The 112847-nt window shown below is 57.7% G+C and carries 112 protein-coding genes and 3 tRNA genes (1 of these 115 cut by a window edge); 41 read left to right on the forward strand and 74 right to left on the reverse strand.

Features of this window, described 5'->3' with window-relative positions; all coding sequences use genetic code 11:
- Positions 1-42, forward strand: partial view of a bifunctional alpha/beta hydrolase/OsmC family protein gene (locus ACR0CR_RS03125; RefSeq protein WP_480596639.1) — the end only. 1179 nt of this gene lie to the left of the window's left edge; the window shows 42 of its 1221 coding nt (coding positions 1180-1221); the start codon falls outside the window, past its left edge; it ends in the stop codon at positions 40-42.
- Between the two features lie 17 nt (positions 43-59).
- Here ACR0CR_RS03125 and ACR0CR_RS03130 read toward each other — a convergent pair whose 3' ends face one another.
- The 5 genes from ACR0CR_RS03130 to ACR0CR_RS03150 all read right to left on the reverse strand — a co-directional run bounded on the left by ACR0CR_RS03130 (position 60) and on the right by ACR0CR_RS03150 (position 2518).
- On the reverse strand, positions 60-392 hold the full coding sequence (locus ACR0CR_RS03130) for a hypothetical protein (protein WP_480596642.1): 333 nt from the start codon (positions 390-392) through the stop codon (positions 60-62).
- An 11-nt stretch (positions 393-403) separates the two neighbouring features.
- Entirely contained in the window at positions 404-964 is a 561-nt protein-coding gene (locus tag ACR0CR_RS03135) for a hypothetical protein (RefSeq protein ID WP_480596644.1), read from the reverse strand.
- Between the two features lie 138 nt (positions 965-1102).
- Entirely contained in the window at positions 1103-1690 is a 588-nt protein-coding gene (locus tag ACR0CR_RS03140; protein ID WP_480596646.1) for a biotin transporter BioY, read from the reverse strand.
- A gap of 76 nt (positions 1691-1766) precedes the next feature.
- A complete protein-coding gene (locus tag ACR0CR_RS03145; protein ID WP_480596648.1) occupies positions 1767-2189 on the reverse strand; it encodes a DUF6314 family protein in 423 nt (140 codons plus the stop codon).
- Positions 2186-2518: a hypothetical protein gene (locus ACR0CR_RS03150; RefSeq protein ID WP_480596650.1), complete on the reverse strand. Its 333-nt coding sequence runs from the start codon at positions 2516-2518 to the stop codon at positions 2186-2188. Before ACR0CR_RS03150 ends, ACR0CR_RS03145 begins: the two co-directional genes overlap by 4 nt.
- Positions 2519-2607: 89 nt before the next feature.
- On the opposite strand from ACR0CR_RS03150, the gene purB reads away from it, so the two are divergent.
- From purB to ACR0CR_RS03170, 4 genes are all read left to right on the forward strand, one after another.
- On the forward strand, positions 2608-3912 hold the full coding sequence (gene purB / locus ACR0CR_RS03155; protein ID WP_480596652.1) for an adenylosuccinate lyase: 1305 nt from the start codon (positions 2608-2610) through the stop codon (positions 3910-3912).
- Between the two features lie 396 nt (positions 3913-4308).
- On the forward strand, positions 4309-4851 hold the full coding sequence (locus ACR0CR_RS03160; RefSeq protein ID WP_480596653.1) for a tetratricopeptide repeat protein: 543 nt from the start codon (positions 4309-4311) through the stop codon (positions 4849-4851).
- 67 nt (positions 4852-4918) lie between these two features.
- The gene (locus ACR0CR_RS03165) at positions 4919-6013 is read left to right on the forward strand and encodes a flagellar motor switch protein FliG (protein ID WP_480596654.1); all 1095 of its coding nucleotides are present in this window, start codon (positions 4919-4921) and stop codon (positions 6011-6013) included.
- A 98-nt stretch (positions 6014-6111) separates the two neighbouring features.
- A complete protein-coding gene (locus ACR0CR_RS03170; RefSeq protein ID WP_480596656.1) occupies positions 6112-7035 on the forward strand; it encodes a lysophospholipid acyltransferase family protein in 924 nt (307 codons plus the stop codon).
- On the opposite strand, the gene ACR0CR_RS03175 is transcribed toward ACR0CR_RS03170, so the two are convergent.
- A complete protein-coding gene (locus ACR0CR_RS03175; RefSeq protein WP_480596658.1) occupies positions 7036-7731 on the reverse strand; it encodes a DUF1223 domain-containing protein in 696 nt (231 codons plus the stop codon).
- Between the two features lie 225 nt (positions 7732-7956).
- Between ACR0CR_RS03175 and acnA the strand changes: the two genes are divergently transcribed.
- Both acnA and ACR0CR_RS03185 read left to right on the forward strand, forming a co-directional pair.
- Positions 7957-10647: an aconitate hydratase AcnA gene (acnA, locus tag ACR0CR_RS03180; RefSeq protein ID WP_480596660.1), complete on the forward strand. Its 2691-nt coding sequence runs from the start codon at positions 7957-7959 to the stop codon at positions 10645-10647.
- 146 nt (positions 10648-10793) lie between these two features.
- Positions 10794-11492 carry an SDR family NAD(P)-dependent oxidoreductase gene (locus tag ACR0CR_RS03185; protein WP_480596661.1) on the forward strand — a complete coding sequence of 233 codons (699 nt, stop codon included), beginning with the start codon at positions 10794-10796 and terminating at the stop codon, positions 11490-11492.
- Here ACR0CR_RS03185 and ACR0CR_RS03190 read toward each other — a convergent pair.
- From ACR0CR_RS03190 to yajC, 10 genes are all read right to left on the reverse strand, one after another.
- On the reverse strand, positions 11489-12028 hold the full coding sequence (locus ACR0CR_RS03190; protein WP_480596663.1) for a DsbE family thiol:disulfide interchange protein: 540 nt from the start codon (positions 12026-12028) through the stop codon (positions 11489-11491). The genes ACR0CR_RS03185 and ACR0CR_RS03190 overlap by 4 nt on opposite strands.
- Positions 12021-12179, reverse strand: coding sequence for a heme exporter protein CcmD (ccmD, locus tag ACR0CR_RS03195; RefSeq protein WP_480596665.1), 159 nt, complete (start codon positions 12177-12179; stop codon positions 12021-12023). The genes ACR0CR_RS03190 and ccmD overlap by 8 nt, the downstream gene beginning before the upstream one ends.
- Entirely contained in the window at positions 12176-12949 is a 774-nt protein-coding gene (locus tag ACR0CR_RS03200; RefSeq protein ID WP_480596667.1) for a heme ABC transporter permease, read from the reverse strand. Before ACR0CR_RS03200 ends, ccmD begins: the two co-directional genes overlap by 4 nt.
- Before the next feature lie 61 nt (positions 12950-13010).
- Complete coding sequence (gene ccmB / locus ACR0CR_RS03205) at positions 13011-13667, reverse strand: heme exporter protein CcmB (RefSeq protein WP_480596669.1); 657 nt, start codon at positions 13665-13667, stop codon at positions 13011-13013.
- The gene (gene ccmA, locus ACR0CR_RS03210) at positions 13664-14278 is read right to left on the reverse strand and encodes a heme ABC exporter ATP-binding protein CcmA (protein WP_480596671.1); all 615 of its coding nucleotides are present in this window, start codon (positions 14276-14278) and stop codon (positions 13664-13666) included. Before ccmA ends, ccmB begins: the two co-directional genes overlap by 4 nt.
- A gap of 144 nt (positions 14279-14422) precedes the next feature.
- A complete protein-coding gene (locus tag ACR0CR_RS03215; RefSeq protein WP_480596673.1) occupies positions 14423-14776 on the reverse strand; it encodes an Mth938-like domain-containing protein in 354 nt (117 codons plus the stop codon).
- Between the two features lie 9 nt (positions 14777-14785).
- The gene (locus ACR0CR_RS03220) at positions 14786-15544 is read right to left on the reverse strand and encodes a TSUP family transporter (protein ID WP_480596675.1); all 759 of its coding nucleotides are present in this window, start codon (positions 15542-15544) and stop codon (positions 14786-14788) included.
- The gene (gene secF / locus ACR0CR_RS03225) at positions 15525-16493 is read right to left on the reverse strand and encodes a protein translocase subunit SecF (RefSeq protein ID WP_480596677.1); all 969 of its coding nucleotides are present in this window, start codon (positions 16491-16493) and stop codon (positions 15525-15527) included. The genes ACR0CR_RS03220 and secF overlap by 20 nt, the downstream gene beginning before the upstream one ends.
- Position 16494: 1 nt before the next feature.
- Positions 16495-18156 (reverse strand): protein translocase subunit SecD, encoded by a 1662-nt coding sequence (secD, locus tag ACR0CR_RS03230; protein WP_480596679.1) that lies wholly within the window; start codon positions 18154-18156, stop codon positions 16495-16497.
- 33 nt (positions 18157-18189) lie between these two features.
- The gene (gene yajC / locus ACR0CR_RS03235) at positions 18190-18477 is read right to left on the reverse strand and encodes a preprotein translocase subunit YajC (protein WP_480596681.1); all 288 of its coding nucleotides are present in this window, start codon (positions 18475-18477) and stop codon (positions 18190-18192) included.
- A 192-nt stretch (positions 18478-18669) separates the two neighbouring features.
- On the opposite strand from yajC, the gene ACR0CR_RS03240 reads away from it, so the two are divergent.
- On the forward strand, positions 18670-20334 hold the full coding sequence (locus ACR0CR_RS03240) for a mechanosensitive ion channel family protein (RefSeq protein WP_480596683.1): 1665 nt from the start codon (positions 18670-18672) through the stop codon (positions 20332-20334).
- A 72-nt stretch (positions 20335-20406) separates the two neighbouring features.
- Positions 20407-21699, forward strand: coding sequence for a serine--tRNA ligase (gene serS / locus ACR0CR_RS03245; protein WP_480596685.1), 1293 nt, complete (start codon positions 20407-20409; stop codon positions 21697-21699).
- A gap of 55 nt (positions 21700-21754) precedes the next feature.
- Here serS and ACR0CR_RS03250 read toward each other — a convergent pair whose 3' ends face one another.
- The 5 genes from ACR0CR_RS03250 to ACR0CR_RS03270 form a co-directional block, all read right to left on the reverse strand.
- Positions 21755-22333 carry a helix-hairpin-helix domain-containing protein gene (locus ACR0CR_RS03250; RefSeq protein ID WP_480596687.1) on the reverse strand — a complete coding sequence of 193 codons (579 nt, stop codon included), beginning with the start codon at positions 22331-22333 and terminating at the stop codon, positions 21755-21757.
- An 84-nt stretch (positions 22334-22417) separates the two neighbouring features.
- Positions 22418-23404 carry a fatty acid desaturase gene (locus ACR0CR_RS03255; RefSeq protein WP_480596689.1) on the reverse strand — a complete coding sequence of 329 codons (987 nt, stop codon included), beginning with the start codon at positions 23402-23404 and terminating at the stop codon, positions 22418-22420.
- Positions 23405-23567: 163 nt separating this feature from the next.
- Positions 23568-25031, reverse strand: a complete 1464-nt coding sequence (gene der, locus ACR0CR_RS03260; protein ID WP_480596691.1) for a ribosome biogenesis GTPase Der — start codon at positions 25029-25031, stop codon at positions 23568-23570.
- Positions 25032-25080: 49 nt separating this feature from the next.
- Positions 25081-26403 carry a PQQ-like beta-propeller repeat protein gene (locus ACR0CR_RS03265; protein WP_480596693.1) on the reverse strand — a complete coding sequence of 441 codons (1323 nt, stop codon included), beginning with the start codon at positions 26401-26403 and terminating at the stop codon, positions 25081-25083.
- 41 nt (positions 26404-26444) lie between these two features.
- Positions 26445-27116, reverse strand: coding sequence for a hypothetical protein (locus ACR0CR_RS03270; protein WP_480596695.1), 672 nt, complete (start codon positions 27114-27116; stop codon positions 26445-26447).
- Positions 27117-27341: 225 nt separating this feature from the next.
- Here ACR0CR_RS03270 and ACR0CR_RS03275 point away from each other — a divergent pair, with 225 nt between their 5' ends.
- Positions 27342-28571 carry an efflux RND transporter periplasmic adaptor subunit gene (locus tag ACR0CR_RS03275; RefSeq protein WP_480596697.1) on the forward strand — a complete coding sequence of 410 codons (1230 nt, stop codon included), beginning with the start codon at positions 27342-27344 and terminating at the stop codon, positions 28569-28571.
- Positions 28568-32341 carry an efflux RND transporter permease subunit gene (locus ACR0CR_RS03280; RefSeq protein ID WP_480596698.1) on the forward strand — a complete coding sequence of 1258 codons (3774 nt, stop codon included), beginning with the start codon at positions 28568-28570 and terminating at the stop codon, positions 32339-32341. Before ACR0CR_RS03275 ends, ACR0CR_RS03280 begins: the two co-directional genes overlap by 4 nt.
- A 31-nt stretch (positions 32342-32372) precedes the next feature.
- On the opposite strand, the gene ACR0CR_RS03285 is transcribed toward ACR0CR_RS03280, so the two are convergent.
- The 3 genes from ACR0CR_RS03285 to ACR0CR_RS03295 all read right to left on the reverse strand — a co-directional run bounded on the left by ACR0CR_RS03285 (position 32373) and on the right by ACR0CR_RS03295 (position 36066).
- Positions 32373-32768, reverse strand: a complete 396-nt coding sequence (locus ACR0CR_RS03285; protein WP_480596700.1) for a DUF2147 domain-containing protein — start codon at positions 32766-32768, stop codon at positions 32373-32375.
- A gap of 61 nt (positions 32769-32829) precedes the next feature.
- Positions 32830-34641, reverse strand: coding sequence for an ABCB family ABC transporter ATP-binding protein/permease (locus ACR0CR_RS03290; protein ID WP_480596702.1), 1812 nt, complete (start codon positions 34639-34641; stop codon positions 32830-32832).
- Between the two features lie 60 nt (positions 34642-34701).
- The gene (locus ACR0CR_RS03295; protein WP_480596704.1) at positions 34702-36066 is read right to left on the reverse strand and encodes a LysM peptidoglycan-binding domain-containing protein; all 1365 of its coding nucleotides are present in this window, start codon (positions 36064-36066) and stop codon (positions 34702-34704) included.
- A gap of 126 nt (positions 36067-36192) precedes the next feature.
- Here ACR0CR_RS03295 and ACR0CR_RS03300 point away from each other — a divergent pair, with 126 nt between their 5' ends.
- A complete protein-coding gene (locus tag ACR0CR_RS03300; protein WP_480596706.1) occupies positions 36193-36744 on the forward strand; it encodes an LOG family protein in 552 nt (183 codons plus the stop codon).
- Between the two features lie 46 nt (positions 36745-36790).
- Here the strand turns inward: ACR0CR_RS03300 and ACR0CR_RS03305 are convergent, their stop codons facing one another.
- The 3 genes from ACR0CR_RS03305 to ACR0CR_RS03315 all read right to left on the reverse strand — a co-directional run bounded on the left by ACR0CR_RS03305 (position 36791) and on the right by ACR0CR_RS03315 (position 38939).
- Positions 36791-37240 carry a baeRF12 domain-containing protein gene (locus tag ACR0CR_RS03305; RefSeq protein ID WP_480596708.1) on the reverse strand — a complete coding sequence of 150 codons (450 nt, stop codon included), beginning with the start codon at positions 37238-37240 and terminating at the stop codon, positions 36791-36793.
- A 213-nt stretch (positions 37241-37453) separates the two neighbouring features.
- Positions 37454-38245, reverse strand: coding sequence for a metallophosphoesterase (locus ACR0CR_RS03310; RefSeq protein ID WP_480596710.1), 792 nt, complete (start codon positions 38243-38245; stop codon positions 37454-37456).
- Between the two features lie 94 nt (positions 38246-38339).
- The gene (locus tag ACR0CR_RS03315; RefSeq protein WP_480596712.1) at positions 38340-38939 is read right to left on the reverse strand and encodes a superoxide dismutase; all 600 of its coding nucleotides are present in this window, start codon (positions 38937-38939) and stop codon (positions 38340-38342) included.
- Between the two features lie 100 nt (positions 38940-39039).
- Here ACR0CR_RS03315 and ACR0CR_RS03320 point away from each other — a divergent pair, with 100 nt between their 5' ends.
- Both ACR0CR_RS03320 and ACR0CR_RS03325 read left to right on the forward strand, forming a co-directional pair.
- Complete coding sequence (locus ACR0CR_RS03320) at positions 39040-39801, forward strand: FkbM family methyltransferase (protein ID WP_480596714.1); 762 nt, start codon at positions 39040-39042, stop codon at positions 39799-39801.
- Between the two features lie 134 nt (positions 39802-39935).
- The gene (locus ACR0CR_RS03325) at positions 39936-40310 is read left to right on the forward strand and encodes a hypothetical protein (RefSeq protein WP_480596716.1); all 375 of its coding nucleotides are present in this window, start codon (positions 39936-39938) and stop codon (positions 40308-40310) included.
- Between the two features lie 67 nt (positions 40311-40377).
- On the opposite strand, the gene ACR0CR_RS03330 is transcribed toward ACR0CR_RS03325, so the two are convergent.
- From ACR0CR_RS03330 to ACR0CR_RS03350, 5 genes are all read right to left on the reverse strand, one after another.
- Positions 40378-40944: a sarcosine oxidase subunit gamma gene (locus ACR0CR_RS03330; RefSeq protein ID WP_480596718.1), complete on the reverse strand. Its 567-nt coding sequence runs from the start codon at positions 40942-40944 to the stop codon at positions 40378-40380.
- On the reverse strand, positions 40937-43966 hold the full coding sequence (locus ACR0CR_RS03335) for a sarcosine oxidase subunit alpha family protein (protein ID WP_480596720.1): 3030 nt from the start codon (positions 43964-43966) through the stop codon (positions 40937-40939). Before ACR0CR_RS03335 ends, ACR0CR_RS03330 begins: the two co-directional genes overlap by 8 nt.
- Before the next feature lie 67 nt (positions 43967-44033).
- Positions 44034-44363 (reverse strand): sarcosine oxidase subunit delta, encoded by a 330-nt coding sequence (locus ACR0CR_RS03340; protein ID WP_480596722.1) that lies wholly within the window; start codon positions 44361-44363, stop codon positions 44034-44036.
- A gap of 15 nt (positions 44364-44378) precedes the next feature.
- Positions 44379-45179, reverse strand: coding sequence for an FkbM family methyltransferase (locus ACR0CR_RS03345; RefSeq protein WP_480596724.1), 801 nt, complete (start codon positions 45177-45179; stop codon positions 44379-44381).
- Positions 45179-46423, reverse strand: a complete 1245-nt coding sequence (locus ACR0CR_RS03350) for a sarcosine oxidase subunit beta family protein (RefSeq protein ID WP_480596726.1) — start codon at positions 46421-46423, stop codon at positions 45179-45181. The genes ACR0CR_RS03345 and ACR0CR_RS03350 overlap by 1 nt, the downstream gene beginning before the upstream one ends.
- Positions 46424-46601: 178 nt before the next feature.
- Here ACR0CR_RS03350 and ccmI point away from each other — a divergent pair, with 178 nt between their 5' ends.
- Genes ccmI through ACR0CR_RS03365 form a run of 3 tightly spaced genes read left to right on the forward strand, consistent with a single transcriptional unit; the run spans position 46602 to position 48534 of the window.
- Positions 46602-47822, forward strand: coding sequence for a c-type cytochrome biogenesis protein CcmI (ccmI, locus tag ACR0CR_RS03355; protein WP_480596728.1), 1221 nt, complete (start codon positions 46602-46604; stop codon positions 47820-47822).
- Positions 47819-48283, forward strand: coding sequence for a Holliday junction resolvase RuvX (ruvX, locus tag ACR0CR_RS03360; protein ID WP_480596730.1), 465 nt, complete (start codon positions 47819-47821; stop codon positions 48281-48283). Before ccmI ends, ruvX begins: the two co-directional genes overlap by 4 nt.
- Positions 48284-48300: 17 nt before the next feature.
- Positions 48301-48534 carry a DUF1289 domain-containing protein gene (locus ACR0CR_RS03365; protein ID WP_480596732.1) on the forward strand — a complete coding sequence of 78 codons (234 nt, stop codon included), beginning with the start codon at positions 48301-48303 and terminating at the stop codon, positions 48532-48534.
- On the opposite strand, the gene ACR0CR_RS03370 is transcribed toward ACR0CR_RS03365, so the two are convergent.
- From ACR0CR_RS03370 to ACR0CR_RS03400, 7 genes are all read right to left on the reverse strand, one after another.
- Positions 48535-48729 (reverse strand): hypothetical protein, encoded by a 195-nt coding sequence (locus ACR0CR_RS03370; RefSeq protein ID WP_480596734.1) that lies wholly within the window; start codon positions 48727-48729, stop codon positions 48535-48537.
- 281 nt (positions 48730-49010) lie between these two features.
- Complete coding sequence (locus ACR0CR_RS03375; RefSeq protein WP_480596736.1) at positions 49011-49739, reverse strand: SpoIIAA family protein; 729 nt, start codon at positions 49737-49739, stop codon at positions 49011-49013.
- Positions 49740-49775: 36 nt separating this feature from the next.
- Positions 49776-50561 (reverse strand): hypothetical protein, encoded by a 786-nt coding sequence (locus ACR0CR_RS03380; protein WP_480596737.1) that lies wholly within the window; start codon positions 50559-50561, stop codon positions 49776-49778.
- Positions 50555-51379, reverse strand: a complete 825-nt coding sequence (locus ACR0CR_RS03385; protein WP_480596738.1) for a sulfite exporter TauE/SafE family protein — start codon at positions 51377-51379, stop codon at positions 50555-50557. The genes ACR0CR_RS03380 and ACR0CR_RS03385 overlap by 7 nt, the downstream gene beginning before the upstream one ends.
- A 28-nt stretch (positions 51380-51407) precedes the next feature.
- Positions 51408-52427, reverse strand: a complete 1020-nt coding sequence (dusA, locus tag ACR0CR_RS03390; protein WP_480596740.1) for a tRNA dihydrouridine(20/20a) synthase DusA — start codon at positions 52425-52427, stop codon at positions 51408-51410.
- Between the two features lie 90 nt (positions 52428-52517).
- Positions 52518-52594: transfer RNA gene (locus ACR0CR_RS03395), tRNA-His, on the reverse strand.
- 47 nt (positions 52595-52641) lie between these two features.
- Positions 52642-53124 carry an N-acetyltransferase family protein gene (locus ACR0CR_RS03400; protein WP_480596741.1) on the reverse strand — a complete coding sequence of 161 codons (483 nt, stop codon included), beginning with the start codon at positions 53122-53124 and terminating at the stop codon, positions 52642-52644.
- A gap of 78 nt (positions 53125-53202) precedes the next feature.
- Between ACR0CR_RS03400 and ACR0CR_RS03405 the strand changes: the two genes are divergently transcribed.
- Positions 53203-53391, forward strand: a complete 189-nt coding sequence (locus ACR0CR_RS03405) for a DUF6324 family protein (protein WP_170715342.1) — start codon at positions 53203-53205, stop codon at positions 53389-53391.
- Here ACR0CR_RS03405 and ACR0CR_RS03410 read toward each other — a convergent pair.
- Complete coding sequence (locus tag ACR0CR_RS03410; RefSeq protein ID WP_480596743.1) at positions 53388-53819, reverse strand: MmcB family DNA repair protein; 432 nt, start codon at positions 53817-53819, stop codon at positions 53388-53390. The two genes, ACR0CR_RS03405 and ACR0CR_RS03410, sit on opposite strands and share 4 nt — an antisense overlap.
- A gap of 103 nt (positions 53820-53922) precedes the next feature.
- On the opposite strand from ACR0CR_RS03410, the gene ACR0CR_RS03415 reads away from it, so the two are divergent.
- Together ACR0CR_RS03415 and ACR0CR_RS03420 are read left to right on the forward strand one after the other, a co-directional pair.
- On the forward strand, positions 53923-54243 hold the full coding sequence (locus tag ACR0CR_RS03415) for an ArsR/SmtB family transcription factor (protein WP_480596745.1): 321 nt from the start codon (positions 53923-53925) through the stop codon (positions 54241-54243).
- A complete protein-coding gene (locus tag ACR0CR_RS03420) occupies positions 54240-54665 on the forward strand; it encodes an SRPBCC family protein (protein ID WP_480596746.1) in 426 nt (141 codons plus the stop codon). Before ACR0CR_RS03415 ends, ACR0CR_RS03420 begins: the two co-directional genes overlap by 4 nt.
- Before the next feature lie 215 nt (positions 54666-54880).
- Here ACR0CR_RS03420 and ACR0CR_RS03425 read toward each other — a convergent pair whose 3' ends face one another.
- The 4 genes from ACR0CR_RS03425 to ribB are packed head-to-tail and all read right to left on the reverse strand — an operon-like array spanning position 54881 to position 57400.
- On the reverse strand, positions 54881-55186 hold the full coding sequence (locus tag ACR0CR_RS03425; RefSeq protein ID WP_480596748.1) for a hypothetical protein: 306 nt from the start codon (positions 55184-55186) through the stop codon (positions 54881-54883).
- 59 nt (positions 55187-55245) lie between these two features.
- Positions 55246-55728: a transcription antitermination factor NusB gene (gene nusB, locus ACR0CR_RS03430; protein WP_480596749.1), complete on the reverse strand. Its 483-nt coding sequence runs from the start codon at positions 55726-55728 to the stop codon at positions 55246-55248.
- Positions 55725-56276 carry a 6,7-dimethyl-8-ribityllumazine synthase gene (locus tag ACR0CR_RS03435; protein WP_480596752.1) on the reverse strand — a complete coding sequence of 184 codons (552 nt, stop codon included), beginning with the start codon at positions 56274-56276 and terminating at the stop codon, positions 55725-55727. The genes nusB and ACR0CR_RS03435 overlap by 4 nt, the downstream gene beginning before the upstream one ends.
- Positions 56277-56278: 2 nt before the next feature.
- A complete protein-coding gene (gene ribB, locus ACR0CR_RS03440; RefSeq protein ID WP_480596753.1) occupies positions 56279-57400 on the reverse strand; it encodes a 3,4-dihydroxy-2-butanone-4-phosphate synthase in 1122 nt (373 codons plus the stop codon).
- 340 nt (positions 57401-57740) lie between these two features.
- Between ribB and ACR0CR_RS03445 the strand changes: the two genes are divergently transcribed.
- The gene (locus tag ACR0CR_RS03445) at positions 57741-58730 is read left to right on the forward strand and encodes a phosphatase PAP2 family protein (protein ID WP_480596756.1); all 990 of its coding nucleotides are present in this window, start codon (positions 57741-57743) and stop codon (positions 58728-58730) included.
- A gap of 3 nt (positions 58731-58733) precedes the next feature.
- Here ACR0CR_RS03445 and ACR0CR_RS03450 read toward each other — a convergent pair whose 3' ends face one another.
- Positions 58734-59321: a riboflavin synthase gene (locus ACR0CR_RS03450; protein ID WP_480596758.1), complete on the reverse strand. Its 588-nt coding sequence runs from the start codon at positions 59319-59321 to the stop codon at positions 58734-58736.
- A 130-nt stretch (positions 59322-59451) separates the two neighbouring features.
- On the opposite strand from ACR0CR_RS03450, the gene ACR0CR_RS03455 reads away from it, so the two are divergent.
- From ACR0CR_RS03455 to ACR0CR_RS03465, 3 genes are all read left to right on the forward strand, one after another.
- Positions 59452-60738, forward strand: coding sequence for a capsule biosynthesis protein (locus ACR0CR_RS03455; RefSeq protein WP_480596760.1), 1287 nt, complete (start codon positions 59452-59454; stop codon positions 60736-60738).
- Between the two features lie 141 nt (positions 60739-60879).
- Entirely contained in the window at positions 60880-61953 is a 1074-nt protein-coding gene (locus ACR0CR_RS03460) for a polysaccharide biosynthesis/export family protein (protein WP_480596762.1), read from the forward strand.
- Positions 61953-63956: a capsular polysaccharide biosynthesis protein gene (locus ACR0CR_RS03465; protein WP_480596764.1), complete on the forward strand. Its 2004-nt coding sequence runs from the start codon at positions 61953-61955 to the stop codon at positions 63954-63956. Before ACR0CR_RS03460 ends, ACR0CR_RS03465 begins: the two co-directional genes overlap by 1 nt.
- Positions 63957-63958: 2 nt before the next feature.
- Here the strand turns inward: ACR0CR_RS03465 and ribD are convergent, their stop codons facing one another.
- The 4 genes from ribD to ACR0CR_RS03485 all read right to left on the reverse strand — a co-directional run bounded on the left by ribD (position 63959) and on the right by ACR0CR_RS03485 (position 66474).
- Complete coding sequence (gene ribD, locus ACR0CR_RS03470) at positions 63959-65035, reverse strand: bifunctional diaminohydroxyphosphoribosylaminopyrimidine deaminase/5-amino-6-(5-phosphoribosylamino)uracil reductase RibD (protein WP_480597517.1); 1077 nt, start codon at positions 65033-65035, stop codon at positions 63959-63961.
- Between the two features lie 20 nt (positions 65036-65055).
- Positions 65056-65526 carry a transcriptional regulator NrdR gene (gene nrdR, locus ACR0CR_RS03475; protein ID WP_170792101.1) on the reverse strand — a complete coding sequence of 157 codons (471 nt, stop codon included), beginning with the start codon at positions 65524-65526 and terminating at the stop codon, positions 65056-65058.
- 121 nt (positions 65527-65647) lie between these two features.
- A complete protein-coding gene (locus tag ACR0CR_RS03480; RefSeq protein ID WP_480596766.1) occupies positions 65648-66061 on the reverse strand; it encodes a secondary thiamine-phosphate synthase enzyme YjbQ in 414 nt (137 codons plus the stop codon).
- 17 nt (positions 66062-66078) lie between these two features.
- Entirely contained in the window at positions 66079-66474 is a 396-nt protein-coding gene (locus tag ACR0CR_RS03485; protein WP_480596767.1) for a hypothetical protein, read from the reverse strand.
- A 480-nt stretch (positions 66475-66954) separates the two neighbouring features.
- On the opposite strand from ACR0CR_RS03485, the gene ACR0CR_RS03490 reads away from it, so the two are divergent.
- Complete coding sequence (locus tag ACR0CR_RS03490) at positions 66955-67977, forward strand: helix-turn-helix domain-containing protein (RefSeq protein WP_480596769.1); 1023 nt, start codon at positions 66955-66957, stop codon at positions 67975-67977.
- 175 nt (positions 67978-68152) lie between these two features.
- Here the strand turns inward: ACR0CR_RS03490 and rpoD are convergent, their stop codons facing one another.
- The 4 genes from rpoD to ACR0CR_RS03510 form a co-directional block, all read right to left on the reverse strand.
- Entirely contained in the window at positions 68153-70141 is a 1989-nt protein-coding gene (rpoD, locus tag ACR0CR_RS03495) for an RNA polymerase sigma factor RpoD (RefSeq protein WP_480596770.1), read from the reverse strand.
- Between the two features lie 114 nt (positions 70142-70255).
- Entirely contained in the window at positions 70256-72205 is a 1950-nt protein-coding gene (gene dnaG, locus ACR0CR_RS03500; RefSeq protein WP_480596771.1) for a DNA primase, read from the reverse strand.
- 1 nt (position 72206) lies between these two features.
- Positions 72207-72542, reverse strand: coding sequence for a hypothetical protein (locus ACR0CR_RS03505; protein ID WP_480596773.1), 336 nt, complete (start codon positions 72540-72542; stop codon positions 72207-72209).
- Positions 72543-72836: 294 nt separating this feature from the next.
- Positions 72837-74267 (reverse strand): Glu/Leu/Phe/Val family dehydrogenase, encoded by a 1431-nt coding sequence (locus tag ACR0CR_RS03510; RefSeq protein ID WP_480596774.1) that lies wholly within the window; start codon positions 74265-74267, stop codon positions 72837-72839.
- A 330-nt stretch (positions 74268-74597) separates the two neighbouring features.
- Here ACR0CR_RS03510 and ACR0CR_RS03515 point away from each other — a divergent pair, with 330 nt between their 5' ends.
- The 3 genes from ACR0CR_RS03515 to ACR0CR_RS03525 are packed head-to-tail and all read left to right on the forward strand — an operon-like array spanning position 74598 to position 77338.
- A complete protein-coding gene (locus ACR0CR_RS03515) occupies positions 74598-76247 on the forward strand; it encodes a Tad domain-containing protein (protein WP_480596775.1) in 1650 nt (549 codons plus the stop codon).
- Positions 76248-76300: 53 nt separating this feature from the next.
- Positions 76301-76777: a TadE/TadG family type IV pilus assembly protein gene (locus ACR0CR_RS03520; protein WP_480596777.1), complete on the forward strand. Its 477-nt coding sequence runs from the start codon at positions 76301-76303 to the stop codon at positions 76775-76777.
- Between the two features lie 3 nt (positions 76778-76780).
- Positions 76781-77338, forward strand: coding sequence for a TadE/TadG family type IV pilus assembly protein (locus ACR0CR_RS03525; RefSeq protein WP_480596779.1), 558 nt, complete (start codon positions 76781-76783; stop codon positions 77336-77338).
- A gap of 1 nt (position 77339) precedes the next feature.
- On the opposite strand, the gene ACR0CR_RS03530 is transcribed toward ACR0CR_RS03525, so the two are convergent.
- Positions 77340-77810 carry a hypothetical protein gene (locus tag ACR0CR_RS03530; RefSeq protein WP_480596782.1) on the reverse strand — a complete coding sequence of 157 codons (471 nt, stop codon included), beginning with the start codon at positions 77808-77810 and terminating at the stop codon, positions 77340-77342.
- A 151-nt stretch (positions 77811-77961) separates the two neighbouring features.
- Here ACR0CR_RS03530 and ACR0CR_RS03535 point away from each other — a divergent pair, with 151 nt between their 5' ends.
- Positions 77962-78873: a pirin family protein gene (locus tag ACR0CR_RS03535; protein ID WP_480596784.1), complete on the forward strand. Its 912-nt coding sequence runs from the start codon at positions 77962-77964 to the stop codon at positions 78871-78873.
- A 14-nt stretch (positions 78874-78887) separates the two neighbouring features.
- Here ACR0CR_RS03535 and ACR0CR_RS03540 read toward each other — a convergent pair whose 3' ends face one another.
- Positions 78888-79475: a TetR/AcrR family transcriptional regulator gene (locus ACR0CR_RS03540; protein WP_480596785.1), complete on the reverse strand. Its 588-nt coding sequence runs from the start codon at positions 79473-79475 to the stop codon at positions 78888-78890.
- Between the two features lie 100 nt (positions 79476-79575).
- On the opposite strand from ACR0CR_RS03540, the gene ACR0CR_RS03545 reads away from it, so the two are divergent.
- The 8 genes from ACR0CR_RS03545 (at position 79576) to ACR0CR_RS03580 (ending at position 86247) form a co-directional block, all read left to right on the forward strand.
- Complete coding sequence (locus tag ACR0CR_RS03545) at positions 79576-79824, forward strand: hypothetical protein (RefSeq protein WP_480596787.1); 249 nt, start codon at positions 79576-79578, stop codon at positions 79822-79824.
- Between the two features lie 137 nt (positions 79825-79961).
- On the forward strand, positions 79962-81248 hold the full coding sequence (locus ACR0CR_RS03550) for a homoserine dehydrogenase (protein WP_480596789.1): 1287 nt from the start codon (positions 79962-79964) through the stop codon (positions 81246-81248).
- A gap of 71 nt (positions 81249-81319) precedes the next feature.
- Positions 81320-82303 (forward strand): class II fructose-bisphosphatase, encoded by a 984-nt coding sequence (gene glpX / locus ACR0CR_RS03555; RefSeq protein WP_480596791.1) that lies wholly within the window; start codon positions 81320-81322, stop codon positions 82301-82303.
- A 91-nt stretch (positions 82304-82394) separates the two neighbouring features.
- A complete protein-coding gene (gene recJ / locus ACR0CR_RS03560; protein WP_480596793.1) occupies positions 82395-84137 on the forward strand; it encodes a single-stranded-DNA-specific exonuclease RecJ in 1743 nt (580 codons plus the stop codon).
- A gap of 109 nt (positions 84138-84246) precedes the next feature.
- Positions 84247-84321 (forward strand) — tRNA-Glu (locus ACR0CR_RS03565).
- Between the two features lie 23 nt (positions 84322-84344).
- Positions 84345-84419, forward strand: a tRNA-Glu gene (locus ACR0CR_RS03570).
- A gap of 651 nt (positions 84420-85070) precedes the next feature.
- A complete protein-coding gene (locus tag ACR0CR_RS03575; protein ID WP_480597519.1) occupies positions 85071-85484 on the forward strand; it encodes a DUF4145 domain-containing protein in 414 nt (137 codons plus the stop codon).
- A 361-nt stretch (positions 85485-85845) separates the two neighbouring features.
- Positions 85846-86247: a GFA family protein gene (locus ACR0CR_RS03580; protein ID WP_480597520.1), complete on the forward strand. Its 402-nt coding sequence runs from the start codon at positions 85846-85848 to the stop codon at positions 86245-86247.
- A 145-nt stretch (positions 86248-86392) separates the two neighbouring features.
- On the opposite strand, the gene ACR0CR_RS03585 is transcribed toward ACR0CR_RS03580, so the two are convergent.
- The 3 genes from ACR0CR_RS03585 to ACR0CR_RS03595 all read right to left on the reverse strand — a co-directional run bounded on the left by ACR0CR_RS03585 (position 86393) and on the right by ACR0CR_RS03595 (position 88750).
- A complete protein-coding gene (locus tag ACR0CR_RS03585) occupies positions 86393-87277 on the reverse strand; it encodes a cation diffusion facilitator family transporter (protein ID WP_480596796.1) in 885 nt (294 codons plus the stop codon).
- A gap of 105 nt (positions 87278-87382) precedes the next feature.
- Complete coding sequence (locus ACR0CR_RS03590) at positions 87383-88270, reverse strand: c-type cytochrome (RefSeq protein ID WP_480596798.1); 888 nt, start codon at positions 88268-88270, stop codon at positions 87383-87385.
- A gap of 12 nt (positions 88271-88282) precedes the next feature.
- Positions 88283-88750, reverse strand: coding sequence for a c-type cytochrome (locus ACR0CR_RS03595; RefSeq protein WP_480596800.1), 468 nt, complete (start codon positions 88748-88750; stop codon positions 88283-88285).
- Positions 88751-88836: 86 nt separating this feature from the next.
- Here ACR0CR_RS03595 and ACR0CR_RS03600 point away from each other — a divergent pair, with 86 nt between their 5' ends.
- Positions 88837-89700 carry a LysR family transcriptional regulator gene (locus ACR0CR_RS03600; protein WP_480596802.1) on the forward strand — a complete coding sequence of 288 codons (864 nt, stop codon included), beginning with the start codon at positions 88837-88839 and terminating at the stop codon, positions 89698-89700.
- Positions 89701-89757: 57 nt separating this feature from the next.
- Here the strand turns inward: ACR0CR_RS03600 and xylB are convergent, their stop codons facing one another.
- The 15 genes from xylB to ACR0CR_RS03675 form a co-directional block, all read right to left on the reverse strand.
- The gene (gene xylB / locus ACR0CR_RS03605) at positions 89758-91215 is read right to left on the reverse strand and encodes a xylulokinase (protein ID WP_480596804.1); all 1458 of its coding nucleotides are present in this window, start codon (positions 91213-91215) and stop codon (positions 89758-89760) included.
- Between the two features lie 196 nt (positions 91216-91411).
- Positions 91412-91714 (reverse strand): hypothetical protein, encoded by a 303-nt coding sequence (locus ACR0CR_RS03610; RefSeq protein ID WP_480596806.1) that lies wholly within the window; start codon positions 91712-91714, stop codon positions 91412-91414.
- A 177-nt stretch (positions 91715-91891) separates the two neighbouring features.
- Positions 91892-92287, reverse strand: coding sequence for a RidA family protein (locus tag ACR0CR_RS03615; protein ID WP_480596807.1), 396 nt, complete (start codon positions 92285-92287; stop codon positions 91892-91894).
- The gene (locus ACR0CR_RS03620) at positions 92284-92691 is read right to left on the reverse strand and encodes an acyl-CoA thioesterase (protein WP_480596809.1); all 408 of its coding nucleotides are present in this window, start codon (positions 92689-92691) and stop codon (positions 92284-92286) included. The genes ACR0CR_RS03615 and ACR0CR_RS03620 overlap by 4 nt, the downstream gene beginning before the upstream one ends.
- Positions 92691-93377, reverse strand: a complete 687-nt coding sequence (locus ACR0CR_RS03625) for an ABC transporter ATP-binding protein (RefSeq protein ID WP_480596811.1) — start codon at positions 93375-93377, stop codon at positions 92691-92693. The genes ACR0CR_RS03620 and ACR0CR_RS03625 overlap by 1 nt, the downstream gene beginning before the upstream one ends.
- Positions 93374-94123 carry an ABC transporter ATP-binding protein gene (locus ACR0CR_RS03630; protein WP_480596813.1) on the reverse strand — a complete coding sequence of 250 codons (750 nt, stop codon included), beginning with the start codon at positions 94121-94123 and terminating at the stop codon, positions 93374-93376. The genes ACR0CR_RS03625 and ACR0CR_RS03630 overlap by 4 nt, the downstream gene beginning before the upstream one ends.
- Positions 94116-95102 (reverse strand): branched-chain amino acid ABC transporter permease, encoded by a 987-nt coding sequence (locus tag ACR0CR_RS03635; RefSeq protein WP_480596815.1) that lies wholly within the window; start codon positions 95100-95102, stop codon positions 94116-94118. The genes ACR0CR_RS03630 and ACR0CR_RS03635 overlap by 8 nt, the downstream gene beginning before the upstream one ends.
- Positions 95099-96019: a branched-chain amino acid ABC transporter permease gene (locus ACR0CR_RS03640; RefSeq protein ID WP_480596817.1), complete on the reverse strand. Its 921-nt coding sequence runs from the start codon at positions 96017-96019 to the stop codon at positions 95099-95101. The genes ACR0CR_RS03635 and ACR0CR_RS03640 overlap by 4 nt, the downstream gene beginning before the upstream one ends.
- Before the next feature lie 51 nt (positions 96020-96070).
- Positions 96071-97201 carry an ABC transporter substrate-binding protein gene (locus tag ACR0CR_RS03645; RefSeq protein WP_480596820.1) on the reverse strand — a complete coding sequence of 377 codons (1131 nt, stop codon included), beginning with the start codon at positions 97199-97201 and terminating at the stop codon, positions 96071-96073.
- A 78-nt stretch (positions 97202-97279) separates the two neighbouring features.
- A complete protein-coding gene (locus tag ACR0CR_RS03650) occupies positions 97280-98899 on the reverse strand; it encodes an AMP-binding protein (RefSeq protein ID WP_480596822.1) in 1620 nt (539 codons plus the stop codon).
- A complete protein-coding gene (locus ACR0CR_RS03655; protein ID WP_480596824.1) occupies positions 98899-100050 on the reverse strand; it encodes an acyl-CoA dehydrogenase family protein in 1152 nt (383 codons plus the stop codon). The genes ACR0CR_RS03650 and ACR0CR_RS03655 overlap by 1 nt, the downstream gene beginning before the upstream one ends.
- The gene (locus ACR0CR_RS03660) at positions 100050-100850 is read right to left on the reverse strand and encodes an enoyl-CoA hydratase family protein (protein WP_480596826.1); all 801 of its coding nucleotides are present in this window, start codon (positions 100848-100850) and stop codon (positions 100050-100052) included. Before ACR0CR_RS03660 ends, ACR0CR_RS03655 begins: the two co-directional genes overlap by 1 nt.
- Positions 100840-101307 carry a MarR family winged helix-turn-helix transcriptional regulator gene (locus ACR0CR_RS03665; protein ID WP_480596828.1) on the reverse strand — a complete coding sequence of 156 codons (468 nt, stop codon included), beginning with the start codon at positions 101305-101307 and terminating at the stop codon, positions 100840-100842. The genes ACR0CR_RS03660 and ACR0CR_RS03665 overlap by 11 nt, the downstream gene beginning before the upstream one ends.
- Complete coding sequence (locus tag ACR0CR_RS03670) at positions 101304-102035, reverse strand: SDR family NAD(P)-dependent oxidoreductase (protein ID WP_480596829.1); 732 nt, start codon at positions 102033-102035, stop codon at positions 101304-101306. Before ACR0CR_RS03670 ends, ACR0CR_RS03665 begins: the two co-directional genes overlap by 4 nt.
- The gene (locus tag ACR0CR_RS03675) at positions 102032-104326 is read right to left on the reverse strand and encodes a bifunctional salicylyl-CoA 5-hydroxylase/oxidoreductase (protein ID WP_480596831.1); all 2295 of its coding nucleotides are present in this window, start codon (positions 104324-104326) and stop codon (positions 102032-102034) included. The genes ACR0CR_RS03670 and ACR0CR_RS03675 overlap by 4 nt, the downstream gene beginning before the upstream one ends.
- Positions 104327-104840: 514 nt before the next feature.
- On the opposite strand from ACR0CR_RS03675, the gene ACR0CR_RS03680 reads away from it, so the two are divergent.
- Genes ACR0CR_RS03680 through ACR0CR_RS03690 form a run of 3 tightly spaced genes read left to right on the forward strand, consistent with a single transcriptional unit; the run spans position 104841 to position 107868 of the window.
- Entirely contained in the window at positions 104841-105803 is a 963-nt protein-coding gene (locus ACR0CR_RS03680; RefSeq protein WP_480596833.1) for an HlyD family secretion protein, read from the forward strand.
- Complete coding sequence (locus tag ACR0CR_RS03685; RefSeq protein WP_480596835.1) at positions 105800-106726, forward strand: ABC transporter ATP-binding protein; 927 nt, start codon at positions 105800-105802, stop codon at positions 106724-106726. The genes ACR0CR_RS03680 and ACR0CR_RS03685 overlap by 4 nt, the downstream gene beginning before the upstream one ends.
- A complete protein-coding gene (locus tag ACR0CR_RS03690) occupies positions 106723-107868 on the forward strand; it encodes an ABC transporter permease (protein ID WP_480596836.1) in 1146 nt (381 codons plus the stop codon). Before ACR0CR_RS03685 ends, ACR0CR_RS03690 begins: the two co-directional genes overlap by 4 nt.
- A gap of 110 nt (positions 107869-107978) precedes the next feature.
- Here the strand turns inward: ACR0CR_RS03690 and ACR0CR_RS03695 are convergent, their stop codons facing one another.
- A complete protein-coding gene (locus tag ACR0CR_RS03695) occupies positions 107979-112580 on the reverse strand; it encodes an immune inhibitor A domain-containing protein (RefSeq protein ID WP_480596838.1) in 4602 nt (1533 codons plus the stop codon).
- Between the last annotated feature and the right edge of the window lie 267 nt (positions 112581-112847).

The raw sequence follows: 112847 nt of genomic DNA on the forward strand, positions 1-112847 counted from the left end.
GGAGCGGCGCATATCACGACCGAATTGTTGCCTGCTGCCTGAGTGGACGCTGCTGAATTCTAGCGACGGCGCGGCGCTGGTCGATGGATCGGCGGTCTCGCGGCTGGTGGGCGTGCCACCGGCGGTCGTGGGCGCGCCGGTGGTTTCGCTACCGGTGGCCTTGGGCGCACGGGCGGCTTGTTGACCGGTGGTTTCGGGCGATCCGGGCGATCAACATCTACGTCCACGTCGACATTTACGTCGTGATAGTAGTCGTTCCACAGCATCGAGTCGTAGAACGGGTCATAGCCATACCCGACACCGACAGTCACGCCATCGCAGGCCGAGAGCGTCATGGCCCCAATCCCAAGTCCAAAAGCAAGAACAGAGCGTTTCACAAGTTTTCTGGTCATCTGAACGCCCCTCACTGCAACGATCTGAAGGACGCAAAGACTGCGTTCAGATCGTCAACATAAGCCGGATCGGCCCCATCGCGCAGAATGGTCACTCCAATAACCACACGATCTTTCGGAAGATCGATGACTGTGGCGGTGAAAGTGATACCGCGCCCTTCTCTCTTGCCGGTGCCTCGAATGATGTGTGCTGGCAATCCGCCGATACGCGTGTCGCTGCGCGTTGAAATCACGGGATCTTTGACCAGAAATCGATCAATATCCTCAAGATAGCGCAGCCCACCTTCTATCGTCGCAACTGAGCTTGGCGAAACGAAGCCCATCCAGACGTTGTCATCGGTCACCGGACGCAGTCCCATAACACGCGAAACGGCTCGTGCGTCGCCCAATTGAGTATCTTCAAGTTCGCGTGGTCCGCCGGTGCGCAACGCCCAGAAATCCGGAACCTCAAAGCTGAAGATCGCAGTTTTGCCTTCCGTGTAGGTCACTGGAGTATCGGCATCCGCCACACCACCGAGGCCGACCCATGCCAGGGCGCATGCGGCCAACAAGGGCTTGATTGAAATACGCATATAAAAATACCTGATTACTTCGTCGCCCCAAATCTGCCTCTTGCACGGGCACCTTGTCCAGCAAGACTTTGCGGTCGAACGAAAAAACCCGCGCCGATCTGCTTCGGCGCGGGTTTCCGAACTAAGGATGCGTAGCGATCAGGCGCGCGCGTCGCCGACCAGCTTCCACAGACCAGGGATCAGCAGAGCGGCCAGAGCCAGCTTGATCGCATCACCCAGCAGGAAGGGTGTCAGACCCCATTCCAGGATCGGCTTGTCCCAGCCATAGAGTTGACCCAGCCAAAGCAGGCCAGGCACGTAAATCAGGACGTTTGCCAGAACCAGCGCCAAAGCCATCTTGCCAATCGAACGGTCCCAACCGCGTGCAGCCAACATGCCCAGCGCCAGCGTGGCCAGAACGTAGCCGACCAGATAGCCGCCCGTGCCGCCCATCATGTAGGTCAGACCAAATTTCTCAGCGGAAGAGCTGGCAAACACATCAAAGCCCAGCGCGCCCACGAGCATATAGCCGAGGATAGTCACCAGACCCAAACGCGCGCCATAGGCTGTGCCGATGGTCAGCACCGCAAATGTGCCCATGGTGATCGGAACCGGCCACATCGGAACTTTGATTTTCGCAGCAACTGCCAGCGCTACGATGCCCAGCGCGACCAAAACCACCTGCTTTACGCGCAGAGCTGTGCCCTCCTGCGGGCCAATCGCGTTGGCCAGAACGTTTGCATTCATCTTTGTTTCTCCCAATTCGGACCAAGATTCTGCGACAGCAATGCCTTTTCGTGACACCTACTGCAAGATGATTACGCTATCGCAGCATATATTCGGTGTCCATTTCGTAAGATTTTCTGGGCCCGGACACCGTCCAGCGCACTTTCCAGCGTGGCCAGCCCGAAAAATCATAGACCGCGTCATAGCTGTCAGGGGCGCAATCGTGATGATCTGAAGACTGTGAAAGACCCAGCTTCAGTGTGTGAAAGTAACGGCCATCGTCAAAATAGATCGCAACATGATCACTGCTATTGCGCCACAGATACCGGCGTGTTCCCTTCATCTGTGGTTGGCCTGGAATTCGTAGAATGATGTCTTCGTCGTAGGTCAGCCCATCACTGCTGCGGCTTAACAGCGCTGTACCTTCGGCGCTCAGAATCTGTCCGGCCCGTGCATCGTGGATTGTGCGCGTCAGGACCCAACGGCCTTCGAAATCAGACAGCCCGCGCGGCAGGGTCATTCCGCGTAAGTCCCGTCTGTCGTACCGCCGTTGTCATCGACAAATCGAATAGCATCGCCACTTTTCTGCACGTCGTAACAAGCCCACAGGTCCGATGGTGGCCAGAGCGAGCAATAGCGATCCTCGCGCACGGCCCACCGCCCAGCACTAGGGCCGCCCGAGAAATACTGCGTCAACCCCGCTTCATCAAAGGTTTGCCAGATCCCTTCGCCATATCCGAGCTTTTTGCCCGCCAACGCCGCCAGAATCTCGTCCCCGGACAATTTACGAAAGTCCTCGGCCGCAACAAGACCGGGCCAGAAGGCTAAAATCAGGGCAAACCGTCTCATACCAGCACTCGCGCCTTGTTCCCTTGACAGGCTGGGGTTAAACCCCGCCGCAACGCTCTCTGCCAAATCACAATAAGGTGCCGTTGCCAATGATTCCACGTTATTCCCGCCCCGACATGGTTGCCATCTGGTCACCCGAGACCAAGTTTCGCGTCTGGTACGAGATTGAGGCGCATGCCTGCGATGCCATGGCCGATCTGGGTGTGATCCCGCGCGAAAACGCCGAGGCCGTGTGGAAAGCCAAGGACGTGGAATTCGACGTCGCCCGCATTGATGAGATCGAAGCCGTCACCAAACACGATGTCATCGCCTTCCTGACCCACCTGGCAGAACATGTCGGAAGCGACGAAGCGCGGTTTGTGCATCAGGGCATGACCTCGTCCGATGTATTGGACACTTGTTTTAACGTGCAACTCACCCGTGCGGCAGACATTCTGATCGCCGACCTCGAAGGTTTGCTGGCGGCCCTCAAGCGCCGCGCCTACGAGCACAAGGAAACCGTCCGCATCGGTCGCAGCCATGGCATCCATGCCGAACCCACCACCATGGGCCTGACTTTCGCGCGTTTTTACGCCGAAATGGATCGCAACCTGTCCCGCATGCGCGATGCACGCGCGGAAATAGCGACAGGCGCGATCAGCGGGGCGGTCGGCACCTTCGCGAATATCGACCCGCAGGTCGAGGAACACGTGTGCGACAAGCTGGGTCTTGTCCCCGAACCGATCAGCACGCAAGTCATTCCCCGCGACCGTCACGCGGCCTTTTTCGCGACCCTCGGCGTCATCGCTAGCAGCATCGAAAACGTCGCCATCGAAATCCGCCACATGCAGCGCACCGAAGTTCTGGAGGCTGAAGAGTTCTTCTCGAAGGGTCAAAAGGGCTCGTCCGCGATGCCCCATAAACGCAACCCGGTGTTGACCGAGAACCTGACCGGTCTGGCGCGTCTGGTCCGCATGGCCGTCGTGCCAGCGATGGAGAACGTGGCCCTGTGGCACGAGCGGGACATCAGCCACAGCTCGGTTGAGCGCAATATCGGCCCCGACGCCACCATCACGCTGGATTTCGCGCTGGCCCGTTTGACCAGTGTGATCGACAAGCTGGTCGTCTACCCCGAAAACATGTTGGCCAACATGAACAAATTCCGGGGCCTTGTCATGAGCCAACGGGTTCTGCTGGCCCTGACCCAAGCTGGCGTAAGCCGCGAGGATGCTTACCGTCTGGTTCAGCGCAATGCGATGAAAGTCTGGGAAGAAGGCAAAGACTTCAAAACCGAGCTTTTGGCTGACGCAGATGTGACCTCTGCGCTCAGCACCGAAGAAATCGAAGAGAAATTCGACCTCGGATACCACACGAAACACGTGGATACGATTTTCGAACGCGTGTTCGGAGAATAGACCGCCAAATTCGCGACAACACATACGCCTGGGCCAAGCAGAGATTTTTCGACGAAAAATCTTGGCCCGGGTCCAGTTCCTTTGTCAGTTCGGCCAAATTCAGCTATTGTGTACAAACACGCCTGAATGGGAGAACGACGATGATCCGCACATTAATTTGCGCAATGGCACTCGCAAGCTCTGCTTCAATCGCAATGGCCTGCACTGGCCACACCGAGCAAACTCAGTCCTGCGCACCCGGAACATATTGGGACGCTGACAGCCACAGCTGCGCAAAAATCGTCAATAGTTGAGAAAATCTTTCCTACTTGTGAATAAATGCGAGCCAGCGGTTGTTAGCTTTTTTGTAGATCACGCTATGCTTGATCAGAGCAGCCCTGAGAACGGAGTAGGAATATGCGTCTCATTTTAGTTTCAGCCATTGCCCTTCAGGCCTTTGCATTCGCACCGGTCGTTTATGCCGCAGGCGGAGGGGACAGCAGCCCGCCAAAGCCGACGAACACGTCCAAGAAATGCTTCTTTGGCCGCGTGTTTGACGAAGAGCGGGGGCGGTGCGTCAAACCGGATAAAACCAATTTCACCGAAGATCAGCTTTATGACGCAGTGCGCGAACTGGCCTATGACGGCCAATTCCAGAACGCTCAGGAAATCTTGCGCATCATGGATCAAAACGATGATCGCGTGTTGACCTACTGGGGCTTTACCTACCGCAAGATGGGTGAGTTGGAGCTGGCGAATGCCTTCTACGAGGACGCTATTTCTGCCAATCCGGACAACATTTTGGCGCGCAGCTACATGGGCCAGGGTTTCGTCGCCGAGGGCAAGACGGACCTAGCGATCGAGCAGTGGCGAGAGATCAAGGCGCGCGGTGGCGAAGGCACTTGGGCCGAGGCGTCGCTGCGTGAAGCCATCCAGACCGGGCTGACTTACAGCTACTAGGCTTCAGGGAATATTTACCCGACTCTCTCTATCCTGCACGTGACACATATCTTGGCACCGCAGGCAGATGCAGAACGCAAATTCATTGGTACAACTGAATCCCGGGGCGACAGCCCCGGGGATTGAATCAGGGGAAGAAGACACTCAGATCGTTCCCAAAGCGCTCAGCCGCAAGGAAAAGGCGGCCATCGTGGTACGTTTGCTGTTGAACGAGGGCGCGGAGATCCCGTTGGAAGAGTTACCTGACCCCATGCAGGAACAATTGACCCATCAGCTGGGACATATGGGTTTGGTTGATCGCGTAACCCTGGCCGCCGTTGCACGGGAGTTTGCAGACGCGCTGGACAGTATCGGATTGTCCTTTCCGCACGGGCTGGCCGGGGCGTTGGACGCCGTGGACGGCAAGATTGCGCCAACGACTGCTGCACGCCTGCGCAAAGTTGCGGGGGTGCGCCAGATCGGTGACCCCTGGCAAAGACTGCGCGAAGTCCCCCCAGAGGAACTAGCCGAAATGGCGGCCGCCGAAAGCACCGAGATTGCGGCCGTCATGCTTTCCAAGCTTGAAACGACCAAAGCGGCACAGTTGCTGGGTCACTTGCCCGGCCCTACAGCACGCCGCATAACTTATGCCATCTCAAAAACCGGCAACGTGACCCCCGAAGCTGTCGAGCGCATCGGTTGGTCGCTGGCCGCTCAGTTAGACCGGCGCCCAACACCGGCTTTCCTGGATGGCCCAGCGGCTCGGGTCGGTGCGATTCTCAACCAGTCCGCTGCCGCCACTCGGGATGGTCTATTGACAGCGCTGGACGAAGAAGACGCTGAGTTTGCCAATACGGTGCGAGAGGCGATTTTCATCTTCTCTCACATTCCCGCTCGTGTTCAGCCGCGAGATATCCCAGCAATTTTGCGCGGTATAGAACAATCTCAATTGGTGACTGCTTTGGCCGGAGCGTCAACGCCTCAAGATGAAGCGGCGGCAGAGTATGTACTTTCAAACATATCATCCCGCATGGCCGAAAATCTGCGCGAGGAGATGGCCGAACGCGGCAAGGTCAAACAAACCGATACTGATGAAGCCATGGCTCAGGTTGTGGCCGCCATTCGTGCTCTGCTGGATGAAGGGGCGATTCAACTGATCGCAAGCGACGAGACCGCTGACTAGAGCCGATATTGCGCGCGGTGGAATTCGTTGCCCTTGTGATCGCAAGACGGGAACTGTATGTCTGATCCGGCAATTCACAACACCGGTGCGCCCTTCCCATGCCCGTCGAGAAGTCGGAACTGAGCCGATTTGAGCTTGGAAAATACTACGTTGCAAATCTGTTCCTAAAAACCGTGATCGGCGGTATGCGGCTATTGCCCTACGAGCGCCGCATCGCGACCATGGGCGCGATCGTGCGGAGGCTTGCTCCGCTGGTCGGATTTCGCGCGCGCGTTCAACGGAACCTGAAACTAACCTGCCCTGAGCTTACACAGGACGACATCGAGCGGATCTGCGCTGCGGTTCCCGACAATGCCGGGCGGGCGATTATGGAACATTTCTCGCCCGAGGATTTCACCCAACGCCAAAGCGGTGCCAAAGTGTCGGGTCCCGGAGTTGCCGCGTTTGATTCCGCAGTTGCGGAAGGTCGTCCGGTGATGATGATCACCGCGCATTTCGGGCATTACCTGGCCGCACGCATCGCTTTGCAGTCCCGCAGCGGAAAGCCAATCGGGTGCCTGTTTCGCCGCATGGCCAACCCGTACTTCAACGAGATGTATGTCGATGCCTTTCACCGAACCGGCAAGCCGATGTTCGAACAGGGTCGCCGTGGGATGGTCGAAATGGTTCGATCCCTCAAAAAGGGCGGGATCATCGCGATTGTTTCGGACTTGCACGCCCATGGGGGCGAGGAATTGACCTTTTTCGGCAAACCGGCGGTCACATCTGTTCTAAATGCCGAACTGGCGATGAAATACAAGGCGCTGCTGATTCCGTGTTACGCCGTACGCCAACCCAACGGGATCGATTTTGAGATCGTGCTTCATGATCCGGTGCCACATACGGACCCGAAGACCATGACGCAGTTTACCAATGATGACCTGGAAGCGATGGTGCGTCAGAACATGGGACAATGGTTCTGGATTCACCGGCGTTGGAAAGCTTGGAAAGGCCTGGGCGTTCAGCCCGAAGACATGCCCTGATCACTCAACGCGCGCCGCGGCAACAATCGGACCATGCCCTGCCCTTTGCACCAGAACGACCGCAGGTTGTTCCAGTGACACAGACGCTGTGAACGTCTGCGGAGCAACCCCATCCCATTGACCGGCAGTCTGCCAGTTTTCGACAACATTGGCGTAGTCCAGATCATGCCCCGCCAATTCTCCGCGCCGGATCGACGCATGCCGAAGCGGTGAATATTGGACGATGAATACGTCATAGTCGTCGTCTGGCAGCTCGACCGGGGTCACGCTCACTGTGACCTCGTCACCCGACCGAACGGCATTCACTTTGGCTTCAGGCGCTGCGGTCAAATGTGCTGCGATCAAGCTTTCCAGTTCGCTCGTTTTTGCACCGACAACATCCTGTTGCCCGTTGATAACCATCTGAGGGGTGTAGATCATCGACCGACCGCCCTCGCGCGCATAAGCCCGCTGCCGTGTGGTGTGCGCGGGGTCGGCATATTCGTCCTTCCACCCGATATAGTCCCAGTAGTCCACGTGTAAGGCGAGACCGATAACATCGCCCCGCTTTGCAAGGTCGTGCATGATGCGATCCGCCGGAGGACAGGAAGAACACCCTTGCGAGGTGAACAGCTCAACCACCACCGGGTCAGAATCGGCGTGCGCGGCCGAGGTGACAAGAATGGATAATAGCGCGACGGCTGCGGATTTTATCATCGGAATTCCCGGCATGATGGGTGACAGAGTCAATCTAATCGGTCTTGGCTTCACCCACCAATCAAGGTTTCTTGATGCCTTTGACACCTTCAGGCGTAAAAATGTGTGCAATGGTATACAAAAATTGCCGCAGGTGGCCTGTTGGACCTTGAACCGCGCGCGTGGGTGATGCAGATACCCCCCAGCGAATCCCATATTCCACGTCATTTGAGAGGGAGGCCACAGATGCCCATCAAAGTCGGACAGGATACCGCCAAGACACGCCGCAGCCTGAGCGTGAATGGCACGTCCATTTCCTATTATTCGATCCCCGCCGCGCAAGAGGCCGGTCTGGGTGATTTCTCGAACCTGCCCGCCGCGCTGAAAGTCGTGCTGGAAAACATGCTGCGGTTCGAGGATGACGGTTTCTCGGTCTCGGTCGATGACATCAAGGCGTTTGCCGAATGGGGCGCGAAAGGCGGTAAGAACCCGCGCGAGATCGCCTACCGCCCTGCCCGCGTTCTGATGCAGGATTTCACCGGTGTTCCGGCAGTTGTTGACCTTGCCGCGATGCGTGACGGGATCAAGGGTCTGGGCGGCGACGCACAGAAGATCAACCCGCTGAACCCGGTCGATCTGGTCATCGACCACTCGGTCATGATTGACGAGTTCGGCAACCCGCGCGCCTTCCAGATGAACGTCGACCGCGAATATGAGCGCAACATGGAGCGTTACCAGTTCCTGAAATGGGGCCAGAACGCGTTCAACAACTTCCGCGTCGTGCCCCCCGGAACGGGCATCTGCCACCAGGTGAACCTGGAATATCTGGCCCAAACCGTCTGGACCGACACCGATCAAAACGGTGAAGAGGTCGCCTACCCCGACACGCTGGTCGGCACGGACAGCCACACCACCATGGTCAACGGCATGGCCGTTCTGGGCTGGGGTGTCGGCGGGATCGAAGCCGAGGCCGCGATGCTGGGTCAGCCGATCTCGATGCTGATTCCCGAGGTTGTGGGCTTTGAACTGACTGGCGCACTTGTCGAAGGCACCACCGGCACTGACCTTGTTTTGAAGGTCGTGGAAATGCTGCGCGAAAAAGGCGTTGTGGGCAAATTCGTCGAGTTCTACGGCGAAGGTCTGGATCGTCTGCCGCTGGCCGACCGCGCGACCATCGCGAACATGGCCCCGGAATATGGTGCGACCTGCGGCTTCTTCCCGATCGACGGGGAAACGCTGCGCTACATGCGCAACACCGGTCGTGACGAGGACCGAATCGCGTTGGTCGAAGCCTACGCGAAAGAGAACGGTTTCTGGCGCGGCGCGGATTATGCGCCGATCTACACCGACACGCTGTCGTTGGATATGGGCACCATCGTTCCGGCGATCTCGGGCCCGAAGCGCCCACAGGACTATGTCGCGCTGACCGACGCCAAGGCCGCATTCACCAAGGAAATGGCTGAAACTTTCAAACGCCCAATGGGCAAGCAGGTTGAAGTCAAAGGCGAGAATTACGGCATGGAATCGGGTAAGGTCGTGATCGCCTCGATCACCTCCTGCACCAACACCTCGAACCCCTACGTGATGATTGGCGCGGGCCTTGTGGCGCGTAAAGCTGCCGCATTGGGACTGGACCGCAAACCATGGGTCAAAACCTCGCTGGCACCGGGATCCCAGGTTGTCTCGGCCTATCTTGAGGCCGCTGGCTTGCAGGACGATCTGGACAAGATCGGCTTTAACCTTGTGGGCTATGGGTGCACGACATGTATCGGAAACTCGGGTCCGATCCAAAGGGAGATCTCGGAAGCCATTTCCGAAGGCGATCTGGTCGCCACTTCGGTCCTTTCGGGCAACCGAAACTTCGAAGGTCGGATTTCGCCGGATGTGCGCGCCAACTATCTGGCCTCACCGCCGCTGGTCGTGGTCTATGCGCTGGCAGGAACGATGGATATCGACCTTACGTCCGAACCCGTTGGACAGGACAAAGACGGCAACGATGTTTTCATGAAAGACATCTGGCCAACGCAAAGCGAAATCGCTGAGCTGGTCGAAGCGACCGTGACGCGCGAAGCATTCCAGTCGAAATATGCGGATGTGTTCAAGGGCGACGAGAAATGGCAAGGCGTAGAAGTTCCGCAGCAGGAAACCTATGACTGGCCGCCGACCTCAACCTATATCCAGAACCCGCCCTATTTTCAGGGCATGGGGTCCGAGCCCGGCACGATCTCGAACATCGAGAATGCCAAAGTTCTGGCCATTCTGGGCGACATGGTCACCACCGACCACATCTCGCCCGCTGGATCCTTCGCGACGACTACGCCCGCTGGCAAGTATCTGACTGATCGTCAGGTACAACCGCGCGAGTTCAACTCTTATGGGTCGCGCCGCGGCAACCACGAGGTTATGATGCGTGGCACATTCGCCAATATCCGCATCAAGAACGAGATGCTGGACAGTGTTGAGGGCGGCTATACCAAAGGGCCCGATGGCGAGCAGACCTCGATCTACGATGCGTCGATGGCCTATCAGGACCAGGGTACGCCACTGGTCGTCTTTGGCGGCGAACAGTACGGCGCGGGTTCCTCTCGTGACTGGGCGGCCAAAGGTACGGCACTGCTGGGTGTGAAGGCCGTGATCGCGGAAAGCTTCGAGCGTATCCACCGCTCGAACCTGGTTGGCATGGGTGTGATCCCGTTCGAATTCACCGGCGGGGACACCCGCAAGTCGCTGGGATTGAAGGGGGACGAGACGGTTTCGATCAGCGGATTGGATCGAGTGGAGCCGCTGCAAGAACTGCCCTGCACTATCGTCTATGGCGACGGAACTGAGAAGACGATCACCCTCAAGTGCCGCATCGATACCGCGCCCGAGATCGAATACATCGAAAACGGCGGTGTTCTGCAGTACGTCCTGCGGAATCTGGCCAAAGCCAGCTAAGCCTGCGATTGCCTTAAGTATGACAGGGACGCCCAAGGGCGTCCCTGTTTCTTTTTGCGAGTCGCCACCTCGCATTCCGGAGTATTTGGAAAAGATGAAGTTGTAGATGCGTAGATTTCCGGCTTTGGTGTGGCCAGGAGGCGCATATGGAAAAAGTAGTTTTGGTAACCGGCGGCGCGCGCGGAATCGGGCGTGCGATTGTTGAAGATCTAACGCAAGACCACCGCGTGGCGTTCACCTGGCTTACGACGGCACCTGATCCTTCTCTGCTCCAGAATACGTTGGGCGTGCAATCCGATCTGACTAAATCAGATCAACCTGCCGCTGTAGTGACTCAGGTGATCGAGAAGTTCGGGCGGTTGGATGTGATCGTCAACAATGCAGGTTTGGTACGGTCTACGCCGAAAGAGGATTTTCGGGCGGAAGAGCACCGCGCTATTTTGGATCTGAACCTCTTGGCTCCGGCGGCCCTACTTGCTGCCGCGTTACCACATTTGAAGCGAGGCGCATCAATCATCAGTATTTCGTCCATGAACGCGGTGCTGCCTCCTCGTGATGCGGTGACTTATGGGGCGAGCAAGGCAGCGCTCAACCTTTGGACCCGCGCAATGGCCAAGGAACTGGGGCCGCAGGGCATACGTGTGAACGCGGTGGCACCGGGCGCGATCAACATTCCAGAAGCGCCCCGGTCCGAGGAATTGACGGAGTTGTTCGTCAAAGACACGGCTTTGGGTCGTGCCGGTCGACCTGACGATATCGCGGGGGCGGTGCGGTTTTTGGCGTCAGACGACGCCGCGTTCATCACCGGTGAGGTGCTTAGTGTCACCGGCGGGTATCGCCTTTAGCCACCGGCCGCTTTTTCCAACGCCGGTCGGATCGTGCTTTCAATAACGCGCTGCGTAATGGGGCCGGCAAATCGCAGGATGATCGTGCCTTCGCCATCAATCACATAAGTTTCCGGAACTCCGTATACGCCCCAATCGAGCCCCATGCGGCCTTGCTCGTCACGGCCAATTCCGGTGTAAGGATCACCCAGTTCAACAAGGAAAGCTTCGGCATTGTCCAACTGATCCTTGTAGTTGATGCCGTAGACCGGAATCCCCTCGTCCGACAGCGCCTGCAGGTTTGGGTGCTCGACACGGCAGGGCGCGCACCAGCTGGCCCAATAGTTGACCAATTTCACCTCTCCATCGCGCAGGGTAGCGTCGTCAAAATTTGCTTTACCCTTGAACTCGGTCAGGACCACGGGCGGCGCCGCCTGGCCTTCGCGGGCAGAGGGCAGCGCATTTGGGTCATCGCGGAACATGCCAATCCCCGCCAACACGGCAAATGCACCGAAGATCAGTGGTGGCGCAATCATGAGAGGCGAGATTTTAGCCATTGCGCATCATCCTTTGTTCGACTTTCTCCATTTCCGCGCGGACCTTGCGGCCCCGTATCACGCTGAACAGGATCAGCGCCACCAGCAGCGCAATGGATACGACATAGGACCAGAGAACGGTGTCCGCATATTTTCCAAGATCAGGGATCATCCATTTACCCTTTCCCGAGCAAGCAGCGCCTTGATCCGGCGCGCGCGAATTTCTGTGCCCGTGCGATAGAGAACCAACGCAACGAACAACAGCACAAACCCGATGATGCACAGCAGCAGCGGATAAAAGTAGATATTGCTGACCTTTTCTTCTGTATCCGTGCCAATTACAGCAGCCGCACGCATGACGGATGCGCCCTGATGCAAACCCTGATTCCAGAAGTTCACCGCGTAACGGCTGAGAATTGCAAATACCGATCCCACCAGACACAGGACCGAGGTCAGGTCGGCAGCAGTATCCGGGTCGTCAATAGCTTCCCACAGGGCGACATAGCCCAGGTAAAACAAGAACAGGATCAGAAACGAAGTCAGGCGCGGGTCCCACTCCCACCAGGTGCCCCACATAGGCTGGCCCCAGATCGCTCCGGTCGCGAGTGCGATCAGCGTCATGACGATGCCGATCGGGGCGGCGGCGCGAGCCGCCAATGCACTGACGTGATGGCGACGGATCAGCCAAACCAACGACGTGGCCAACATCATCAGCCAGCAATTAATCGCCATCAGCGCCGAAGGCACGTGCAGGTAGATGATCTTGACCGTCGAACCCTGTTTGTAGTCATCCGGTGTGAAGAAGAATCCCCAGATCAGCCCGACGACGATGCACGCGATCGATGTGAACCAGAAGAACGGCATCACCCGTTCGCTGGTGGCAAGGAACTTGCGTGGGTTGGCGTATTCCCAGAGGGCGTTGGCTTTGGCTGCGATAGACATGGGCCTTATCTAGTCCGAGTCGGGTGCTTTCTCAATTGACCTCCATCAAACGGAAAGCAGGTCACCGAAGGTTGATACGCAATACGGCGGCGCTGGCAAAGGGCAGCAGGGCGATTGTGGCGGCTGTAACCCCGGCCAGCATCAGCAGCGGGGTCTGGGTCTCCATCCCGGTTGCGCCACGGCGCGCCACTTCGGCCCCGTAAATCAGCGTGGGCACATAAAGCGGCAGAACCAAGAGCGACAGCAACAGGCCGCCGCGTTTCAGGCCCACGGTCAGAGCTGCGCCGAAGGTGCCGATGACGCTCATCGCCGGGGTGCCTATCAGCAGCGAGATCACCAGCCACAAGAACCCCTGCGCAGGCAGGTTCAGCAGCACGCCCAAAAAAGGCGCGGCCAGAACCAATGGCAGGCCGGTGGTCAACCAATGGGCCAGCGCCTTGATCGTAACAACTGCCTCAAGCGGCAGCGGCGCGGTGGCCAGCAGGTCGAGCGAGCCGTCTTCCCAATCCAGTGCCAACAGGCGGTCCAATGACAGCAGGCAGGCCAGTAGCGCACCCAGCCAAAGAACGCCCGGCGCGATGGTCGACAGCAGCGAGGATTGCGGCCCGACCGAGAACGGCACCAGCACGGTGACGATCAGAAAGAAGGCAAGGCCGAGGCCGAACCCTCCGCCCGCGCGGAAGGCCAATTTCAGGTCGCGCAGCAGCAGGGCGATCACAAGAAACCTCCGTCGAAATCGTCGATGGGTTTGGGTTTGGCCTTGTTGGGGCCGACATCCAAAACCTCTCCGTCCAGACCGAGGTCGATATGGGTAGCGATCAGGGCGGACCCACCCTGCCCCAGATGTGCACGCACCGCGTCGGCGAACATCTGCACCGCGCTTTTGTCGAGCGAAACTGTCGGTTCATCCAGCATCCAGATCGGCCGTCCCGTGACCAGCATGCGCGCAAGCCCCAAGCGGCGCTTTTGGCCAGCAGACAGGTTGCCTGCGTGGCGGTCTGCCAAATCGTTCAGAGCAAAAGCGTCCAATGCAGCCTGGATGTCGTGCGTACCGAAGACAGACGCCCAGAAGGTCAGGTTTTCGACAACCGTCAGCGTAGGTTTCAACCCATCGGAATGTGAGGCATAGGCGATCTGATCCTCTGCCCCTTCAATGTGTCCTTCCAGCGGCGGTTGCAGGCCAGCCAATGTGCGCAACAAGGTTGTCTTGCCGATACCGTTGGGGCCACGCAGGATGAGCGCTTTGCCGGGGTTCAGCGCAAAGCTGAGCCCTTCAAGCACGGGCACCCCGCCACGTGCGATGGCCAGATCGGTCACGGTCAATGTCATGTGGCCCGCTTAACGGATTGTACGGGCGGACAAAAGGACGGAATTGCCGCAGAGCTTGATGGCTGGTCTGTGTGGCGATTTCGCGAGTGAGGGGCCAGCCCCTCAAACTCCCCGGGATATTTTTGGCCAGATGAAGGGGAACCCTCAGACAGGAATGAGGGCCAGCGCGATACGGCGTCCTTCGGACAGAAGCACGTTGTAGGTGCGGCAGGCGGCAGGAGAATTCATGATTTCCACGCCAATACTTGCGTTTTCCAGACTGGCTCGCAGCGCAGTTGGAATGTGTGCGAGTTCTGCTCCGGTGCCGATGAAAAGGACATCAATGTGATCGGCAAGCTGCAACAAAGGCGCGTCGTCGGTGTAACCGCCCCATTCTGCAGTGCCTGCCGGGCCTGTGATAACCGGGCCATTGTGAAGCTCTCCACCGATGCGGAAAAAGCCGGGGCCGTAGCCATCTACCGGGGTGGCGTTGGTATAGGTGATCTCATTCAGGCGCATGGATGCGTTCTAGCCCCAAAGCGGCAGGCCCGACAAGGCCGCAAGTGCGATCGCGACATAGGCAGCGGCGCGGTAGAGCCGTTCGTAATCCGGCCGGAACAGCCAGCCACCCAACCAGTTGCCCGCCAGGTTTGGGACGGCCAAAAGCAGGCCCAACAGGACTGCGGACGTCGTGACGCGGCCCATCCCGGTGAGATACCCGAATAGAAGGAAGTCAAAGGCGAACAGGAACAACAGGATCGTTGCGCGAATGACGGCAATCGGCAAGGGGCGCGACATGTAAAACAAGATGACCGCAGGACCGGGTAGACCCGCGACGCCGCCTAGGAAACCTGCCGCGCATCCGATACCCGTTACCATGAGACGACTCACCTGCCCTTGATAGCGCAGCCCGAGGATCAAGATTGCCAACATTGCGAGCGCCAGCAAGCTTACGGCATAGCGGAACACATCCGGATCGACCTGAGTGAGCCCCCACAGACCAATCGGTAAAACAAGCGCGCACCCGGCCACCAGCCGCGCCAGATCGCCTCGGTCAACGTCGCGCCAGGCTTGGCGCAAGTTTGGAAGCGGGCCAAAAATGTCCATGATGGTCAGGCCGATCAGAGCACCGAATGGGCCGAGGAACGGTGTGGCGATGGGCAGGAAGATCAGTGCGGTTCCAAAGCCGGAAAAGCCGCGGATAATACCGCTGAGCAAGGCTGCGCAAAAAATGATGGCCAGCCCCGCTGGGGGCTGGCCAAACAGATCAGGCGTCGATGTTTGCAAACTGGTTGCCCGCCGTGTTCGACGGTTTGGACCAGTCGCGCTTGACCCCCAGCCACAGCAGAATGGTCGAGGCCACGAAGACCGAAGAATAGGTCCCGACGATCACACCCCAGATCATCGCAAAGACGAAGCCGCGGATAACGTCCCCACCCAGCACATAAAGCGAGATCAGCGCCAGCAACGTGGTCACCGATGTCATGACCGTCCGGCTGAGCGTTTCGTTGATCGAGATGTTCAGAACATCTTTGAGGTCTTTCTTTTTGTACTTCCGCAGGTTTTCACGCACGCGGTCGAACACGACAACGGTATCGTTCAGCGAATAGCCGACAATGGTCAGCAATGCCGCGATGATGGCGAGGTCAAATCGGATTTGCAGTTCCGAAAAAATGCCGATCGTCAGGATCACATCGTGGACCAGAGCGGCCACGGCCCCGAGCGCAAACTGCCATTCGAAACGCAGCCAGATGTAAACAAGCACGGCTCCGATCGCGAGGACGACGGCGATCACGGCGGTCTGAATCAATTCGCCTGAAACTTTCGGCCCTACGGATTCGACCGACACAAATTGGATGTCGGGCGCGGCCAATTTCAGCGCCTCTTCAACGGCTGTGACCGTGGCCGCCGAGACGGCTTCGGCATCGGCCTGAGCCTGAATGCGGATCATCGCCACGTTTTCGTCTTCGCCAAAAGTGGGATCGAAGATTTCGGTGATCGAAACATCACCCAATTCCAACGGCGTAATGGCGTCACGATAGGCGCCTACGTCGATTTCCTGCGCGGATTGGGTCCGGATCGTGGTCCCTCCGCGGAAGTCGATGCCGAAATTCAAGCCCTGCAGCATAAACGAGACGAATGCCACAACCATCATCAGGCCAGAGATACCCAGCCAGACCTTCCAGCGGCTGAAAAAGTCGAACGAGGTGTTTTGCGGTACGAGTTTCAGTCTCATGTCAAACCTCGATCATTTTTGGGCGGCGGCGTTCGAACCAGATCACGATCATCAGGCGAGTCACAAAGATCGCCGTGAAGACCGAGGTGAGAATGCCCAGACCCAGAGTGATGGCGAACCCGCGTACGGGGCCGCTGCCCATGGCAAACAGGATCGTCGCCGTGATGAATGTGGTCACGTTGGCGTCCAGAATGGCCGAAAGCGCCTTTTCATAGCCCAGTTCGATGGCACGCGCTGGACCCTTGGCGGATTTAAGTTCCTCGCGGATGCGTTCAAAGATCAGCACGTTGGCGTCCACCGCCATACCGACGGTCAGAACGATACCCGCGATGCCCGGTAGGGTAAGCGTAGCCCCGATCAGTGAGAGCAGCCCGAACAGCAGGCCCACGTTCAGGATCAGCGCAATATTGGCGAAGATGCCAAACAGACCATAGCTGAGCGCCATGAACACCAACACAGCGGCAAAAGCTACCATGGTCGCGACTTTACCAGCGTCGATACTGTCCTGGCCAAGTTCGGGGCCGATCGTGCGTTCTTCCAGGAATTCCAGCCCAGCAGGCAGAGCGCCCGCGCGCAGAAGGACAGCCAGGTTTGTACTTTCTTCGACCGTGAAGTTGCCGGTGATGATTCCAGACCCGCCGGGAATATGGCTTTGGATCACCGGGGCCGAGATCACCTCGTCATCCAGAACGATAGCAAAGGGCGCGCCGATGTTTTCCAGTGTGTAGTCACCGAATTTCCGCGCGCCAGAGGTGTTGAACCGGAAACTGACTGCGGGGCGACCGTTCTGGTCAAACGAGGGCTGTGCATCGACCAGTTCTTCACCGGTCACGACGGGGGCGGACTCGATGATGTAGTAGACGCCGTCCTCGTCAATCGACGGAACCACTTCTTCTCCGATCCCCGGCACCGCATCAGGATCGGTGCCCCGACCGACAACCGGGTTGAATGTCAGCTGCGCCGTTGTCCCGATGATGTCTTTCAACTCACCCGCGCTGCCGATGCCCGGCACTTGGATCAGAATACGGTCTGTGCCCTGCCGCTGGATTGTGGGTTCGCGGGTGCCGACCTCATCGATACGTCGGCGAATGATTTCCAAAGACTGCCGCACTGTACGGTCGTCAGAGGCCAATTTCTCAGCTTCGGAAAGCTGGACGACAATCGTATCGCCCTCGGCGCGGGCCTCGATATCCGTGGCGCCTACGCCGGTCAGAGTCTGCACCTGCCGGGCTAGGCCTCGCACGACCTCAAGCGCGCGGGGCATACCTTCGGGCTGGCTGATACGCACACGAATCTCATCCGGTGCCGAGTCCTGACGGCGGATGGTGCCCACAGTCGCACGTTCATCACGCAGCGCGTCGCGGATTTCCGGCCACATCGCATCCATACGGGATTCGTAGACGTCACCCACCTGAACTTCGGCCAACAGATGCGCGCCGCCTCGCAGGTCCAGCCCGAGATTGACCAGTGATGACGGCAGCCAGTTCGGCCATTGCGCCGCCTCAGCCTGCATCTCGGGGGTGTCGACGCCAAGCTCAATCGCAGCTTTGGCGTCATTCGATTGCTCGACGCGCGTGTAAAACGCATTCGGCAGGGCCATCAGCAGGCCGATCACACAGACCGTCCAGATCAGAACCCGCTTCCAGGTATCAATTTGCAGCATTACCCTGCCTTTTCAAGGGATTGTCGCGCGAAGTTATTTCGCCGGTTCAGTCTTGTTCAGAACCTGCGCAATGGTCGACTTGACCACACGGACCTTGACGCCATCAGCGATTTCGACCTCGATCTCGTTATCGCCTTCCTTGACTTTCGCTACCTTGCCGATCAACCCGCCCTGAGTGACGACCTGATCGCCCCGACGCACGGCTTCGACCATGGCCTGATGTTCTTTCATCTTTTTCTGCTGCGGACGGATCAGCAGAAAATACATGATCGCAAAGATCAGGATCAGCGGGAGAAACTGGGCGATTGCGCCACCTTCCATGGGATATTCCTTTGTTCTGATGATGCAGAGGGCTCTCTGCAAATTTGGCGGGAACCTATGCTTTGAACCAAGGCATTGCAAGCGAAGGCCGCACCGATTGACGTATCTGTCTGCAAGGTTTCCCCGGTGACGTTGCAGATATGTTCTAGGCAGGCGGGTCTGGTCGGATATAGTTACCCAGTAGGAGGCCCAATGACTCAATCAATCCAAGCCCTTGGCCTGTTTGCCCGCCTGCTTGCCGCCGCAGTCTGGTTGGGGCTGCTTGCCGCGCCGCTGTCGGCACAGGACACCCCTGCCGAAGCACCTGCAGAAGACGATACGCAATCCGAAATATTCAAGGCGCCGGTTATCGTGGATGGCGAGACCTTGTTTCATTTGCGTGGCGCCAGCGCTTTGCCCGCAACCGAACGCGCCGCTCAGGTTCAAGACAACATCGTTGGCGTGGCCGAAGCCTCGAAAAACCCTGGGGTCACCATCACTTTCGACCAAACCGAGCTTGGGACCGAGATTCTGGCAGATGGCACCTATGTCTCGATCGTGACCGAGGCGGATGCTCATCTGGAACAGATGGCCATCGACCTGGTGACGCTGCTGCATGGCGACGCGATCCATGATGCCATTGTCTCCTACCGCGCCAGCCGCACGGATGAGGCGCGGGTGTCAGGCGCGATCGAGGCCGCCGGCTGGACCGTTGGATTCGCCGTCTTCATCACGGTCATTCTTTGGCTACATCGAAGAGTGCGGCGCAAGACACTGCGGTATGTTCAGCGGTATTTGAAGGATGTCGAGACCGCCACCGCCAAGCATGTTCAGGCCGAGGCTATCGCCGCACTGATCCGGTACGGGATGAACTTCATCCTGCTGACGATCTTCTTTTTGGGTTTCTACTATTACCTGTCCTTCGTGTTGCTGGCTTTTGCCGAGACAAGGTATTTTGCGCAGCTACTGCTGACCTACCTTACCGAGCCGGTGCTGGTGATATTCAAGGGCATCATCAGCTACTTCCCAAATCTGATCATGCTGGCGCTGATCACCTGGATCACGCTCTATATCATCAAAGGGATGCGCGTGTTCTTCGACGCGGTCGAGGCCGGTACGTTCGAGATGCGCGATTTCGAAAGCCATTGGGTCAACCCGACCTTCAACATTGCCCGGGTTGCAGTCATCCTTATCGCGCTGGTCTTTGCGGTGCCTTACATTCCCGGCTCGGATTCGGCAGCGTTTCAGGGGCTGACCATTCTTGTTGGGGCGATGCTGTCTTTGGGCGCGAACTCGGTGGTGTCCAACATGCTGGCGGGCCTTTTCGTGATCTACCGCCGCTCGACCTCAATCGGGGACCGCATACAGATTGGTGACCATATCGGCGATGTAGTGCAGATCAAGCTAATGGAGACGCATCTGAAGTCGATCAAGAATGAGCTGATCTCGATCCCCAACGCGCAGCTGATGAATTCGGACGTGGTGAACTTCTCGAAGAAAACCGATGGCAGTGGGCTTTTGCTGCACACAACTGTCGGGATTGGCTATGAGGAACCGCCTGAAAAAGTCGAGGCGATGCTGATCGAGGCGGCCCATCGAACCAAGGGCATCAAGGCCAAGCCGGAACCCTTTGTTCTGTGGACTGCACTGGCCGATTACGCGATCAATTATCAGATCAATGGCTACACCACACGCGGCAGTACCATTCCGAAAATACGCTCGGATCTACACCGCAATATCGTGGCCGTATTCAACGAGAACAACGTGCAGATCATGACGCCATCTTACATGGCTGATCCGCCTGAGCCGAAAATCCCGGCAGAAGACTGGGATGGCCATCTGGCGCATGAGGAACACGGGGACACGGATAAGTCGTAACCGGTGCTACACCCCAGCTTTCAGATGGTGCATAAGCGGCCATAGTGATTCACGCATTCAAGGATCTGAACTATGCACGACATCCGCGCCATTCGCGAAAACCCAGCCGCCTTCGACGCCGCCCTTGCGCGCCGTGGGGACGCGCCGGTGTCGTCAGACCTGCTGCGGCTGGACGAAAGCCGCCGCGCCAAAATTCTGGCCGCCGAAACCGCGCAGGCCGAACAGAACAAGGCCAGCAAAGAGGTCGGTGCCGCCAAAGGCCGCGGCGACGAGGCTGAATTCGAACGCCTGCGCGCGCTGGTCGCCGAGAAAAAGGCCGAGATCGCGCAAATGCAGACCGAAGCCAAGGATCTGGACGCTCTGCTGACAGACCAACTGATCCGCATCGCCAACTTGCCTGCTGATGACGTGCCCGAAGGCGCGGATGAGGACGATAATGTCGAAGTTTCGCGCTGGGGCACCCCGCGCGAACTGGATTTTGCGCCAAAAGAGCATTTTGAAATCGCATCCGTTCAGAACGGCATGGATTTCGAGACCGCCGCCAAACTCTCCGGCTCTCGCTTTGTGCTGCTGTCCGGTGGCGTTGCGCGTATCCACCGCGCGCTGGCGCAGTTCATGCTGGACACGCATATCAATGAAAACGAACTGACCGAAGTGAACGGCCCGGTTTTGGTTCTGTCCGAGATGATGCAAGGCACCGGCCAGTTGCCGAAATTCGGCGAGGACAGCTATCAGACCCGCGAAGGCTGGTGGTTGATCCCGACGTCCGAGGTCTCGCTGACCAACATCGTCAACGACACGATGATCGAGGAAAGCTACCTGCCCCGCCGCTATACTGCGCATTCGCTCTGCTTCCGCTCTGAGGCTGGCAGCGCGGGTAAAGACACGCGCGGAATGTTGCGTCAGCACCAGTTCGAAAAAGTCGAGATGGTCTCGGTCACGCATCCAGACAAGTCGGACGCGGAACAGAAACGCATGCTGCGCTGCGCTGAGGGTATTCTGGAAAAGCTGGGCATTCCCTATCGCACCGTGATCCTGTGCACCGGCGACATGGGCTTTGGCGCGCGGCGCACCTTTGACATCGAGGCCTGGCTGCCCGGTCAGGACACCTACCGCGAGATCAGCTCGGTCTCGACCTGTGGTGATTTTCAGGCGCGGCGCATGAACGCGCGGTTCCGTCCCGAAGCGGGTGGCAAACCGGAATTCGTCCATACACTGAACGGTTCCGGTCTGGCCGTTGGACGCTGCTTGATCGCCGTGCTTGAAAATGGTCAGAACGAAGACGGCACTGTCACGCTGCCCAAGGTTCTGGCCCCCTACTTAGGCGGCAAGCTGACGCTGCAGTTGGACGGTTCCCTGACATAATAGACCCGGTGTCGAACGCAACGCCGGTTCAAAACTACGAAAAGGCGGCGAAGGCTTACTTCTTCGCCTTTTTCTTATCCTTCTTTTTGTCTTTCTTCTTGTCTTTCTTTCTTTCGTCTTTCGCCTTGCTGGTCTTCTTGGACTTTTTGTCTTTTTTAACCTTTGCCTTTACTTTGTCCTTGGCCTTCGAGAAGACAGCCTCCATCTCTTTGCGCTTCTTGGCGGCTTTTTCCGCTTTGGCCTTGGCTTTGGCTTTCTTCTTTTCTTTGGCTGCGGCAAGCTCAGCGGCTGCCTTTTCTTCTGCTGCCTTGCGCGCAGCCTCTTCAGCGCGCTTTTCTGCGGCCGCGGCGGCCACGGTCTTGCGCACGGCTGGTTTGCGCGCTGTGGGCTTGCGGGCGGGCGCGCGACGCGTGGACGTCTTTGCAGCAACAGGTTTACGAGCAGCAGGCTTCGCTGTGATTGCTTCTTTCGCAGCAGCGATCAAAATTGCGGCACGCGCGAGGCCAACTCGTGGGACTTTAGTCAAATCAGCCGGACTGGCTTTGGCAATGGCTTCGGCCGTCTTAAAGCCATTGGCAGTCAACGATTGGCCAAGCGCTGCCCCCACTCCTTTGACGTCTGTTACTGCGGTCATTCCCGTTCCTTTCGTTAACTCCCAGATAAGCGCATATACAAAAGATATACACGCAAGTCGATACCCGATCGCGCGGTTATTGTTTTAGTTGCTATGCGCTAGATCCCCTGTCGTGTTTTTATTGGGGAATGGAACCAGACGTTTCGCATCCTCATCCCAAAGCTTCAGATTCAACGCGGCAACCGCCTCGGGGAACTTGATCCGACGGGGCGTATACTCCGGCGGCAAGTTATAATGACAAGCCCGCAACCTATATGACGGTATACGAGCATTGAAATGATGAATGTCATGCAGGGTGATACAGGCCACCGCGTGGTCGAACCACCAACCGAAATCCAGCGCTGACGACCCGTGCAGCGCGGCCAATTTGGGATCGAGGTCTGGGCGGCGATCCCAATACGTGTCTTCGAAATTGTGCTGCAAGTAGACCAGGAACACACCCAGCATCCCACCCAACAGCGAAAACACCAGCCAAACCAGAATGCCAGTAGTGCCTGCAATCAGATACAGAAGGCTTAGGAAGACTACGATGGATAGGTTGTGCAGCAGCACTCCGGTCACACCGAACCGAACTGTGTTTTTGGGCCAGCGATACCGAATGAAGTAGGTAAACAACGCGCCAACGGGCACCAAAATGAACGGATTGCGATAGAGGCGATAAAACAGCCGGGCTTTCCAGTCCGCCTCGTTCCATTCGCGGACCGTCATAGTGTGGATTTCACCCGTTTCACGATGCTCGAGATTTCCAATGCCGGAATGATGCAGATTGTGATTCTGCTTCATGACCTCGAAAGGCGCGAATGTGAACGGCGATAACCCATGGCCTGCCCATTCATTTTGCTCTCGTGTTTCGAACAGAGAATGATGGCCGCAATCGTGCTGCAAAACGTAAAGACGTACTGCCGAAAACGCAAAAACTACCCCGGATGGGACAAGGATGTACCAACGATCTACATAAGATATCGCCAGCGATAGCGAGGCAAAATATACGAAAAACGTTCCGAAATAGCTAAGTGCGGCCAACCGGTTATCCTGGACCGCGTATTGTCGAGTATATTCTCTCAGATCCATCCAGTCCGCTCCCCACGATGGCCCGGTTCAATTCGATTTCAAAATTAGATGCGGATCGCCCGCAGACAAGCAGCGTGCGAAAACAAATGCACGCTAGTGAATGCTAGCGTGCCGTTCCGGGCCTGTCACGCCCCTGCGCTGAAAATGCTGAAAATTGGCGCAGTTACGCGCGACCTTTGAGATGTTTGGCCAACGCGCCTGCGTTTTTCTTGCGCCGCCCCTTGTAGGGGTTCTTGTCACCCTGACCACGCAATGTCAGCCGGATCGGTGTGCCTGGCATGTCGAAGTCCTGACGCAAACCGTTGACCAGATAACGGGTGTAGCTGTCGGGCATCTTGTCGGGATGCGAACACATCACCACAAACCCTGGCGGTCGCGTTTTCGCCTGAGTCATATAGCGCAGTTTGATGCGGCGGCCCTGCGGCGCTGGTGGCGGGTGCTGTTCCAGCATGGCCGTCAGCCAGCGGTTCAGCGCGGCTGTCGGCACACGCCGGTTCCAAATGTCGTGGGCGCGCAGGATGGCTGCACGCAAACGCTCCAACCCGCGCCCTGTTTTGGCCGATACAGTAATCAACGGTGCACCACGCAACTGCGGCAGCAGGCGTTCGAATGACTCCTTCAGATCGCGTAGCTTTTCTTGTTTGTCTTCTTCAATGTCCCATTTGTTCACTGCGACAACAACCGCGCGGCCCTCGCGTTCAGCCAGATCGGCGATGCGCAGGTCTTGCTGTTCGAATGGTATGGCCGCATCCAACAGGACAACAACCACTTCGGCGAATTTCACGGCACGCAGACCATCAGAGACCGATAGCTTTTCAAGCTTCTCCTGCACTTTGGCCTTTTTGCGCATCCCTGCGGTGTCGAAAATCCGCATCGGAGTGCTGTCGCCGTCGGGATCGGCCCAATCAACCCGTAGGCTGATCGCATCGCGCGTAATCCCTGCCTCGGGACCCGTCAAAAGGCGATCTTCGCCCATGATCTTGTTGATAAGAGTGGATTTTCCCGCGTTCGGACGGCCTACAACAGCCACCTGCAACGGCTTGGCGGCGGTGATCAGAGGGGCCTCACCTTCGCCATCCTCGTCCAAATCGACGTCCGTTTCGGGCGTATCCTCGACCGCCTGCTCCTCCGCTGCATCCGCCAGCGGCATCAATTGCGCATACAGGTCTGTCATCCCCTCGCCATGCTCACCTGACAGGCGAACCGGTTCGCCGAGGCCCAGATTGTAAGCCTCAAGAACGCCGGCATCCGCTGCCGAGCCTTCGGCTTTGTTGGCGGCAAGGATCACATGCTTGGACCGCTTACGCAGGATCTCGGCAAACATTTCGTCGGTGGGTGTCAGTCCCACCCGCGCGTCGATCATGAACAGACAGACATCCGCCATATCCACCGCGCGCTCGGTCAGACGCCGCATCCGGCCCTGAAGGCTGTCATCGGTCGCATCCTCAAGGCCCGCCGTGTCAATTACGGTAAAGCGCAGATCGCCAAGACGCCCTTCACCTTCGCGCAGGTCACGCGTTACACCAGGCTGGTCGTCGACCAAGGCCAGACGTTTGCCCACAAGGCGGTTGAACAGTGTGGATTTGCCCACATTCGGGCGCCCCACGATGGCGAGGGTCAGCGACATGACATTTGACTTTCAAGACTCAAGATGCGCCCTTTAGCGCATCTTGTCGTCAACGGAAAGCGTGCAGTTCACCTTTGGTCGACACGACATAAAGCGTCTGGCCAGCCACCACCGGCGCTGTGGTCGCACCACCGGGAACGTCGACCTGATAGACAAGCGCCCCGTCAACAGGGTTGAAAAAGCGCAACAGCCCGTCGTTTGAGGCAACCACAATGCGCCCACCAGCCAGTATCGGGCCATAATGGGCAAAGATCGGCCCCCGACGGTTCGGCTTGTCCTTGACGAATCCCGGCAGGTCCTTGGCCCAGACGATCGAGCCATCTGCCGCGTTCAGTCGCACCAATTGGTTGCGGTCACTGATAAGAAAAACGCTGTTTCCGGCGGGCCATACTGTATCAACGGCCCCTTCCGAAGCGGTCCAGTTCCGCTCGCCCGTGCCCGCATCGAATGAGACTGTGCGGCCTGAATGGTTGCCGATGAAAATTGAATTTCCCGATACCATCGGTCCGGCAGTCACGTCGACGATCTGCGCGGCGGCTCTGCCGCGACGACCGCCCGCGACCGAGGCGTTCCAGCGCCTGATGCCACCCTTACGAAACGCAGCCGAGACATCGCCCGAGCCAAATGCAAATACGGCCAAATCTGAGGCCAGAACGGGCGCTGGCGCACCCAATACGTTTCCAACGCTTGGCGTTGCGCTCAGTTGCCATGCAATACGTCCATCCTTGATATCGATGGCCCATCCGGATTCATCTCCGGCAACCAGGTACAAAAGCCCGCCGCTGACCATGGGTGCGCCGCTGCCGGTTGCGTTCAGCCGCTTTTGCCAGCGCACCGCACCAGTTTTCGCATCCAACGCCGTCAATCGGCCAAAGCCGGATGAAACGTAAAGAACACCGTCCGAATAGGCGAGGCCACCACCCGTCGCATCAACCTCTTTCTCGTTCGGCGGAATGAGGTTCGTGCGCCAGGCCACTTGGCCCTGTGGCGTCACTGCTGCAACGTCCGCGCCGGAATCCAGCGTGTAAATGAACCCGCCAGCAACGACCGGATCCGCAGTGATCCTTTGTTTTCGGCTGTCGCCTGCCCCAATCGAGGTCGACCAAATCCGTTTTGGCGCGGAACTCAGGGCGGCGTTTGTCGTACGAAAGGCTGGCGTACCCGCGCTTTGTGCCCAGTTTGCATTCCGGTTTTGAGCCGGCAGGCTAATGGGGCTGCTGCCTTGAGTTTCAACGGTTTCGTTGTCTACTACGGGCCGAATATCTTCACGCGCGCCAGGCAGAATATCTTCGGGTTCCTGACAGGCGCTCAGCGTGAGCAGGGCGACCGCCGACAAAGGCAAGCCAAAGCGCGTGAAATACCGTGTTACCATACTTTAGAACTCGCCTGTATTTGCGTCGTGCGTCCGATTGTTCAGCCCTGTTGCGCCACGATCGGCTCGGGTTCGCCGCCCAGCGCCACGATCAGCTGCCCTGCCCGTTGCTGCAGATCAACTCCAGCCTCGGCATCCTGACGCAATGCTTGCAGGCGGTCCAGCGCCGCCTCAGTTTCACCGTCGGCCACATCGATCAAGGCAAGCTGTTCTTCGGCCAATAGGCGCAGCGGCGCGCCCGGTGTTGCCAATGCTTCGAATTGTTGGCGGCGGTCCGCCACGGGCAACGCGTCACCTTGCAGCAAAAGGGCTTTGAAGCTGGCAATCGCGCGGTAAATTTCCGGCAGGTCACCCTGTGTTGAAATCGCATTCAAACTGGCTACCGCGTCGTCCACCGAACCGGCGTCGAATTGCGAAGCGGACAACAGCATGTTGACAACCGCATCACCGCCGACGGATTCCGTTTGAACCGCCCCGAGGCCCTGGGCCCGTTCGGTCGAGCCGTTTTCCGCCAGAGCGGACAGAATCGAATCCCCCAAAGCCTCGGCCTGACTGGCATCGCGGGCCTTTCGGTATTCATTGAACGCAGCGCCTCCGACGATGGCCACAACCGCAACGACTCCGACCCAGCCCCACCGGCGCAACAGCAGGTACATGCGGTCGCGGCGCACCTCTTCGGTGACCTCATCAATAAAACTGTCGACGTCGCTCATCCCTGCCCCCAGGCTTTATGTCCGGCTTTCTGGCGCCATGTCATACCCCGGTGCCACGTTCAAGCCAAGTACCCGATTCCACACATTTGACCGGTTGCAGCCGGGTCTTGCGAAAAAAAGTGAACCGAACTATTCAGTTTAGTGTGGAAAAATCGTTGATCTGACCCCATTTCAAACCAAGTGCGCCGAAATTCCAATGGCGAAAAATCGAGGGAGAGACACTGCATGCGGTTGATTTCATTCATCAACGCAGCGTTGGTCATAGTCGCGTTGTATTTTCTGGTCTTTGAACGGGACGCCCTTTTTGCGTTCGCTGGCCGCAGCGACGAACCATCAGAGACACAGGTAGAAACGGACAACGTCGTCCCTGTTCAGGCGCAGGACGTCATTGGCGTTGTGGCTTTGCGCTCAACCGCGCGCGAGATTGGCAGCGCGGTGCAGTTGCGCGGCCAGACCAAGGCCAATCGTCAGGTCGAAGTTCTGTCTGAAACAACTTCGACCGTTTTGTCTGAACCCAAACGTAAGGGTGCCTTTGTCAAAGCGGGTGATCTTTTGTGCGAGCTTGATCCAGGTACTCGCCCCGCCAGCCTCGCCGAAGCCACTGCCGCGTTGCACGAGGCAGAAAGCCGCGTGCCAGAAGCCGAGGCTCGACTGCTCGAAGCACACGCCCGCGTGGCTGAGGCCGAAATAAACCTGAAAGCGGCGCGCAAGCTCTCAGAAACCGGATTTGGGTCGGAAACCCGTCGCATCTCAAGCGAGGCGGAAATGAGCACGGCAGAGGCTGGCATCAAATCAGCAGAAGCTGGTCTGGAAGCCACGCGCGCCGGTATTGAGGCAGCGCAGGCCGAGGTGGACGCCGCCCACCGCGAATTGGACCGGCTGACCATCGAAGCCCCATTCAAGGGTCTTCTAGAAAGCGATACCGCCGAATTGGGAAGCCTGATGCAGCCCGGCTCACTCTGTGCAACAGTCATTCAGCTTGATCCGATCAAACTGGTAGGATTCGTGCCCGAGACCGAGGTTAATCGCATCATCGTTGGCGCAATGGCCTCTGCTCAACTGGTTACTGGCCTGGAGGTTGAAGGACGCGTGACGTTCCTTAGCCGTTCGGCGGACGAAACAACGCGCACGTTCGAAGTCGAAATCACGGTTCCCAACAACGAATTGCTGATCCGAGACGGCCAGACGGCGGATATTCAGATCGCCGCTGAAGGCGTCAAGGCGCATCTGGTCCCGCAGTCCGCGCTGACGCTGAACAATGAAGGTCAGGTCGGGGTGCGTACGGTGGGCGCGCAAAACGTCGTCGAATTCATGCCGATCCTGCTACTACGCGACACCGCCGAAGGCGTTCTGGTCGGTGGTCTGCCTGAAACAGTAGACATCATCGTGGTCGGTCAGGAGTTCGTCACCCGTGGGGTGGCTGTTAACCCGACCTATCGGGAAGCATCGAAATGACTGGTATCGTCAGTTGGGCCGCGGACAGGGCCCGAATGGTTCTGGCCTTCATCGCGATTTCGATTGTGATCGGCGGCTTTGCCTATGTCAGCCTGCCCAAAGAGGGCGAGCCGGATATCGATATTCCAATGCTTTTTGTCTCGGTTCAATTTCCGGGCATCTCGGCAGAGGATAGCGAAAGCCTGCTGATCAGGCCGATGGAAACCGAGATGGCCGATCTCGACGGGCTGGACACGATGACCGCCACCGCTGCCGAAAGCTATGCGGGGATGTTGCTGGAATTCGAGTTCGGTTGGGACAAATCCGCCACCATCGCCGACGTGCGCGACGCGATGAATAGCGCGCAAGCCGATTTCCCCGATGGGGCCGAGCAGTACACGATCACCGAAGTCAACTTCTCGGAATTTCCTATCGTTATCGTAAGCCTGACCGGCGCAGTGCCCGAACGGACCATGGCCCGCGTCGCAAAAGAGCTTCAGGACGAACTGGAAGCTTTGGACTCGGTTCTCGAGGCCGGTATCGCCGGTAACCGCGATGAGCTTTTGGAGGTGATCATCGATCCCCTGCGGCTCGAGGCTTACAACGTCACTGCTGCGGAACTGATAAATGCAGTTCAGAACAACAACCAGTTGATCGCAGCGGGCGAGGTTGAAACCGAACAGGGTACGTTCTCGGTCAAGATACCATCATCTTTTAAAACGGCTGAGGATGTGTATGACCTGCCTGTCAAGGTGAATGGCGACAGGGTGGTGACGCTGGGTGAACTGGCGCAGATCAACTATACCTTTGAGGATCGCGAAGGCACTGCCCGCTTCAACGGCGAATCCACCGTCGCGCTGCAAGTCGTCAAGCGCAAGGGCTACAACCTTATCGACACCGTCGCGCTGATCAAATCCACCGTAGCCGAGGCACAGACCGATTGGCCAGTCGAGCTTCGGGCCGCTGTTGAAGTGGGCACCTCAAATGACCAGAGCCGTATCGTTGACTCAATGGTGCGGCAGTTGGAAGGCTCGGTTCTGACGGCGGTGGCATTGGTTATGATCGTGGTTCTGGCCTCTTTGGGAACGCGCGCCGCGTTGCTGGTGGGTTTTGCGATCCCAACCTCGTTCCTGTTGTGCTTCGCCTTTCTGGCAATGATCGGGGTCACAATTTCGAACATGGTGATGTTCGGCCTGATCCTTGCGGTGGGCATGCTGGTCGATGGCGCCATCGTCGTGGTGGAATTTGCCGACAAGCGCATCAAGGAAGGCGTCGGCCCGATGCACGCCTATGTCGAAGCCGCACAGCGGATGTTCTGGCCTATCGTTTCGTCCACCGCGACCACGCTCTGCGCCTTTCTGCCAATGCTGTTCTGGCCCGGCGTTCCTGGTGAATTCATGAAGATGCTGCCGATCACGCTGATCTTTGTGTTGTCGGCCTCGCTGATCGTCGCCCTGATCTACCTGCCCGTGGTCGGCGGCGTTTCGGGACGGTTGAGCCGAACATTCGATCGCAGCTCAAACTGGCTGCGCGCGCGTACGCCGTGGTGGTTGCGCGCGCTTCTGGTTCCACCTTCGCTTTATCTGATCTTTCTGGGCGCGATGCAGGTTCTGAACCCGGCTTATCTGCTGCCGCCCGAAACATTTGGTGCTTCGCTCTTTGGTGCGGCTCTGGTTGTTTTCGGCGGCTTCGCCGGGTCCGTGACACTGAGCGCCGCCAAAATCAAACGCGCACCGGACCAACATGTCCACACCGCCAAAGAACACACCCCTTTCGGTTACGTGATCAAGTTCCTCGTCGGCAATCCGATCATGCCCATTGTATCGATCATTGCAGTTGCCTTCGCTGTGGTCAGCGTCATGACAGCCTTTGGCAACAACAACCGCGGGGTCGAGTTCTTCGTCGAAAGCGAGCCTGAACAGGCGACCGCCTATGTGCGAGCGCGTGGAAACCTGTCACTGGCGGAAAAAGACCGGATGGTTCTGGCCGCAGAAAAGATCATCAGCGCGCATCCGGCTGTAATCAACGTATTTTCCTTTGCCGGTGAAGGCGGGTTGAATCAAAACAACGGTGGTGCCCAGGAACCCGCAGATACCGTAGGTCGCGTTCAGTTCGAAATCATACCTTGGGAGGATCGCCCAACCGTATCAGAACCCGTCGCCGGCGGCCGGTTCGAACGGCAGATCATTGCCCCCGAATATGATGGCGACTTTGTGCTTGATCAGTTGAATGTCGAGCTTGCCAAACTGCCGGGTATCGTGGTCGAGGTTCAACCGCTGGAACAGGGTCCGGCCTCGGCCAAACCGGTTCACTTGCGTATCAAGGGCGACGGATGGGAAGACCTGACGGCAGCGGCGGTCACTGCGCGTGAAGCCTTTGACCAGACACCCGGCCTGATCAAGATCGAAGACACCCTGCCCCTGCCCGGCATCGACTGGCAGATTGACGTAGACGTCGCCAAGGCCGGTCGATTTGGTGCCGATGTGGCGACGGTTGGCGCGATGGTGCAACTGGTGACACGCGGCTTGTTGCTGGGTGAGATGCGCCCAGACACAACGGACGAAGAGATCGAAATCCGCGTCCGCCTGCCCGATGAAGACCGAGTTCTGTCCACCCTCGATACACTTAAGGTGCGGACGCCCGATGGTTTGGTGCCGCTGTCGAACTTCGTCACCCGCAGGCCAGTGGCGAAACTGGCTGAAATCAATCGCGTGGATCAGCAGCGTTACTATGACGTGAAAGCGGATGTCGAAAGCGGTCTGAGCAAAGTTATTGTCAATGGAGCGGATGGCGTCGAACAGCGCCTTGCCGTTGTGCGCGCACTTGAAGAAGGTCAGGATCAAAGCTCGACATCGATAACCTCGCCAGAAGGCACTGTTTTCGAAGTGGTGCAACTGACAGGCGCTGAAAGCATGGACGCATTGGTCGCTGCAATCGATGGCGGTGAGGCCAGCTTTGCTCTAATCAACCCGAACGAACGGATCGCCGTACTGACCGAATGGCTGAACACCGATCCCTTCGCGAATACAATCGCGTGGGAATGGACCGGTGATCAAGAAGACCAGGCGGAAAGTCAGGCCTTCCTGTCCAGCGCGTTTCTGGCCGCCCTTGGCCTGATGTTCGTGATCCTGCTGGCGCAGTTCAACTCATTCTACAACTCGGTACTGGTGCTGCTGGCGGTGGTTCTATCCACCACAGGGGTGCTGATCGGTATGATGGTCATGCAACAACCGTTCTCGATCATCATGACCGGAACAGGCATCGTCGCGCTGGCGGGCATCGTGGTGAACAACAACATTGTTCTGATCGACACCTATCAGGAATACAGCCGCTACATGCCCCGGATCGACGCCATCGTCCGCACGGCCGAGGCGCGCATTCGTCCGGTTTTGCTGACCACACTGACGACGATGGCAGGTCTGACCCCTATGATGTTCGGCCTGTCGCTGGACTTCATCAACGGAGGCTACTCAATCGACAGCCCCACAGCCTTGTGGTGGAAACAACTGGCGACGGCGGTTGTATTCGGTCTGGGCATCGCCACGGTGCTGACGCTGATCGTGACACCGTCATTCCTTGCGCTGCGTGTTTGGGTGACCACCTATGCCGTATGGCTGTTCAAGGCAGGAGCCCGGATATCCGCGGGTCGATCCAGCCAAATTGCGCAGGACATGGCCGTTGGGAAAACGGCGCGCACCATGCAATCGACCGAGATTGTATGGGAGGACGAAGCACAGTCTGACGACACCGAAGGGCATCCGCCCGGAACCCCGCTGAGAGCGGCGGAATAGCAACCAAGGGCCGGTACTGCCGGCCCTTTGTCTATTTCAGCCGCGACCAGGTTTGATGGGCGCACAGCATGTGCTCGCACCCTTTTACGGCCAGCGTGTCTCCGGTCAGAGTCATCTGCGGCACTGCTTCGACATTGACAAGGGGCACCCAGAACTCGCCGCCGCCGTACTTACCGCCACCCTCGCTAGCGACATCCCAGAACAGTTTCTTACCAATATTCGGCGTCTGCACCTCTTTACCCGAACTGTCATAAGCCGACAGAATCTGTCCGCAGAACTTGTCACCGCACGCAGTGATCTTGACATGCGAAATCAGCTTCTTGCGGTCGGGCTCGGTCTTCCAGACGCCTTCGATTGGATCAGCCGCCCAGACCGGGGACGTGGTTGCAATGGCCAAAGCGGCGACAACAGGTTTCAACAGTCGCATCTTGACCCCTCTTCTTTTTGGCGATCCCAGGATACCACATTCCAGCGAAAGACCCGATGGGTCAGGCCGCCTGCGCGTCCGATTGCTGACGGCTCCAAAGCTGGGCATAGCGCCCTTCACGTGCCAGCAACTCGTCATGAGTGCCCTGCTCGATGATCTCACCGCGTTCCAGCACAACGATCTGATCGGCTTCGGCAATTGTGCTCAGGCGGTGGGCAATGGTGATCACCGTGCGCCCTTCACCCGCGCGGGCTAAGGCATCCTTGATGTCTTGCTCGGTATCCGTATCCAGCGCCGAGGTCGCTTCGTCCAACAGCAGGATCGGAGGGTTCTTGAGCAGCGTGCGCGCAATACCCACGCGCTGTTTTTCGCCGCCTGACAGCTTCAGGCCCCGTTCACCCACCTTGGTGTCGTAGCCTTCTGGCAAACTCAGGATGAAGTCGTGAATCTGGGCGGCCTTTGCGGCTGCTTCCACATCTTCCTGGCCTGCCCCCTCGCGCCCATAGGCGATGTTGTAACGTATGGTGTCGTTGAACAGCACCGTATCCTGCGGCACTACACCGATTGAAGAATGCAGGCTGGTCTGGCTGACATCGCGCACATCCTGCCCGTCAATCTTCAAAGCACCACCGGTAACGTCGTAGAAACGGAACAACAGCCGCCCGATGGTCGACTTGCCCGATCCGGTTGCGCCCACGATGGCCACGGTCTGACCGGCAGGGACAGTCAGTGACACGCCTTTCAGGATTTCACGATCAGCTTCATACCCGAACCGAACGTTTTCCAGGGTGACTTCACCGCCCTCCACTTTCAGATTCGGTGCGCAGGGTTTGTCGGAAACCTCGGCGGGCTGTTCCAAAAGATCGAACATCTGGCCCATATCCACCAGAGACTGGCGGATTTCGCGGTAAACCGTCCCCAGAAAGTTCAGCGGGACGGTAATTTGGATCATGTAGGCGTTGACCATCACGAAGTCACCGACCGTCAGCGCTCCATTCTGGACACCGACCGCCGCCAAAACCATGACACCGATCAGGCCACAGGTGATCAAAAAGGACTGTCCGAAATTCAGGAATGCCAACGAATAGGCCGTCTTCAGCGCGGCCCCAGCATAGGCCTTCATCGACGCGTCATATCGTTCAGCTTCGCGCGCTTCGGCGTTGAAATATTTGACTGTTTCAAAATTGAGCAGGCTGTCGATTGCGCGTTGGTTGGCCTCGGTATCCTGATCGTTCATCTCACGTCGCAGCTTCACCCGCCATTCGGTAACCGCGAAGGTGAACCAGATGTAAAGCGCGATGGTCACAGCCACGACGACCAGATACCAGACATCGAACAGCCACATCAGTATGATGGCGACCAGCAACAACTCCAGTATCAGCGGTCCGATCGAGAACAAAAGGAACCGCAGTAGAAAATCGACCCCCTTGACGCCGCGCTCGATAATTCGGCTCAGACCACCGGTACGGCGGCTTACATGATAGCGCATGGACAGTTGGTGGATGTGCTGGAACGTCTCCAGCGCCAGTGCTCGCAATGCACGCTGACCGACCGGCGCGAAAAGCGCGTCGCGCAATTGTTGAAAGCCAACGGTCATCATCCGCGCAACGCCATATGCAACGGTCAGCCCCACTGCGCCCAACGCCAACGGCGGCACACCTTCGCCCGCCAGCCCATCCACGGCGCCTTTGTACAAAATCGGCGTGTAAACCGCGATCAGCTTGGCCAGAACCAGCATCACCATGGCCAGGACGACCCTGTGCTTTACCCAGGGCTCATCGTCTGGCCAAAGGTAGGGCGTAACCTTGCGAATGGTGCGCCAACCCGAACGATGTTCGTCCGGGTCAATCTGGATCGAAGATGGTCGTCTCATCACGTACCTTAACTGCGGTCAGAGATAGGCCTTAGCCCAGAACGGGCCAAGGAGTAAGTGTCATTCGGGAATGGTAAAGATTTGCCCTGGATAGATCAGGTCAGGATCGCGGATCGAGTCGCGATTGGCCTCGAACAGTTTGACGTACAAGATCCCATCACCAAAACGATCCCTTGAAATCGCCCAAAGCGTGTCGCCCTTTTGCACTGTGACCGAACGGATCGTCGGCCCCTGCCCGTCCGAGCCTTCGGACGCTTCAGCCGCACGCAGCACTTCGACCGGCTCGCGTTTAAACGGTGTTTCCAGTCGGCTGACGACCGTTCCATCCGGGGCGACTTCGTCAACACGCAGTGTGTACACACCCGGATCAACGCCTTGGATCTGACCACGCCATTGCCCATCGTCGGCAGGTGGCGCGTCGGCAACCAGTTGATTATCCAGATAAAGTCGCACCGTTGACCCGTCCGGCACGCGCCCCGTCAATTCAACCTCGCCCGAGTTGGAATATCCAATCGTATCAAGAGCAACCTGATCCGGGCTCGGCTTTTCGGGGGTCGGCGGCTGGACCAGTTCAACGCCTTCTTCTCCGGATTTCAGAATTGCCACCTGCTGGTTCTCTGGCGCATTCGTTGCTGTCTGCTCTTCAGATGATGGCGTCGCAGTTTCCCCAACCGGCCGAGGCTCGGGTTGCTGAGTCTGAGCCACAGCGACATCCGTTCCGGCGTCTGACACGGTCTCGGGCTCGTCCGTCCTTGCGTCCGAAACGACTTCCTCGGCCTCGGTGTCTGGCGATGCTTCGTCGGGCGCCTGGGCCACCTCGGTGGTCTCGTCCTCGGGTGTGGGCTCGGGAAGGGCCGCGATCAGATAGTCGTCTGACCGCACAGCTTGCCCATCGCTGCGGGATTCCAGCACCAAACCGCGCGCGTCGCTGGCGAATGGGATCGACAGAAATTCCGCAAATTGGCCGCTGTTGTCGACCACGAAACGGTGAACCTCCAACCCGTTCAACAGCACAAAGACCTCAGCGCCCGGATCGGCATTGCCCGACAAAAGAGTGTTACCATCCGGTTCGACAAATATCTGGTCCAGAACAGGGGCAGAAGCGGCCGCGTCGTCACCCTTGTCTTGGGGCTGATCCTCGACTTCTGGAGCTGCTCCTGAGGGCTTTGGATCTGATACCTCGGCTTGCGCGGTCGAACTATCGACAGACGGTTGCGCAGTGTCCCCGGCCCCCACTGCTTCGATCTGCGGCTCAACGACGCGAACCTCGGGCAGAGCTTCCGCCTTGGGCTGTACAACTTGGTCCTCTGACGCGCTGAATATCCCGGACAGATACAGCCCCCCAACGGCGAGCAAAACCAGCAGCCCGGCGATCAGGCCCCAGACAAACGTACCCGAGCTTTCGCTTCCCGATGTGGCGTTCATTCTTTTCCTTTCACTCCGCCGCGTAAATGCTTTGTCAATCAAGCATTACTTCCGACAGTTGAGCCAATCTATCAATACCGCTATCAGGGGTCAAAACCTCAGACACAAGCCCGGAGAACGCGCCCTATGCCCCAGAAATCAATCTGTGTGTATTGCGGGTCACGCAATGGTGCAAACGCCGCTTACGCAGACGCCGCGCAGCAACTCGGGACGTTGTTGGCCAATGACGGCTGGCGGCTGGTTTACGGGGCCGGAGACGTCGGCCTGATGGGCGAAGTCGCGCGGGCGGCGCAAGCTGCCGGGGGTGACACATTCGGAGTGATCCCTGTTCACCTGTTGCAGCGCGAAGTTGGCAAAACTGACCTGACGCGTTTTGTCGTCACCGAAACGATGCACGAGCGCAAGAAGGTCATGATCATGAACGCCGATGCGGTCGTCGTCCTGCCTGGCGGTCCGGGGTCATTGGACGAGTTGTTCGAGGCGCTCACATGGCGGCAGTTGGGCCTGCACGACAAACCCATTCTGGTGATGAATGTGGACGGCTATTGGGACGCGCTGCACGCGCTCTTGAATCAGGTGATCGGCCAGGGTTTCGCCGATGCCTCACTGGGCGATTTCGTAACCTGGGTGGAAGATGCCCAAGCCGCAATGGGGAAACTTCGCGAGCTTCTGAACTGAATGCAAAACGGGCGGCTAAACCGCCCGTGCCTTAATGACTTTCCCGTCAGGCCACCGCCAGTCGTGACTTCAAGACCTTTTCGACCTTGTGCAAGGGATGGTTCGTGAGCGTTTTGTCGACCTCAGCCACTACCTTGGCCAGCACTTCACTATGCAGCCGCCTGCGTAACAGGCCCAGAACATGCGGACTGGCAACCAGAACCAACCGCTTGAATGATCCTTTCAGGCCCTTTTTGTTCAGTAAGTTGGCGACATCCTGCACGAACAGCGATTTCGCGTGGGCTTTCCAACTGCTTTCTTCAACGGCCGACTTCTGGTTGGGTCCGGTGTCGTATCGACGCCCGGCTCGGTCGGATGGCTTGGATAGCGGTGTATCGTTCTCTTCAACCGAAACAACGACAAGGTTCGGATCCTGTGCATCCGTGACATTCTCCATCACCAGCGCCTTTTCTCCGTCCGCGATGATGACCCAAGTTCCCTGTTCAAGTGCGGCCATGTTGGTCTCCTGTATAGGTTTCAAAGCCTCTCCCTCGAAAATTGAACACAACTCAACATTTGTCGTGTGGAACTGGGTCCGCACGAGGCGTGGTTGTATCATAAATTTTTGGCGGATTTCTCCTCCCGCATTGAATAGCTAAGTATTCCCTGCGGTCGTACAATAGGTCTCAGTTCGAAAGTTGACGCTTCGGCAGGTTTCCACCAGCTCTAGTCAGGACGACAGTTCGATCACAGTGATTTCCGGTGTCACGCCGAACCGCAATGGCAACCCCGAACACCCGATCCCGCCGGAAACCACCAAGTCGCGCCCATTCTCGCGCATATGTCCATATGCATATCGATTTCCGAAGCGCGAGGGTACGTAAGGCGCCCAACCAAAAAAATTTATCTGCCCACCATGCGTGTGGCCGGACACCGTTAAAACGACCTGATCGGGAACGTCGGGAAATACATCCGGCTCATGCGCCATCATGATAACCGGGGCTTCATCGGTGATTTGCTCCATGGTTGCTGGCAAATCATCGAGGCCCCGAAACTGCCCGCGCCCCAGCCGGAACGCGCGTTGATCTTCCAACCCCGCCAACCAAAAACCCGCTTCCTCAAGCTTGATTGCCGCGTTCGACATTACGGGTATTCCGTTCTGTTTGAGCGCTTCGGCGTAGATGTTAGGCCGGCCTTTACGCTCTCGCGCGGCTTTGTCTTCGCACCAATCATGGTTCCCTAAAACGGCATGCACACCTAGCGGTGCTTCAAGGTCAGCCAGAATGAAAGCCAGCTCGTCCGGGTAAACCTCGCGGGTCTCAAACTTATGGCCCCGCGCAAAATCTCCCAATAACAGGATAAGGTCCGGAGCGATCGCGTTTGTGCGCCGGACGATCTGTCGAACCCGCCTGCGCCCAACAAACGGCTCTCCGACATGCAAATCAGAGACTATGGCAATCCGAACTGGCTTGGCCGTCCAATCGTCGCGCCGAATGTGCCATCGGCGGACACGAAGCCCCACAGATGGTTCGATAAAATAACTGTAGCTGGACCGAAAAAGGCCTGCTCGCTTAAGTGCCAGCAGGCCTTTGAAAAACCTTCTTCGGTTCAACCGATCACATCCGCGAAGCGACGTTTTCCCAGTTCACCAGATTGTCGAGGAAGTTCGACAGATAAGCAGGGCGCTTGTTGCGGAAGTCGATGTAGTAGGAGTGCTCCCACACGTCACAACCCAGCAACGCGGTCTGACCAAAGCACAGTGGGTTCACGCCGTTCTCGGTTTTGGTCACAGCCAGCGAGCCGTCAGCGTTCTTGACCAGCCACGCCCAGCCCGAACCGAACTGACCGGCACCAGCAGCGCTGAACTGCGATTTGAACTCGTCAACCGAGCCAAAGCTTTCGGTCAGCGCCTTCTCCAACTCGCCGGGCATTGCATTACCGCTAGGGCCCATCATCTCCCAAAATTGGTTGTGATTCCAAAGCTGGCTGATGTTGTTGAAGATACCATTCTGGGCGACGGCATTGGCGTCATACGTGCCGACAATGATCTCTTCCAGCGACTTGCCGTCCCACTCGGTCCCCGCAATCAGCTTGTTGCCGTTGTCGACATAGGCTTTGTGGTGCAGGTCGTGGTGATATTCCAATGTTTCCGCGGACATGCCCTTGGCTGCCAGCGCGTCATGTGCATAAGGAAGATCAGGAAGTTCAAAAGCCATCTCGGCCCCCTGTTGAAATGAATGTTATGGTTCCAAAGGTTAAATGCTTTGGCGCGGGCCATAGGTCAAGGGCAGAGACAAGAAAACCCGGAGGTCCGCGATGCTGACACAGGCGCGCAAGATGTTTTACCGCGCTCGCGGATATTATTCGGGCAACCTGAACGGCGAACCCTTCCGCCTTGACCCCTATCATTCCAAGTTCTGGCGCAAGGCGTCGGCAGGGGAATGGGAGCCCGAGACCTTTGCCGTGTTGGATCAATTTCTGCGTCCGGACGCCGATTACATGGACATCGGGGCGTGGGTTGGGCCAACCGTACTGTATGGTGCGCGGAAGGCGAAGCATGTTTGGTGTTTCGAGCCCGATCCCACGGCCTTTCGCCATCTGGCCTGGAATCTGGACCTGAACGACATTCGCAACGTGTCCGCCTTTGGCGTCGCTTTGTCAGTTACGTTTGGTGTGGCCCGCATGGCATCAACGCGGGGTGAGCCCGGAGACTCGACCAGCTCTCTTTTGCACGACGGGGTCCATGGAACCGACGCGCTGACCATTGCCTGGGAACAGTTTGAGCAGGTAACAAACCTGTCCTCGGTATCGCTGGTCAAAATGGATATCGAGGGCGCGGAATACTTCGTTTTGCCGACGCTGATACCCTGGCTCAAGCAACAGCGCCCGCCCCTTTTTCTATCCCTGCACGCGCCGCTGCTGGATGTGGCAGAGCGGCGGGATCGAACAAAATCCCTTTTGGAAAACCTGTCTTTCTACACCCACATTCTGGATGAAAATTTGCAGCCGGTCACGATCGAGTCCTTTTGGACTGATGAGGCCCTATTGCGGTATCGCACAATTCTTCTGCACAGCTAAGTCCGGAAACGTAAATCTCGCATTGCGTGTATTTTTTGTCTTGCCCTACATTCGAAACTTTGCTCGGATTGAATGATCTGAAACACGGGAATATTGTTAAATTGAAGTATCTTGTGATTGTGGGGCTTGTTGCCATGGCTTGGCAGCCCGCAGCAGCCGCGACTGTTGAATACAAATGCGAAATGACCAAGCGAGACAATTATGGGTGGATTGCGCCAGAGTATTATTTTCAAATCGACGAGGATACTGGTTCGGCGCTTGCGTTAAGTCGTCATTTTGACTGGACGAAGGCAAAACTGAAAAAACGCAAACCGTCCAACTATCGCATGTTGTGGAATGTCACTTTGAAAACCAGCGAAGGCCCCAATTTGCGCGTCAAATATCAGGCCAACATGGATATGCAGGACAATGGCGTGACAGTGCGCGCCAGTTTTGCCCATGTCAGTGCCTCGAACAAACCCTTCGGAACAGGAACCTGCGAGATCGCCGGCCCCGAGACCCGAGGGTGAGGAACCCAACATAGATTCGATGAAAAAGCCTCGGCGGACCGGGGCTTTTTTGCATTACCTGATTGAGTCAGTAGACCCCGACCTCGCTGCCAGGCTGCGCCGCTACTTTCAGCAATTTGAACGCGTAGTCCGCCGTAGAACGGAAACAAACCACGCGGAAGGTCTCGGCGTCGTCCATCCAGAATGCACCCGCCACCTGGGCTAGACGTGAGCGGCGGATCTGTCCGGGCTGGAAGGCGTCCGCCGACAGATCGACAGGGGCGATCTTGCCCATCACTTCGCGGGCACTGGCACCTGAAACGCGGAATACCGCCCGCGCGTCCGAGACGTTGACGGCCAAAGCATGTGTGCCGCTGAGCGCGTTCGTCATCTCGGCCAGTTTAGCGTTCACTTCCGTATAGGGCACCAGCACGAGCAATTCGTCGGGTGACATCCAGCAGACGCCGGTTTCACCATCAACGAACGCTTCACGCTGGCCAGGCACTTTCTGACCCGTTGCGTGTTTGACGGCCTTCGCTAGAACCTTATCGGACAGGTCACCGCGCAGAGTGATCATCCCTTGAAGGCCGCATTCCTCGACCTTTGCAATTCCTTCGTAAGAGGCATGGTTCAATGCGCTGATGGGTTCAGACATTCTGCTTCTCCCCGTCCTTGTCGAAGAAGACCGGATCGACGATCTTGGCCTTGTAGGTTTTGCCATCGGTGCCCGGGAACTCGACAACCTCGCCCATCCGGTCCGGACCGTGCTTGATCAGACCCATGGCGATACCTTTACCCAAATTGGCCGAGTAATAGGTCGAGGTCACGCGCCCGATCATATTGCGCTGACCGTTGGCATTGACGCCCTCGCCCACCGCGTAGGCACCGTCGGGGATGACAGAACCATCCACAGTCTCCAGACCGACCAGTTTCCAACGCTCTGGATCGGCCATATGGCTCCGCGAATGGGCGCGTTTGCCGAGGTAGTCCTCTTTCTTCTTGGACAGCGCCCAATGCAGCCCCAGATCCTGCGGGATCACGGTGCCGTCGGTCTCGTCGCCGATCATGATGAAGCCCTTCTCGGCCCGCAGGATGTGCAGACATTCGGTGCCATAGGGCATTACGCCGAACTCTTTGCCCGCGTCGATCAGAGCGTCCCAGAACGCCTGACCTTGGCTTGCGGGGACCGCGATCTCATAGGACAGCTCACCCGAGAACGAGATGCGATATGCGCGCGCGTCGAACTCACCGATCTTGCCATCGCGCCATTCCATGAAGGGCAGCGCCTCTTTCGACAGTTCCATGCCACCGCCCACTTGCGCGTTCAGCTTCTCAAGCACCTTGCGGGCGTTGGGGCCGACCACGGCGACCTGCGCGTATTGCTCGGTCACGTTCGCAACATAGACTTTCCAGTCCCACCATTCAGTCTGCAGCCACTCTTCCATGTGACCATGGATACGCTCGGCCCCGCCGGTGGTGGTGTGGCACAGCCACGTATCGTCGTCGATCCGCGCAACAACACCATCGTCGATCAGGAAGCCGTTTTCCGAGCACATCAGGCCATAGCGGCATTTGCCGACCTTCAGCGTGGACATCATGTTGGTGTACATCATGTCCAGGAACTTGCCCGCATCGGGGCCTTTGACGATCAGTTTACCCAGTGTCGAAGCGTCCAGCAGGCCGAGGTTTTCACGCGTGTTTTTAACCTCGCGGTTCACCGCGTCATGCACGGACTCTCCGGGACGGACATAGGCATAGGTGCGGCGCCAATGGCCGACCGGCTCCCAGTCTGCGCCGTTTTTGTCATGCCAGTCGTGCATCGGAGTCTGCCGGATCGGCTGGAACACCTCACCGCGCGCTTCGCCGCCGATCGACGCCAGCGAGATGGGCGTATATGGCGGACGGAAGGTGGTGGTGCCGACCTTCGGAATCTCCGAATCCAATGCATCAGCAAGAATTGCCAAGCCGTTGATATTGCTCAACTTACCTTGGTCTGTCGCCATGCCCAGCGTGGTGTAACGCTTGGTGTGTTCGACGCTTTCATAGCCTTCGCGCGCCGCCAGCTGAACGTCGGACACTTTGACGTCGTTCTGGAAATCCAGCCACGACTTCATGCGCAGTTGGATGTCCGCATTCGCGGGCATCAGCCAGACCGCCGCCATCGGGGCCTCAGGCGCAGCTTCACCGACCGGTGCCTTGGTGCGTTTAGCCTTGAACCCGGCCGCCTTGGCCGCGGCTTTGCCCGCCGCATCCGCGTCGGTCAGAACGTCACCGAGAGCCAGCGGACCATTCGCGGACCCGGCTGCCCGAACGAAGCCTTCGCCATCCGCCCCCAGCGGGGGACGATTGGGGTCAGGACGGAAGTGCGCCTGCGCCTCATCCCAGATCAGCTTGCCACCGCAATGCGACCACATATGCACAACCGGAGACCAGCCGCCCGACATGGCGACCGCGTCACATTCGACCTCTTCCCGCGCGCCGCCAATACCTTCCTGATTGCAAAGCTCGACCTTCTTGACACGCTTGCCGCCTTTGACCTTGGCAATCGCCTTGCCGGGATCGACGCGAATACCCAGCGAACGCGCCTCTTCGGCCAAAGGCCCGGCGGTATCCCGCGCGTCGACCACGCGCAGAACATCCACACCCGCCTGTTTCAGAATGATCGCGGTCCGGTAGGCATCATCGTTATTGGTGGCAACGATCACCCGGTCGCCCGGCGTCACGCCCCAGTTCACGACATAGTCTCGCATGGCCGAGGCCAGCATGACGCCCGGCACGTCGTTGCCCGCAAAAGACAGCGGGCGTTCAATTGCGCCCGTAGCGGTCACGACCTGTTTCGCGCGGATCCGCCACAGGCGGTGACGCGGCCCTTGGGTGCCCGGCTTGTGGTCATTCAGACGCTCATATCCCAGCACGTAACCGTGGTCGTAGACCCCGGCCCCCATGCAACGATTGCGCATCGTGACGTTGCCCATTGTTTCGAGTTCGGAAACTAATTGTTCCACGAACTTATCCACAGGCTCATCATTGATTGTTCCGCCATCAACCGGAGCGCGACCACCCCAATGGGCGGTTTGTTCGATCAACATGACCTTGGCACCAGAGGCGGCTGCCACTTTCGCCGCCTGCAGACCGGCAACACCACCCCCAATCACCAGAACATCGGTGAAGGCATAGAAGTGTTCATAGGTGTCCGCATCGCGGCTGTCCTTGTCGGGCGCTTTGCCCAGACCAGCGGACTGGCGGATGAACGGCTCGTAGACGTGTTTCCAGAACGGTTTGGGATGGATGAAGGTCTTGTAATAAAACCCGGCTGGCAGGAACCGTGCCAGCGCCGTGTTCACTGCGCCGATGTCGAATTCCAGATTGGGCCAATGGTTTTGCGAGATTGAGGTCAGGCCGTTAAACAATTCGGTCGTGGTCGCGCGCTGGTTCGGCTCGAACCGGTTGCCCTGCCCCAGACCGACCAAGGCGTTCGGTTCCTCTGCCCCGCTGGCGACGACACCACGCGGACGGTGGTATTTGAACGACCGGCCCATCATCATCTGATCATTGGCCAGCAGCGCCGAGGCCAGAGTGTCGCCCTCGTACCCCTGCATCGAGGTGCCGTTGAACGTAAACGTGACCTTTCTCGACCGGTCAATCAGCCGGCCTTGGTTTGCGAGGCGGGTGCTCATGGTGCGGACCTTTCGCAGATGGAGGCGTCGGAGCCTCCGGCAGGAGTATTCTTGAAAAGATGACGCATCATGAGAATTCTCTCCACGTCCATCCCGGACGCTTGGAGGCGATGGTGTCTTTTATCTTTTGCGGCGGCTCAGTGGTCTGGGCGGGATAAGTACCAAAGACCTCAAGCGTCTGGGTGCAGCGGGCTGCGTGAAACCACTTGCCGCAGCCATTGGCATGCCGCCAGCGTTCGAAATGCACGCCTTTGGGGTTTTCACGCATGAACAGGTAGTCGTGGAATTCGTCATCGGACGAGCCCGGGCCGTAGCGCTTCAAATGCGCCTCGCCACCGGCGGCCAGTTCGGTTTCTTCGGCATCCACGCCACAATAGGGGCAATTCAAGATCAGCATTTTCGGGCACCAGTCTCAGACATTATGGGCAGTGGTCGGCTGCGGTTCGGCAGATAGGGGAACAAATCTATTGAAGTGCAGCATCGCTTCGATCGGCACATCAATGCTTCCCGGGCGGATGGCTACGATGTCGGACGCGATCTTGAACGCGACCAGCCCTGCCCGGTGCAAGAGCGACACGATTTTCCGTTCTTCGCTGTCACCGCTATTGGACTCGACGATGGCGAGTTTGATATCGAGGCTGACCGGGTCAAAACTGTTCAACACAGGAACTTCGTGACCTTCTACGTCAATGATCAGAATATCCGCCGTCTCGACATCCTGTTCCGCAAGAATTTCGTCAAGACGACGCGCCGCAACATTTGTCTCGGCAACAGCGGTCGGCGGAAGGGCAACGTTTCTCTTCTGGTTGGCGATCTCAATGGCAGAGTTCATGCGCGCCTTGTCCAAAGATGCACAGCCCCTCAGCCAGCTTGGGCTGCTATCTCGGAAGCTCTCATCCAGATGATACAGCGTGATCGCCCCCGTCGTTTCCGACACCGCCGCGTTGACCAAAGTCACGTTCGGGTTGCCCCTGTGCCGATCCGTCAACTCTGAAAAGTACAGCGGATGTGGTTCGATCAGGACGCCATTCCAGTAGTCCTTGGACCAAAAATCCTGAATGGGATCATCAAGTTGACCGTCATTGGCACCAACTTGCACTACGCGAACCTGTTCCGACTGTGCATCAAGGCATGCCAAAATGAACTTCAGCAACGCCATTTTTGACTGACGGGGCCGTTTCGGGACGGCCGTAGGAAGGGTCGCGACGTCCATTAGTGCGCCACCCCGGCGGCGACGCTTTCGTCGATAAAGCGGCCTTCTTTGAAACGGTCCAGCGCAAAGGCTTCGGTCAGCGGTGAATGGCCCGTGGCCATCAGCTGCGCCATACCCCAGCCCGAGCCAGGAATGGCCTTGAAGCCACCCGTGCCCCAGCCCGCGTTGATAAAGCAGCCCTGCAGCGGTGTTTTCGACAGGATGGGCGAGCGGTCGCCGGTCATATCCACAATGCCACCCCACTGGCGCAGCATCTTCAGGCGCGAGATCATCGGGAAGGTCTCGACCAACGCACGAACGGTTTCTTCGATATGGTGGAACGACCCGCGCTGGGTGAAGTTGTTATAGGCATCCGTACCGCCGCCAATGACCATCTCACCCTTGTCGGATTGCGACATATAGCCATGCACAGTGTTGGCCATCACGACCACGTCCATGCAAGGTTTGATCGGCTCGGACACCAGCGCCTGCAACGCGACGGCCTCCAACGGCAGTCGGAAACCCGCCATATCAGCCAGCTGACCCGAATGACCCGCGACCACGATGCCCAGCTTGTCGCAATCGATCGCACCCTTGGTGGTATCGACACCGACCACGCGACCGTTGTCCTGACGCACGCCGGTGACTTCGCATTGCTGAATTATGTCCATGCCCATTGCGGAACACGCACGGGCATAGCCCCACGCCACCGCATCATGACGCGCGGTACCGCCGCGCTCCTGCCACAGACCGCCCAGAACCGGATAGCGCGGTCCGTCGAGGTTGATGATCGGCACCAGCTCTTTCACGCGTTCGGGTGTGATCCACTCGGTCTTCACGCCTTGCAGTGCGTTGGCATGGGCCGTGCGCTGATAGCCGCGAATTTCATGCTGGGTCTGCGCCAGCATGATCACGCCGCGCGGGCTGAACATGATGTTGTAGTTCAGGTCCTGGCTCAGATCCTCGTACAGGCTGCGCGCCTTTTCATACAGTGCCGCGGACGGGTCCTGCAGATAGTTCGACCGGATAATGGTTGTGTTCCGGCCAGTGTTGCCACCGCCCAACCAGCCTTTTTCGATCACGGCAACGTTCTGGATGCCGTAGTTCTTGCCCAGATAATATGCCGTCGCCAGACCGTGACCGCCCGCGCCGACGATGATGACGTCATAGCGCTTCTTTGGCTGGGGTGACCGCCAGGCGCGTTCCCAGCCGGTGTGATAACGCAGCGCTTCGCGCGCCACAGCAAAGGCTGAATAGTGTTTCATGTGCGAATCCGTCCGGTCTTGGATCTTTGGGCGAAGATATGCCGTGTGATCATATTCTAACCCTGCCGCGCAACGCCACAATATCGCACTATTGCGACATGACAGCCATTCGCGGCCATTTGTCCCTTTTTTCTGCGCTCCGACAGGTCTAAGTCAAGGCAACGATTTCGGAGGGACCATGTCGTTCTGGGTTATCATCTTCTGTATCGCGCTGCTGATTGCGGGGTATCTGGGTTTTACCATATTGCGGGGACGCCGCAGCCATAAGCCAGCTGCGGCCTATGACCTGCAGGTCTATCGCGAACAGCTTACTGGTGTAGACCGAGATCTTGCCCGTGGCGTGATCGCCGAGGCGGATGCCGAGCGTGTGCGCACGGAAATCTCGCGCCGCATTCTGGCCGCCGATGCTCAGATGCGGGATGAGGCGAAAGAGGCCGGACCGTCCCGGGCCGTGTCGGTCGTCACCATTCTGGCACTGATCGTCACCGTGGTGGGCGGAGGCATGGCCATTTATCGCCAAATGGGCGCTGCCGGATTCCCGGACATGCCTTTGTCGGCCAGAATAGAAATGGCCAATGATCTGCGGGATATCCGTCCCGGTCAGGATGAGGCAGAAGCCCTTGCCGTGCAGCCGGAGCCGGTCCAGTTGGACGAAAACTACGCCAAATTGCTGGAGGACCTGCGCGAGACAGTCGCGCAGCGCCCCGACGATCTGCAGGGTCATATCCTGCTGGCGCAGCACGAAACAAATACCGGCAATTTCAAAGCTGGCTATGAAGCGCAGAGACGGGTTGTTGAACTTTCCGGCGATAATGCCCCGGCAGATGCCTATTCCGATCTGGCCGAGATGATGATCCTCGCCGCTGGAGGCTATGTGTCGCCCGAAGCCGAAGACGCGTTGCGCAAAGCCCTTGAACTTGACCCGAAACAGGGACCGGCGCGGTATTACTGGGGGCAAATGCTGGCTCAGATCGGGCGGCCGGATCAGGCGTACCGCGTTTGGACCGACCTTCTGCGCGACTCACCGCCTGCCGCGCCCTGGGTTGCGGCAATCCGTGGGCAGCTTGATGAACTGGCGTTTCGCGCCGGTGTCTTCAATGCGCCAGAAGCTGCGGCGATTTCGGGTCCCAGTCAGGATGACATGGACGCAGCCTCTGATCTGACAGCGGAAGAACGCGAAGACATGATCATGGGAATGGTCAACCAATTGTCTGATCGGTTGGCGACCGAAGGCGGAACCCCTCAGGAATGGGCGCAGTTGATCGCCGCGCTCGGTGTACTGGGCGACACCGGACGCGCAACGACGATTCGGGACGAGGCCGTTTCGGTGTTCTCGGACAACCAAGAAGCGCTCGAGCTGATCGGAGCCGCTGCGCGTCAGGCCGGTGTCGAACAATGATCCACGACGCGTTCGAAGATTTTGCCGCCGCATTGAAACCGATGGCCGCATTGATGGGCCTGGATTTGGGCGAAAAAACTGTCGGGGTCGCTGTGTCGGATCACATGCGCAGTGTTGCGACGCCACTTGAGACTGTTCGGCGCAAAAAGTTCACGCTGGATTCAGCGCGCCTGCTTGAGATCGTCAAAGATCGCCAGATTGGCGGCATCCTTTTGGGCCTTCCCAAGAACATGGACGGGACCGAGGGGCCACGGTGCCAGTCGACCAGGGCGTTTGCCCGCAACCTGTCGCGCCTGACAGACTTACCTATCGGCTTCTGGGACGAACGCCTCAGCACCGTTGCGGCAGAAAAGGCACTGCTCGAGGCGGATACGACACGAAAACGTCGCGGACAGGTTATCGACCACGTCGCGGCGGGCTATATCCTTCAAGGGGCGCTTGACAGGTTGCGCTTTCTTTGACGGAGCGGACAACGCCTATGACAAACATGGTTTGGAAGCGGGATGAGGTCGAAAGCCCTTGCATCCAGATTTGCGTCGTCCACCCGACCGAGCGTATCTGTACCGGATGTTACCGCACCATCGATGAAATCTCGCGTTGGTCCAAAATGGACAGTTCCGAACGGGCCGAAATCATGCAGGACTTGCCGGACCGTAAACCACGACTTTCCAAACGGCGGGGCGGACGCGCCGCTCGGTTGGATCGTTCCTAGTTAACCGCGCATCTCGCCGGACTTTCCGGCCCGTGTCCTGTGAAGATCGGGTTCGGCGGACAATTCGCGTTCAAACAGGGCCATGATCTCGGCCTTTTTCATCTGATTGGTTCTGTTTTGTGGTGTTTCTTCGAGCGTCGACGCGCGCGGCGCAGTCGCGTCAAAAACACTTGAAAGCAAATGTTTCAAAGGCATCTTCGTTCTCCCACCCAAATCCAGAAACGCATCGACTGTCGCCACACCTATAAGGTCAGCAACGAGACAGGTTCACAAGTCTGGATTGTTCTCAGCAATGAAACGCATTTAGGGAGGCACCCAGCCTGAGAAAGGGGGAAGAATTGAGAAAATTCTGCAAAATTGGCGCGCGCAAAAGTTTACCTGTGAGACTTCAATATCTTGTCAGACTCTTACAGAGAAACGCTTGCCCTCAATTGACGTGACGTCATAATACGTCAACTTACAGAAGCACTGAAAACTCAGCCCGCAGCCAACCAAGATTTGGCGCTTTCATAGTCTTCGGCCGAAAAAAACTGCGTGCGAGTTCCAAGAATATGGCTGGCCACGCGCTGGGCCACCTTTTGCCAGGCTTTGTCCCCAACAATCGCCGCGCGATCGAGCAAACCGATATGTCCGACCGCAAGCCGGAAATGCGCGGCCAAGGCCGTCAGGCCCTGCCAACCGTCAAACTCGCGCAAGTCGATGAGCAGGCGAAAGCCGTCCTTATTGCGCAAAATTGCATCCAAATCAGACTCGGCCTGAGCGAACTCGTCAGGATCCATCTTTCCCATCAGGCTGAGTTGCACACAGGACCCGCCAAGATCGGTGACATGTATGGCCCCGAGCGACTCGCGCATCCAGCGACGGGCAGTTTCCAGTTCGTCCATGCCGAAAACCTGCATCGGGCAAGGCATGATCGGCGCGGCCAGCCGGATGCTGGTCTGCACCCAGCCCTGATCGGCTACAACCCCGATCCGGTCAAACCCGCGCCAATGGCTGAGGCCCAGCTTGGTGTCTGACCATGCCGCCCCAAGGTCATACCCTTTGAATTCATCACCCACGATAACCAGCAGCCGAACTGAGTCGTGATCTTCCAGCGCCGCCTCGATAGCGGGCACCAAAGTTGACGCGTAATCTGTGCTTGTGACCTCTCCGGACAGTTCCACTTCGATCAGAGAACCGTCAGAGTTCTTGTGAACCGTAATCATCGCAAACAATCTCCAAGGACCGGTAATAGGTCAATTTTATGGAGATTTGAGCCATTGCGCCACTCCGCCGGGAAGTTCAGGGCGAAAATAGACGATCATCCGACCTTCCGGGCCTGCGCTGGCCGCCGAACCCCACGGCGCAACACCGTGCAGGGTATGCCGGTGCAACAGATACGCCTCACCCGGTTGGGCAGCCAGTTCAATGCGCGGGCAAGAGTCGAAAACTTTGCGCCGCGTTTCCTGATAGATGTCCGTGATATCTGTGCACGCCAAGTCTTTAGAGTGGACGTTGGAAAGTGCATTGCGGAACGCGTCGCCCATTATGCGGTGGCTGCCTTCCCAAACGACCATCGGCGCGGCATCTGCGCTGGTTGGGGTCAACGGCAGACCCAGGACCCAGGCATGAGGTTCGTCGATGTACCTGCGCCGATCCGGGCCATTCGGCTTCAGCCCGTCCACATGCGCCGCATCCCGTTTTGCGCGATACCGCGCAGCAGCTTCGTTTTCAGTACGCCGCGGCTTTGGGTAGCCAGGATAGATCACCGAAACCTGCCCCTTGTGCAAGTCGATCGGCCCAAACTGATCGTTCGCAAATTCAATTGCCTGCCCGGTCAAGGGGCCAGACCCGCGTACCCTGCCCTGCGCGTCATTGTCCAAAGTATCGACGCCGACAAACCATGTACCACCACAATCGTGCCAATGCGCCAGAGACGGGTCTGAGACCGAGGCCCGCGCGGCTGGCAGAACATCACGAACCCAAGCAGCAACCTTTTCTTCGAATGGGAATTTGACCCATCCTTTGGCCAAAAACGCGCCTACCACCCCAAAGCCTTGCGCAGCATGTTCAGCGCAACCAGCGTCAGAAACACCGCGAACACGCGCTTCAACGGTTTCGGGTCCATCGCGTGCGCCAGTTTCACGCCCCACGGCGCGGTGATCATCGTCATCGCAACAACTATTCCGAAGGCGACAAGATTGACGGCCCCAATCGTCAGGGGTGGACGGTGTTCAGCAGAAATCGGCAGGAACAAGAAGCCAATCACGGACGGAACAGCAATAATAACGCCGAACCCGGCGGCGGTCGCAACAGCGCGATGGATCGGCGTGTTATAGAGGCTCATGAGTGGAACACCGAAGCTGCCTCCGCCGATGCCCATCAACACCGACAAAAAACCAACGGCCGGAGAGAGGACACTGCGGCGCAACCCCTTGGGCATTGCGTCCCCCAACCGCCATTCCGACCGACCCAGCCCGAGATAAGCTCCGATCACCATTCCGAGCACCCCAAACAGCGCCTGCAAGGCTTCGGTTCTGAGCGCCGAGGCCACCAAAACCCCAACAACCGCGCCAATTGCGATACCGGGCCCCCACCCGCGCAGGATTTCCCAATCCACCGCGCCTTTTTTGTTGTGGCTCATCACAGAGCGGATCGAGGTGACAATGATCGTCGCCAACGAGGTCGCAAGACACAGTTGCATCAATTGCGGTCCGCCATATCCAAGGGTCTGGAATGCATAGAAAAAGGCTGGAACCAATACGATGCCGCCGCCAACGCCCAGCAATCCTGCCAGCACTCCTGCGAATGCTCCGATCACAAGCAAAAGGCCCATCATCTGGGCCAGCAACATTGTTTCTGGCATCATCCCCCCATTTCGGCTTGCGACCGACTTAGACTGCTCGCTCTACCTGCGCGCTTTGCGTTACACGTTCCAACGCCTCAAGCAAGACCTCGGGCCCCGCATTCTCACGAACCGCCCCTTCGGACAGAACCCGTCGCCAGCCGCGTGCGCCGGGTCGCCCTGCGAACAAGCCCAGCATATGACGTGTGATCTGATGCAAACGCCCCCCGTCGGCAAGGTGTTGTTCGATGTAGGGCAGCATCTTGTGCACAACATCAAACGGATCAGCGGCGTGTCCGGTTCCAAAAATTACAGGGTCTGCCTCGGCCAGAATATCGGTTGGCTGGTGATAGGAAGAGCGTCCGATCATCACCCCGTCCAGTCCGGCATCAAGATGCGCACGCGCTTCTACCAACGACGTGATACCGCCATTTATGGAAATATGCATATCAGGAAACGCAACCTTCATGCGGTGCACGAGATCATAGTCAAGCGGGGGAATGTCTCTGTTTTCTTTGGGACTTAGCCCCTGTAGCCACGCTTTGCGCGCGTGGATCGTTATCCGCGAACGTCCCGCTGTACGAACTTGTTCAATGAAAGTCGGAAGAACCTCTTCCGGTTCTTGCTCGTCGACGCCAATCCGACATTTCACCGTCACATCAACATCAACCGCCTCGGCCATTGCGGCCACGCATTCGGCAACGCGATGTGGGTCTTTCATCAGAACCGCGCCAAATGTGCCGGACTGAACACGGTCCGAAGGGCAGCCGCAGTTCAGGTTGATCTCATCATATCCAGCCTCGGCCCCCAAGGATGCAGCCTGAGCCAATTCTTGTGGGTCCGAACCGCCTAGTTGCAATGCAACCGGATGTTCCAGCGGATTGTGGTCCAATAGGTGCAAGGCCCCACCCCGCACCAAAGCTGGAGCCGTTACCATTTCTGTATAAAGCAGAGTATTCGCGCTGAGCAGGCGATGAAGATACCGGCAATGCCTGTCCGTCCAATCCATCATGGGAGCGACGGAAAGTCGGGCATGTTTCAAAAGATCGAAAGCGGTCTTCGCTACCATAACCGGTCTCATCCTTGTAGGTCGGCGTCTTGCCGTGGCAGAAACGTGTGCTTCGCTGCCGCGAAATGACTACCTCTTTTGTCCGGAAAATGGTACCGCCTCCCTGGCTTGAACAGGGGACCTCTGGATCCACAATCCAGCGCTCTAACCAACTGAGCTAAGGCGGCACTCGTGAGGGGCGATGTAGCGAACGCGCACCGGGAATGCAAGAGGATTAAAGCTGAATTCTCCAGCTTTGTTCGACCAGATCGACCCCAAAGGAACGCACCGCTTTGCTGTCCGTCAACTGCCAGCCAAACGCGCGATACAGCGCGCAGGCGGCCTCGTGACTTTCATGCGTCCACAACACCATTTCATTGTAGCCCGTGTCACGCGCAAACCCCATGCAAGTGGTCAACAGGGTTTTGCCGACACCCTTTCCTCTTGCCTCGGGGCGCAGATAAAACAGCCGCAGTTTGGCGGTTCGCAGGCCTTGAGAAACGCAGAAGATGCTTCCCAATGGTGCGCCTGCGCTTTCGGCAATCCAGCCTTTTTCGCGTGAAGGGTCATGATCGGCAACGAAATCATCAAGGATTTGCGAGACAAGCTTGCCAAAGCTGTCGTCAAACCCCTCGACGCGGGCATAGTGATCGGCGTGCTGTTCGACCAACCAAGGCGCGTCGTCCGCCTTAAACGTTCTGAGAGTGACCTGATCCATACCTATATAGAACGCAGAGCCCGCTTGATTCTCAACCCGCCCCGCGCTAGCACAAATGCTCAGTCCCCGGAGGCGCAAATGGGCATCAACACCGAACGCGATATCGAAGCGAACCTGCAGATCGGTCCGACGGATCAGGGTATGGTGCGACTGTTCATTGAAGGGTCAGGTATCGAGATTCCGATGGATTTCGACCCTGAAGAGGCCGAAGAAATCGCCGAGGAAATCCGCGCCGCCGCTCAGGCAGCCAGAGCCGTCAAAGGCTAAAGCCGCGGGTCACGCAGCGTATGCAGCCTGCGCGCGGCATCCACCGCAAATTTCTGGATCATCTTTTTGCGCCGCGCCGGGGCAAGTTTGCTTTCCGGACCCATCCGAATGATTTCGGCATCGTAAGCGTCCGCAATGATCAGACCCGACTCGGGTGGAAGGAGTTCGGTGGGAAAATCTGTGTCGACTGCCCAGAAAAAGCGATCACACCACTCCAAATATCCCTGCCACTTTGAATCTGACTGGAAATCTGCGCGGCTGGATTTGCACTCCACAATCCAGATTTCTCCTTTGGGTCCCAGCCCTACAACGTCTACGCGCAACCCTCGGCTAGGGACGAATTCTTCAATGGAAACATAGCCATGCGTCATCAGGTGCCGCGAGACACCACGTGCGAGTTTCTGGCCGGGCTGTAAATCGAGTGTCATTTCGTAAATGTGAACAATTAGTGAACAAAAATCAAGCCATTGACATAATACCATTTGGTATCGTAATTATATGAAACCTTTTGGTATCACGTATGAGGTCCCAATGAACACGCAAACTCAGAACGCCTTCCGTGCGCTGGCTGATCCAACCCGTCGGGACATCGTTTGCCTGCTCGCCCAAAACGACATGACCATCGCGCAACTGACCGACCGGTTCGAAATGACGCGGGCTGCTGTGAAAAAACATCTGACGGTGTTGTCAGATGGCGGCCTGATTACTGTCGAAGCGCGTGGTCGGGAACGCATCAATCGGTTGGAGCCGTTGGGCATGGCCCCGGTTCTGGACTGGCTCAGCTATTTTGACCGGTTCTGGGATGACCGCCTTGCCAATCTGAAAGAAGCCATTGAAAGGAAAGAGAAATGACAAAGTCCGTTCTGCAAAAGACCATCTTCCTGCGGGCCGAACCCGAAACCGTCTGGGACTATCTGACAGAACCCGACCGCCTGGCCGAGTGGTTTCACAAACCCGAGCGCCCTCTGGTCGCCGGACAAAAGCTTGAGATGTTCGGCACCACCAGCGGCGATCTATTGATCTGGGGCGAGGTTCGCGAGGCTCGTAAGCCGCATTATCTAGAATATACCTTCACGGTGAAACCGATGGGCGACGCCGTCAGCGTGGTGAAATGGACGCTGGAGCCCGTCGCCGGTGGGACGCGGCTGGCATTGGTCCACGAAGGATTGCCACAGACTGCCGAGGCCTTCGGTCTGATCCTCGCGCTGGACAACGGCTGGGATGAGCATTTCGGGAAAATGCGCACAGCTCTGCACGAAACTGTTGACGCCTGACCCCTTGTGCAATCGCCCGTCACGCCCTACTTAGGCCCGTGGCGGGTTCTGCCCTTCTTGTGATTGGTAGCATTCTGGTGGCCTTAAGCAATTCCGAGGGAGCTGGCTCTGTTCAGGTCCTGGCCTGATTACCTGGCGCCCACCTGTACATACAGGTCCTCGGGAATCACACCGCACGGTTGACTGGTGGTCCCGCCACACTTTTTCATTGAGTATCAGCGCTTTGCGCGCGCCTCTTGCTGGACAATAGCCGGCTTGAAACTGTGCACAACCGGCGACCCGCGGCGCGGGCCTCCTGGTTTTTCGGCCATACTCATGATGGCATAGGCGAACTGAACTCCGGCAAAGACGATGCCGTTCATGAACCAGATCATGGCCAGTGCGATCAGACCAATATCTGAGCCGGTTATGAGGTTGCGCAGATTGGCGACATTAAACGCCAGCAACACACCAACAAAAACCGCCGAGATGACAAAACCCCAGGCAACCTGAGTGATGTAAAGACGGATCAGTTTGGGCATGGCGGATCTCCTTGCGCTATGAGCAGGAGTCTAGCGAGTGCATGCGCGGGGTAAAGGCGTCAGAACGCCTCGGGCTGAGCCTCACGTGCCATGTGGTCCAGCACAGCATTGACGAATTTGGGCTCTTTTCCTTCGGGGAAGAAGGCGCGGGCCACGTCGACGAATTCGGTGATGACGACTTTGGGCGGCGTATCGCTTTGAGTCAGCTCCGCCCCTGCGGCGCGAAACACACCCCGTAAGGTCGGGTCGATGCGCGCGATAGGCCATTTGGCCACCAGCGCGCGATCGGTCATCTGGTCGATGGGCGCCTGATAGTTCACGGCATCCTCGACCAGTTTGCGGAACAGGCGGATGTCCCCGTCCAACATCTCTTCGCCCTCATAGACAGCACCAAACCGGTGATCCAGAAATTCGGTCACGACCGCTTCGGTCGTCTGGCCCGACTGCTCCATCTGGAACAGAGCCTGCACGGCATAAAGGCGTGCGGCGGATTTCATCAGGCGTTTCTGGTTGGCCGGCTTCGGCGCGTCGGTCTGGGTCATGCTGTTGTGGGTCCGTTGCTGTCGCCCGCCACAAGGATGGACTCGGACGGGGGCTTGAAGCCGACGCCCTTTTTGGAAGAGCCCCACTTACGGCTGAGCGCGATCAGATGCAAGGCCGCAGCGGCTGCCCCGCCCCCTTTATTCATCTTTTCGGGATTGGCACGGACCTCGGCCTGATCATCATTCTCGACGGTCAGGATACCGTTGCCGATCAGCAGGCCCTGCAGACCCATCAGTTGGATGGCGCGACTGGAGTCGTTGCAAACGGTTTCATAATGCGTGGTCTCGCCGCGAATAACACAGCCCAGCGCGACATATCCGTCGTAGTTGCACTGCCGGTCAGCCATGGCGATGGCGGTCGGGATTTCCAGCGCGCCGGGCACTTCGACCACGTCGCATGTGCCACCTGCGGCCTCAATCTCGGCCTTGGCGCCGGCGACCATGTTATCGGCGACGGCCCGATAGAAAGGGGCCACCACCAGCAGCAGTTTCACCGGCTTGTCGAATGTCGGGGTCGGCAGGACGCCGTGTTTATCTTGTTCAGCCACGATCAGTCATCCTTGAGAATGGAGCGGGTGCCGACGATAGACAGGCCAAACGCGTCGAGCCCCAGATATACGGTTTCCGGCGAGTCGGTCAGCAGAACCAGCTCTTGAATGCCCATCTTGGACAGGATCTGCGCGCCCAGACCGGTTTGCTTGATGGTGCGCGGGCCTTCGTCTTCGGCTGCATAAAGCGAATTGCGCGGCTGGCGGAACAGGCAGACAACACCGCGGCCTTCCGCTGCGATCTTCTCCATCGCACGGGGCAATTCGCGCGAGGATTTTGGACCGAGCCCAAGAATATCGGGCGCTTCGTGCAAGGCGTGGGTGCGGGTCAGGACGGGTTCGGGCGTAGAGATATCACCTTTGACCATGACAACATGTTCAATGCCGTGCGTTTGGTCGGTGAAAATCCGCATCTCCCAATCGCCACCATATTCCGAGGTGACGGTTTCGCGCGAGGTTTCGACCACCAAATTGTCATTGCGCGACCGGTATGCGATCAGATCGCTGATCGTGCCGATTTTCATCTCATGTTCTTTTGCAAATTCAACCAAATCGGGCAGACGCGCCATAGTGCCGTCCGGCTTCATGATTTCGCAAATAACACCCGACGGGTTCAACCCCGCAAGGCGCGAGATATCCACGGCAGCTTCGGTATGTCCGGCGCGTACCAGCACCCCACCCCGTTTGGCGCGCAACGGGAACACATGACCCGGTGTGGCGATATGCGCCATCGTGTTCTGTTCGTTGATCGCAGTCGCGACGGTCAGCGCCCGGTCGCCGGCGGATATCCCGGTCGACACACCTTCGCGCGCCTCGATCGATACGGTGAATGCTGTCTCGTGCCGGGAAGAGTTGTTCACCGCCATCATCGGCAAGCCCAGGCGATCAATCCGTTCGGCAGTCATCGGCAGGCAGATCAGACCGCGTCCGTGGGTGGCCATGAAGTTAATTGCCTCGGCATCGGCGAACTCGGCAGCGATCACCAGATCGCCTTCGTTCTCGCGGTCTTCGTGATCGACGAGAATATACATCCGGCCCTTGCGCGCCTCTTCGATAATGTCCTCGATCGGACTGATCGCGTCGCGCAGCTGGGCCTCGACCGGGCCGGGGGTTTCAAAGCTCATGAGGCAGCCTTTCGCAAGAGCATCTTTGAGGGGCGGGATAACTCAGTCCGCGTGCAAAGGCCAGTGCTCAAACGGTTTGACCAATACTGACGCCGCGCGCAAAACTGCCCAATGTAGCCAGACAAACACCGCCAATATTGTTTAGCAATTCCACTTCTTCGACCCTACTGAAACGCGATTGTCCACAAAAAGCCTCAATACAGCCCTCGGATCGCCTGATATCGGCGACACAGGTTTCCTTGGATGTCCAACACCAGTCAGGGATCGTTTCACAGTGTTCAAAACGGCTGATTTATCCGCACCCGGTCTGGGTTTCACAGAAACTCTGAGACGGAACCGATTGCTGCTTTCGCTGGTTGCACTCAACGTTTTGTGCGGCATCGCCGTCAGCATGCATCAGGGAACGTCATTCTGGGGCACAACAACTCCGTTGGTTCTGCAGATTTCGGAAAAACTGTCGTATTTCATGCTCGCCTCCTTCATTATCTGGCGGTTGGGCGTGGGCATGCTGGTCGTCAAACCGAAAAAACCGATCCAGTGGATGGTGAAAGACGTGCGCGAAATCCTGACTGACAGGGTTCGTGTTCCGGACGCGATCATCAGCTATGTGTGCGTCATTGCAATGGCTGTCACCTATTCGTTCCTAAAAAACGAAATCCATACGTTGAACCCGAACCTGTGGGACAGCGCGTTTGCGCAATGGGACCGGGCCATTCACGGTGGACGGGACGCGTGGCAACTGTTGTGGCCAATACTGGGGCTCCCTTTGGTCACATCCGCGATCAATGCCGCCTATCACGCGTGGTTTCTGTTGAACTACGCCGCCGTTTGTATGGCCTGTCTTGACCGCAGTGACCCAGGCAGAAGCGCGGTATTTCTTGTTGCTTTCGTTTTGTGCTGGTTCGTGGGCGGAAATGTGATCGCCACGTTCCTGTCCTCGGTCGGGCCAGTCTACTTCGAACCTTTTGGGTTTGGTGACACCTACCTGCCCCAGATGGAACTGCTGCGCGAGAACCACTTGACCAGCCCAGTGTGGGCCCTGGGCGTGCAGCAAGGGCTTCTTGACACCTACTTCACCGAGAATGGCTTCCGAGGTATCTCGGCCATGCCCAGCATGCACGTCGCGTCAAGCGTTGTGATTGCGCTTTATGGCTTCACGTATTCCCGCTGGCTGGGTTGGGCCTTGACCGCATTTGCCGGCATCATTCTGCTGGGTTCAGTGCATCTGGCGTGGCATTACGCCATCGATGGTTATGTCTCGATCCTACTTGCACTTGTCTTCTGGTGGGCAGCCAAAAAGCTAACAGCGCGATTTGGCCCCGGCACCTGACGATCAAGACATCTCGCCCAAGCGCGCCACGTAGCGCGCCAGAGTGTCGATCTCAAGGTTCACCCGATCTCCAACCGCAACATCCCCCCACGTGGTGACCTCTTTGGTATGCGGGATGAAATTGATACCAAAGTCGCATCCCTCGACCTCATTTACCGTCAAGGACGTACCGTTCAACGCGACCGAGCCTTTAGGGGCAATGAACCGAGCCAGATCGGCAGGCGCACGCAGCGTGACACGAGTGCTGTCCCCCTCATCGCGAACATTGATCACATCGGCCACGCCGTCTACGTGGCCGGACACGATATGGCCGCCCAGTTCGTCGCCAACTTTCAGGGCGCGTTCAAGATTTACGCGTTTCCCGACCTTCCAACCTTCCAGGTTGGTCTTCGAAACAGTCTCGGCACTGATCTGCACATCGTACCAATCTTGCCCCAACGCAATGACGGTCAGACACACACCGTCACTCGCGATTGATGCACCGATATCGATACCGGCCGTGTCATAGCTGGTCTGAATCCGCGCGCGCAGATCACCTGCTTGCTCAAGCTCGGTGATGGTGCCGATATCCGTGACAATTCCTGTGAACATTTGTCTGACCCTTTGCCCCTGACGCCTTGTGCTGAGGTAAAGGTCCATGGCTCCGGCGACAAGCCCCGGCTTGCTCGGAAGATCACGAAACGGCATAATTCAATTTAATCAACAAAGACGAGCAGCCTTGATGGCCACTTCCGGCAAACGCATTTTCCTATTCCTGCAAGGGCCGCATGGCCCCTTCTTCAACGCGTTGGGCTACGGATTGCGCGCCGCTGGTGCTCAGGTTTGGCGCGTGGGCTTCAATGCAGGTGATCAGGCTTTTTGGAGCCACAAAGAAAGTTATATCCCTTTTCTGGATAGGCCCGAGGACTGGCCGACGGTTTTCAGCGACCTTTTGGATCAGCATGGCATAACTGACATTGTACTCTACGGCGACCCTCGTCCGATCCACGCGAAGGCCATCAAAATCGCCAAATCCCGTGGTCTGACCATCCATGTTTTCGAAGAAGGGTACCTACGCCCCTGGTGGGTGACTTACGAGCGCGATGGCTCGAACGGGCATTCGCGCCTGATGGACCTGGATGTCGCCCAGATGCGCCACGCGCTGCAAAAGGCCGAAACGCCCTCGCCGCCGCCACCTTCGCACTGGGGAGACATGCGCCAGCACATCTTCTATGGTGCCGTCTATCATGGGTTTGTTCTACTTTTTAATCGCAAGTATCGCCACTTTTGCCCGCACCGAGAGCTTCCGGTTTCCAGAGAATTTCAACTATATTTCAAACGTCTGGCCTTGATGCCAATTCACCGCATTCAACGCAGACTGGCCACAGCCCGCGTGCGGCTTGGCGGGTTTCCATACCATCTGGCCCTGTTGCAGCTGGGGCATGACAGCTCTGTTCAGGCGCATTCCGACTTTTCCTGCATGAGCGATTTCGTGGAAATGGTCATCGAGGGTTTCGCGAAAGGTGCGCCGCCGCATCATCATCTTGTGATCAAGGAACACCCTCTGGAAAATCACCGTGAACCTTTGGGACAAAAAGTACGGCAATTGGCGCGCGAACATGCCATTTCCGACCGAGTTCACTATGTGCCGGGCGGCAAACTGGCGCGATTGCTGGATGATGCGCTTTCAGCCGTAACAATCAACTCAACGGCTGGCCAACAGGTTCTATGGCGTGGAATTCCCCTGCGGACATTCGGAAGATCGGTGTATGAAAAACCAGAGTTTGTTTCGCGCCAACCAATCGAGGCTTTCTTTGCGCGGCCCGAAGCCCCGGACGTGACCGCCTATCGCGCTTATCGCCAGTTTCTGCTGGATACCAGCCAGGTTCCGGGCGGATTTTACTCGCGTCGTGGGCGGCGGCAATTGCTGCGGCGCGTGCCGGATATGATGCTTCGGGAACAGGACCCTTATCAGGCCATCATGCCAGACACAGAGACCGTGACGCCACAGTTGAAGCTTGTCGAATGATCCAACCCTAGGTGTTGCTGGAAGTTTCCCGATTATCCGGCTAGCATTCGGAAAAACAAAGACGACCGAGGTAAATCAGCAGTGTTCAGCTCTCCTACCCGTTGGATCCGGGGGGTTTCCCTTGTGGGGGCCCTGTGCGTCATGGCTGCATGCCAATTGCCCAAATCCGGCCCCAACAAGACAGAAATCCTGTCAGGGTCCGTCGAAAACGGGGGCAATGCCTTTGTCGTCGAAGTGGATGACCGCGTCACCCAGGCGACCTCGGCTGTTCCGCAGTTCGGGTTTTCTCAGTCGTTCCGCAATGCGCAAAGTGCTGCATCAGATACCGTTCGCCCGGGCGATGTTCTGGGCCTGACAATCTGGGAAAACGTAGAAGACGGTCTTCTGACGTCCGAAGCCGGCGGCGCAACCAAACTTGAAGAAGTGCAGGTCGACAGTGACGGTTTCATCTTTGTCCCATATGCCGGACAGGTGCGCGCGGCTGGAAATACGCCCGAGCAATTGCGCCAGTTGATCACATCGAAATTGGAAGAACAGACGCCCGATCCGCAAGTGCAGGTCACGCGCGCTGCAGGCGACGGAGCTGCAGTTTCGATGACCGGCACAATCGGTGCACCAGGCATCTACCCGATTGAGCGTCCGACAAGCACGTTGTCCACAATGCTGGCGCAGGCTGGTGGAGTCACTGTGGCGTCCGACATCGCGCTTGTGACAGTGCTGCGCGGGAAAGACCGTGGAACCGTTTGGTACGAAGATCTGTTCCGCAACTCGAACACAGATATCGCCCTGCGCGGCGGAGATCGCATTCTGGTCGAAGAGGACCGCCGCTCGTACATCGCGCTAGGGGCGACGGGCGGTCAATCTCGTGTCGCCTTCGACAGTCAGGACCTGTCCGCGCTTGAGGCTTTGGCTCAGGTCGGGGGCCTACAGTCCCTCTCGTCCGATCCTACGGGTATCTTTGTGCTACGGAAAGAGCGGCAGGACATCGCGCGGACGGTCATGGCGCGCCAGGATCTGCAAGGCGATCAGCGCATGATATACCTGCTGAACTTAACAGCGCCCAACGGGCTGTTCATTGCGCGCGACTTTGTGATCCGCGACGATGACACGATTTATGTGACCGAAGCCCCGTATGCCCAGTGGAGCAAATCTATTTCGCTGATTGCCGGTGGGCTGACCCCGTTCGCCAACGTTGCCACGCTAACAGGCAACTGATGCATAGCCCTGATCCGGTTTCCCCAACCGGAGACGAACGCTCTAGGCTGTTTGTTTACAACGGTGGTTTTCTGACCAATCGCCGGGTGCGCCGTATCCTGTCGCTATCAGGGCTCGACATTCGGCTGGGCCGCCCTCAAAGCGGTGATCAGGTCGGTGTCTGGGGCAACAGCCCAACCGCACATCGCGGGCTTCACATGGCCGCGAAGTACGACGTGCCAGTCCTTAGGGTCGAGGATGCGTTTCTGCGATCCCTGCACCCCGGTCGCCAAGGGGATGCCCCTTTGGGGCTGGTTCTGGATCGTGCTGGTCTGCATTTTGATCCCTCGGCGCCCTCGGATCTTGAACATCTGCTGGCGACGCATCCGCTGGACGACACCGCTCTGCTGGACCGGGCCCGAGGAGGGATCGAACGCGTTCGCGATCTGCACCTGAGCAAATATGCAGCGTTTGACCTGGACATCGCAGCACCTGAACCCGGCTATGTTCTGGTCGTCGATCAGACCCAAGGGGATGCGGCGGTTACAGCAAGCAGAGGGGACCTGGCGCGGTTCCGAGAAATGCTTGTCATCGCACAAGAAGAGAACCCAGGCGCGCGGGTTATCATCAAATCTCACCCAGAAACCATTTCGGGTCACCGCATCGGCCACTATTCCGATCAAGACAAAAGCGAACGGGTGTCCATACTTCGCGATCCCGTAAGCCCATGGGCGTTGCTGGACGGAGCCATCGCTGTCTACACTTTGTCCTCTCAGATGGGGTTTGAGGCCATACTGGCTGGCCACAAACCTCGCGTTTTTGGGCAGCCCTTCTACGCAGGTTGGGGGCTGACAGCAGACGACATGCCTGTCGCCCGTCGGCAACGCAACTTGACGCGGGCGCAGTTGTTTGCAGCAGCCATGATCCTCTACCCAACATGGTACGATCCTTACCGCGATCAGCTTTGCGAGTTGGAAACCGTGCTGGATACGCTTGAGGCACAGACACGTGCGTGGCGCGAAGATCGGCATGGTTGGACTGCATCCGGTATGCGGGTCTGGAAACGAGGGCATCTGCAAAAGTTCTTCGGGCAACATCAAAAGGTCCGGTTCACGCAAGACGTTCAACCGGGACAGGGGCAGCCGCACATGGTCTGGGCCAGCCGGGCCAGAGACGGACAGGAGGTTGTCCGCGTTGAAGACGGCTTTCTGCGTTCGCGCGGCCTTGGGGCCAATTTGATTCCGCCACTGTCACTGGTGACGGACGACCTTGGGATTTACTACGATCCGACCAAGCCGAGCCGCTTGGAAGAGTGGATCAGGGTTCGCGAAACGCTGCGCCCCGATCAACACCTGCGGGCCGAACGGCTGGTGCGTCGCCTGCTGGATGAGGGGTTGAGCAAATACAATACGGGCGGCGCAGGTCCAACCTTGCCGAAAGGTCATCGCGTTCTTGTCCCAGGGCAAGTTGAGGACGACGCTTCGATCCGATTGGGCGCAAGCGGCATCCGGACAAACCTTGAACTGCTGTCGGCGGCCCGTGAAGCCAACCCGGGCGCAGTTCTGATCTACAAACCGCACCCGGATGTTGAGGCCGGTCTTCGCGATGGCAAGATCGAGGCTGAAAATCTGGCCGACATCATCGCCACGGATACAGACCCGGCCGCTCTGCTGCCGCATGTTAACGAAGTCTGGACGATGACCTCGCTACTCAGTTTCGAAGCTTTGCTAAGAGGGGTGAAGGTCACAACGCTGGGCGCGCCATTCTATGCGGGATGGGGGCTGACGACGGATCTGGGCAGCGTTCCGGCCCGGCGCGGGGCGAGACCATCGCTCATGGGGCTCGTCCATGCGACGTTGATTGACTACCCCCGTTACTATGACCCTGTCACAGGCCTGCCCTGCCCGGTCGAAGTGGCGGTGGACAGGCTGGCGCAGGGTGACGTGGCACCCTCAGGCGCGATCAACCGATTGCTGTCCAAACTGCAGGGCGCGCTGGCAACGCATGCACGTTTCTGGCGTTGACGTCAGCGGGATGACCGGCCCCAGCGATGCAGGATATCGCCACCGATATCTTGCGCTTCAATCAGATCGAACCGAGGCGCATCGGTGAGCGTCTCAAGGCCCAACGACCCGATTGCCGACAATCCTTCGGCACCTATGGCCAATCCGGCGGTGAACCCGACCAACTCATCCACCAGATCAGCTTGCAGTAAAGACGACGCCAAAGCAGCGCCGCCTTCGCAGAACACCCGCGTCAGACCCGCCTGCCCCAGCTGCTGTAGCAGATCGGCGGCGTCAATCTGGTGATCCTGCAGGGCGCAGGTGATCAGTTTGGCCCCAAGGCCTTCCCACGCGCGGACTCGTTCGGCGTCTGGGCTCGGACCGTGGCACAGCCATACCGGAACTTCTGACGCCGTCCGCGCGAGTTGCCCAAGCAGCGGCAGGTCCAAATGACGCGAGACCACGATCCGGACGGGCTGATGCGCGACCCCAAGGTCGCGCACAGTAAGCGACGGATCATCGGCCCGCGCCGTACCTGCCCCGACCATCACCGCATCATGCCGCGCTCGCATCGCGTGAACAGCGCGCCGAGATTCGGGACCTGTGATCCATTGGCTGTGGCCGGTTTCTGTGGCAATCCGACCATCGAAACTGCTGGCCAGTTTCAGGGTCACAAAGGGTCGACTTTGCTCCGTTTTCAGAAAAAATCCCGCATGGTCGCGCGCGGCTTGATCCGCCAGAACCCCATTGGTGACTTCGATCCCCGCCTCCCGCAGCATTTCGAACCCCTGACCCGCAACCCGTGGATCACTGTCCTCTAACGCTGATACGACCCGAGACACGCCGGCATCGATCAGTGCCTGCGCACAAGGCGGTGTTCTGCCATGATGGGCACATGGTTCCAGCGAGACATACGCGGTCGCGCCCTTGGCTGCGGCCCCTGCCTGCACCAACGCCTCGGCTTCCGCATGCGGGCGCCCTCCGGGCTGCGTCCAGCCGCGACCGACGATCCGCCCTTCGCGCACAATAACGCACCCGACAGAAGGGTTCGGCCAGCATCGCCCTTGGCCGCGCCGACCCAGCGAAAGGGCCAGCGCCATGTACCTGTTATCTATGTCGCTCACTCATCCGTCGAGGGCTGCGGCGGGCGCAGTTCGTGGACGAATTCCTCGAAATCATCGGCCGCCTGGAAATTCTTGTAGACACTTGCAAAGCGAACATATGCAACCGTGTCAATCCGGGCCAGCGCCTCCATGACGATTTCACCGATTTTGTTGGACGGAATGTCCGTCTCACCCATGCTTTCCAAGCGACGCACAATGCCCGAGATCATTTGATCGATCCGGTCCGGTTCGATTGGGCGCTTCTGCATTGAGATACGGATTGAGCGCTCCAACTTATCGCGGTCAAAATCCTCGCGCTTGCCATTGGTCTTGATCACCACCAGATCACGAAGCTGTACCCGTTCGTAGGTGGTAAAACGGCCGCCGCAAGCGGGGCAGAACCTGCGCCTGCGGATCGCGACGTGATCCTCTGCCGGGCGTGAATCCTTGACCTGAGTGTCGATATTTCCGCAAAACGGGCAGCGCATCCGCCGTCTCCTCGTCCCTAGCTTACCTCTTTTTGTAAGCGCTCGGGCTTACTTATCCACAACTATAGGACAGCCGCTAGAGTTTGGGTAGTCGGAATTTTCCACCCCTAAATATAAGGGGTCATGAAAAATGCGCCGCAACTTTGCGGCTGTTCGGCGCGACCCGGTGTTCGAACAGGTAGACCCCCTGCCACGTTCCCAGAGCAAGCCTTCCGCCAAAGACAGGGATCGATAGTGATACCGGCAGCATCGCCGCCTTGATGTGGGCAGGCATATCGTCCGGACCTTCGTAGGTATGGCGCAGATATGACATCGTGGGATGATCGGATGGCGGAACGAGGCGATCGAAGAAAGCGCGTAAGTCGGTCTGAACCTCAGGATCGGCGTTCTCCTGTATCATCAAAGAACAAGAGGTATGCCGTACAAACAGTGTCAACAGACCATCGTCGGAAACCGGGCTGAGCCACCTTTGGACATTGGAGGTGAATTCATATAGCCCGGCGCCATGCGTTGAGACAACAAATTCGGTCTGCAATATCTAGTCGTCCTTGATCAGTTAAAGACCTGACGCCGATTGCACAGGCCATTTGCGCTCTGCACTGTTCTACTTTGTCCTGCGGTAAATCCAACCGAAATTCCCATATTCTGCTGCGCATTCGCTGGCGCTGCGAGCGAGAATTGCACAGCTGTTGTACGCCCGGTCGTGACGCTGGGACCATAGCCGCGTACAACGTAAATAGGTTGCTGCCATCCAGCGCCCAAAGTCCTGCGCGCAAAATCTGCAGCGGCGCACCAATAGCCGTCGACGTCACGGCGCGCACGTGGGATTACTTCAAACTCAGTGTTGTTGATGGGCTCGGTCTGAAAGCCGTTTCGTGCCGCGGCCACGGCAGCGGGGACATTCAGCAGCACCATGGCGGCAAGTGTATATGAGATAATCTGTTTCATCGTTAACATCATCCTGTTTTGCTCGAACCTACAGGTAGTGTAACCGACTTGCAGATACAGAGAGCTTCACAATCTATTCAGACGACGGATAGAAAGTTGTGAACGCGTGGGATCGGGTTGAGCCTGTTGGAATTCGGCTATTCGCCATTCGGGAAGCGTCCGCGCAAAATACTCAACGAAATCGGTGATGCGTTATCTTGTTGAAAAGGGAAATGTGTGTCGGGGAACCTTGTGTGCGGCTTGGTGGACCGCGTCGTTGCAGGCTCTAACCTCATCCCCATGAAGGCGCTGACCCGACACAGTCCTTCATTTGGGCATCGCTTTGTCTGGTGAAATGCGATTTTCAGCCAAATTTTTGCGAAATTCTGACATCCAGAGCTAAAAACATATGCATGACAGGTATTGGCATGTATAGATTTTTACCGACATGGAAAGGGTGCCGGGTCAGATTTCACGACAGTGAACCCGGTGACAGGGGGCATGGACGTCGATATCGCACGGGTTCAACTGCTGACGAAAGTGCTAGAACAAGAGACGGGCGATCCCGCTTCTGTGGACCGGGTGTTGCACACCAGCGGGCTCAAACGGTCGGATGTTGCCCCACCAGCCACCCGCTGCAGCGCTCATCAAGAGGCCCAGGTTGTGCGCCACGCCTGTGATGCGGTCCGAGATATCACGTTTGCCGCACGCACCGGATTGCAGTTCCGGTCTTCCAATAACGTCACAGCATATATCAGCAAGTATTCGCGGGACCTCAGGCAGGTGCTGGAAAACACGGTGCGGTTTCATGGAATGATTGACCCGGCGCTGGCCTTCAATTTGCGTGTCACGGGAAACGCAGCCTATGTCGAAGCGGACTGGAAGGACCCGACATTCTCTCGCTATCATCGCAGAACCGAGTTTCTGCTATTTGCCGGCGTGGCGCGATTGCGTGCCTTGACGCGGGTGAACCTAAAACCGATACAAATGCGGTTTCAACACGAAGTCGGGCAAAACGCAGTCGGGTACCAAAAAATTGGAGGCTTTCCCGTCGAGTTTGGTGCCGAGCGACTTGAGATCATTTTGTCGATGCCATCTCTGGACCTGCCAGTGCCGACTTATGACCCGAGCCTGCGTGCGCATCTTCTGGAATACGGCGAACGTCTTCTGGCTGAGAGGTGTTCACCCAAGCGACAAACGCGCGGGCAAGTTGAGGGGATGATCACGCAATCCATGCCCGGAGGCATTATTCAAGTGGATGAGGTCGCATCAAGCCTTGGACTCAGCCCCCGTACACTTGCGCGCAGATTGTCAGACGAGGGTACCAGCTATCGGGAAATCGTCGATGATCTGCGCTGCGATCTGGCGCAGACCTTTATCAAAAACGGCATGAACCTGTCCGAGATTGCATTTTCGCTGGGCTATGCCGATCAAGCTGCGTTTTCAACCGCATTCAAACGCTGGACCGGACAAGCGCCAAGCAGCTTTCGCAAACGCGTGGACCATCCAATTTCACCGGGCTGACAGTGGCCGGGGGTCATCGGTGTTACCACCTCGCCCCGGCCTGTCCCATGAGTGGACACCCCGCATATAGAAAGCCCGGTGCTGCCCAACTTTCGAGTTCCCGCCAATTTGATCTGACGACCTGCCATCGTGAACGGTTCGCCAGAAAAAAGGGCGCCTCGACGGCGCCCTTTGCTTACTGATCCAGGAAGGACCGCAGTTTTCGCGACCGGCTGGGATGTTTGAGCTTTCGCAGCGCCTTCGCTTCGATCTGACGGATACGTTCACGCGTTACGCTGAACTGCTGGCCGACCTCTTCCAACGTGTGATCGGTGTTCATGCCAATGCCAAAGCGCATCCGCAAAACCCGTTCCTCGCGCGGCGTCAGTGACGCCAGAACCCGCGTGGTGGTTTCCTTGAGGTTTTCCTGAATGGCGCTGTCCAGCGGCAGCACGGCATTCTTGTCCTCGATGAAATCGCCAAGTTGGCTGTCTTCCTCGTCACCAATCGGTGTCTCAAGGCTGATCGGTTCCTTGGCGATTTTCATCACCTTGCGGACCTTCTCAAGCGGCATCTGCAGCTTTTCGGCCAGTTCTTCCGGCGTCGGCTCGCGTCCGATTTCATGCAACATCTGGCGGCCGGTCCGGACCAGTTTGTTGATCGTCTCGATCATATGCACCGGGATACGGATGGTCCGCGCCTGATCCGCGATGGAACGCGTGATCGCCTGACGGATCCACCAGGTTGCATAGGTCGAAAACTTGTATCCACGGCGGTATTCGAACTTGTCCACCGCCTTCATCAGGCCGATGTTACCTTCCTGAATAAGATCAAGGAATTGCAGGCCACGGTTCGTGTACTTTTTGGCGATTGAGATAACCAGACGCAGGTTGGCCTCGACCATTTCCTTCTTGGCTTGCCGCGCCTCTTTCTCACCCTTTTGAACCTGCTGCACGATGCGGCGGAATTCAGGGATATCCAAACCGATATACTGACCGACCTGCGCCATGTCGCTGCGCAGTTCCTCGACCTTGTCGGTCGAGCGTTCGATGAACATCTGCCAACCCCGACCCGGCCTTTCGGCCATCTCGGACAGCCAGTTCGGGTCCAGTTCACGGCCACGATAAGCGTCGATGAATTCGCGGCGGTTGATGCGGGCCTGGTCGGCCAGTTTCACCATCGCGCTATCCAGCGACATGATGCGGCGGTTGATGCCGTAAAGCTGGTCGATCAAAGCTTCGATCCGGTTGTTGTGCAGGTGGAGGCCATTCACCAGTTCAACGATTTCGGCGCGCAGTTTCTGATAGGTTTCTTCGTCCTTTTCGCTGAACGATCCATCCTCGTTCAAGGTCGCTGAAATCCGGCTGTCTTGCATTTCTGACAACATCGCGAAGTCAGACGAGATACGCTCCAACGTGGTCAGCACCTGGTCCTTCAGGGCCGCTTCCATCGCGGCCAGCGACATGTTGGCCTGATCGTCGTCGTCATCGTCGTCATCGGTGGCAATCGGGTTGCCGTCAGCGTCCAGTTCCGGTCCTTCGTCCTTGGCCGGTTTGGCAGCCTGAACGGCCGAGGTGTCCACCACCGGTTCCTGTACGTCGCCATCCTCATCCATCTGGTTGCCAAACGTGGTTTCCAGATCAATGACGTCGCGCAAGAGGATGTCTTCGGACAGCAATTCATCATGCCAAATGGTGATCGCCTGGAAGGTCAGCGGGCTTTCGCACAAACCCAGGATCATGGTGTTCCGACCGGCCTCAATGCGCTTGGCGATGGCAATCTCGCCTTCGCGGCTCAGCAATTCAACGCTGCCCATTTCGCGCAGATACATGCGAACAGGATCGTCCGTGCGATCCAGTTTTTCGGTTTGCGCACCGGCCAGCGTCACCTCGCGGTTGCTGTCCGTCGTGGTCAGCTCTGTCGAGCCCTTGTTCTCTTCTTCTTCGGCTTCTTCATCTTCGATGATGTTGATGCCCATCTCGGACAGCATCGACATCACGTCTTCGATCTGTTCCGAGCTGACTTGATCAGGCGGCAGAACCTGATTGAGCTGATCGTAGGTTATGTAACCTTTCTCGCGGGCCTCGGCGATCATCTTCTTGACCTGGGCCTGACTCATGTCCAGCGAGATTTCCTGTTCCTGCTCGTCGGATTTGCGGTCTTCGTTCGTATCCTTGGCGGCCATTCAATGCTCCTGCAGGGATGGGTGATTCGTTAGGTCCGAATCATTAGCGCGTAGAAGTGATTCGGCCACCCGTTTACCCGTTTTTCTTTTCCAGTGCCTTACGAAAACACCAGTTTACCGGCGTTTTCGTTCGAAATTGATACCGGACATGATTGCCTTGAACGCGTCTTTCTCGTCGCGGTTGATTCGCGCGCCATTGTCGGCGATGTCAAAAACGGCCTTGTCCTCGTTCTGGCTGCGGCTTGTGCGGTTGCGTTCTTCGGCAGCTTGCGCCAGCCGATATGTCAGCGCCTCATCGGCCAGATCAGACAATTCCTCTGCGGCTTCGGCAATCTCGGCGTCCAACCCCTGGAGCGCTTTGATCTTTGCGAGTTCTTCGGCCAGAGTCATCTGCGCCTTTTCAACGTCGCCTGGTTTGTGCACACAGGGGATCACTGCCACATGGCGAAGGGCCAGAAGGTTTTCAAGGGGCTCGGCCCCCAAAGATTGCACGATGTGGTCTTTTAGGTTCTCAGGGTCGTCAATCGCATGCCGCAGGATCACTTCGCGCATTGCCGCGTGGTCACGGTCATGGCAGTCCATCTCCTCCAATTGGTGTTCAAATTGCACCACAACCTGCGGATTTAGAATGGCAATTGCCAGAATTGCTGACTCTCGCAGTTGAATATCCGCGTTCTCGGACGAGGCCAGAAAGGACGCCCGCGCGCCGGGCGACGCCGGTTGTGGCTGTGCCGACCATTTGCCGCGCGGTTGCCATTGGCGGCTTGGCGATTGTCTTTGCGGCCGAAACAATTGCCAGCGCAGGTCCTTAATTTCCTGACCGTAGTGAGACCGGATCGAGGGGTCGCGGATCAGCTTGATCTTCTCACGCAATGACTTGTCCAGAGCCGCCTTGCGTTCGGGGCTGTCGAAGACCTTTCCGTCGGTCTCTCGCTGCCAGAGCAGTTTGACCATCGGGATCGCGCCTTCCAGCACCGCCTGCAATGCCCCCGGTCCTTCGGCACGCAGCAGGTCGTCCGGGTCCTTGCCTTCGGGCATCAGCGCAAAGCGCAGGGACTTGCCCGCCTCCAGCAGCGGCAAGGCCAAATCAACCGCACGCATCGCCGCGCGCAGACCCGCTGTGTCGCCATCCAGCGCGATGATCGGCTCATCGGAAATCCGCCAAAGCAGCTGCAGCTGATGTTCGGTGATCGCCGTCCCCAACGGCGCGACCGACGCGCCAAATCCAGCCTCGGCCAGAGCAATCACATCCATATAGCCCTCGGCCACGATCAGAGGTTGCCCTTTTCCCGCCGCCTGACGGGCGGGGCCGTGGTTATAGAGGCTTCGGCCTTTGTCGAAAAGCTCAGTTTCGGGCGAGTTCAGATATTTGGCGTTGTCGTTCGGATCCATCGCCCGACCGCCAAACGCAATACAACGCCCGCGCGGATCGCGGATCGGATACATGATCCGATTGCGAAACGTGTCATAGGGTTTTTTGCCTTTGTTCGACGGCTTGGCCAGCCCTGCGCCAAGGATCAAATCCTCGGCCACGTTCTTGCCCGTCAGATGATCCCACAACCCCTGCCAGCCGTCCGGAGCGAACCCGATTTCCCACCGATCCAGCGCCTGCGTGTCCAAACCTCGGCGGGTCAGGTAGTCGCGCGCGGCCGCCCCTGCCCCGGTCTTGAGTTGCAGGCGAAAGAACTGAACCGCCTGCTCCATCACCTCGGCCAGTTGTGAGCGGCGGTCCTGCTTCTCCTGCGCCTTCGGATCACGCGCGGGCATCGGCATCCCGGCCTCGCGCGCCAGAATCTCGACCGCTTCAATGAACGAGACATTCTCGGTCTCCTTCACAAAGCTGATCGCGTCGCCTTTGGCGTGACAGCCGAAACAGTAGTAGAATCCCTTTTGGTCATCGACGTGGAACGAAGCCGTCTTTTCATGATGAAACGGGCACGGCGCCCACATGTCGCCCTTGCCCTGATTGGACTTTCGCTGATCCCACATGACTTTACGGCCCACGACCTGAGACAGGCTGAGGCGAGTGCGCAGTTCATCAAGGAATCCAGGCGGCAGGGACATATCAGTTGTTGAGGCCGTTTTTCAGCGCCTGAATCTGATCCCAGTTGTCCACGCATTGCTGATATAGGATGCCTCCGAAGTCTTTCTTTCGCAGGTCGCGGCGTTTTTGTTCGTAGACCCAAGACGTCAGCTGCGGAATCGCTGCGCTGTAGTTGGACGGCCAGTTGGGGTTGCTCGAAGCAATCGCCCCGGCAACGTCGGCTTCCTTGACCCGGTCAAGTCGCGCCTGCTGAATCGCCCGAACCACATCGGCCTGATAGCCACAGCTTTCCTCTTTGGATTCTTGGGCAAAAGCAGGCGTCGTAAGAAGGCAAATTGCGAGCAAGGGGCGTAACATGGTGCAGCTCCGGAATCAGTTGAGTTCTTCCGAGCTTACCCGTGCGGCGCAACGCCTGCCATTGCCCATTTCGGATCGTTCACCAAAGTTTCGGCCATTGACCCGTCCGCCGTGGTCTCAAGAACGTCCTCTCAATCCCGCAAAACCGAGGCCGTTATGTTGGCGATAAGCGTACGGGCCAAGCCATCGCGATCGACCTGAGTGGATCAGAGTTTGACCGATGCAAGCCGTGCCGCGTAACAAAGTCGGCCCACACAATCGCGCGGGCCGACCAGCAATAGAAGGTCGCTTATGTCAAAGGCCTTTGGCCCGATAGCTTTTCGACACCCGGTCAATCGCTACGATGTAAGCGGCGGTGCGCAGATCGTCGACATCGGCCCGATTGTGCCACACCTCGCTCATGGCCTGATAGGCAATCCGCATCGTGTCATCCAAACCCGAACGCACCAGCTCCAACTCATCCGCGCCTTTGAGATACTTGGCCTTAAAGTCCGGCGACATGGACCACGCATCGCCTAGATAACGGTCCAACCGTTCAAGTTCGCTGACGATCAGCTCGTGTCGCGCCTCTTCCTGGCGGCGCTGCATGCGGCCAAAGCGGATATGGCTCAGGTTTTTGACCCACTCAAAATACGAAACGGTCACACCACCGGCGTTGGCGTACATGTCCGGAATGATCACCGTGCCCTTTTTGCGCAGGATTTCGTCCGCACCAGCGGTCACCGGCCCATTCGCAGCTTCGATGATCAGAGGCGCTTTGATCCGTTCTGCATTCGACAGGTTGATCACACCTTCCAGCGCAGCGGGGATCAGAATATCGCATTCTTCCTCGAGAACGGTTGCGCCCTCGGCCGTGTGCGTCGCGTCCGGATAATCTTTGACGCCACCCCGTTTGACGATCCATTGGCGCACGGCTTCGACATCGATTCCGTCCGGATTGAACAGCGCGCCGTCCCATTCGATGATCCCAACCACACGTGCGCCGTCCTCTTCGCTGAGGAATTTTGCGGCGTGATACCCCACATTGCCCAGCCCCTGCACGATGACACGTTTGCCGTCCAGCTTGCCGGACAGTCCGGCTTTCTTCACATCCTCGGGATTGCGGAAGAACTCGCGCAGCGCGTATTGAACGCCGCGTCCCGTTGCCTCGACCCGGCCCGCGATACCGCCCGCGTTCAGCGGTTTGCCGGTCACACAGGCGCGCGCATTGATGTCGGTCGTGTTCATGCGCGCATATTGGTCGGCCATCCACGCCATCTCACGTTCGCCCGTGCCCATGTCTGGGGCGGGTACGTTCTGCGACGGGTTGATCAGATCGCGCTTGGCCAGTTCATAAGCAAACCGCCGGGTGATCTGTTCCATCTCGTGTTCTTCGTATTGCCGGGGATCAATGCACAGGCCCCCTTTGGATCCGCCAAAGGGCGCCTCGACCAACGCGCATTTATAGGTCATCAGCGCGGCCAGAGCTTCAACCTCGTCCTGATTCACGGCCAAGGCATAGCGAATACCGCCCTTTACCGGCTCCATATGCTCGGAGTGAACCGAACGATATCCGGTAAACGTATGAATTTGTCCGCGCAGTCGCACACCGAACCGAACCGTGTAGGTGGCGTTGCAAACGCGGATCTTCTCTTCCAGACCCGGAGGCAAATCCATCAGGGACGCAGCCCTGTTGAACATCAGATCAACACTCTCGCGAAAGCTGGGTTCTTTAATACCGGTCATACAATCCTCCGTGTCGATATCTGACTAACGCCATGACTTTTTGTCGCACCGCTTTCGTCGCGCCGCAATCTCCAAGTGCACTTTTTTTCATCAAAATATGAACATCGCGTTGCCGGCGCAGACTGAGTCGCGCCCCAGCACGCATCGTCGCCTATTGTTTTCGAAGCAACGACAGATAGACGAATCTCAGCGCAATTATCGCCGAAATCCGAGCAAACAGGCCGAAACCACGCCCATTTCGCCCAATTCCCGCCACGTTTGAAAATTAATCTTTATTCAAAGTTTTTTTCCACGGCGGCTTTACTCGGTCTGCTCAGCGGAGTCCTCGAAATGAAAAAATACTCTCAAGTTGTTGGCGGTTATTTGCCAAAGAACAAGCTATCCCCAATCACGCGCTTTGCGAAGGGCGAGGAAGGCTCGTTCACGATTTTCGTACTGATCGGATTTTTGATGTTCATGGCCATTTTCGGCATGGGCTCGGACATCATGAAGTTTGAAAGGAACCGTGCCAATCTGCAGTCCACACTGGACCGGGCTGTGCTGGCTGCGGCGGACCTGGACCAAAAGGAACCACCTCAGGAAGTGGTTGAATCCTACCTGGAAAAGGCCGGACTCAAAGAATACCTCAAAAAAGTTCAGGTCACCGACGCGTTCGGATCGCGGAAAGTATACGCTGAAGCCAGCGCTGTCGTGCCGATGCACTTTATCTACTGGTTCGGAATTGCCGATATCGCCGCAAATGCGACCAGCGAGGCCGAAGAAGCCATTGGATCGGTCGAGATTTCCTTGGTTCTGGATATCTCAGGATCGATGAGCGACCCGTCCGCCACCGACGGAAAGTCAAAGATCGCAGTTCTTCGTGAATCCGCGACCGAGTTTGTTGAAATGATGCTCAACAAGGACGGCGACAACAAGGTTTCGATCTCGCTGATCCCCTACGCGACACAGGTGAGCGCGGGCAATTCCATTCTCAGCAAGTTCCCGAACGTATCCACCGAACACGCCTATTCTCACTGCGTCAATTTCACCAGCAGCCAATTTGGAAGCACGCAACTGGCCCGGTCGACCGCGTTGAGTAGGACGGCGCATTTTGACCGCTGGTACTATGCCGAGGGTTCGCTGCGCCTGCCCGAATGCCCTGTGCGTGCGGGCAGCGGCATCACACCTCTGACAGACAATTTTGACAAGCTCTCGGACGAGATTGCGCTTTTGACTCCCGGCGGAAACACCTCGATCGACATCGGTATGAAGTGGGGGATGGCGCTGCTTGACCCCAGCATGCGCAGCGTTGTCGAAGATCTGTCAAAAGAAACCGACCCCAACTACGCCCCGGCCAAGATCGTTCCGTCGGATTTTGACAATCGCCCGCTGGATTACGACGCTGACACGTTGAAAGTTGTGATCGTCATGACGGACGGCAAAAACACCAGCCAGGCGTTCCTGGACCCGTCGCTTCGTCAGGGCGACTCGGATGTTTGGTACAACCCTGAAGCTGATGAATACTCAGTGTATTCGCATTACTATAACAGATACTACTGGCAGAGCCGGAACCAGTGGGGCGACTACCCCTACGGCAACCCTCCGGACGAAAATGCCTTTAACAACCAACCGGGAACAGCGGTGCGCCTGACCTATCCTCAGTTGTTCAATCAGGCCTCTCTGAAGTGGAACGCGTACTACAACTACGGCTGGCAGTCCAACTACTGGTCCCGTTGGTTTACCAACAGTTACTCGACCGTTGGCACGTACACCAAGAATTTGCGGACGAACGCCGCGTGCACAGCCGCCAAAAACAAAGGCGTCATTGTTTACGGCATCGCGTTCGAAGCGCCGCCAGAAGGCTATACGGTTCTCAAGAACTGCGCGAGTTCCGACAGCCATCTGTACAACGTTGACAAGAACGCGCCTGATGGCCTGGATCTGAACAAAGCCTTTGTCTCGATCGCGTCCTCGATCCGCAAACTGAGGCTGACGCAATGATCCGAAGGTTGTTCCCAAGGCTGCGCGTTTTCCGACGCTCAGAAAGAGGCAGCGTGACCGTCGAGTTTTGCCTGCTGATATGCGGATTTTTGTTTCTGTTCCTGGCGGGAATCGAATTGGCCCTTGTGTCGATCCAGCAGGCAATGCTTGAACGCGCCGTCGATCTGACCGTAAGGGAAATCCGTCTGGGAACGGGCACAAATCCGCAGCATGATGATATCAAGGACGCAATTTGCCTGCGCGCCAATTTCATCAAACGGTGCGGCGACAACCTGCAGCTTGAAATGATCCGTCAGGATGCGTTTGTCGGAGTTGTGCTGCCCGTGACGCCCGACTGCACGGACAATTCGGAAGAGGTGAAGCCGGTTCGTGAATTCCGCAACGGTTTGGAAAATGAACTGATGATCCTGCGCGCCTGCGCACGAATTGATCCCGTGTTCCCATCATCTGTCATCGGTCAGGCACTGGTTGACGATACGGGCCAGTATGCCCTGACGTCCACGACCGCCTTTGTTCAGGAGCCCAGCTAAGTCATGAAACTGCTCTCAAGCCCCCTGAACCGACTTAAAGGATTCAAACGCAGTGAACGGGGCAGCCTGTCTGTGGACGCAATTCTGATTTTGCCGATGCTGCTTTACACGATGATGATGACGTTCACCTACTTTGAAGGGTTTCGTCAAAGCGCGTCCAGTCTGAAAGCCGCCTATACCATCAGCGACCTTGTCTCGCGCGAGACGAAAACGATCACGAGTACTTATGTCGATTCGTTGCAGACGCTTTTGACACGAATGGTGCAGAACACATCATTGGTCAGAATGCGACTGACCGTCATTGTCTACGACGGCGATCAAGATCGTCACTTTGTCCAATGGTCGACCGTGCGCGGGTTTGAAAACGAATGGACTGATGATAATATCGGGGATCTCAGGGACAGACTGCCGCCGATGCCTGATCGGGACACTTTGATCATTGTGGAAACGTCAAACACCTACGAACCGGTGTTCCGTGCAGGCCTGCCTGACGCAGTGACATTCGAAAACTTTGTTTTCACTCGCCCACGTTTCACCAACGAAGTTGCGTCGAACGTCTGATTTATCCTCTTTCAGCCAACATCGCCGATAGCATTTCGGACATGAATTTGGTTTCGGCGGCGGCCGTCATGCCGCCGACGCCGATCCTGCGACCAAAGCGCCACCACAGGCCTGGTGCCCAGGAATTGGCCTGAGATTGTTTTGTGCGAACCAAAAATCCGTTGGACGGTTTGAACGCAAACACGCCGCGATCCACGCCTTCAATATCTTCAACTTTGCAGATTACTTTCCCCGAACGCGTGCGCAGCTCGGATTGGGTCAGTTCGATGGCGTCTTCGGTTGCAGTCCACATCCGATGCGACAACCAAAAGGCCCCTGCCCCGACAATCATCAGGAATATCTGCCACTCGGGCTCCGGTGGCGATGCCAGTGCCACATAAATCACCAACGCGCCGACGATGACCAGCATGCCGACTCCCATCCATCGTCTTGGGGATGAGGCCCTTACCGTGGCCAAGACGTCGTCCTGCATGTCATTCTCCTGCCTGTTCCACCCGTCTTATCTGCAACACAAGGGCATGAACAAGGGTGTCTGAGCATGACTGCACAGACCCCGTGTCTAGGCGCGAATTGATCCCACTGCAGCCGGGGTTAAGTTGCGAACAAGCAATCAGGAGGTCGCAATGTCGCTCAGACCCACATTGGAAACACGTAAAGCCGTTCCAACGATGGAAGGTGCCGGAGTGAAACTGCATCGGGCCTTCGGGTTCCAGGATCCGTCCGAGTTGGACCCGTTCCTGCTGTTTGATGATTTCCGTAATGAGCGCCCCGAGGATTATCAGGCGGGTTTTCCCTGGCACCCGCATCGAGGAATTGAAACGATCACCTATGTGCTGTCCGGCACCGTGGATCACAGCGACTCGCTGGGAAATAGCGGAACCCTGGGCGCAGGTGATGTGCAGTGGATGACTGCCGGGTCCGGCATTCTGCATCAGGAGATGCCAAAAGGTGCGGCCAGCGGCCAGATGCACGGGTTCCAGCTGTGGGGTAATCTGCCAGCTGCGCAAAAGATGACCGCGCCGCGTTATCAGGACGTACAAAGCACTGAAATACCCGAGATCATAGACGATGACGGCACCACCGTACGCGTCATCGTCGGTGAGTTCTGGGGGAAAACCGGCCCCGTTGACGGAATTGCTGCCGATCCGCAATATCTGGCCATTCATATCCCGGCTGGCGTCAAAAAGACCTTTCGCATCGACACGTATCGACGGGCCTTTGCCTATGTCTTTCAGGGTCAGGCTGCCTTTGCGGATGCCTCGCGCCCAACCGGTGTGCTGCTGGAGAAAGAGGTTGCAGGGCAAGAGGTTAACATCCGCGACATGTCCGGGGATCGGACGCTGGTCCGGTTTGGCACCGGGGATGAAGTCACGGTTCAGGCAGGCCCCGAGGGCGTTCGGTTTCTGTTGATTTCAGGCGCGCCGATCAACGAGCCTGTGGCGTGGCACGGCCCGATCGTGATGAACACCCAGGCGGAATTGCAGCAGGCATTCCGCGAACTTCGCAACGGTACTTTCATCCAACCAGCGCACTGACCTTTGTGCGCACGTCAACCCGAGACGGTCTTGCGCACCATATCCCAGTAAACGTGTTCAACCTCGTCCAGCGACAATCGCCCACCCGCGCGGTACCAGGTCATCACGCCATTCAACATGGCAATGACAGCAAGCGTGGTAATTTTTGTGTCGCTCACCGAGAACTGCCCGCTTTGCTGACCACTTCGCAGGATCGTTTCCAACGCGTCCTCATAGCGGCGGCGAAGGGCTTCGATCTCGGTGAAGTTCTCGGGAGTGAGATTGCGCAACTCCATGTAGGCGATGAACACCTCATCCGGGCGTTCCAGATGAAACCGGATGTGAAAGCTGACGAACTGGCGTAGCGCTGCCTCGGCTTCGCTTTGCGTTTCAAGCGTGCCATAGGCTGCCATCAGGTCCTGCATGTGTTCACGCATCAGGTGAAACAGCAGGCTTTGCTTGTCCGGCGTGTAGTTATAAAGCGCCCCGGCTTGCACGCCGACGTCCTTTGCGATCTGCCGCATGGAAACTGCCGCATAGCCATGCCGGGCGAAAAGGCTCAGCGCCGCTTTGCGGATGCGGGGGCCGGTGATATCGGAATGGGAACCTTGTGTACGCGCCATGCCTAACAGTATCTGAACAAATGTTCAGATAGAACCCCGCTTGATCGCAGAACCCAAAAGGTGCATCACGGATAACCATAGCTCGACGGAAAGATGTTCGATGAAACCGCTGCCCCTGATTGCCTTGCTGATTGCCTGTGCCGGTTGTACTGACATCCCGGAACTTGAAGGCAGCGAAAATACGGCCCTGCGCAAAGCGCCCTACCCGCGCCTGATCCCGCTGGATGAAACGCTGGGCGCGCCGATAGATCCGATCAGTGAAGCCGTAGAGGTCGAAGAAGACCTGACCGCGCGTGCCGAAGCACTGACAAAACGGGCCGAAGCGCTGCAAAACGCAGAAACAAACTGAGGTTTAGCCACTATTCCTTACCGTTCGCGTGATCAGTGGGCCGACTCGGATTGCACCCCTCAGCCGAACCCGCTAAGGCAGCCGACGAAGGACACGGTGCTGCACGCAGCACATTCGAGCGGAAAGGACCCCACGGGATGACACAGGCGCTGCGGCTTGGAATTGCAGGTTTGGGAACCGTTGGCGTGGGTGTCGTGAAGATCGTCCGCCGCCACGCTGAATTGTTGCAGGCGCGCACGGGTCGTCCGATCGAAATCACCGCCGTCTCGGCACGGGATGCGAGCAAGGATCGTGGTGTGTCGCTATCGGACTATGCGTGGGAAACCGACCCGGTCGCTCTGGCCAAACGCGATGATGTGGACGTTTTTGTCGAACTGATGGGTGGCGAAAACGGCCCTGCCAAAGCCTCGGTCGAGGCTGCATTGGCCAGCGGAAAGGATGTCGTCACAGCGAACAAAGCATTGCTGGCGATCCACGGGCAGGACCTGGCCGAAAGGGCCGAGTCTATGGGCCGCGTGATCCGATTTGAAGCAGCCGTAGCGGGCGGTATCCCGGTGATCAAATCTCTGACCGAAGGATTGGCCGGGAACGAGATCACTCGTGTGATGGGCGTCATGAACGGGACGTGCAATTACATCCTGACAAGAATGCAGTCGCAGGAACTCGGTTACAACGCGCTGTTCGAGGAATGCGCACAACTGGGGTATCTTGAGGCCGACCCCAACCTGGACGTGGGCGGCATCGACGCAGCGCATAAGCTGGCGCTGCTGTCCTCGATCGCATTTGGCACCAAACCGAATTTCGACGGCATTGAAATCGAAGGCATTCAACAAATCAGTCTGGACGATATCAATCAGGCAGCGGACATGGGGTATCGCATCAAACTGCTTGGTGTCGCGCAGCGTACTGCGCGCGGGTTAGAGCAGCGGATGCAACCCTGTTTGGTGCCCTTCGACTCGCCGCTCGGTCAGCTTGAGGGCGGCACCAACATGGTTGTACTGGATGGAGACTCGGTCGATCAGATCGTTTTGCGCGGACCCGGCGCAGGCGAAGGGCCAACCGCCAGCGCAGTGATGGGCGATGTGTGCGATCTGGCGCGCGGGTTGCAGATTCCGACTTTTGGCCGTCCGGCGACATCTTTGGAAGATGCCAAACCCGCCGTAACCGGCCTGCCCGCACCCTATTACCTGCGACTGGGTCTTTTGGACAAACCCGGTGCGCTGGCCAAAGTGGCCGCCATTTTGGGTGACGCGGGCGTGTCGATTGACCGGATGCGCCAATACGGGCATTCGGAAAGCACAGCCCCGGTTCTGATCGTTACACATAAAACGACGCGCATGACGCTGGATCACGCGTTGGACGGCCTGCGTGCAACGGATGTGGTGGCCGGAGAACCAGTGGCCCTGCGCATTGAGCAGGTCTGACCCCTTGCGGCCTATGCAATGCACGGGCTATGCCGGTTAAAACGAATACACTGACCAAAGGATTACGGGACATGAACGCAGCCAAGACCGATTTCAATGACCGTTTGTTGTCTCTGGGCCTCGCCCGCGTGGCGGAACAGGCCGCGTTGGCTTCGGCCTCTCTGGTAGGGCGCGGCGACGAAAAGGCCGCCGACCAAGCCGCCGTCAACGCGATGCGCGAACAGTTGAACCTGCTGGACATCGAAGGTGTCGTTGTCATTGGTGAAGGGGAACGCGATGAAGCGCCGATGCTCTTTATCGGCGAGGAGGTCGGCACCGGGAATGGCCCTGGCGTGGACATTGCGCTTGACCCGCTGGAAGGCACCACTCTGACCGCCAAGGATATGCCTAATGCGCTGACGGTGATTGCTATGGGTCCGCGAGGCTCGATGCTGCATGCGCCCGATGTTTACATGGACAAACTCGCCGTTGGTCCTGGTTACCCGGACGGCGTCGTCAATCTGGATATGACGCCACGCGAACGTGTTGAGGCTCTGGCCAAGGCCAAGAACTGTGAACCAGCCGACATCACCGTCTGCATCCTGGAACGCCCTCGGCATGAAGCAATGATTGCCGAGGTTCGTGAAACCGGCGCATCGATCCGCCTGATCACAGATGGTGACGTGGCGGGTGTCATGCACTGCGCCGAAAGCGAAGTGACCGGCATCGACATGTATATGGGTCAAGGTGGCGCACCCGAGGGTGTTCTGGCCGCTGCCGCATTGAAGTGCATGGGCGGGCAAATCTTTGGCCGCCTTCTCTTCCGCAACGATGACGAACGGGGCCGCGCCGCCAAGGCGGGCATCACCGATCTGGATCGCGTTTATGCGCGGGACGAAATGGTGACCGCAGATGTGATCTTTGCTGCCACTGGCGTGACCGGCGGGTCTTTGTTGCCGCGCATCAAGCGGGAACCGGGCTGGGTCGAGACTACGACGCTGCTGATGCGGTCCAAGACGGGCTCGGTTCGCCGTATGTCTTACCGCACGCCGATGTGGTCGCATACCGAGGCATAGTGGCTTGCGCCGCGGCCTACGGCGCGCATATTTTTGAAGCGATGAAAAGGCCGGGTCCCTTTGGGCTCGGCCTTGGTTCATGAGGTGAGACGTGGCATTTTTGGGAGTCGAGAAATCCCTGACCGGACGCCGGTGGTTGGGACCAGCCGCAGAGGTCGAGCGTGCGACCGAGATGCTGGTGCAACAATCGGATCTACCGCAGGCCGTGTGTCAGGTTCTGGCGCGTCGCGGTGTGCCGCCGATGGAGGCGCGGGGCTTTCTGGACCCTAAACTCAAGGAATTGCTGCCCGATCCACGCGTGTTGAAAGACATGGAAAAGGCCGCGACGCGGTTCCTGCTTGCCGTGCGCAACCAACAGAGAATTGCGGTGTTTGCGGATTACGATGTTGATGGCGGCAGTTCGGCGGCTTTGCTGCTGGTGTGGTTGCGCCAGATGGGCCTTTCGGCGACGCTCTACGTGCCGGACCGCATCGACGAGGGCTATGGGCCGAATGTCCCTGCGATGCAGGAATTGGCGGCGGCGCATGATCTGATTATTTGCGTCGATTGCGGCACCCTGAGTCACGAGCCGATCGCCGCGGCCAAGGGCGCAGATGTCATTGTTCTGGATCACCACCTTGGCGGTGAGACCCTACCCGATTGCGTCGCGGTCGTGAATCCGAACCGACAGGACGAGAGCGGCGACCTTGGGTATCTCTGCGCCGCAGGTGTTGTTTTCCTGATGCTGGTCGAGGCCGGCCGACAACTGCGTGAGGCAGGCGCAAAGGGTCCGGACCTTATGTCTTTGCTTGATCTGGTCGCCCTTGCCACCGTCGCGGATGTCGCGCCGCTGATTGAAGCCAACCGGGCGCTGGTGCGGCAAGGGCTCAAGGTCATGGCACAAAGACAACGACCCGGTCTGGTCGCACTGTCAGACGTGGCAAGGATGGATACCGCGCCCAGCAGCTATCATCTGGGGTTCCTTCTTGGTCCACGCGTGAATGCAGGTGGACGCATCGGGCAAGCCGATCTGGGCGCGCGGTTGCTGAGCACGGACTCGGTGACCGAAGCCCAAGCACTGTCCGAACGTCTCGATGCGCTCAATACAGAACGACGCGAGATCGAAAACGCCGTCCGCGCGGCGGCCATGGCGCAGGCCGAGGAACGCGGATTGGACGCTCCGCTGGTTTGGGCGGCTGATGAGGGCTGGCATCCCGGTGTCGTCGGCATCGTCGCCTCCCGGCTGAAGGAGGCGGCGAACCGACCCGCCATTGTCATCGGGTTCGACGGTAATGAGGGCAAGGGCTCGGGTCGTTCCGTGTCTGGTGTCGATTTGGGCGCTTCGATCCAGCGGTTGGCGGTAGAGGGGCTGCTGGTCAAAGGCGGCGGCCACAAGATGGCGGCTGGTCTGACCGTTATGCGTGATCAGCTTGAAGCCGCCATGGAACGCCTTTCGGAATTGCTGGCAAAGCAGGGCGCAGGACAGGCTGGTCCCGCCGACCTAAAATTGGACGGAGCACTGATGCCAACGGCGGCTTCGGTCGATTTGATCGAACAGATTGAACAGGCGGGGCCTTTTGGTGCCGGCGCACCCGCGCCGCGCTATGCCCTGCCCGACCTCCAGGTGCGCTTTGCCAAACGGGTTGGTGAGACGCATTTGAAACTGTCTTTGTCCGATGGTTTGTCGGGCGGATTAGATGCGATTGCCTTTGGCGCATTCGAAGGACCCCTCGGTGAACGCCTGTCCAATCACGGCGGCGCTCGGTTTCACTTTGCCGGTCGACTGGAAGTAAATTCCTGGGGCGGTCGCCAGAGCGTTCAACTCAGGCTGGAGGACGCCGCAGAGGCGAATTGACGCCGTCCAGAAGCCCACTTGTGGGCGTCCAAAAAAGTTGTATGACCTTGCATTTTTCGGCTTGCGGGGGGGGAAGGTAAACCGTAAAAGGCCCTCCACAAGCCAGCGTGGCCCGTTCGTCTATCGGTTAGGACGCCAGGTTTTCAACCTGGAAAGAGGGGTTCGATTCCCCTACGGGCTACCACTTGTGCTTGATCGGCCCCAAATGGCCCGTTCGTCTATCGGTTAGGACGCCAGGTTTTCAACCTGGAAAGAGGGGTTCGATTCCCCTACGGGCTACCATTTTTCTTTTAAAACCAGTTTCTTTCCGTGTAGCGTTCTTACGCTTCGTTTATTGCTTATGCTTGTTTTTGGTTGCTGGAAGAGCAATCGAGACGCAGGATAGCTGCTTCGGCCATTTACCCGAGGTGTAAGCCTCTTACACGTCTAATCCTCCGTGTCATGCCTCACAAGGTTACCACCGGGTCCTATTGTCCAACCAAATGCCGTCGCGTGCAATGCTTTGCGCTGTAAATCTGGTTCGCCCGTACATATCAACTGCCAATTTCTTGTGTAAGTCCGCGCCTTGTTACTGAGCCCATTCAGGACGATAACTGCTGTCAAAGAAAATTGACGGGATTCGATATGTCCATACCAGAAGTATTCGAGACAGCTTTTTCATGCCCATACTGTCGAGCCTTTGCGCAACAAAATTGGTTCATCGGTTGTGGAAGACGGATTTCCAGCGAACAATTAGCTGCTCACAAAAGTGCGCTATCGAATAGCGAGCACGCTTTAGGTAGAGTACGGATCTATACTAACACTGCTCTTAGCGGATCACCTGTAAACCACGTCAATTTTTCACAGTGCACCCGCTGCCTCAACGTTGCGGTATGGAACGGTCACAAGTTGACGATTCCTGCAGCGACACTAGCTCCGTACGCTAGCTCAGATATGCCATCAGATGTTCGAGAGGATTACGACGAAGCAGCATTGATACTAGATGCTTCGCCGCGAGGCGCTGCGGCACTCTTGAGGCTCGCGCTTCAAAAGTTATGCAAACACCTCGGGGAACCCGGAAAACACATAGATACTGACATAGCCTCTTTAGTTTCAAAGGGGTTGGATACACGTGTCCAACAAGCATTAGACGCTGTTAGAGTAATCGGAAACGAAGCAGTTCATCCGGGTCAGATTGACCTTCGAGCCGACCGAAACACCGCCGAGATGCTATTTCGATTAATGAACTTGATTGTTGAAAAAATGATCTCGGAACCCAAGCATATTCAATCAGTGTATGACATGATTCCTGACAACAAGCGCGAAGCAATAGAACGTCGAGACGCAAAAAAAACACCTAACGGTTAGCCGCTACAACAGATTTGTTCTTTCATCTTTAGACACATAAGGGCACTGATTAGCCATCGTAAGTGTTTGAAATAAATACTACTCCGCGTGCTCCCTACGGGCTACCATTTCGTCAGCAAAATCATGTGATCGACCCGCTGTGTTCGGTGCTGTCTTATCTTTGGTCAAGTTCGCGATCGGAACGTTGTGATCCCCCTATTCGCACGTTTGTTTCGCGCGAACGTGCCGTAAGCGTTGAAAAATACCTCAGAAACTGCACTGTTTCGACATCTATGAAACCAAAGAAGAAGGGCGGCACATGACAGGGACCAGCGGACGATGCAGCTGCGGCCAGGTGCAGTTCAGGACAACGGCCCGTCCGATGTTCAGGGCGATCTGTCATTGCACGATCTGTCAGAAATTCAACGATGCAGAGTACGGCGATGTTTTGCTGTTTCGGGCTGCGGATGTCGATCAAACCGAGTGTGGTGAGATTACTTATGACGTCCTGAAACAACCCCCCATTGTTCAGCGCGGCAGATGCGCGAATTGCTGCAACCCTGCACTAGAAAAGCTGAACATGCCGCTGTTTCCAAAACTCATGCTCGTTCCAACGGCCCGCATAGTCGAGCGCGACGACCTTCCTTCGCCCGCGTTCCACATCTTTTACAATCACCGGGTCAGAGACGCCGAGGACGACCTGCCAAAATCCAGTGGTTATCTTCCCAGTCAGATCAGGTTCACAGTTCACCTGTTGAAGGGCCTCATCAAACGCCACGGCTGATAACCCGCCCTGCAACGCTGGCAAACCAATTCGATGTAGGTAATGGATGCTGGGCACCGATGCGGCATTTCTGATCATCGGGGCACCACCGGAAGGATTTCGGCCGACCATAAGCGCGATTGGCGCAGTCGCCTTTCAATTCCCGCTATCGATTGATTTTGCCGCCCGCGCCCTTCATCTCGGAGTCCGGTTCAAGATGGATGACGAAGACTGATCCGGGAAACAGCTGATCCAGAGCCCTTTCGATATCGTCGCAGATATTGTGGGCCGCGGATACGGACATTGTTCCATCGACGACAAGATGAAACTCGGCGAAGACAATATTCGCTGACCTGCGCCCTCTGAGGTCGTGGAATTCGAGCGCGCTACCAAGATGGGTTTGGATGACGCGGGTGATGGACCGCAAATCCTGATCCGAAAGACTGGCGTCCATAAGCCCGTCCACCGAAGTTCGAATGACCTTCCACCCTTCCCACAGAATATTGAGCGCAACAAGAATGGCGAGCAGCGGATCAAGGACAAACCACCCTGTCGACCACGCAAGCGTCAAACCAACGACCACCCCGACCGAGGTCATGACATCGGAAAAGATATGTCGTGCGCTTGCTTGCAAAGCCGGCGATCCGTCTCTTTGCCCGATCTTCAACAACATAAAGGCCCACGCGCCATTCAGTCCGGCTGCCACAATGTTGATGGCAATCCCCATAAACGGCGTTTCCTCAAGGCGCGGTGTGTTCAATGCCCCTATCGCTTCTCTCATGATCAAAAGGGCTGCAAGGACAATCAGAACGCCCTCAACGACGGCCGAAAGGTACTCGGCCTTTTTGTGACCAAATGGGTGTCCACGGTCCGGGGGTTTGCTGCCAACGCGCACAGCAAAGAACGCCAGAACCGCCGCGACGACATTCACGATCGATTCCATGGCGTCCGAGAACAACGCAACCGATCCGGTCACGCGCCAGGCCAACAGCTTGAGAAGCAGGATCGCGATTGCAACCGGGATGGACCAAAAGGCAAGCTTTTGCGTCATTTGGCCCTTACCCCCGTCGAACCTTGTTTCATCTCAATGTATTAGTGGCCGCGCAGAGGCAAAATGTCAAAGCCGCCACCCCATCCGCTCGACCGGCCTGGACGTTCAGGGGAGTGATGGAACAACCTTTAGATAGGCTGCAATGGCTTGACGATCTTCATCGCTTAGGCGCGACGTGTTTTCAATGACCTCTGCCATCTCTCCTCCGGCGCTGTCGTAGTCCGGAGTGAACCCTGACTTTAGATACTCGGCTATGTCAGCCTCGGACCAATCCAACTGTGCCGGAGTTAATCCCGGTATGGTACCCCTACCATTCGGATTGGGAGCGCCGGACAGCCAAAGCTTGCGTTTTAGCCCACCCAACTGGTTTCTGGGCGTGTGACACTCGGCACAATGGCCCAACGCCTCAACCAGATATCGACCGCGCGTCTGCTGGTCATCCAGCTCAGCGTTAACGACCCAGCCCGGCCGCGCGAAGAGTTGCTTCCACAGCCCCAACCCGCGGCGTATGCTGAACGGAAATCCGACGTCGTGCGCTTCGCTTGGCGTTTCGACTTTTGGAAGCGTGCTAAGATACGCGTGCAAGGAAACGATATCCTGCGGCTTCATCTCGTTATACGAAACATATGGAAAAGCCGGGTAGTAGTGCTGACCGATCGGACTGGTTCCGTGGACCAGAGCGTTCGCCAAATCCACAACCGTCCAGTCTCCGATACCGGCGTTCGGATGACTGGAAATGTTTGGCGCGATGAATGTTCCAAACTCTGTCGCAAACCTTTGCCCGCCAGCAAGCAACTGTTTGGCGTCCCCTGAAGCGCCAGGTGCGGAGTGGCAGGACGCACACCCACTGGCGAAAAACACCTGTTCGCCCTGATCCAAATCGGGAACGAGCCCATCAAATTCGGATGGGCTGACGGTCTTTGGTTGGGTGAGGCCGAAACCAGCCCCAACCAAAACCGCACCGACACCGGCGAACGCAATCAGACGCCGCACGGCGTATCCCCTTTAATTCTTGGGCGCGCGATAGGCCTTGTGGCAGGCCGAACATGCTCCGCCCAATGGCCCCATCGCCCCTTTCAGTGCATCCAAATCATGACCTGCCGCCGCTTGCATTGCAACAGCTGCATCCGCCAAAGCCTGACCCTTTGCACCAACATCCGCGAAGTTCTCCCAGATGGCCGGCAGAGCACGCGACGAGGGGTCCGACACATTGTCAGTTCCAGCAGGCCACATCGCGGATTGATCCAATTGCGTGAGTACAACGAGGTTGTTTGCTGCGCTCGTTGCGGCCTCGGCGTTATAGTCTGCTTCGCCTTTGGCCATCGCACCGAGCGTTCCAAGATTGAATGCGTAGAGCTGCATGATCGACGTGCGCGCCTTAACGGCGGCGTTTTCGCTTTGATGCGCAACAGCCGTGCCTAAAAGAGCGACGGACAGAATTCCAGCCGCAGCAAATGCAAATTGTTTCTTCATCGGTTCACTCCCTGTTTAATCGACCAAATGATACCCTGAACAATAATCATTGTAATTGTTAGAAGTTTGGCATTTGTTGTTAAATTATGAACAGTAAGAATTGGGACGACATACGGTTCGCACTTGCTGTGGACCGATATGGTTCGCTGAATGCAGCAGCCGCGGCGCTTGGGGTCACACACGCCACAGTGTTGCGGCGTGTCGCTGCGTTCGAAGAGCGGTTCGGTTGCACGGTATTTCGGAAAAACCTGTCCGGGTATTCCGCCTTGCCCGAAGCGCGCAGCGTTTTCAGCGCAATGGAAAACGTCGAAGCTGCGATCCGATCGCTTGAACGAACGGTTGCCGGGGCGGATCAATCCCCAGCCGGGCAAGTACGTATTGCATCGACGGACAGTTTGTCTCAGATCGTGCTTCCTGAAATTCTGACGCAAATTTCCAATCGGTTCCCCAAGCTGCAACTGGTTTTGCTGAGTGGTAACAGCCACCACGACCTGAGCAGACTGACTGCAGATATCGCTGTTCGACCCTCCACAAAACTCGGTGATGGCTTGCTGGGAACGCGCGCCGGTGAATTGGCATTTGGAATATACAGCGACGGCAGTCCAGACCGGAAATGGATGAAGCTAGAGGGTGCTTTGAAATCCTCATTGCCTGCCGCCTGGATGGCCGATCACGTTGACCAACGCGATATGACAAATGGAGCAGACAGTTTCCTTGTTCTCAAACAGATGGCCGTTGCCGGGGTCGGAATGGCCTTCCTTCCCAAAATAGTGGGTGAATCCGTCGCTGGACTGCAAAGATTGGAGACCGAAGATCCCGGCTTGGTTGTACCGCTTTGGGTCGCAACACTTGAGGAAATCGCCCAGACCCCAAGGTTTGCGTTGGTTCAACGCATTCTAGTTGAGCAAATTCCGCTGGCTTTGGCAAAGTTGATGGGCCCCGCCGAGTAAAGTGGTAGTGACCACGAAATTTCTGCGGGTGGCTGCGCCGGATGTGCCTGAAACCCTTCAGCGTGATGCCAGTGGTGCCAGCGCACGGTAAGTCTGCTGATACCTTTGGTGTGCCGAGTCATAGGCGTCGAACAGATCTTCACGCGGTTCAATCACAGCGGCAGTGTCGGGTGCTGTCATTATTTCTTGCGGCGCTGCTCTGGTGACCGCACATTCCGCCAATCTGGCGGCTCCGATGGCAGCCCCCAGTTCTCCACCCGCTGGTTGGATCAGCGGGGTTTTTAGTACCGTCGCAAGAGTTTCCAGCCAAAATCTGCTTCGAGCACCACCTCCAACCGCAACTAGGTTTTCGACCGCAGTTCCCGTTTTGGACAAAGCATCCAGACAGTCCCGCATCGCAAAGGCAACGCCTTCCATGACCGATCTGGTCAGATCCAAAGGCTCCGACGCGATGTCAATGCCAGTGAATGCCCCCCTGATCGCACTGTCGTTGTGCGGCGTTCGTTCACCGGCGAGATACGGCAGAAAAGTCAGATCAGATGGGCCGTCCAAACTGTCAGGAAGCGCAGCCGCCAGTTCTTCGGCAGTTTTCCCCTGCATTCTGGACAGCCAGTTCAGGCTGTCGGTCGCGGATAGGATCACGCCCATCTGTATCCAGCGATCCGGCACAGCATGGCAGAAGCAATGAACCGCCGTTTCCGGAGCGGGCGCGTATGAGTCTCTGGAAACCAGCAAGACACCGGAAGTCCCTAATGAGACGAAGCCATCTCCGTCATTCAGGCTACCGATCCCGCAGGCCGCCGCTGCGTTGTCACCCGCACCGCCCGCAACAATGACCGAGCCCGTTAACCCCCAATCCAGCAACAATTCGGACCTGAGCTCTCCGCCAGGCGCGCTGCCCTCGACCAGCCTCGGCATCTGGTCAGGCCGCATATTCGACAATCCGATGGCTTCCTCTGACCAACATCGTGACCCGACCTCCAGCCAGGAGGTCCCGGCGCTGTCTGACATGTCGCTGACAAAGTCGCCGGTCAACCAAAAACGCAAGTAATCCTTTGGCAGCAGCACCTTATCTGTTTGCGCGAAAATATCCGGCTCATGCGCCCGAACCCATTCGAGTTTGGGGGCAGTAAAGCCGGGGAAGACGATGTTGCCTGTAATGGCGCGCATTCTGGGCAATTGGTCCAACATGGCGGCTTCTTTTGCCGACCTTGTATCGTTCCACATGATACAGGGCCTCAGCACTTGCCCGTCCGCATCCAGCAACGTGGCGCCATGCATGTGCCCGCTCAGGCCAATACCTTTTAGCGCCGAAAACGCGCCTGACTGAGCGGCACGAAGCTGCCCGATCACTTGTCGGCAGGCGGCGATCCAGTCTTGGGGCGTTTGTTCTGACCAACCGGGATTTGGATTGCGCGTTGCAATGCTGGCTTCCGCCGCACCAAGCAACTGTCTATCGCCATCGACAAGAATGCCGCGCAGCCCTGAGGTGCCCAAATCCAGTCCCAGATACACTCGTCGATCCTCTACCGAAAGCGTGGATTAATCCAGCTTGCCCCAAACCGCATCTCTGGTCGAGCTTTGCGCGCAGGCCAAACCGAATTTGACGCCGCTTTAGCCACCCGGTTTCCACCATTTCCCAGCGATGTGCCCAAATTGCGAACTCACATCGCTAGGCACAATTGTCTTCAGACTTGAGCCAGAGGACCTGTTACTTAAGGTACCTGGCACCTTGCAATTTCAAAGCGCCAAAATTGCAATACGTAATGGTCTCGATTTGACCGGGCTCCAAATCCCAGGTGCTGGAACGATCGCCACCATCCGGGTTTTTCCATCGAAAGGTTGCTCGGATTGCTTTGGAAGAATGTGTATTTTCTGCCCTGGCATTGTACTTGAATGCGTCACATCCGCCGCTGGCACCCTTCACAATCTTTATGTAATCCGCCGCGTTGGCATAAGCCAAACTTGGTGCGGTGGCGATCAAGACACATGAAAGCAGGACCAACTTGATCATGGTGAGCTCCAATGCAGCTGAAATGCGACTTTGTATTTCTCAATCAATGCAAGCCAGTATACCACAAAAGCCACGTGCTTTCCAATCGACGCCTAAGGCGCCCGCCCGAGGATTGGGTCAAAAGTGCCCACTGTTCGGACTTGATGGAACACAGAAACTCGCCGCATTGAAACACGGTCAGGACAGATGAGCCGTGGCCTCAATCTCAACGAGCGCTTCGTCTTCGACCAAGCCTGCAACGATGATCATCGACATCGCTGGAAAGTGGCGCCCGAACACTTCGCGATAGGCCGCGCCGACTTCGGCCTGATGGGCCAGATACTCGCTTTTGTCGGTTACGAACCACGTCAACCGGGTCACGTCACTCACCTGCCCGCCCGCTTCCTCGACGATGGCGGCGATGTTGCTTAAGGCCTGTTTCATCTGTGCGATGAAGCCCCCCTCGACAAAGACCTTGTTGGCGTCCCAACCGATCTGGCCGCCGATATGAAGCGTTCCATCCTTGGTCAGAACACCGTTCGAGTAACCCTTGGCGGGCAACCAACCGCTCGGGTGGATGGTTCGATGGCTCATGTCTCCGTCTCCTTGAATGCAGTCAGATTTGCGCGCAGTGCGTCGGGCCAAGGGCTGGGCTTCCCAGCGGCATTGACGTAAACGAGCGTCGCTGATGTCGTAAACCGCAACTGATCGTCACAGCGCGCGGTCATGACGTAATCGGCAGAGCTGCCACCGACTTTGGCAATAGACAAAGCTATCGTCAGGTGATCCCCGTGGCGACTGGGTGCAGAAAATCGAGTCTGAATTCCTGCCGTGGGCACCCCGCCCGCTTTAAGAAGCTGCTCGAAAGGCGCGTTCAGGGCCTCATCGAAAAATGCCTCGACGCAGTCATTCATGATCTCAAAATATCGGGGGTAGAAAACGATCCCGGCTGGATCGCAGTGCTTGAACAGAACTTTCTGGTAGAATTCAAACGGCATCAGACCCCCACAAATCTCTCGGAAACATCCGGGGTGAGGTCTGCCATGTCTCCTGACCAGACTGTTTTGCCGCGTTCGAGGATCACCGCTCTGTCGGACACCGAGGCCAGTTCTTTCAACGATTTATCGATCAAAAGTATCGCCACGTTGGTTTCGTCCTTCAGTCGGCGCAAGGCGGCCCAAATTTCCTGCCGGATGATCGGGGCCAGCCCTTCGGTTGCTTCGTCCAGAATAAGCAGGCGCGGGTTGGTCATCAGTGCGCGTCCGATCGCCAACATCTGCTGTTCGCCGCCTGACAAAGACACTGCGCGCTGGCCCTGCCGTTCACCCAACCTCGGGAACAAGTCCGCCACGGTTTTCAGCGTCCATGCGCCGGGTCGCGCGGCGGCGACAAGGTTTTCGCGCACAGTCAGATCGGCAAAGCAACGTCGGCCTTCGGGCACCAGTCCGACGCCCAGACGCGCCACCCTGTGGCTTGGCAGGGCGTGTAGGTTTTGGCCGTCCAGCGTCAGGTCACCTTCGGATCGGATCATCTGGCAGATCGCCTTGACCGTGGTCGTCTTTCCCATGCCATTCCGCCCCATCAAAGCGGTCACTTCGCCTTCAGCCACCGTCAGATCGACACCAAACAGCGCCTGACTGACGCCGTAAGAGGCGGTGAGGTTCCGGATCGTGAGGAAACTCATGCCTCATCCCCCAAATAGGCGTCGCGCACCTCCTTGCTCACGCGGATTTCGTCTGCCGTTCCGGTGGCGATCACCTTGCCATAAACAAGAACACTGATCCGATTGGCCAGCGCAAAGACCGCGTCCATGTCATGTTCCACCAGCAGGATCGGGGCTTCGTCCCGCAGGCCATCCAAAAATCCGGTCAGCCGTTTCGACCCTTCGGCCCCCAGCCCGGCCATGGGTTCATCCATGATGAATGCGCGCGGGGACAAGGTCAGAGCCACCGCAACCTCCAACTGACGCCGCTGGCCGTGGCTGAGGTTGGCGCAGCGCGTGTCTTGTTCGTCCAAAAGCCCCACACGATCCAACGCCGCCTCTGCCCGTTCGCGCAAAGCGCTGGTCCTCAACGCTGCGCGCCAGAACCGCCAGGATGCGCCTTCTGCCCCCATCGCGCCCAGAACCGTGTTCTCAAGAACCGTATCCTCCATACAGAGGTCGGATATCTGGAACGTACGCCCCAACCCCGCCCGCGCGCGCATCTGCGTGCTCAGGTCTGACACATCATCACCGCACAAGACCACCTGCCCGGAATCCGGTTTCAGCCCACCGCATATCTGCTTGATCAGAGTGGATTTTCCCGCGCCATTCGGGCCGATGATGGCGTGGATCTCTCCGGGTTTGAGGTCGATGGAAACGTCATTTGTTGCCGTAAGGGCCCCGAAGTTTTTGTTCAGGTTGTGCGTGGCGAGAATGGGATCAGACATGCGCGCCCTCCTTACCGGTCAGCAGCCCGATTAGACCGCCCCGCCCGAACAGGACGATGCACAAGAGGATCAGTCCAAGGTAGACGTGCCAGAACTCAGTCAGTTCCCCCAGGAAGTGTTCCAAGGCAACAAAGACACAAGCTCCGATCACCGGCCCCATCAGGCGACCAACGCCGCCGATAATGATCAGCACAATCAATTCACCGGACAGCTGCCAACTGAACATCGTAGGAGAGACAAAACGGTTCAAATCCGCAAACAACGCACCCGCGAGCCCGGTGATTGCACCTGAGATGACGAACGCCAGCAGTTTCAGGCGCATCGGATTGAGGCCAACCGTTTCGACACGCGTACTTGTCTGTCGGGCCGCGTTCAGAGCCAGTCCAAAGGGCGAAGCCTGAAGGCGTGCGAACAGGAACAGGATGATGCACAGCAGCGTAAAGCAAACCGCGAAAAACTGGATCGGCACCAGCGTGTTCAACCCCGGAAAACCATTGCGCACATAGATCGACAGGCCATCTTCTCCGCCATACTGCGCCCATGAAATCGCGAAGTAGAAGAACATCTGACCAAAGGCGAGTGTGATCATGATGAAATAGACACCCGACGTCCGCAGCGACAAAAGCCCGATGAACAAAGCGACAATCGCAGACGTCACCATCGCCACCAACCAGATGATCGGCATCGAATTTGTGCCCTCGGTCGCAAAAAGCCCAAGGTCCAGCGCAGTGTAAGTCTGCGCATGATAGGCCAGAATACCCATGGAATAGCCACCGATCCCAAAGAACACGGCGTGTCCGAAGCTGACCATCCCACCGATCCCTAGAATCAAATTCAGTCCTACCGCCGCCAGGGCAAGGATCACGGCGCGCGTCACGAGGGTGATGGTAAAGGGCTGATCCACCGCCATCGCCCAAAGCGGCAACGCGAGCAGGCCAGCGAGCACCACCGCATTGATGTATCGCTCGTTCACTCTCATGCGCGCGCTCCGAACAGGCCGGTGGGTCGCCAGATCAGGACCAACCCCATCAGGATGTAAATTCCCATCGAGGCAATGGCCGATCCGCTTTTTTGCGCGGCACCCGTCTCCATGAACAGTTTGAATAGCTCGGGTAAGAACACGCCGCCCAGAGTATCGGTGAGGCCGACCAGAAGCGCGCCGATGAACGCGCCGCGGATAGAACCAATCCCACCGATGACGATCACCACGAAAGCAAGGATTAGCACGGGCTCGCCCATACCGACCTGAACCGATTGAATGGCACCCACCAAGGCTCCGGCAAGACCCGCAAGGGCTGCGCCCAGCGCAAAGACCAGTGTGTAGAGCTTTGAGATATCGACGCCGAGCGCGGCAATCATCTCGCGATCATTTTCCCCTGCGCGGATCTGAATGCCAATCCGCGTGCGTTCGATCAACAACCACAACCCGATGGCGACCGCCAAACCGATTGCAATCAAAGTCAGACGGTACAGAGGGTATTCAATACCGCCGGGCAGCGTGACGGGCCCCGAAAGCGCTTCGGGGATGTTCAGGAAAAGCGGGAAAGACCCAAAGACCCAGCGCGTTCCCTCGGAAAAGATCAGGATAAGCGCGAAGGTCGCCAGCACCTGATCCAGATGGGCTGCATCATACAGCCGCCGGATCACGACCATTTCGATGATCGCTCCGGCCAGCGCCGCCGCCGCAAGCGCCGCGACAAGGCCCATGAAAAACGACCCCGTCGCACCGGCAACAGCCGCCGCAGCAAACGCGCCCACCATATACAGCGAGCCATGCGCCAGATTGATCAGCCCCATGACGCCGAAGATCAGCGTCAGACCGGCGGCCATCAAAAAGAGCATGACGCCGAATTGCAGTCCGTTCAGGATCTGCTCGATTATCAGGATCGAGGACATGGAAACTCCGGGTATCTGCCTGCCTTACGGGTGAAGGCAGGCAGGGATCGGTCACATCTTGCAGTCAGCTGCGTATGCGTCTGAATGGCCTTCCAGCGCCGTTCCGATGATCTTGTTGGTGAACACATCACCCTCCTTGATCACCTCGCGCGCATAGATGGTTTGTACCGGGTGGTGGTTCGGACCGAACGAGAAATCCCCGCGCGTGCTGTCGAAATCTGCAGCGCGTAGCGCCTCACGGAAGGCATCGGCATCCGCAGGGTCGGACTTGTCCAACGCGGACAGCAACAGGTTCGCGGTATCAAACCCCTGGCTGGCGTAAAGCGACGGGAGCCGTCCGTATTCGGCCTGGAAGCTTTCGACAAAGGCCGCGTTGGTCGGATTGTCGATGTCCTTGTTCCATTGCGAGGTGTTCACGACGCCCATCGCCGCATCACCAACGGCCTGCAAAATACCCTGATCGAAGCTGAATGCGGGGCCAACGACCGGCAGGTCGATACCGCTGTCGGCATATTGTTTGAGGAAGGAAATCCCCATGCCGCCGGGCAAGAAGAAGAACACGCTGTCTGCGTCGCTGGCCCGAATTTGCGCGATCTCTGCCGCGTAATCCGTCTGACCCAGCTTGGTATAAACCTCGCCGGCCAGATCGCCCTCAAAGAACCGCTTGTAGCCGGTCAGAGCGTCCGTGCCCGCCGGGTAGTTCGGGGCCATGATGAAAGACTTCTTGTAACCCGCGCCATTTGCATAAGCGCCTGCCGCCTCGTGCAGGTTGTCATTCTGCCAGGCGACGTTGAAGTAATTCTGATGACAGCCTTTACCCGCCAGCGGCGACGGCCCTGCGTTTGGAGACAGATAGAAAACGTTCTGATTCACTGCCGCCGGAACAACCGCCATGGCCAGGTTAGACCAGATGATGCCGGTCATCACATCGACGCGCTCGGACTGGATCATCTTGTCCGACAGTTGCACCGCGATGTCCGGTTTGCGCTGGTCATCTTCGATGACGACCTCGATATCATCACGACCCGATTGAGCAATCGCCAGCATGAACCCGTCACGCACATCAATACCAAGACCTGCGCCACCACCAGACAGCGTCGTGATCATCCCGACCTTAACTTCGGCGGAGGCACCGGACGCGCAGAGCGCCGAGGCCGCAGCGGCCAAAAGAAGTTTTTTCATTTGTTTCTCCCTTGTTCGTCTTACTAGTTCATACAAAATTCGGGCAGTCTGACTAGCCGTCATTGGCCGGCAATAGGGTTACTCCGTTTGCCGCAGCCTGAATCGCTGAACCTTTCCTGTCGCGGTTTTCGGTAGTTCGGCGCAGAACCGAACCGCACGCGGATATTTGTACGGCGCTATGACCGACTTCACGTGGTCCTGAAGCTGTTTGACCATCGCGTCGGATGCCTCAGCAGGGTCAACAAGCACGACATGCGCCTCGACAATATTACCGCGCTCGTCATCCGGGGCACCGATCACGGCGCATTCCGAGACTGCTGCGTGTGACAACAGCGCGGCTTCAACCTCGGGGCCCGCGATATTGTAGCCCGACGACAGGATCATATCATCGTTGCGCGCGGCAAAGTGGAACCGGCCATCGGCATCCTTGTGGAAACTGTCGCCAGTAATGTTCCACCCGTCTGACACATAGTCCGCTTGCCGTGGGTCGTTGAGGTATCGGCATCCCGTTGGCCCGCGCACCGCGAGCCGGCCCACCTCGCCGTTCTCGGCCTCGGAGCCATCATCTTTCAGCACTTTGGCCTCGTATCCATTCACCGGTTTCCCAGTACAGGCCGGGTGATGGTCGTCGAACCGGTTCGAGATAAAGATGTGCAGCAGTTCCGTTGCCCCAATACCATCCAGCATTGGCTTGCCAGTCCGCGCCATCCAGTCGTCGTAGATCGGTTTGGGAAGAGTCTCACCCGCCGAAACAGCCGCCCGCAGGCTGGACAAATCCGCTCCGTCCTCCATCGCTTGCAGCATCACGCGGTAGGCAGTCGGGGCCGTAAAACACACGGTCGCGCGGTATTTTTCGATGATTTCGATCATGCCCGGAGGTGAGGCTTGTTCCAGCAAGGTTGCGGTTGCTCCAAATCGGAGCGGGAACACGGCCAATCCGCCCAGTCCAAACGTAAAGGCCAAGGGCGGAGAACCGACAAAGACGTCGTCGGGTGTCACGCCTAAAATTTCGCGCGCATAGCCGTCCGCGATGATCAGCAAGTCGCGGTGAAAATGCATCGTCGCCTTTGGCTCTCCGGTCGAACCGGAGGTGAATCCAAGCAGCGCCACGTCATCCCGTCCGGTGGGCACGCAATCAAACTTGACGGGCTTTTCCAGCGCCAGTCGATCCAGTTCGGCATCGTGGTTCGAGGTGCCGTCAAAGCCCACCACCTTTGTCAGATACTTGCTGTCGCGGGCACAGGCCTCCATTTCATCAATCAAACGCGTGTCACACAGCGCGAACTGGATTTCCGCCTTATCGACATATTTGCTCAACTCGCCGGCCCGCAGCATCGGCATCGTGTTAACCACAACCGCCCCAACTTTCGTAGCGGCCAACCAGCACGCCACCATCGCCGGGTTGTTGGCCGAGCGGATCAGCACACGGTTGCCAGGTTCAACCCCCAGATCTTCGGCCAACACATGTGCAAGGCGGTTGGTCCAATCGGTCATCTCTTTGTATGTGCGCTGTCGCCCATTCCCGATAAGCGCGATGTTGTCGCCGAACCCTTTCTCGACCATCGCATCGGTCAACTCATAAGCTGCGTTCAGTACTTCCGGGTAGTCAAACCCGTCCAACAGAAATTCCGGCCATTGCCCGGACGGGGGCAGGTTGTCACGCGCGAATGTGTCGGTATGAGCGGATTGACCCAGCATCACTGACCTCCTTGATGCGCCATCATGGCTTGCCGCGCGATGATGACCTTTTGCACGTCGGACGCGCCTTCGTAGATGCGCAGAGCACGAATTTCGCGATAGAGCATTTCAACAGCACTTCCGGATCGCACCCCGTCGCCACCAAAAAGCTGCACCGCCTTGTCGATCACCTGCTGCGCCTGATCGGTCGAAAACAGTTTGGCCATTGCAGCTTCGCGGGTAATGCGCGCGGCACCCGTGTCCTTGGCCCAGGCCGCGCGATAGATCAGCAACGCGCTGGCATCGATGTCCACGGCCATGTCGGCGATGTGTCCCTGCACCATCTGCAAATCAAACAACGGGGCGCTCTGAACGTGTCGGGTCGTAACACGCGTCAGGGCTTCATCCAGCGCTCGGCGCGCAAATCCAAGCGCCGCTGCCGCGACCGTGGACCGGAAGACATCCAGCACAGCCATGGCGATGCGAAACCCCTGCCCCGGTGCGCCGATCATCGCTTGGGCCGGGACGCGCACATCGTCAAAGCGCAGCGTCGCCAGAGGATGTGGCGCGATGGTGTCCAGCCGTTCGGCGACTTGGAACCCAGGCAGATCGGGCGTCACCACGAAGGCTGACAGCCCCTTTGCACCCGCAGCCTCTCCGGTGCGGGCAAACAAAGTGTAGAGGTCGGCGATGCCTCCGTTCGAGATCCAGGTTTTTTCACCATTCAGGACATAGTGGTCGCCGTCCCGCGTCGCGGTCATGGTAGAATTGGCGACGTCCGAGCCAGACTGAGGCTCGGTCAATGCAAAGGCTGAAATCGCCTGCCCGCTGCGTGTCAACGGCAGCCATTTGGACTTTTGCGCATCGCTTCCAAACAAAGAGATGGCCCCGGTTCCCAGCCCCTGCATCGCAAATGAGAAATCGGCCAACCCGTCGTGGCGGGCCAAAATCTCGCGCGCCAGACAGAGTTTCCGGACGTCCAGCGCTCCTGTCTCATCTGCTGTCGGCTGCAATAGCCCGGCATCACCAAGCGCCCGAACCAATCCACGGCAAGCAGCGTCTGTGTCGGAATGATCAATCTCCAAACCACGCGCCACCTCATCGACCCGCGCCGCCCAATCGCGGTGATAGGGTTCAAAGAAGGGCCAGGATAAGAAGGTTTGATCCGCCATCAATCACCCTCAAAAACAGGTTTATCTTTGGCGACGAAAGCATTGTAAGCACGCTCAAAATCGCCGGTCTGCATGCAGATCGCTTGCGCCTGAGCCTCGGCCTCGATCGCTTGTTCGATGGACATGGACCATTCCTGTGCCAGCATCGTCTTGGTCATCATATGTGCAAAATTCGGACCCGCAGCGATGCGCGTGGCCAAAGACTGTGCCTCGGCCTGCAACTGATCCACATCGACCAGTCGGTTATAGAACCCCCAGGCCGCGCCTTCCTCGGCGCTCATGCTGCGACCGGTATACAGCAATTCGGCGGCGCGCCCCTGCCCGATGATCCGGGGCAGGATGGCGCAAGCCCCCATGTCGCAGCCCGCAAGCCCGACGCGCGTGAACAGAAACGCGCATTTCGCCTCAGGCGTCGCGATGCGCAGGTCAGAGGCCATGGCGATGATCGCCCCAGCTCCGACACACACGCCATCCACAGCCGCAATCACCGGCTTGCCGCAATTCACAATCGCCTTGACCAGATCACCGGTCATTCGGGTGAAGGCCAGCAACTGTTTCATGTTCATACGCGTGAGCGGTCCGATGATGTCATGCACATCGCCGCCTGAACTGAAATTGCCCCCGTTCGACGCAAAGACCACTGCATCCACCTCATCGGCGTAGGCCAGATCACGGAACCAATCGCGCAGTTCGGCGTAGCTGTCGAAGGTCAGCGGGTTCTTGCGGTCCGGCCGATCCAGCATAACGGTGGCAACCCGATCCTTGATCTCGCATTTGAAATGAGTGACGTCACTGCGCATCAGGCCCCTCCGGCACGTTGAATTCTGTTGTGATTGCACGGGCTTCTTCAGCTGAAAACTGTCCCAGCATGTCATTGATCCAAGCCTCATGGGCGGCGGCCTGACGGGCAAATTCCTCGCGCCCCTTCGGGGTCATCAGCACCCGGTGCGCGCGGCGGTCCCCCGGCACGGCCTCACGCACCAGAAACCCATCCTCGGCCAGCCGGTCAACGATACCGGTGACATTGCCGTTGGACACCCTCAAAGCGCCCGAGATTTCGCTCATTTTCAGCCCGTCTTCGTAACGCGACAGCGCGGCCATCACGTCGAACCGGGGCAAAGTCGTTTGGAACTGATCACGGAAATTCTCGCGCAACGTCGCCTCGATCACGCGCGTCGTTTTCAACACCCGAAGCCACAGGCGCAGCCGCTCTTTCGAGGCGTCTTCCAAGGGTATTTGGGCAAGGCTCGGGCTCATATCTCGCCCCCGGATATGCTGAGCGTGTGCCCGTTGACCGATTTCGCCGCATCGGAACACAGCCATAGGACCGCACTCGCGACTTCCTCGGTCTGAACAAACCGCCGTTGCGGGTTACCTTTGTGCAGCGACGCGGCGGCGTCTTCTGCGGTCATGCCCGTTTTCTCAACGATGTTTGCTATTGAACGCTCCAGCATCGAGGTTTCGATGAAACCCGGGCAAACAGCGTTCACGGTCACGCCCGTTTTCGCCAATTCAATGGCCAAAGACCGAGTCAAACCAACTGCAGCGTGTTTTGCGGCGCAATAACCTGAGACATAAGGATACCCTTTGAGCCCGGCGGTCGAGGCGATGACGATCAACCGCCCCTCGCCCGCCGTTTTCATGTCGGGTAATCCTGCTTGCCAGAGGTTGAAGACGCCGACCAGATTGACCTCGGTCATCGCGCGCAGATCATCCGGGGTCATCTTCTGAAACGGCAGCGACGTCGCTGCGCCCGCATTGGCAATGACGGCTGTGACCGGACCCCTGGCCGCGCGCGCGGTTGCGACGGCCTTTTGAACCTGGTCCGCGTCGGTTACGTCGCACAGTTCATAGGGCAAGTTCTGAGCTTGCAAAGTCTCTGCGCTGCGACCCAATATGGTGACCGCCACGCCGCTTTGCACAAAACTGTGCGCGATTTCGGCACCAACGCCCGTACCGCCGCCAGAGATCACAACATGGCTCATACCTTGCCCACCAATTCCGCGTCGCGATCTGCCAACCGCCATGCCTGATCGCGGCCTGCCTCATAAGGTTTCGGCCAGACCTCTTGCCGGTCGCCCAGCGCCGTGGCAGCATGAAGCGTCCAGTACGGATCGCTTAGATGCGGGCGCGCAAGGCAGACCAGATCGGCCCGGCCCGCCATCAGGATCGAGTTCACATGATCCGGTTCATAAATGTTGCCGACTGCCATCGTCTTAATCCCGCCCTCGTTGCGAATGCGGTCCGAGAACGGCGTCTGGAACATCCGGCCGTACACCGGTTCGGCCTGTGTCGAGGTCTGTCCAGCCGAGACATCAATGATATCAGCCCCGGCCGCTTCGAACATCGCGGCGATGCTGACCGCATCCTCGGGCGTTATGCCATCATCGCCAATCCAGTCATTGGCCGAGATTCGGACGGCCATCGGCTTGTCGACAGGCCACACGGCGCGCATCGCCGAAAAGACTTCGAGCGGATAGCGCATGCGGTTTTCCAGCTCACCGCCATATTCATCTTCGCGCCGGTTCGAAATCGGAGAGATGAAGGACGAGATCAGATAGCCGTGCGCCGCATGCAATTCGATCATGTCGAAACCGGCGCGATCAGCCATCTGCGTTGCCGCCACAAAGTCCGCTTTGGCCGTATCCATGTCATTGCGATCCATCGCCTTTGGAACTGCGTTACCCGCCGCCCAGGGGATGGCCGAAGCCGACATCAAAGGCCAATTCCCGTCTTCCAGCGGCTTGTCCATCCCCTCCCAGCCGACACGAGTTGAGCCCTTGCGGCCCGAATGGCCGATCTGACAGCAGATCTTTGCGTCCGTCTCGGTGTGCGCAAAGTGCGTCAGTCTTCGCCATGCTTCTTCGTGATCCGGCGCATATAGCCCCGGACAACCCGGCGTGATCCGACCATCCGGCGAGACACAGGTCATCTCGGTGTAAACCAGCCCTGCCCCGCCCTTCGCGCGTTCGCCGTAATGGATCAGGTGCCAGTCTGTCGGGCAGCCATCGACAGCTTTGTATTGCGCCATGGGGGACACGACGATGCGGTTTTTCACACGCATATCCCGCAGCTGAAACGGCGCGAACATCGGCGCTCGCGCAGGCTCATTCGCCCCGACACCTGCCTGTTCCATGAACCATGCCTCGGCTCGCCCGAGCCATTCTCTGTCCCGTTCGCGCAGGTTCTCATGGCTGATCCGCTGGGATCGCGTGAGCATTGAGTAATTCAACTGCACCGGATCGAGGTCCAGATACCGTTCCACATCCTCGAACCATTCCAGCGAGTTTCGGGCCGCCGATTGCAACCGCAGGACTTCAAGCCGGCGTTCATCTTCATAGCGAGAAAACGCCGCTTCAAGCGTGTCTTCACTGACAATGTAGTCGGCCAATGCAATGGCGCTTTCCATCGCCAGCTTGCTGCCGGACCCAATGGAAAAATGGGCCGTTGCCGCCGCATCGCCCAAAAGAACAACGTTCTTGTAGCTCCACTTTTCGCACAGCACTCGCGGAAACCGCAGCCAGGCCGACCCACGTATATGATTGGCATTCGTCATCAAATGATGTCCGCCCAGGTGGTCTTTGAAAATGTCCTCACAAACCGCAATCGACTCTTGCTGACTCATCTCGCCAAATCCGTAGGCGTCAAACGTCTCTTGTGTGCATTCGACGATGAAGGTCGCGGTGTCGGGGTCAAACTGATAGGCATGCGCCCAGACCCAACCCTTTTCAGTCTGTTCGAAAATGAAGGTAAAGGCGTCATCGAATTTCTGATGGGTTCCCAACCACACAAATTGACACAAGCGCTGATCGATGTCCGGCTTGAACACATCCGCGAATTCCATTCGCGTTTTTGAGTTTAACCCGTCCGCACCAATGACAACATCGAAGTCGTCCATGTAAGCTGACGCCTTGTCGACTTCGGCCTCAAACCGCATCTCAACGCCCAGCTGCCGGGCGCGTTCCTGCAGGATCAGCAGCAGTTGTTTGCGTCCGATGCCGCAAAACCCATGGCCGCTGGATACTGTTCGATGCCCTTTATGAACCAACGCGACATCGTCCCAATAGGCAAAGTGATCCCGGATGGTCGCGGCACTGATCGGATCGTTTTCGGCTAGGTTGTCCAGCGTTTCATCTGACAACACGACGCCCCAGCCGAACGTGTCATCCGAGCGGTTACGCTCGAACACCACGACCTCGGACTCGGGATCGCGGAGCTTCATCGAAATCCCAAAATAGAGGCCGGCGGGACCACCACCTAAGCACGCAATTCTCATTGCTGGCGCTCTCCTGTCAGTGTCGCAGGCCTTGACGCTAGGGTGAGTCGCCAAACGTTTCAAGTAAAAATATTTTAGGTATAAAATATAAAGTGCGAGACAACGTGTTTTTTGCATCCCGACCCCGCCTGGGTCCAAAAGCAGACTGGTCAACCTTTTCGTGCGCCCGAAACGAAAAACTTGAGCAATTTGAACAGCAACTGAGCAGTCAAATAGACCGCGCAATGGTTCGCGATCATGGCCGTTCGGCTGGCCTAGGACGACACGGGCGTTTTCACCGGCCAGCTTTTTTGCCCCTGACGGCGGCATGGCTGCGGCCTCACCACTTGACACAGGATTGTTCCAAGGGGATTTCAGAGTACCGCCTTGGCGGCGTTGGACCCATGTCGATTTTCGATCAGTGGTCACATGTGACGTACGTGTTTTTCCAAGCAAAATTATATACAAGCCGGATCACCAGCACGTATGCTGACAACACTTTTCAGGTTGACGCCCAGCCGCAGGAGGTGACTTCGTGCTTAATTTGACGCTGCCCATTCCACTGGTGCTTGTTGCCGCGCTAACCGCAATTTTGGATCGGTGCTCGGGGTCGGATACAAGCGTGGCGCTGGGGGTGCTCGCACGTGATCGGGTTGCCTTGACGGCCACCGCAAACGAAGTCGTCGTGAATCTGCCAGTGGCCGAAGGCACGACCGTCAAAGCGGGCGATGTTCTGGTACAACTCGACGGCACGTTGCAAACGGCAAAGCTGAACCTGGCCCGAGCTGAACTAGAGAAGGCCGAGGCGACCCTGCTAAAGCTTCAGGTCGGGCCGCGTGAAGAAGAAATCGCGATTGCCGAGGCCAAAGTTGCCGGGGCCGCAGCGCGGCTGGCCGACGCCGAGGCGACGTATGACCGGAATTCCAAATTGGTCGTCAATTCGGTCGTGACTGAATCCAAGCTGGAACAGGACCTCGCATTGCGGGATTCTGCGCGGGCCGAACTGGCCAGTGCGCGCGAGTCACTGAAAGAACTGCAAAACGGCACACGGCCCGAAGACCTGGCGGTGGCTGAGGCAAATGTGCGTGCAGCGAACGCATTGGTCGAGGCCGAACAGACCGTTCTGGACGACCTGACCGTTGTTGCAACACGCGATGGTGTGCTGGACTCTCTGCCTTGGAACCTCGGTGAGCGCGTGACCTCGGGCAGCCCTGTGGCGGTCATGGTAACCGGACAAATCCCTTACGCGCGCGTCTACGTACCTGAGCCCCATCGCGTGCATCTCAAGACCGGCGACAGCCTGGAGGTCCGCGTTGACGGCCTGAGCGATCCGCTTCAGGGCGTCGTCCGCTGGATCAGCGATGACGCTTCGTTCACCCCGTATTACGGTTTGAACAAGGACGATCGCACGAGGCTCGTGTATTTGGCTGAGATTGACCTGCCAGACGCGTCACCCGACTTGCCCGCCGGAGTTCCCGTACAGGTGACCATGCCATGAGCGATCTGGTGGTTTCCACCAAGGCCCTGACCCGTCGGTTCGGAGAAAAGACAGCGGTGGACAATCTGGACCTCGAAATCCGGACCGGTCAGATTTACGGCTTTCTGGGTCCAAACGGCTGTGGCAAGACGACCACGATGCGTATGCTGACGGGGTTGCTGACGCCCAGCAGCGGAACCATCTCGGTTCTGGGAAAGTCGATGCCGCAAGCGGCGGAACCGCTGAAAAGCGATATCGGCTATATGACCCAGATCTTCTCGTACTACCGCGATTTGACGGTGTTGGAGAATCTGAGATTCGCAGCCGAGATTTACGGCGTCCCTCGAAACAAGGCTGCGGCTCGGATCGATGAATTGCTGCAGACCTATGACCTCGTGGACAACGTCAATCAGCTCAGCGGCAGTATGAGTGGCGGGCAACGTCAAAAGCTGGCACTAGCTGCGACCGTTATTCACCACCCCAAGCTGCTGTTTCTCGACGAGCCCACGTCGGCTGTGGACCCCGAAACGCGGCGTACATTCTGGGAGCAGCTGTTTGATCTGGTCGATCAGGGCGCAACCATGATCGTCTCCACGCATTTTATGGACGAAGCCGAACGTTGCCATCGTCTGGCCATTCTGGAACACGGCGTGAAAAAGGCGGATGGATCACCGCGGCAGTTGATGACAGACTTGCAAGCCACTGTTGTCGAGGTCGAGGGTCCGAACCTCAGAAAAATCAAACACGAGTTGGACGGCAGACCCAAAATCCTGTCGACCGCGCAGATCGGATCGCGATTGCGTGTCCTGGTCGACAAGGCAGAACCTGAACCCGCGAAAATGCTCCAATCCCTTTTGCAAGCTCATCCGGAAATATCGTTGACAGTGCAACGTCCAAACCTCGAGGACGTATTCGTCAGTGCGACGCGGGGGGCCAAGCCGTGATCTCAGCCCGTCGCGTATCCGCCGTATTGAAGAAAGAGCTGCTGCAGCTCCGCCGGGACAGAATGACCTTCGGCATGGTCATCATGATCCCGTTGATCCAGTTGCTGCTGTTCGGATACGCGATCAACACCAACCTTCGCCACGTCCCTGTGGCTTTGGTGGATCAGGCACAGTCCGAGCTGTCTCGGACGATGGCGCAATTGGTGCAAGCGACGCAGGTTGTGACGGTGACCGAACGCTTGAACACCCCCGAGGACGCAGAACGCGCCATCACGGAATCTCGGGTGCGTGCAGCACTGATATTGCCGCCCGATCTGGACAATCGGATAGCACGCAGCCCCGCGGTCGGTCTTGGCCTGCCCGATGCGACGAACCAGACCAGCAGCCGACCTGTCGCGCACTGGATCGTCGATGGCTCGGACACGATGGTGGCAAGCGCAATCAAATCGCTGAGAACGATGCCCCTGACCGAATTGATGAAACAACCGCCGAACCGGCAGGTCCCAACGTTCGAAGTAACCTTGTACTTCAACCCCGAGCAACGATCGGCCGTCAATATTGTGCCCGGTCTGGTGGGGGTGATCCTGACCATGACGATGATCCTCTTCACCTCGGCGGCAATTGTGCGCGAACGGGAAAGGGGCAACATGGAGATGTTGATCAACACGCCGATCCGCTCGGTCGAGTTGATGATTGGCAAAATCATACCCTACATCTTTTTGGGGCTGATTCAGGTCGCGATCATACTGGGCCTCGGGCATGTGCTGTTTGACGTGCCGATGAATGGCGGGCTGGGGGTTTTGCTGGTGGTGACCTTGCTGTTCATCATTGCCAGCCTGTCCCTGGGATTGGTGATTTCGACGCTGGCCGGAAATCAATTGCAAGCCATGCAGATGACGATTTTTGTCCTGCTGCCATCGATCCTGATGTCCGGCTTTATGTTCCCATTCGACGGCATGCCCAAGCCGGTGCAAGTCATTGCACAGATTTTACCCGCGACACATTTCATGGACATGATCCGAGGCGTCGTCTTACGGGACGCATCTCTGTTTGCGCTGCGCTGGGACATTTTGTGGATGATCGGCTTCATCGCCGTCGGATTGCTGGTCGCAACGTTCCGGTTCAAAAAACGACTGGATTGACGCGTTCACATTGGGTTGTTCAATCGCGTTCCAAATACGGTGGCATTCAACCTGTTTTCCCCCAATCAGTCAGATCGGGGGAATGTGCCTATTTTAAAGGGCCTCGGACCTTACTCAAGGAAGCTCTGCTTGAGTACAACCTCATTAGAGACCGAGGACCCAAGGCGATCAGTCCGGTCAAACCAGGCCTCGACAATCATCGTTTTGCCATCCTGAACGGTTGTATCGAGCGTAAAGCTTCCGTCCGATTGGATCGGAGCCACCCGCCAGATCGGCGTGCCGCCCGGACCATCGACAAGCATCCTGATCCGCGCGGTCAGCGGTTGATCGTCGGCCAGATTGATCTGCGCGTCAGTCAAAACCAGAAGGCGCCCGTGCACGACCACGCGACCATGGAACCACGTGCCCCTAACGATCTCGAGGTTCGTTCGGTATCTGGGCCGCACATGGTAAAAGCAGCTGCCCCAAATCTCGTCAGCTTCCTGAGACCTGCGCCATGCGGTCAGAAGGAACCCGCTGTCATTATTGCAACCAGGCCGTATCACCGCATCATCCAGTTCCAACGTGCAATTGAACACGCGCGACTGGCCCGAAGGAATCGTTTGTTCCCGTGGCGAGATGGTCAGCTTGGAACCATGCGGCAAACCGCTGGGCACCAACGCCGCGATTTCTGATTCCACGCGGTCGTTGTGAACCTGCATCGGGAAAGTGATCGGAGCATAGGGCGAACCGGTCAATGCTTCGAAATCGAACACGTTCTGCTGCGCGTTGTTGTTCTGCAGCTTGACGTCATCCGAGGCCAGGGCAACCGTGTCCCCGGTTGCCGGATCAACACCACTGGGGATTGTCCAGTCGATAATCTCCATCCGCATGCACTGATGCACGTTGGTCGAATTGTCGACATTCCAGTCAAATACCGCGATCTCGTTGGCACCGGCCCCTACCGAAGGGATGGTCTGAGTTCCACGATTGACCCAGCGCCCGTCGTCGCCCGAGCCTGGCGGGTCACACACGAACCAGCGCACTTTGACGTCTTCGGCCTGCACATTCCCTGCATTGTGAACGCGGGCGACTACATAATGCGTTTCGGTCCCGCTTGCGGGATAACGCACGGTTTCGCCCTGATCCGTTGGCGTTCCAACCGGATAAACGCGCGGCACTGTCGGGTCAGGGTTATCACCAGGCCAGTCGACCCAGATATCCGGACTTTTCCAACTGGGCACGTGGTCCTGGAAATGTAGATCGATATATTCCGCCTGTTCGCGCTCAACCCGTACCCGGTAGACTGGAATCGTCCCGCGTACGGTACGAATGTCCGACACTTCGGCGGTGCACCCTTTGACCGGGAATTCCGGCGCGGCGGCAAAGTCCCAAGTGTCATTTACCGCGCGCAGCTCGGTTCCGTCGTTCAAAAGATGCACGGATCGGCGGTACAGGCCATTCACAGCCCAGTGCCGATCTGAATTTGGGTCCAACCCGTTTGTCGCAATCACCGTCGGCTCGGGGCTTAGGTTCTGCGAGAAATTCGAACCCGAAGCCCGCAATTCCAGGAAAGCTGTCACACCACCGTCGCTGCCCAGGTTCAGCTTCATCAATTGACCAATCGGCACGGTCCCTCCGACCTCGTCGCGCACATCCGTGCTCATCGCGTTATCCCAATATTCAACCGGAACCAGCCAAGCCTCGGTGACGGACGTCCCCGTAGGCGACGGCAGGTCGACAAAAATCGTCCGGTTGATGTTCGGGTCCGGGTCGTCAGGGATCCAGCCGAGCTTCCATTTCGACCAACCGCAGAAATGATGGAAGTTGACGTTACCGCCCGCCATCATCGCCCAAGGGTCAACATAATCGACATCGTCCCGATACCCGTTCGCAGAATAGAGGTCAGGCAGACCGATGGCGTGGCCGATCTCATGCGCCATGACACCGGCCTGATTTGTCATCTGTGCATTGTTGAAGGCGTTGAAGCGCTGCCCGATTATCCGCGACGTGCCCATCTGGACCGGCTCCTCTCCGCCTGGCGGGTTTTGGTCTGTGGCGTAATGGCCGCGTGCGTACATCCGTTTGCCACCAAAACCTGCCGGATCGTCACAAGTCCATTGATCAGCCGCCGGAATACTGGGATGCGGCGCGCCCACATGCGCAATCATCATGACATCGAAATTGTCGAACATCGCCTCGACGGTGTTTCGATCCCATGCCGTTGTCGCGCGAATATGCTCCATAGCTGCGGTAAACGTATCATCGGCAAGGTCAACCGAATGGCGCAGCGCATTGGAGTTGTTTGGACCGCTTTCACTGCCCGGATTAGGCATGGCCGCATCCCAACCCGTGCCCGCCAGGCCCGAGCTTGAGACACGCTCAATGTCGGCCAACTGCCCGCCGGTATCTGCCGTCAAATTCACGCTTACGGTCACTTCCTGTGCGCCGGCATCGAAATTTGTCGAGGCTGTGGTGCTGAAATATGCAGCGCTTCCGCCTACGCCTTCCCCAGCATCCGCGCGCGTGGCACGCAGACATTCACGAAAATATGAGCTGACAGCGCCCGTGCTGCTCATAACCCCGGGAATATCTGCAGACGACAGCCCCAACGCAGCCAACGGGGCTGCGGGTACCGCAGGTCCGGTCACGGAAATTCGTCCCTTCTGTGTGGCACCCCCGCCGGCCGAGGCGATGCGGAACTGACCCTGTGCACGACCAAAGGCCGTATCGCTGCTCGAAATTCGAATGCGGCGGAACTCAACATCCTGAATCAACACGGGGCTTCCGGTAATGCCCGCTTCGGCAGCCCGGATCGTGTTTGTGAGTAAATCGCCCAGATCGCTAAGGAACCCGGCAATGTCTCCACCCTGATTGACCGTCAGGTTCGTTGCCGGGAAATTCAACGTTAGTACGTGAGAGTCCCCGGTCTGGGTTTCGACAGTCAGTTCCAGAGTCTCGGTTCCGTCAAAGGTCAGGGATACCGGGAAATCGCCTTGATCGGCGCTGCTCCACATAGCGGCGAAAGGCACATCATAGGTCTTGACCGCTCCGGCACGTGGATTTGCGCGCATTTCAAACGCTTCGGTGCCGTCCAGAACAACAGGATTCGCCCAGTCGGCAGGCATGACCGCCTGCAGACCCCCGGCCCGGAAGCTGTCCCACCAGTAGCTGGCCTGCGACTGAGGCAACACCAATGGCGTTCGCGTGCCGCCAATGTCGTGACCGAACACGGTGAAATTGATCGACATATCGCCAAAGCTGCACTCGTCGTAATAGTCATCGACGGTCGCAAAAATTTTCGCCGAGACCTGGTCGATCAGCTCGGTCATGTCGGGATCGCCGTAGGTCTGCCCGCCGTCGACCACTGGGAATATGCAGATCTCAACGGTTGGATTGACAGCTGCTCTTGGATTTCTTCGACCCCAATAAGTAACAGTCTTTGCGGGTTTCGGGATCAAGACACCAATGTCGCCCGGAATCCGCGGATTTAACTCAGCCACATAATCTGCCACACGCCATGCTTCGAGCTGCGCTTTGCGCGGCAGCCTGATCAGCATATTCTGCGTGTGGGTCTGACCTGCGGCAATCTCGGAACCAACCCGATCAACCTTGCGTTCGAATTGAACATTCAGGCGACGATCCAGCACAGCCATGCGTGTACCAGATGCACCGATGGCGACCACATGGCTGGTCGCCTTGTGGAATTTGTAAACGGTGAAGCCCAACTGGGCGGAGTGACGGTCATCGCATGGCTCATCATCACCCGGGTCATTCGGGTCGCGGGGGGTGTCATCATCTCCGTCTCCGCCGCCATCGGGATGGCATTTGCAATCACATCCACAACGTTCAAGAAGCACCCGCAAAACATAGCAGATTCTGGCTAATGGATCAGCAACACGCGCCGTCGCTTCGGGCAACGCAGCGCGCATATCGACCTTTTGAACCAATCCACCCTTACGCGCCAAAATCAGGTGCGTTCCACCTGACACTGCAGCGGCTGAGACGCGATCAATGTCAAAGTGGTGCATCTCAATCCCGCCCGAAACCGCGTCCGAGCCTGTCATCACCAGGCGCAGCTCTCCGGAGTTTCGTCCCAACAGGATGTTATGACGACCGGGATCAAGCGCGGTTAGATCACCGTCCAATGGAAACGGCCCCAGCCTTTCGGCCTGTCCGGTACGCCGATTGACTTCGACCAATGCGCGGTGGCCGTCCCGCTCAGCAACCGTCAGTACAAGTTTGCGGCGCAGAACGACCATGTCGGAAACCGTGCCATCAATCTTGGCAGATACCGGGTGAACCTTCGGTTCGGCGGCAAGCCCTTCAACCTCGGGGCAATTTGGCCTTGGTCGGAAATCAATCGCCAATGCCCGCCCTTCGTCGTCGATCCCATAAAGAAGCAACGGCGTGGACGCGCCGGTCGCATGGGCCTTGATGATCGTGGCCTCGATCTTTGAATGGATCAGTGGGTCTTTGTCCGCGTCAAGATCGTCAAACGCGCGTACTGAAACCGTCTTTTTCCCGAATTCAGCCACGAATTGATCGTCCGGTCCGAATAGGACGACGGGTCCCTGACCGACTGGATCGCCGGTCTTGCCTTCGTCGCTCGTGTCTTTTGAGTGTGTCTCACCCGGTCGGCACCATCCTGCCTGATTTGCCTTACCGCCAGTGCGCGTCGCGCGGTAGCCGATTTGACGAACGGTGTTAGGGGAATTGCTGGACTCTGCCATGGGGAATCTCCGTAACAAATAGAAACCAGAGGGGAAAAATACCCCTCTCAAATGCTCAAAATGAAACCAGATTTTCTGTGGCGGTTTTTCTAGGTGCGCCCGATCGTTCAAAGAAGATTTGAACCCGGATCAGCGAGCCTGACCGAGCACATCGGTGCCACTATAATCCGTACAAAGTATACTACGATTCCCGTTTTTGGAGAATCGGAAACCGAGAACAAGCCTCAGATCGGCGCATCTGCGCCCATGGTCCTTACCGGTACCAAA

Source organism: Ruegeria sp. AM2, from assembly GCF_056540685.1.

Coding starts and splice junctions, on each gene's coding strand:
- ACR0CR_RS03325 (WP_480596716.1), top strand. CDS start 39,936: ATGGCTTGGCAGCCCGCAGCAGCCGCGACTGTTGAATACAAATGCGAA.
- ACR0CR_RS03160 (WP_480596653.1), top strand. CDS start 4,309: ATGCGTCTCATTTTAGTTTCAGCCATTGCCCTTCAGGCCTTTGCATTC.
- ACR0CR_RS03320 (WP_480596714.1), top strand. CDS start 39,040: ATGCTGACACAGGCGCGCAAGATGTTTTACCGCGCTCGCGGATATTAT.
- ACR0CR_RS03270 (WP_480596695.1), bottom strand. CDS start 27,116: ATGAGCGACGTCGACAGTTTTATTGATGAGGTCACCGAAGAGGTGCGC.
- ACR0CR_RS03335 (WP_480596720.1), bottom strand. CDS start 43,966: ATGAGCACCCGCCTCGCAAACCAAGGCCGGCTGATTGACCGGTCGAGA.
- ACR0CR_RS03615 (WP_480596807.1), bottom strand. CDS start 92,287: ATGAGCCATCGAACCATCCACCCGAGCGGTTGGTTGCCCGCCAAGGGT.
- ACR0CR_RS03635 (WP_480596815.1), bottom strand. CDS start 95,102: ATGAGAGTGAACGAGCGATACATCAATGCGGTGGTGCTCGCTGGCCTG.
- ACR0CR_RS03215 (WP_480596673.1), bottom strand. CDS start 14,776: ATGCGCCTGAATGAGATCACCTATACCAACGCCACCCCGGTAGATGGC.
- ACR0CR_RS03640 (WP_480596817.1), bottom strand. CDS start 96,019: ATGTCCTCGATCCTGATAATCGAGCAGATCCTGAACGGACTGCAATTC.
- secF (WP_480596677.1), bottom strand. CDS start 16,493: ATGAGACTGAAACTCGTACCGCAAAACACCTCGTTCGACTTTTTCAGC.
- ACR0CR_RS03375 (WP_480596736.1), bottom strand. CDS start 49,739: ATGATTACGGTTCACAAGAACTCTGACGGTTCTCTGATCGAAGTGGAA.
- ACR0CR_RS03175 (WP_480596658.1), bottom strand. CDS start 7,731: ATGATAAAATCCGCAGCCGTCGCGCTATTATCCATTCTTGTCACCTCG.
- ACR0CR_RS03515 (WP_480596775.1), top strand. CDS start 74,598: ATGAAAAAATACTCTCAAGTTGTTGGCGGTTATTTGCCAAAGAACAAG.
- ACR0CR_RS03250 (WP_480596687.1), bottom strand. CDS start 22,333: ATGACCGCAGTAACAGACGTCAAAGGAGTGGGGGCAGCGCTTGGCCAA.
- ACR0CR_RS03575 (WP_480597519.1), top strand. CDS start 85,071: ATGCCATCAGATGTTCGAGAGGATTACGACGAAGCAGCATTGATACTA.
- ACR0CR_RS03300 (WP_480596706.1), top strand. CDS start 36,193: ATGCCCCAGAAATCAATCTGTGTGTATTGCGGGTCACGCAATGGTGCA.
- ACR0CR_RS03695 (WP_480596838.1), bottom strand. CDS start 112,580: ATGGCAGAGTCCAGCAATTCCCCTAACACCGTTCGTCAAATCGGCTAC.
- ACR0CR_RS03630 (WP_480596813.1), bottom strand. CDS start 94,123: ATGTCTGATCCCATTCTCGCCACGCACAACCTGAACAAAAACTTCGGG.
- glpX (WP_480596791.1), top strand. CDS start 81,320: ATGAACGCAGCCAAGACCGATTTCAATGACCGTTTGTTGTCTCTGGGC.
- ACR0CR_RS03550 (WP_480596789.1), top strand. CDS start 79,962: ATGACACAGGCGCTGCGGCTTGGAATTGCAGGTTTGGGAACCGTTGGC.
- ACR0CR_RS03385 (WP_480596738.1), bottom strand. CDS start 51,379: ATGCCAGAAACAATGTTGCTGGCCCAGATGATGGGCCTTTTGCTTGTG.
- ACR0CR_RS03685 (WP_480596835.1), top strand. CDS start 105,800: ATGAGCGATCTGGTGGTTTCCACCAAGGCCCTGACCCGTCGGTTCGGA.
- ACR0CR_RS03165 (WP_480596654.1), top strand. CDS start 4,919: ATGCAGAACGCAAATTCATTGGTACAACTGAATCCCGGGGCGACAGCC.
- ACR0CR_RS03150 (WP_480596650.1), bottom strand. CDS start 2,518: ATGAGACGGTTTGCCCTGATTTTAGCCTTCTGGCCCGGTCTTGTTGCG.
- ACR0CR_RS03410 (WP_480596743.1), bottom strand. CDS start 53,819: ATGACACTCGATTTACAGCCCGGCCAGAAACTCGCACGTGGTGTCTCG.
- ACR0CR_RS03490 (WP_480596769.1), top strand. CDS start 66,955: ATGGACGTCGATATCGCACGGGTTCAACTGCTGACGAAAGTGCTAGAA.
- ACR0CR_RS03280 (WP_480596698.1), top strand. CDS start 28,568: ATGACTGGTATCGTCAGTTGGGCCGCGGACAGGGCCCGAATGGTTCTG.
- dnaG (WP_480596771.1), bottom strand. CDS start 72,205: ATGTCCCTGCCGCCTGGATTCCTTGATGAACTGCGCACTCGCCTCAGC.
- ACR0CR_RS03255 (WP_480596689.1), bottom strand. CDS start 23,404: ATGGATCTGAGAGAATATACTCGACAATACGCGGTCCAGGATAACCGG.
- ACR0CR_RS03585 (WP_480596796.1), bottom strand. CDS start 87,277: ATGACGCAAAAGCTTGCCTTTTGGTCCATCCCGGTTGCAATCGCGATC.
- ACR0CR_RS03365 (WP_480596732.1), top strand. CDS start 48,301: ATGACAAACATGGTTTGGAAGCGGGATGAGGTCGAAAGCCCTTGCATC.
- ccmD (WP_480596665.1), bottom strand. CDS start 12,179: ATGATCCCTGATCTTGGAAAATATGCGGACACCGTTCTCTGGTCCTAT.
- ACR0CR_RS03275 (WP_480596697.1), top strand. CDS start 27,342: ATGCGGTTGATTTCATTCATCAACGCAGCGTTGGTCATAGTCGCGTTG.
- ACR0CR_RS03625 (WP_480596811.1), bottom strand. CDS start 93,377: ATGAGTTTCCTCACGATCCGGAACCTCACCGCCTCTTACGGCGTCAGT.
- nusB (WP_480596749.1), bottom strand. CDS start 55,728: ATGACCCAGACCGACGCGCCGAAGCCGGCCAACCAGAAACGCCTGATG.
- ACR0CR_RS03510 (WP_480596774.1), bottom strand. CDS start 74,267: ATGACCGGTATTAAAGAACCCAGCTTTCGCGAGAGTGTTGATCTGATG.
- ACR0CR_RS03655 (WP_480596824.1), bottom strand. CDS start 100,050: ATGGCGGATCAAACCTTCTTATCCTGGCCCTTCTTTGAACCCTATCAC.
- ACR0CR_RS03200 (WP_480596667.1), bottom strand. CDS start 12,949: ATGTCTATCGCAGCCAAAGCCAACGCCCTCTGGGAATACGCCAACCCA.
- ACR0CR_RS03465 (WP_480596764.1), top strand. CDS start 61,953: ATGCATAGCCCTGATCCGGTTTCCCCAACCGGAGACGAACGCTCTAGG.
- secD (WP_480596679.1), bottom strand. CDS start 18,156: ATGCTGCAAATTGATACCTGGAAGCGGGTTCTGATCTGGACGGTCTGT.
- ACR0CR_RS03140 (WP_480596646.1), bottom strand. CDS start 1,690: ATGAATGCAAACGTTCTGGCCAACGCGATTGGCCCGCAGGAGGGCACA.
- ribB (WP_480596753.1), bottom strand. CDS start 57,400: ATGAGCTTTGAAACCCCCGGCCCGGTCGAGGCCCAGCTGCGCGACGCG.
- ACR0CR_RS03450 (WP_480596758.1), bottom strand. CDS start 59,321: ATGTTCACAGGAATTGTCACGGATATCGGCACCATCACCGAGCTTGAG.
- ACR0CR_RS03525 (WP_480596779.1), top strand. CDS start 76,781: ATGAAACTGCTCTCAAGCCCCCTGAACCGACTTAAAGGATTCAAACGC.
- ACR0CR_RS03460 (WP_480596762.1), top strand. CDS start 60,880: ATGGCTGCATGCCAATTGCCCAAATCCGGCCCCAACAAGACAGAAATC.
- ACR0CR_RS03400 (WP_480596741.1), bottom strand. CDS start 53,124: ATGGATCAGGTCACTCTCAGAACGTTTAAGGCGGACGACGCGCCTTGG.
- ACR0CR_RS03305 (WP_480596708.1), bottom strand. CDS start 37,240: ATGGCCGCACTTGAACAGGGAACTTGGGTCATCATCGCGGACGGAGAA.
- ACR0CR_RS03670 (WP_480596829.1), bottom strand. CDS start 102,035: ATGAGCCATGTTGTGATCTCTGGCGGCGGTACGGGCGTTGGTGCCGAA.
- ACR0CR_RS03315 (WP_480596712.1), bottom strand. CDS start 38,939: ATGGCTTTTGAACTTCCTGATCTTCCTTATGCACATGACGCGCTGGCA.
- ACR0CR_RS03295 (WP_480596704.1), bottom strand. CDS start 36,066: ATGAACGCCACATCGGGAAGCGAAAGCTCGGGTACGTTTGTCTGGGGC.
- ACR0CR_RS03285 (WP_480596700.1), bottom strand. CDS start 32,768: ATGCGACTGTTGAAACCTGTTGTCGCCGCTTTGGCCATTGCAACCACG.
- nrdR (WP_170792101.1), bottom strand. CDS start 65,526: ATGCGCTGCCCGTTTTGCGGAAATATCGACACTCAGGTCAAGGATTCA.
- ACR0CR_RS03535 (WP_480596784.1), top strand. CDS start 77,962: ATGTCGCTCAGACCCACATTGGAAACACGTAAAGCCGTTCCAACGATG.
- ACR0CR_RS03330 (WP_480596718.1), bottom strand. CDS start 40,944: ATGTCTGAACCCATCAGCGCATTGAACCATGCCTCTTACGAAGGAATT.
- ACR0CR_RS03290 (WP_480596702.1), bottom strand. CDS start 34,641: ATGAGACGACCATCTTCGATCCAGATTGACCCGGACGAACATCGTTCG.
- ACR0CR_RS03645 (WP_480596820.1), bottom strand. CDS start 97,201: ATGAAAAAACTTCTTTTGGCCGCTGCGGCCTCGGCGCTCTGCGCGTCC.
- ACR0CR_RS03650 (WP_480596822.1), bottom strand. CDS start 98,899: ATGCTGGGTCAATCCGCTCATACCGACACATTCGCGCGTGACAACCTG.
- ACR0CR_RS03420 (WP_480596746.1), top strand. CDS start 54,240: ATGACAAAGTCCGTTCTGCAAAAGACCATCTTCCTGCGGGCCGAACCC.
- ccmA (WP_480596671.1), bottom strand. CDS start 14,278: ATGACATTGACCGTGACCGATCTGGCCATCGCACGTGGCGGGGTGCCC.
- purB (WP_480596652.1), top strand. CDS start 2,608: ATGATTCCACGTTATTCCCGCCCCGACATGGTTGCCATCTGGTCACCC.
- ccmI (WP_480596728.1), top strand. CDS start 46,602: ATGTCGTTCTGGGTTATCATCTTCTGTATCGCGCTGCTGATTGCGGGG.
- ACR0CR_RS03600 (WP_480596802.1), top strand. CDS start 88,837: ATGAACAGTAAGAATTGGGACGACATACGGTTCGCACTTGCTGTGGAC.
- dusA (WP_480596740.1), bottom strand. CDS start 52,427: ATGGTAGCGAAGACCGCTTTCGATCTTTTGAAACATGCCCGACTTTCC.
- ACR0CR_RS03135 (WP_480596644.1), bottom strand. CDS start 964: ATGCGTATTTCAATCAAGCCCTTGTTGGCCGCATGCGCCCTGGCATGG.
- ACR0CR_RS03505 (WP_480596773.1), bottom strand. CDS start 72,542: ATGTTACGCCCCTTGCTCGCAATTTGCCTTCTTACGACGCCTGCTTTT.
- acnA (WP_480596660.1), top strand. CDS start 7,957: ATGCCCATCAAAGTCGGACAGGATACCGCCAAGACACGCCGCAGCCTG.
- ACR0CR_RS03545 (WP_480596787.1), top strand. CDS start 79,576: ATGAAACCGCTGCCCCTGATTGCCTTGCTGATTGCCTGTGCCGGTTGT.
- ACR0CR_RS03350 (WP_480596726.1), bottom strand. CDS start 46,423: ATGAAACACTATTCAGCCTTTGCTGTGGCGCGCGAAGCGCTGCGTTAT.
- yajC (WP_480596681.1), bottom strand. CDS start 18,477: ATGGAAGGTGGCGCAATCGCCCAGTTTCTCCCGCTGATCCTGATCTTT.
- ACR0CR_RS03540 (WP_480596785.1), bottom strand. CDS start 79,475: ATGGCGCGTACACAAGGTTCCCATTCCGATATCACCGGCCCCCGCATC.
- ACR0CR_RS03265 (WP_480596693.1), bottom strand. CDS start 26,403: ATGGTAACACGGTATTTCACGCGCTTTGGCTTGCCTTTGTCGGCGGTC.
- ACR0CR_RS03170 (WP_480596656.1), top strand. CDS start 6,112: ATGCCCGTCGAGAAGTCGGAACTGAGCCGATTTGAGCTTGGAAAATAC.
- ACR0CR_RS03620 (WP_480596809.1), bottom strand. CDS start 92,691: ATGCCGTTTGAATTCTACCAGAAAGTTCTGTTCAAGCACTGCGATCCA.
- ACR0CR_RS03370 (WP_480596734.1), bottom strand. CDS start 48,729: ATGCCTTTGAAACATTTGCTTTCAAGTGTTTTTGACGCGACTGCGCCG.
- ruvX (WP_480596730.1), top strand. CDS start 47,819: ATGATCCACGACGCGTTCGAAGATTTTGCCGCCGCATTGAAACCGATG.
- ACR0CR_RS03665 (WP_480596828.1), bottom strand. CDS start 101,307: ATGAGCCCGAGCCTTGCCCAAATACCCTTGGAAGACGCCTCGAAAGAG.
- ACR0CR_RS03185 (WP_480596661.1), top strand. CDS start 10,794: ATGGAAAAAGTAGTTTTGGTAACCGGCGGCGCGCGCGGAATCGGGCGT.
- rpoD (WP_480596770.1), bottom strand. CDS start 70,141: ATGGCCGCCAAGGATACGAACGAAGACCGCAAATCCGACGAGCAGGAA.
- ACR0CR_RS03415 (WP_480596745.1), top strand. CDS start 53,923: ATGAACACGCAAACTCAGAACGCCTTCCGTGCGCTGGCTGATCCAACC.
- ACR0CR_RS03425 (WP_480596748.1), bottom strand. CDS start 55,186: ATGCCCAAACTGATCCGTCTTTACATCACTCAGGTTGCCTGGGGTTTT.
- ACR0CR_RS03190 (WP_480596663.1), bottom strand. CDS start 12,028: ATGGCTAAAATCTCGCCTCTCATGATTGCGCCACCACTGATCTTCGGT.
- ACR0CR_RS03610 (WP_480596806.1), bottom strand. CDS start 91,714: ATGATCAAGTTGGTCCTGCTTTCATGTGTCTTGATCGCCACCGCACCA.
- ACR0CR_RS03595 (WP_480596800.1), bottom strand. CDS start 88,750: ATGAAGAAACAATTTGCATTTGCTGCGGCTGGAATTCTGTCCGTCGCT.
- ACR0CR_RS03455 (WP_480596760.1), top strand. CDS start 59,452: ATGGCCACTTCCGGCAAACGCATTTTCCTATTCCTGCAAGGGCCGCAT.
- ACR0CR_RS03240 (WP_480596683.1), top strand. CDS start 18,670: ATGACTCAATCAATCCAAGCCCTTGGCCTGTTTGCCCGCCTGCTTGCC.
- ACR0CR_RS03340 (WP_480596722.1), bottom strand. CDS start 44,363: ATGCTGATCTTGAATTGCCCCTATTGTGGCGTGGATGCCGAAGAAACC.
- ACR0CR_RS03130 (WP_480596642.1), bottom strand. CDS start 392: ATGACCAGAAAACTTGTGAAACGCTCTGTTCTTGCTTTTGGACTTGGG.
- ACR0CR_RS03405 (WP_170715342.1), top strand. CDS start 53,203: ATGGGCATCAACACCGAACGCGATATCGAAGCGAACCTGCAGATCGGT.
- ACR0CR_RS03345 (WP_480596724.1), bottom strand. CDS start 45,179: ATGGACGTCGCGACCCTTCCTACGGCCGTCCCGAAACGGCCCCGTCAG.
- ACR0CR_RS03530 (WP_480596782.1), bottom strand. CDS start 77,810: ATGCAGGACGACGTCTTGGCCACGGTAAGGGCCTCATCCCCAAGACGA.
- ACR0CR_RS03145 (WP_480596648.1), bottom strand. CDS start 2,189: ATGACCCTGCCGCGCGGGCTGTCTGATTTCGAAGGCCGTTGGGTCCTG.
- der (WP_480596691.1), bottom strand. CDS start 25,031: ATGTCGCTGACCCTCGCCATCGTGGGGCGCCCGAATGTGGGCAAATCC.
- ACR0CR_RS03580 (WP_480597520.1), top strand. CDS start 85,846: ATGTTCAGGGCGATCTGTCATTGCACGATCTGTCAGAAATTCAACGAT.
- ribD (WP_480597517.1), bottom strand. CDS start 65,035: ATGGCGCTGGCCCTTTCGCTGGGTCGGCGCGGCCAAGGGCGATGCTGG.
- serS (WP_480596685.1), top strand. CDS start 20,407: ATGCACGACATCCGCGCCATTCGCGAAAACCCAGCCGCCTTCGACGCC.
- ACR0CR_RS03675 (WP_480596831.1), bottom strand. CDS start 104,326: ATGAGAATTGCGTGCTTAGGTGGTGGTCCCGCCGGCCTCTATTTTGGG.
- ACR0CR_RS03485 (WP_480596767.1), bottom strand. CDS start 66,474: ATGAAACAGATTATCTCATATACACTTGCCGCCATGGTGCTGCTGAAT.
- ACR0CR_RS03660 (WP_480596826.1), bottom strand. CDS start 100,850: ATGCGCAGTGACGTCACTCATTTCAAATGCGAGATCAAGGATCGGGTT.